This is a genomic window from Enterobacter sp. BNK-14 (genome assembly GCF_047456095.1).
GTDB classification, from domain to species: Bacteria; Pseudomonadota; Gammaproteobacteria; order Enterobacterales; family Enterobacteriaceae; genus Enterobacter; species Enterobacter kobei.
This window is the reverse complement of record NZ_CP179897.1, coordinates 2,804,850-2,917,454: the sequence shown is the minus strand read 5'-3', so window position 1 is coordinate 2,917,454 and position 112,605 is coordinate 2,804,850. Positions and strand designations below refer to the sequence as shown.

Annotated in this window: 112 protein-coding genes, 1 tRNA gene, 2 pseudogenes and 1 other annotated feature; of the genes and pseudogenes, 51 read left to right on the top strand and 64 right to left on the bottom strand. The window is 55.5% G+C overall.

Annotated features, from left to right (window positions below; translation table 11 throughout):
• The gene (gene coaD, locus ACMGGM_RS13935; RefSeq protein WP_014881986.1) at positions 1-480 is read left to right on the top strand and encodes a pantetheine-phosphate adenylyltransferase; all 480 of its coding nucleotides are present in this window, start codon (positions 1-3) and stop codon (positions 478-480) included.
• 2 nt (positions 481-482) lie between these two features.
• Here coaD and mutM read toward each other — a convergent pair whose 3' ends face one another.
• The 4 genes from mutM to radC form a co-directional block, all read right to left on the bottom strand.
• Positions 483-1,292, bottom strand: a complete 810-nt coding sequence (mutM, locus tag ACMGGM_RS13930) for a bifunctional DNA-formamidopyrimidine glycosylase/DNA-(apurinic or apyrimidinic site) lyase (protein WP_014881985.1) — start codon at positions 1,290-1,292, stop codon at positions 483-485.
• A gap of 72 nt (positions 1,293-1,364) precedes the next feature.
• On the bottom strand, positions 1,365-1,532 hold the full coding sequence (gene rpmG / locus ACMGGM_RS13925) for a 50S ribosomal protein L33 (protein ID WP_003024094.1): 168 nt from the start codon (positions 1,530-1,532) through the stop codon (positions 1,365-1,367).
• A gap of 22 nt (positions 1,533-1,554) precedes the next feature.
• Positions 1,555-1,791, bottom strand: coding sequence for a 50S ribosomal protein L28 (gene rpmB, locus ACMGGM_RS13920; RefSeq protein WP_002436699.1), 237 nt, complete (start codon positions 1,789-1,791; stop codon positions 1,555-1,557).
• A gap of 218 nt (positions 1,792-2,009) precedes the next feature.
• Entirely contained in the window at positions 2,010-2,678 is a 669-nt protein-coding gene (radC, locus tag ACMGGM_RS13915; protein WP_045134466.1) for a RadC family protein, read from the bottom strand.
• Positions 2,679-2,849: 171 nt separating this feature from the next.
• On the opposite strand from radC, the gene coaBC reads away from it, so the two are divergent.
• The 3 genes from coaBC to slmA all read left to right on the top strand — a co-directional run bounded on the left by coaBC (position 2,850) and on the right by slmA (position 5,214).
• Positions 2,850-4,061 carry a bifunctional phosphopantothenoylcysteine decarboxylase/phosphopantothenate--cysteine ligase CoaBC gene (gene coaBC, locus ACMGGM_RS13910; RefSeq protein ID WP_127341527.1) on the top strand — a complete coding sequence of 404 codons (1,212 nt, stop codon included), beginning with the start codon at positions 2,850-2,852 and terminating at the stop codon, positions 4,059-4,061.
• Positions 4,039-4,497, top strand: a complete 459-nt coding sequence (gene dut, locus ACMGGM_RS13905; RefSeq protein WP_015570042.1) for a dUTP diphosphatase — start codon at positions 4,039-4,041, stop codon at positions 4,495-4,497. Before coaBC ends, dut begins: the two co-directional genes overlap by 23 nt.
• Before the next feature lie 120 nt (positions 4,498-4,617).
• Positions 4,618-5,214 (top strand): nucleoid occlusion factor SlmA, encoded by a 597-nt coding sequence (slmA, locus tag ACMGGM_RS13900; protein ID WP_014881982.1) that lies wholly within the window; start codon positions 4,618-4,620, stop codon positions 5,212-5,214.
• Positions 5,215-5,298: 84 nt separating this feature from the next.
• On the opposite strand, the gene pyrE is transcribed toward slmA, so the two are convergent.
• Positions 5,299-5,940 (bottom strand): orotate phosphoribosyltransferase, encoded by a 642-nt coding sequence (pyrE, locus tag ACMGGM_RS13895; protein WP_032635308.1) that lies wholly within the window; start codon positions 5,938-5,940, stop codon positions 5,299-5,301.
• A 65-nt stretch (positions 5,941-6,005) separates the two neighbouring features.
• Positions 6,006-6,722 carry a ribonuclease PH gene (gene rph, locus ACMGGM_RS13890; protein ID WP_023331718.1) on the bottom strand — a complete coding sequence of 239 codons (717 nt, stop codon included), beginning with the start codon at positions 6,720-6,722 and terminating at the stop codon, positions 6,006-6,008.
• A 125-nt stretch (positions 6,723-6,847) separates the two neighbouring features.
• Here rph and ACMGGM_RS13885 point away from each other — a divergent pair, with 125 nt between their 5' ends.
• Both ACMGGM_RS13885 and ACMGGM_RS13880 read left to right on the top strand, forming a co-directional pair.
• A complete protein-coding gene (locus ACMGGM_RS13885) occupies positions 6,848-7,711 on the top strand; it encodes a YicC/YloC family endoribonuclease (RefSeq protein ID WP_008502687.1) in 864 nt (287 codons plus the stop codon).
• 206 nt (positions 7,712-7,917) lie between these two features.
• Positions 7,918-8,535, top strand: coding sequence for a trimeric intracellular cation channel family protein (locus ACMGGM_RS13880; protein ID WP_023331717.1), 618 nt, complete (start codon positions 7,918-7,920; stop codon positions 8,533-8,535).
• 2 nt (positions 8,536-8,537) lie between these two features.
• Here ACMGGM_RS13880 and ligB read toward each other — a convergent pair whose 3' ends face one another.
• Entirely contained in the window at positions 8,538-10,208 is a 1,671-nt protein-coding gene (ligB, locus tag ACMGGM_RS13875) for an NAD-dependent DNA ligase LigB (protein ID WP_063667070.1), read from the bottom strand.
• Between the two features lie 251 nt (positions 10,209-10,459).
• Here ligB and gmk point away from each other — a divergent pair, with 251 nt between their 5' ends.
• Genes gmk through recG form a run of 5 tightly spaced genes read left to right on the top strand, consistent with a single transcriptional unit; the run spans position 10,460 to position 16,326 of the window.
• Positions 10,460-11,083 (top strand): guanylate kinase, encoded by a 624-nt coding sequence (gene gmk / locus ACMGGM_RS13870; protein WP_014881977.1) that lies wholly within the window; start codon positions 10,460-10,462, stop codon positions 11,081-11,083.
• Between the two features lie 54 nt (positions 11,084-11,137).
• Positions 11,138-11,413, top strand: a complete 276-nt coding sequence (rpoZ, locus tag ACMGGM_RS13865) for a DNA-directed RNA polymerase subunit omega (protein ID WP_000135058.1) — start codon at positions 11,138-11,140, stop codon at positions 11,411-11,413.
• Between the two features lie 19 nt (positions 11,414-11,432).
• Positions 11,433-13,547, top strand: a complete 2,115-nt coding sequence (gene spoT, locus ACMGGM_RS13860) for a bifunctional GTP diphosphokinase/guanosine-3',5'-bis pyrophosphate 3'-pyrophosphohydrolase (RefSeq protein ID WP_014881976.1) — start codon at positions 11,433-11,435, stop codon at positions 13,545-13,547.
• A gap of 4 nt (positions 13,548-13,551) precedes the next feature.
• Positions 13,552-14,241, top strand: a complete 690-nt coding sequence (gene trmH / locus ACMGGM_RS13855; protein WP_014881975.1) for a tRNA (guanosine(18)-2'-O)-methyltransferase TrmH — start codon at positions 13,552-13,554, stop codon at positions 14,239-14,241.
• A gap of 3 nt (positions 14,242-14,244) precedes the next feature.
• Positions 14,245-16,326, top strand: a complete 2,082-nt coding sequence (gene recG, locus ACMGGM_RS13850; RefSeq protein WP_063944017.1) for an ATP-dependent DNA helicase RecG — start codon at positions 14,245-14,247, stop codon at positions 16,324-16,326.
• Between the two features lie 2 nt (positions 16,327-16,328).
• Here recG and gltS read toward each other — a convergent pair whose 3' ends face one another.
• Complete coding sequence (gene gltS, locus ACMGGM_RS13845) at positions 16,329-17,531, bottom strand: sodium/glutamate symporter (protein WP_063944015.1); 1,203 nt, start codon at positions 17,529-17,531, stop codon at positions 16,329-16,331.
• Positions 17,532-17,755: 224 nt separating this feature from the next.
• On the opposite strand from gltS, the gene xanP reads away from it, so the two are divergent.
• Entirely contained in the window at positions 17,756-19,147 is a 1,392-nt protein-coding gene (gene xanP / locus ACMGGM_RS13840) for a xanthine/proton symporter XanP (protein ID WP_014881972.1), read from the top strand.
• A gap of 118 nt (positions 19,148-19,265) precedes the next feature.
• Positions 19,266-20,954 (top strand): AsmA family protein, encoded by a 1,689-nt coding sequence (locus ACMGGM_RS13835; protein WP_063944013.1) that lies wholly within the window; start codon positions 19,266-19,268, stop codon positions 20,952-20,954.
• Between the two features lie 117 nt (positions 20,955-21,071).
• On the opposite strand, the pseudogene yicI reads toward ACMGGM_RS13835, so the two are convergent.
• A pseudogene (yicI, locus tag ACMGGM_RS13830) lies at positions 21,072-23,389 on the bottom strand (alpha-xylosidase).
• Positions 23,390-23,401: 12 nt separating this feature from the next.
• A complete protein-coding gene (locus ACMGGM_RS13825) occupies positions 23,402-24,793 on the bottom strand; it encodes a glycoside-pentoside-hexuronide family transporter (protein ID WP_063614460.1) in 1,392 nt (463 codons plus the stop codon).
• A 291-nt stretch (positions 24,794-25,084) separates the two neighbouring features.
• On the opposite strand from ACMGGM_RS13825, the gene ACMGGM_RS13820 reads away from it, so the two are divergent.
• Positions 25,085-25,179 (top strand) — tRNA-Sec (locus ACMGGM_RS13820).
• Between the two features lie 6 nt (positions 25,180-25,185).
• Here the strand turns inward: ACMGGM_RS13820 and ACMGGM_RS13815 are convergent.
• Entirely contained in the window at positions 25,186-26,397 is a 1,212-nt protein-coding gene (locus tag ACMGGM_RS13815; protein ID WP_063614461.1) for a DUF3644 domain-containing protein, read from the bottom strand.
• Positions 26,398-26,462: 65 nt separating this feature from the next.
• Complete coding sequence (locus ACMGGM_RS13810; protein WP_063614481.1) at positions 26,463-26,654, bottom strand: toxin-antitoxin system HicB family antitoxin; 192 nt, start codon at positions 26,652-26,654, stop codon at positions 26,463-26,465.
• Positions 26,655-26,781: 127 nt separating this feature from the next.
• On the opposite strand from ACMGGM_RS13810, the gene ACMGGM_RS13805 reads away from it, so the two are divergent.
• The 4 genes and pseudogenes from ACMGGM_RS13805 to ACMGGM_RS13790 all read left to right on the top strand — a co-directional run bounded on the left by ACMGGM_RS13805 (position 26,782) and on the right by ACMGGM_RS13790 (position 28,314).
• A complete protein-coding gene (locus ACMGGM_RS13805) occupies positions 26,782-27,123 on the top strand; it encodes a SymE family type I addiction module toxin (RefSeq protein WP_063614462.1) in 342 nt (113 codons plus the stop codon).
• Positions 27,124-27,224: 101 nt separating this feature from the next.
• A pseudogene (locus ACMGGM_RS13800) lies at positions 27,225-27,420 on the top strand (hydroxyacid dehydrogenase); the annotation flags it as partial.
• Positions 27,421-27,667: 247 nt separating this feature from the next.
• Entirely contained in the window at positions 27,668-28,018 is a 351-nt protein-coding gene (locus ACMGGM_RS13795; protein WP_063434484.1) for a type II toxin-antitoxin system RelE/ParE family toxin, read from the top strand.
• Positions 28,015-28,314, top strand: a complete 300-nt coding sequence (locus tag ACMGGM_RS13790; RefSeq protein WP_063614463.1) for a helix-turn-helix domain-containing protein — start codon at positions 28,015-28,017, stop codon at positions 28,312-28,314. Before ACMGGM_RS13795 ends, ACMGGM_RS13790 begins: the two co-directional genes overlap by 4 nt.
• 29 nt (positions 28,315-28,343) lie before the next feature.
• On the opposite strand, the gene ACMGGM_RS13785 is transcribed toward ACMGGM_RS13790, so the two are convergent.
• The 3 genes from ACMGGM_RS13785 to ACMGGM_RS13775 form a co-directional block, all read right to left on the bottom strand.
• Complete coding sequence (locus tag ACMGGM_RS13785; RefSeq protein ID WP_063614464.1) at positions 28,344-28,781, bottom strand: acetyltransferase; 438 nt, start codon at positions 28,779-28,781, stop codon at positions 28,344-28,346.
• Between the two features lie 102 nt (positions 28,782-28,883).
• Positions 28,884-29,882, bottom strand: coding sequence for a class I SAM-dependent methyltransferase (locus tag ACMGGM_RS13780; RefSeq protein WP_063614465.1), 999 nt, complete (start codon positions 29,880-29,882; stop codon positions 28,884-28,886).
• A gap of 78 nt (positions 29,883-29,960) precedes the next feature.
• Complete coding sequence (locus ACMGGM_RS13775) at positions 29,961-30,485, bottom strand: lipocalin family protein (RefSeq protein WP_014881956.1); 525 nt, start codon at positions 30,483-30,485, stop codon at positions 29,961-29,963.
• Positions 30,486-30,602: 117 nt separating this feature from the next.
• On the opposite strand from ACMGGM_RS13775, the gene ACMGGM_RS13770 reads away from it, so the two are divergent.
• From ACMGGM_RS13770 to ACMGGM_RS13755, 4 genes are all read left to right on the top strand, one after another.
• Entirely contained in the window at positions 30,603-31,328 is a 726-nt protein-coding gene (locus ACMGGM_RS13770; RefSeq protein WP_063614466.1) for a MerR family transcriptional regulator, read from the top strand.
• Positions 31,329-31,427: 99 nt separating this feature from the next.
• Positions 31,428-31,838, top strand: coding sequence for a hydroxyisourate hydrolase (gene uraH / locus ACMGGM_RS13765; protein ID WP_014881954.1), 411 nt, complete (start codon positions 31,428-31,430; stop codon positions 31,836-31,838).
• Between the two features lie 102 nt (positions 31,839-31,940).
• Positions 31,941-32,900 (top strand): YbgA family protein, encoded by a 960-nt coding sequence (locus ACMGGM_RS13760; RefSeq protein ID WP_063614467.1) that lies wholly within the window; start codon positions 31,941-31,943, stop codon positions 32,898-32,900.
• Positions 32,901-33,046: 146 nt separating this feature from the next.
• Positions 33,047-34,135, top strand: coding sequence for an AAA family ATPase (locus tag ACMGGM_RS13755; protein WP_032635276.1), 1,089 nt, complete (start codon positions 33,047-33,049; stop codon positions 34,133-34,135).
• A gap of 43 nt (positions 34,136-34,178) precedes the next feature.
• Here ACMGGM_RS13755 and ACMGGM_RS13750 read toward each other — a convergent pair whose 3' ends face one another.
• The 4 genes from ACMGGM_RS13750 to ACMGGM_RS13735 form a co-directional block, all read right to left on the bottom strand.
• Positions 34,179-35,132: a GlxA family transcriptional regulator gene (locus ACMGGM_RS13750; protein ID WP_048996455.1), complete on the bottom strand. Its 954-nt coding sequence runs from the start codon at positions 35,130-35,132 to the stop codon at positions 34,179-34,181.
• A gap of 26 nt (positions 35,133-35,158) precedes the next feature.
• On the bottom strand, positions 35,159-35,938 hold the full coding sequence (locus ACMGGM_RS13745) for an MBL fold metallo-hydrolase (RefSeq protein WP_047028129.1): 780 nt from the start codon (positions 35,936-35,938) through the stop codon (positions 35,159-35,161).
• Positions 35,939-36,058: 120 nt separating this feature from the next.
• Positions 36,059-36,859 carry a lipoprotein NlpA gene (gene nlpA / locus ACMGGM_RS13740; RefSeq protein ID WP_045134481.1) on the bottom strand — a complete coding sequence of 267 codons (801 nt, stop codon included), beginning with the start codon at positions 36,857-36,859 and terminating at the stop codon, positions 36,059-36,061.
• Positions 36,860-37,006: 147 nt separating this feature from the next.
• On the bottom strand, positions 37,007-37,426 hold the full coding sequence (locus ACMGGM_RS13735; protein WP_014881948.1) for a GNAT family N-acetyltransferase: 420 nt from the start codon (positions 37,424-37,426) through the stop codon (positions 37,007-37,009).
• A 140-nt stretch (positions 37,427-37,566) separates the two neighbouring features.
• Here ACMGGM_RS13735 and ACMGGM_RS13730 point away from each other — a divergent pair, with 140 nt between their 5' ends.
• The gene (locus ACMGGM_RS13730; RefSeq protein ID WP_014881947.1) at positions 37,567-37,863 is read left to right on the top strand and encodes a YicS family protein; all 297 of its coding nucleotides are present in this window, start codon (positions 37,567-37,569) and stop codon (positions 37,861-37,863) included.
• A 61-nt stretch (positions 37,864-37,924) separates the two neighbouring features.
• On the opposite strand, the gene ACMGGM_RS13725 is transcribed toward ACMGGM_RS13730, so the two are convergent.
• On the bottom strand, positions 37,925-38,875 hold the full coding sequence (locus ACMGGM_RS13725; RefSeq protein ID WP_014881946.1) for a LacI family DNA-binding transcriptional regulator: 951 nt from the start codon (positions 38,873-38,875) through the stop codon (positions 37,925-37,927).
• 293 nt (positions 38,876-39,168) lie between these two features.
• Here ACMGGM_RS13725 and ACMGGM_RS13720 point away from each other — a divergent pair, with 293 nt between their 5' ends.
• The 6 genes from ACMGGM_RS13720 to ACMGGM_RS13695 all read left to right on the top strand — a co-directional run bounded on the left by ACMGGM_RS13720 (position 39,169) and on the right by ACMGGM_RS13695 (position 45,097).
• Positions 39,169-39,483, top strand: a complete 315-nt coding sequence (locus ACMGGM_RS13720; protein WP_014830072.1) for a PTS sugar transporter subunit IIB — start codon at positions 39,169-39,171, stop codon at positions 39,481-39,483.
• 11 nt (positions 39,484-39,494) lie between these two features.
• Positions 39,495-40,820, top strand: coding sequence for a PTS sugar transporter subunit IIC (locus ACMGGM_RS13715; RefSeq protein WP_023331699.1), 1,326 nt, complete (start codon positions 39,495-39,497; stop codon positions 40,818-40,820).
• 17 nt (positions 40,821-40,837) lie between these two features.
• Positions 40,838-42,214 (top strand): glycoside hydrolase family 1 protein, encoded by a 1,377-nt coding sequence (locus tag ACMGGM_RS13710; RefSeq protein WP_023336505.1) that lies wholly within the window; start codon positions 40,838-40,840, stop codon positions 42,212-42,214.
• Between the two features lie 5 nt (positions 42,215-42,219).
• On the top strand, positions 42,220-42,522 hold the full coding sequence (locus tag ACMGGM_RS13705; protein ID WP_029741865.1) for a PTS lactose/cellobiose transporter subunit IIA: 303 nt from the start codon (positions 42,220-42,222) through the stop codon (positions 42,520-42,522).
• 136 nt (positions 42,523-42,658) lie between these two features.
• The gene (locus ACMGGM_RS13700) at positions 42,659-44,038 is read left to right on the top strand and encodes a carbohydrate porin (protein WP_014881942.1); all 1,380 of its coding nucleotides are present in this window, start codon (positions 42,659-42,661) and stop codon (positions 44,036-44,038) included.
• A gap of 153 nt (positions 44,039-44,191) precedes the next feature.
• Positions 44,192-45,097: an EamA family transporter gene (locus ACMGGM_RS13695; protein WP_014881941.1), complete on the top strand. Its 906-nt coding sequence runs from the start codon at positions 44,192-44,194 to the stop codon at positions 45,095-45,097.
• A gap of 42 nt (positions 45,098-45,139) precedes the next feature.
• On the opposite strand, the gene nepI is transcribed toward ACMGGM_RS13695, so the two are convergent.
• Positions 45,140-46,330, bottom strand: coding sequence for a purine ribonucleoside efflux pump NepI (gene nepI, locus ACMGGM_RS13690; protein WP_047625371.1), 1,191 nt, complete (start codon positions 46,328-46,330; stop codon positions 45,140-45,142).
• A 207-nt stretch (positions 46,331-46,537) separates the two neighbouring features.
• On the opposite strand from nepI, the gene ACMGGM_RS13685 reads away from it, so the two are divergent.
• Positions 46,538-47,536: an aldo/keto reductase gene (locus ACMGGM_RS13685; RefSeq protein WP_045281342.1), complete on the top strand. Its 999-nt coding sequence runs from the start codon at positions 46,538-46,540 to the stop codon at positions 47,534-47,536.
• Positions 47,537-47,635: 99 nt separating this feature from the next.
• On the opposite strand, the gene ACMGGM_RS13680 is transcribed toward ACMGGM_RS13685, so the two are convergent.
• Complete coding sequence (locus ACMGGM_RS13680) at positions 47,636-48,856, bottom strand: MFS transporter (RefSeq protein WP_023331695.1); 1,221 nt, start codon at positions 48,854-48,856, stop codon at positions 47,636-47,638.
• Positions 48,857-49,199: 343 nt separating this feature from the next.
• Here ACMGGM_RS13680 and ACMGGM_RS13675 point away from each other — a divergent pair, with 343 nt between their 5' ends.
• Positions 49,200-50,120 carry a LysR family transcriptional regulator gene (locus ACMGGM_RS13675; protein WP_063944008.1) on the top strand — a complete coding sequence of 307 codons (921 nt, stop codon included), beginning with the start codon at positions 49,200-49,202 and terminating at the stop codon, positions 50,118-50,120.
• Here the strand turns inward: ACMGGM_RS13675 and ACMGGM_RS13670 are convergent.
• The 11 genes from ACMGGM_RS13670 to ACMGGM_RS13620 form a co-directional block, all read right to left on the bottom strand.
• Complete coding sequence (locus ACMGGM_RS13670) at positions 50,117-50,569, bottom strand: DUF1198 domain-containing protein (RefSeq protein WP_045281345.1); 453 nt, start codon at positions 50,567-50,569, stop codon at positions 50,117-50,119. The genes ACMGGM_RS13675 and ACMGGM_RS13670 overlap by 4 nt on opposite strands.
• A gap of 94 nt (positions 50,570-50,663) precedes the next feature.
• A complete protein-coding gene (locus ACMGGM_RS13665; protein ID WP_063667062.1) occupies positions 50,664-51,683 on the bottom strand; it encodes an alpha/beta fold hydrolase in 1,020 nt (339 codons plus the stop codon).
• Between the two features lie 151 nt (positions 51,684-51,834).
• A complete protein-coding gene (gene uhpT, locus ACMGGM_RS13660) occupies positions 51,835-53,226 on the bottom strand; it encodes a hexose-6-phosphate:phosphate antiporter (RefSeq protein ID WP_045269323.1) in 1,392 nt (463 codons plus the stop codon).
• Between the two features lie 140 nt (positions 53,227-53,366).
• Complete coding sequence (locus tag ACMGGM_RS13655; protein ID WP_032635256.1) at positions 53,367-54,677, bottom strand: MFS transporter; 1,311 nt, start codon at positions 54,675-54,677, stop codon at positions 53,367-53,369.
• The gene (gene uhpB, locus ACMGGM_RS13650; protein WP_045134486.1) at positions 54,670-56,175 is read right to left on the bottom strand and encodes a signal transduction histidine-protein kinase/phosphatase UhpB; all 1,506 of its coding nucleotides are present in this window, start codon (positions 56,173-56,175) and stop codon (positions 54,670-54,672) included. The genes ACMGGM_RS13655 and uhpB overlap by 8 nt, the downstream gene beginning before the upstream one ends.
• Complete coding sequence (uhpA, locus tag ACMGGM_RS13645) at positions 56,172-56,765, bottom strand: transcriptional regulator UhpA (RefSeq protein WP_014881931.1); 594 nt, start codon at positions 56,763-56,765, stop codon at positions 56,172-56,174. Before uhpA ends, uhpB begins: the two co-directional genes overlap by 4 nt.
• An 82-nt stretch (positions 56,766-56,847) precedes the next feature.
• Positions 56,848-57,135: an acetolactate synthase small subunit gene (ilvN, locus tag ACMGGM_RS13640; RefSeq protein WP_010426528.1), complete on the bottom strand. Its 288-nt coding sequence runs from the start codon at positions 57,133-57,135 to the stop codon at positions 56,848-56,850.
• Positions 57,136-57,138: 3 nt separating this feature from the next.
• Positions 57,139-58,827, bottom strand: a complete 1,689-nt coding sequence (ilvB, locus tag ACMGGM_RS13635) for an acetolactate synthase large subunit (protein WP_023331689.1) — start codon at positions 58,825-58,827, stop codon at positions 57,139-57,141.
• Between the two features lie 106 nt (positions 58,828-58,933).
• The gene (gene ivbL / locus ACMGGM_RS13630) at positions 58,934-59,032 is read right to left on the bottom strand and encodes an ilvB operon leader peptide IvbL (RefSeq protein ID WP_023331688.1); all 99 of its coding nucleotides are present in this window, start codon (positions 59,030-59,032) and stop codon (positions 58,934-58,936) included.
• A 149-nt stretch (positions 59,033-59,181) separates the two neighbouring features.
• Positions 59,182-59,601, bottom strand: coding sequence for a helix-turn-helix domain-containing protein (locus ACMGGM_RS13625; RefSeq protein WP_023331687.1), 420 nt, complete (start codon positions 59,599-59,601; stop codon positions 59,182-59,184).
• Complete coding sequence (locus tag ACMGGM_RS13620; protein WP_045134487.1) at positions 59,598-59,912, bottom strand: type II toxin-antitoxin system HigB family toxin; 315 nt, start codon at positions 59,910-59,912, stop codon at positions 59,598-59,600. The genes ACMGGM_RS13625 and ACMGGM_RS13620 overlap by 4 nt, the downstream gene beginning before the upstream one ends.
• Positions 59,913-60,399: 487 nt before the next feature.
• On the opposite strand from ACMGGM_RS13620, the gene tisB reads away from it, so the two are divergent.
• The 4 genes from tisB to emrD all read left to right on the top strand — a co-directional run bounded on the left by tisB (position 60,400) and on the right by emrD (position 63,256).
• Positions 60,400-60,489 (top strand): type I toxin-antitoxin system toxin TisB, encoded by a 90-nt coding sequence (gene tisB / locus ACMGGM_RS13615; protein WP_045281349.1) that lies wholly within the window; start codon positions 60,400-60,402, stop codon positions 60,487-60,489.
• A gap of 64 nt (positions 60,490-60,553) precedes the next feature.
• Complete coding sequence (locus ACMGGM_RS13610) at positions 60,554-61,000, top strand: GNAT family N-acetyltransferase (RefSeq protein WP_014881927.1); 447 nt, start codon at positions 60,554-60,556, stop codon at positions 60,998-61,000.
• Positions 61,001-61,062: 62 nt separating this feature from the next.
• Positions 61,063-61,896, top strand: a complete 834-nt coding sequence (locus ACMGGM_RS13605) for an EamA family transporter (RefSeq protein ID WP_045134488.1) — start codon at positions 61,063-61,065, stop codon at positions 61,894-61,896.
• Positions 61,897-62,071: 175 nt separating this feature from the next.
• A complete protein-coding gene (gene emrD / locus ACMGGM_RS13600) occupies positions 62,072-63,256 on the top strand; it encodes a multidrug efflux MFS transporter EmrD (protein ID WP_032637792.1) in 1,185 nt (394 codons plus the stop codon).
• Here the strand turns inward: emrD and ACMGGM_RS13595 are convergent.
• The gene (locus tag ACMGGM_RS13595; protein ID WP_032635252.1) at positions 63,159-64,247 is read right to left on the bottom strand and encodes a cellulase family glycosylhydrolase; all 1,089 of its coding nucleotides are present in this window, start codon (positions 64,245-64,247) and stop codon (positions 63,159-63,161) included. The genes emrD and ACMGGM_RS13595 overlap by 98 nt on opposite strands.
• 84 nt (positions 64,248-64,331) lie before the next feature.
• Positions 64,332-65,258, bottom strand: coding sequence for a DNA-binding transcriptional regulator DsdC (gene dsdC, locus ACMGGM_RS13590; protein WP_045134489.1), 927 nt, complete (start codon positions 65,256-65,258; stop codon positions 64,332-64,334).
• Between the two features lie 204 nt (positions 65,259-65,462).
• On the opposite strand from dsdC, the gene dsdX reads away from it, so the two are divergent.
• Positions 65,463-66,800, top strand: a complete 1,338-nt coding sequence (gene dsdX / locus ACMGGM_RS13585) for a D-serine transporter DsdX (protein WP_045134490.1) — start codon at positions 65,463-65,465, stop codon at positions 66,798-66,800.
• A 17-nt stretch (positions 66,801-66,817) separates the two neighbouring features.
• Positions 66,818-68,104: a D-serine ammonia-lyase gene (gene dsdA / locus ACMGGM_RS13580; protein ID WP_045134491.1), complete on the top strand. Its 1,287-nt coding sequence runs from the start codon at positions 66,818-66,820 to the stop codon at positions 68,102-68,104.
• A gap of 34 nt (positions 68,105-68,138) precedes the next feature.
• Here dsdA and ACMGGM_RS13575 read toward each other — a convergent pair whose 3' ends face one another.
• From ACMGGM_RS13575 to ACMGGM_RS13560, 4 genes are all read right to left on the bottom strand, one after another.
• Positions 68,139-68,486: a DUF202 domain-containing protein gene (locus ACMGGM_RS13575; RefSeq protein WP_023331677.1), complete on the bottom strand. Its 348-nt coding sequence runs from the start codon at positions 68,484-68,486 to the stop codon at positions 68,139-68,141.
• Entirely contained in the window at positions 68,476-68,823 is a 348-nt protein-coding gene (locus ACMGGM_RS13570) for a YidH family protein (protein WP_014068263.1), read from the bottom strand. The genes ACMGGM_RS13575 and ACMGGM_RS13570 overlap by 11 nt, the downstream gene beginning before the upstream one ends.
• 91 nt (positions 68,824-68,914) lie before the next feature.
• Positions 68,915-70,237, bottom strand: a complete 1,323-nt coding sequence (locus tag ACMGGM_RS13565) for a 6-phospho-alpha-glucosidase (RefSeq protein ID WP_032635243.1) — start codon at positions 70,235-70,237, stop codon at positions 68,915-68,917.
• The gene (locus ACMGGM_RS13560; RefSeq protein ID WP_014881918.1) at positions 70,234-71,856 is read right to left on the bottom strand and encodes an alpha-glucoside-specific PTS transporter subunit IIBC; all 1,623 of its coding nucleotides are present in this window, start codon (positions 71,854-71,856) and stop codon (positions 70,234-70,236) included. The genes ACMGGM_RS13565 and ACMGGM_RS13560 overlap by 4 nt, the downstream gene beginning before the upstream one ends.
• 222 nt (positions 71,857-72,078) lie before the next feature.
• Here ACMGGM_RS13560 and ACMGGM_RS13555 point away from each other — a divergent pair, with 222 nt between their 5' ends.
• The gene (locus ACMGGM_RS13555) at positions 72,079-72,825 is read left to right on the top strand and encodes a GntR family transcriptional regulator (RefSeq protein ID WP_045134492.1); all 747 of its coding nucleotides are present in this window, start codon (positions 72,079-72,081) and stop codon (positions 72,823-72,825) included.
• Here ACMGGM_RS13555 and ACMGGM_RS13550 read toward each other — a convergent pair.
• The 3 genes from ACMGGM_RS13550 to ibpA form a co-directional block, all read right to left on the bottom strand.
• Positions 72,793-74,454, bottom strand: a complete 1,662-nt coding sequence (locus tag ACMGGM_RS13550; RefSeq protein WP_045134493.1) for a putative transporter — start codon at positions 74,452-74,454, stop codon at positions 72,793-72,795. The two genes, ACMGGM_RS13555 and ACMGGM_RS13550, sit on opposite strands and share 33 nt — an antisense overlap.
• Positions 74,455-74,626: 172 nt before the next feature.
• A complete protein-coding gene (gene ibpB, locus ACMGGM_RS13545) occupies positions 74,627-75,055 on the bottom strand; it encodes a small heat shock chaperone IbpB (protein WP_014881915.1) in 429 nt (142 codons plus the stop codon).
• A gap of 136 nt (positions 75,056-75,191) precedes the next feature.
• Positions 75,192-75,602, bottom strand: a complete 411-nt coding sequence (gene ibpA / locus ACMGGM_RS13540) for a small heat shock chaperone IbpA (RefSeq protein ID WP_008500162.1) — start codon at positions 75,600-75,602, stop codon at positions 75,192-75,194.
• Positions 75,596-75,668: a sequence feature (ROSE (Repression Of Heat Shock gene Expression) occurs in the 5'-region of heat shock genes and acts as an RNA thermometer to modulate expression.), on the bottom strand. Its footprint overlaps the gene before it by 7 nt.
• Before the next feature lie 248 nt (positions 75,669-75,916).
• Between ibpA and ACMGGM_RS13535 the strand changes: the two genes are divergently transcribed.
• Positions 75,917-76,249, top strand: coding sequence for a YceK/YidQ family lipoprotein (locus ACMGGM_RS13535; protein ID WP_014881914.1), 333 nt, complete (start codon positions 75,917-75,919; stop codon positions 76,247-76,249).
• Here the strand turns inward: ACMGGM_RS13535 and ACMGGM_RS13530 are convergent.
• The 8 genes from ACMGGM_RS13530 to ACMGGM_RS13495 form a co-directional block, all read right to left on the bottom strand.
• The gene (locus ACMGGM_RS13530; protein ID WP_074171565.1) at positions 76,246-77,475 is read right to left on the bottom strand and encodes a DUF3748 domain-containing protein; all 1,230 of its coding nucleotides are present in this window, start codon (positions 77,473-77,475) and stop codon (positions 76,246-76,248) included. The genes ACMGGM_RS13535 and ACMGGM_RS13530 overlap by 4 nt on opposite strands.
• Before the next feature lie 51 nt (positions 77,476-77,526).
• Positions 77,527-78,864, bottom strand: a complete 1,338-nt coding sequence (locus ACMGGM_RS13525; protein WP_045269315.1) for an MFS transporter — start codon at positions 78,862-78,864, stop codon at positions 77,527-77,529.
• A 178-nt stretch (positions 78,865-79,042) separates the two neighbouring features.
• A complete protein-coding gene (gene dgoD / locus ACMGGM_RS13520) occupies positions 79,043-80,191 on the bottom strand; it encodes a galactonate dehydratase (protein WP_045134495.1) in 1,149 nt (382 codons plus the stop codon).
• Positions 80,188-80,805 carry a 2-dehydro-3-deoxy-6-phosphogalactonate aldolase gene (locus ACMGGM_RS13515; RefSeq protein WP_032635239.1) on the bottom strand — a complete coding sequence of 206 codons (618 nt, stop codon included), beginning with the start codon at positions 80,803-80,805 and terminating at the stop codon, positions 80,188-80,190. The genes dgoD and ACMGGM_RS13515 overlap by 4 nt, the downstream gene beginning before the upstream one ends.
• The gene (locus tag ACMGGM_RS13510; protein ID WP_045134496.1) at positions 80,789-81,667 is read right to left on the bottom strand and encodes a 2-dehydro-3-deoxygalactonokinase; all 879 of its coding nucleotides are present in this window, start codon (positions 81,665-81,667) and stop codon (positions 80,789-80,791) included. Before ACMGGM_RS13510 ends, ACMGGM_RS13515 begins: the two co-directional genes overlap by 17 nt.
• Positions 81,664-82,353 (bottom strand): D-galactonate utilization transcriptional regulator DgoR, encoded by a 690-nt coding sequence (gene dgoR / locus ACMGGM_RS13505; protein WP_003861109.1) that lies wholly within the window; start codon positions 82,351-82,353, stop codon positions 81,664-81,666. The genes ACMGGM_RS13510 and dgoR overlap by 4 nt, the downstream gene beginning before the upstream one ends.
• Positions 82,354-82,579: 226 nt before the next feature.
• Positions 82,580-83,392, bottom strand: coding sequence for a sugar-phosphatase (gene yidA, locus ACMGGM_RS13500; protein WP_063944006.1), 813 nt, complete (start codon positions 83,390-83,392; stop codon positions 82,580-82,582).
• Positions 83,393-83,507: 115 nt separating this feature from the next.
• Entirely contained in the window at positions 83,508-84,533 is a 1,026-nt protein-coding gene (locus tag ACMGGM_RS13495; RefSeq protein ID WP_045134497.1) for a zinc-dependent alcohol dehydrogenase family protein, read from the bottom strand.
• Between the two features lie 109 nt (positions 84,534-84,642).
• Between ACMGGM_RS13495 and ACMGGM_RS13490 the strand changes: the two genes are divergently transcribed.
• The gene (locus ACMGGM_RS13490; protein WP_014881905.1) at positions 84,643-85,578 is read left to right on the top strand and encodes a LysR family transcriptional regulator; all 936 of its coding nucleotides are present in this window, start codon (positions 84,643-84,645) and stop codon (positions 85,576-85,578) included.
• 33 nt (positions 85,579-85,611) lie between these two features.
• On the opposite strand, the gene gyrB is transcribed toward ACMGGM_RS13490, so the two are convergent.
• Genes gyrB through dnaA form a run of 4 tightly spaced genes read right to left on the bottom strand, consistent with a single transcriptional unit; the run spans position 85,612 to position 91,624 of the window.
• Complete coding sequence (gyrB, locus tag ACMGGM_RS13485) at positions 85,612-88,023, bottom strand: DNA topoisomerase (ATP-hydrolyzing) subunit B (protein WP_014881904.1); 2,412 nt, start codon at positions 88,021-88,023, stop codon at positions 85,612-85,614.
• 28 nt (positions 88,024-88,051) lie between these two features.
• Positions 88,052-89,125, bottom strand: coding sequence for a DNA replication/repair protein RecF (gene recF, locus ACMGGM_RS13480; protein ID WP_063944004.1), 1,074 nt, complete (start codon positions 89,123-89,125; stop codon positions 88,052-88,054).
• Positions 89,125-90,225, bottom strand: a complete 1,101-nt coding sequence (gene dnaN / locus ACMGGM_RS13475) for a DNA polymerase III subunit beta (protein ID WP_010426557.1) — start codon at positions 90,223-90,225, stop codon at positions 89,125-89,127. The genes recF and dnaN overlap by 1 nt, the downstream gene beginning before the upstream one ends.
• Before the next feature lie 4 nt (positions 90,226-90,229).
• Complete coding sequence (dnaA, locus tag ACMGGM_RS13470; protein WP_014881902.1) at positions 90,230-91,624, bottom strand: chromosomal replication initiator protein DnaA; 1,395 nt, start codon at positions 91,622-91,624, stop codon at positions 90,230-90,232.
• A gap of 600 nt (positions 91,625-92,224) precedes the next feature.
• Between dnaA and rpmH the strand changes: the two genes are divergently transcribed.
• The 10 genes from rpmH to ACMGGM_RS13420 all read left to right on the top strand — a co-directional run bounded on the left by rpmH (position 92,225) and on the right by ACMGGM_RS13420 (position 100,441).
• Positions 92,225-92,365 (top strand): 50S ribosomal protein L34, encoded by a 141-nt coding sequence (gene rpmH, locus ACMGGM_RS13465; protein WP_000831330.1) that lies wholly within the window; start codon positions 92,225-92,227, stop codon positions 92,363-92,365.
• 16 nt (positions 92,366-92,381) lie between these two features.
• The gene (gene rnpA, locus ACMGGM_RS13460; protein ID WP_014072458.1) at positions 92,382-92,741 is read left to right on the top strand and encodes a ribonuclease P protein component; all 360 of its coding nucleotides are present in this window, start codon (positions 92,382-92,384) and stop codon (positions 92,739-92,741) included.
• Positions 92,705-92,962 (top strand): membrane protein insertion efficiency factor YidD, encoded by a 258-nt coding sequence (yidD, locus tag ACMGGM_RS13455; RefSeq protein WP_001307474.1) that lies wholly within the window; start codon positions 92,705-92,707, stop codon positions 92,960-92,962. Before rnpA ends, yidD begins: the two co-directional genes overlap by 37 nt.
• A gap of 2 nt (positions 92,963-92,964) precedes the next feature.
• Positions 92,965-94,608, top strand: coding sequence for a membrane protein insertase YidC (yidC, locus tag ACMGGM_RS13450; RefSeq protein ID WP_014881901.1), 1,644 nt, complete (start codon positions 92,965-92,967; stop codon positions 94,606-94,608).
• A 72-nt stretch (positions 94,609-94,680) separates the two neighbouring features.
• Positions 94,681-96,045, top strand: a complete 1,365-nt coding sequence (gene mnmE / locus ACMGGM_RS13445) for a tRNA uridine-5-carboxymethylaminomethyl(34) synthesis GTPase MnmE (RefSeq protein WP_045134498.1) — start codon at positions 94,681-94,683, stop codon at positions 96,043-96,045.
• Between the two features lie 167 nt (positions 96,046-96,212).
• Positions 96,213-96,620 (top strand): GNAT family N-acetyltransferase, encoded by a 408-nt coding sequence (locus tag ACMGGM_RS13440; RefSeq protein WP_045134499.1) that lies wholly within the window; start codon positions 96,213-96,215, stop codon positions 96,618-96,620.
• A gap of 233 nt (positions 96,621-96,853) precedes the next feature.
• Positions 96,854-98,029, top strand: a complete 1,176-nt coding sequence (locus tag ACMGGM_RS13435; RefSeq protein ID WP_032635228.1) for an MFS transporter — start codon at positions 96,854-96,856, stop codon at positions 98,027-98,029.
• On the top strand, positions 97,998-98,969 hold the full coding sequence (yidZ, locus tag ACMGGM_RS13430) for an HTH-type transcriptional regulator YidZ (protein WP_032635227.1): 972 nt from the start codon (positions 97,998-98,000) through the stop codon (positions 98,967-98,969). Before ACMGGM_RS13435 ends, yidZ begins: the two co-directional genes overlap by 32 nt.
• A 122-nt stretch (positions 98,970-99,091) precedes the next feature.
• Positions 99,092-99,838: a 4'-phosphopantetheinyl transferase family protein gene (locus ACMGGM_RS13425; RefSeq protein WP_045134500.1), complete on the top strand. Its 747-nt coding sequence runs from the start codon at positions 99,092-99,094 to the stop codon at positions 99,836-99,838.
• Between the two features lie 36 nt (positions 99,839-99,874).
• The gene (locus ACMGGM_RS13420; protein ID WP_014881896.1) at positions 99,875-100,441 is read left to right on the top strand and encodes an NADPH-dependent FMN reductase; all 567 of its coding nucleotides are present in this window, start codon (positions 99,875-99,877) and stop codon (positions 100,439-100,441) included.
• Between the two features lie 91 nt (positions 100,442-100,532).
• Here the strand turns inward: ACMGGM_RS13420 and adeP are convergent, their stop codons facing one another.
• Complete coding sequence (adeP, locus tag ACMGGM_RS13415; protein WP_137675653.1) at positions 100,533-101,870, bottom strand: adenine permease AdeP; 1,338 nt, start codon at positions 101,868-101,870, stop codon at positions 100,533-100,535.
• 165 nt (positions 101,871-102,035) lie between these two features.
• Between adeP and yieH the strand changes: the two genes are divergently transcribed.
• Positions 102,036-102,701: a 6-phosphogluconate phosphatase gene (gene yieH / locus ACMGGM_RS13410; RefSeq protein ID WP_023331663.1), complete on the top strand. Its 666-nt coding sequence runs from the start codon at positions 102,036-102,038 to the stop codon at positions 102,699-102,701.
• A gap of 82 nt (positions 102,702-102,783) precedes the next feature.
• On the opposite strand, the gene phoU is transcribed toward yieH, so the two are convergent.
• The 9 genes from phoU to ACMGGM_RS13365 form a co-directional block, all read right to left on the bottom strand.
• Positions 102,784-103,509 (bottom strand): phosphate signaling complex protein PhoU, encoded by a 726-nt coding sequence (gene phoU / locus ACMGGM_RS13405; protein ID WP_008500182.1) that lies wholly within the window; start codon positions 103,507-103,509, stop codon positions 102,784-102,786.
• A gap of 13 nt (positions 103,510-103,522) precedes the next feature.
• On the bottom strand, positions 103,523-104,296 hold the full coding sequence (gene pstB / locus ACMGGM_RS13400; RefSeq protein WP_010426574.1) for a phosphate ABC transporter ATP-binding protein PstB: 774 nt from the start codon (positions 104,294-104,296) through the stop codon (positions 103,523-103,525).
• Positions 104,297-104,343: 47 nt separating this feature from the next.
• Positions 104,344-105,234 carry a phosphate ABC transporter permease PstA gene (gene pstA, locus ACMGGM_RS13395; protein ID WP_014881893.1) on the bottom strand — a complete coding sequence of 297 codons (891 nt, stop codon included), beginning with the start codon at positions 105,232-105,234 and terminating at the stop codon, positions 104,344-104,346.
• A complete protein-coding gene (gene pstC / locus ACMGGM_RS13390) occupies positions 105,234-106,193 on the bottom strand; it encodes a phosphate ABC transporter permease PstC (RefSeq protein ID WP_014881892.1) in 960 nt (319 codons plus the stop codon). The genes pstA and pstC overlap by 1 nt, the downstream gene beginning before the upstream one ends.
• Positions 106,194-106,274: 81 nt before the next feature.
• On the bottom strand, positions 106,275-107,315 hold the full coding sequence (gene pstS / locus ACMGGM_RS13385; protein ID WP_014881891.1) for a phosphate ABC transporter substrate-binding protein PstS: 1,041 nt from the start codon (positions 107,313-107,315) through the stop codon (positions 106,275-106,277).
• A gap of 246 nt (positions 107,316-107,561) precedes the next feature.
• Positions 107,562-108,617 (bottom strand): fimbrial protein, encoded by a 1,056-nt coding sequence (locus ACMGGM_RS13380; protein WP_414149025.1) that lies wholly within the window; start codon positions 108,615-108,617, stop codon positions 107,562-107,564.
• A gap of 9 nt (positions 108,618-108,626) precedes the next feature.
• Positions 108,627-111,104: a fimbria/pilus outer membrane usher protein gene (locus tag ACMGGM_RS13375; RefSeq protein ID WP_409012305.1), complete on the bottom strand. Its 2,478-nt coding sequence runs from the start codon at positions 111,102-111,104 to the stop codon at positions 108,627-108,629.
• A gap of 41 nt (positions 111,105-111,145) precedes the next feature.
• Complete coding sequence (locus ACMGGM_RS13370; RefSeq protein ID WP_045134504.1) at positions 111,146-111,826, bottom strand: fimbria/pilus periplasmic chaperone; 681 nt, start codon at positions 111,824-111,826, stop codon at positions 111,146-111,148.
• 101 nt (positions 111,827-111,927) lie between these two features.
• Complete coding sequence (locus tag ACMGGM_RS13365) at positions 111,928-112,449, bottom strand: fimbrial protein (protein WP_063943998.1); 522 nt, start codon at positions 112,447-112,449, stop codon at positions 111,928-111,930.
• Between the last annotated feature and the right edge of the window lie 156 nt (positions 112,450-112,605).

Here is a 112,605-nt window from a genome sequence, read left to right as displayed (position 1 = left end):
ATGAGCACAAAAGCGATTTATCCGGGTACCTTCGATCCGATCACCAACGGTCATCTTGATATCATCACCCGTGCGGCGTGCATGTTCGACACGGTGATTCTGGCGATTGCCGCCAGTCCCAGCAAGAAACCCATGTTTGACCTCGACGAGCGTGTTGCGCTTGCCCGCGATGCGATTGCACACCTGCCGAATGTAGAGGTAGTGGGCTTCAGCGACCTGATGGCAAACTTCGCCCGTGCCCAGCAGGCAAACATCCTGATTCGCGGGTTACGCGCGGTGGCAGACTTCGAGTATGAGATGCAGCTGGCGCACATGAACCGCCACCTGATGCCGGAACTGGAAAGCGTATTCCTGATGCCGTCCAAAGAGTGGTCCTTTATCTCGTCCACGCTGGTAAAAGAGGTGGCTCGCCATCATGGGGACGTTACCCACTTCCTGCCGGTAAACGTCCACCAGGCGTTGCTAGAAAAGCTAAAGTAGCGCTATTTCTGACACTGACGGCAGTAGAACGTGGCGCGCTGTGCGTGCTTCGTGGCAATAACTGGCGTTCCGCAGACTCTGCATGGCTCGCCTTTACGGCCATACACCTGCAGCTCCTGAGCAAAATAGCCCGGCTTGCCGTCGCTTTGCAGGAAATCCTTCAGCGTGGTTCCGCCCTGCTCAATCGAGCGCAGCAATACCGCTTTAATCACTCTGACCAGCAGCTCGCACTCCTGAGCCGACAGTGAAGAGGCCAGCCGATCGGGATGGATCCCGGCGGCAAACAGCGATTCGCTGGCATAGATATTCCCCACGCCGACCACCAGCTTGTTATCCATCAGCCAGGGCTTAATCGGGCTCTTCTTCTTCGCGCACTTCGCTTTCAGGTATTCCGCATTAAACGCGTCTGAGAGCGGCTCCGGGCCCAGATGCGCCAGCACATTGTGCCCGTCCAGCTCTTTAGTCCACAGCCACGCGCCAAAGCGCCGTGGGTCGGTGTAACGCAGCACTTTGCCGTTGCTCATCACCAGATCGACGTGGTCGTGCTTTTCCGCGGGCAGTTCTTCAGTAAGGATGCGCAGGCTCCCGGACATCCCCAGATGGATGATAATCCAGCCGTCAGGCAGCTCCAGCAGCAGGTATTTCGCGCGGCGCTGCACGCTAAGCACGGGTTTATCGCTTAACGCGTGGATCTCATCGGACACCGGCCAGCGCAGACGTCCATTGCGAACGACAGCATGAAGAATCGTCGCGCCGACCAGATGGGGCTCAATGCCGCGGCGGCTGGTCTCTACCTCAGGTAATTCAGGCATGGTTCCTCCGTTGAGATGCAGAATGCAAAAAACCCCGCAGTTGCGGGGTTTTTCAATACAAGGAGGCTAAAATTATTTGATTTTAGCTTCTTTGTACAGTACGTGCTGGCGTACAACTGGATCGAATTTTTTCAGTTCCAGTTTTTCCGGCTTAGTACGTTTGTTCTTCGTGGTGGTGTAGAAGTGACCTGTACCAGCAGAAGAAACCAGCTTGATTTTCTCGCGAATACCTTTAGCCATGATTTATTTCCTCTTTAAGTACTTAGTACTTTTCGCCACGGGCACGCAGTTCAGACAGAACTGTATCGATGCCTTTCTTATCAATTACACGCATACCTTTAGCAGATACACGCAGGGTGACAAAACGCTTCTCGCTCTCAACCCAGAAACGGTGAGAGTGCAGGTTCGGCAGGAAACGGCGTTTAGTCGCGTTCAGTGCGTGGGAACGGTTGTTACCGGTCACCGGACGCTTGCCAGTAACTTGGCAGACTCGGGACATGTCTATTCTCCAAAAATCAAATTAGCTCGAGCTTCGTATGGGGTATCGGCGCCTCGTCAGGCTTTACAGCCCGGTCATCGCATAGTTCTAAGTGAACTCTCGATTGCCAGGCCCAAATGCCAAACCCGAGATTCTCAAAGGTGGCGTAGTATACGCTGACTCGGCGGTGTGCTCAAGTCCCGAACAGACAAAGATCCCGATGGATCGCCAGAAATAGCCTAAATCCAGCCATGTTCGGCAAAAGAAAGGTACTCTCCGCGGCCAATTATCAGATGATCCAGCACACGAATGTCCATGAATTGACAGCATTTGATAATGCGCTCGGTCATTTCTTTGTCAGCTCTGCTCGGTTCTGCACAGCCAGAGGGGTGATTATGCGCGAGGATCACGCCCGCTGCATTCACTTTTATCGCTTCGCGCACAATTTCACGCGGATGTACCTCAACATGGTTCAGGGTACCCGAAAAAAGATGGCTGTGTTTCAGCACCCGGTTCCTGTTGTCGAGAAAGATCACCATAAAGATCTCGCGTTCAACATCGGTTAACTGACTTTGCAGGAATTCACGCGTCATCGCTGGCGTCAGGATCGGTGCCTCCTTCTCCAGGCGGACATTGTTAAAACGGCGGGCCAGCTCGGCAATCGCCCTCAGCTGAGCATATTTCGCCACGCCGATCCCGCCAATATGCTTAAACTGCGCCAGGTCGGCGGTCAGCAAGCCATACAGTGAACCGAAATGAGCGAGCAGCTCTTTTGCCAGCGTAAAGACCGTTTTCCCCGGGGTCCCGGTACGCAAAAAGAGCGCCAGCAGCTCATCGTCTGTTAATGGGGTGACGCCGTTGCGCAGCAACTTTTCGCGCGGCAGCAGCAGTTCATCCTCTTCTTCCATGCTCTTTCTCCCTTTTTACCCACATGCTGCCACAGGCCAGTCAGGCACTCGACGGCCTCGTATCGTTCTTGCGTAGCGCCTCGCAAAGTGAGCTAAGGACAAAATCACCGCGCTCAGGGGATTGTGATAAAATGCCCGCTCTCTGGTGAAACCCAACAGGAAAGAATCATGATGAGCCTGGCCGGTAAAAAAATCGTTCTTGGCGTAAGCGGCGGTATTGCTGCCTATAAAGCGCCGGAGCTGGTGCGTCGTCTGCGCGAGCGCGGGGCGGATGTGCGGGTCGCGATAACCGAAGGCGGCAAAGCCTTTATCACTCCCCTGAGCCTGCAGGCCGTATCAGGGTACCCGGTATCTGACAGCCTGCTCGACCCGGCCGCCGAAGCCGCAATGGGCCATATTGAGCTTGGGAAGTGGGCAGATCTTGTGATTCTTGCCCCTGCCACGGCTGATTTGATCGCCCGAGTGGCGGCCGGTATGGCGAACGATTTGGTTTCAACCATATGCCTCGCTACACCTGCCCCGGTCGCCGTTGTGCCTGCGATGAACCAGCAGATGTACCGTAACGCGGCCACCCAGCATAATCTGGAGATGCTGGCGTCACGTGGCCTGTTTATCTGGGGTCCGGACAGCGGCAGCCAGGCCTGCGGCGATGTGGGCCCGGGCCGCATGCTTGACCCACTGACGATTGTCGACATGGCCGCCGCCCATTTCTCGCCTGTCAACGATCTGCAACATCTCAACATCATGATTACCGCGGGCCCTACGCGCGAGCCGCTGGACCCGGTGCGTTACATCACTAACCACAGTTCCGGCAAAATGGGTTTTGCCATTGCCGCCGCCGCCGCAAAACGCGGCGCCAACGTCACGCTGGTAAGCGGTCCGGTCTCGTTGCCTACGCCGCCTTTTGTGCAGCGCATTAACGTCACCACCGCCCTGGAGATGGAAGCCGCCGTGCAGGCTCATGCGCAACGCCAGCAGATTTTCATCGGTTGTGCGGCCGTGGCAGACTACCGCGCTGAGACCATCTCTGATGCGAAAATCAAAAAGCAAGGCGATGAATTAACGCTAAAAATGGTGAAAAACCCGGACATTGTTGCCGGCGTCGCCGCACTAAAAAACCATCGTCCTTACGTTGTTGGGTTTGCCGCAGAAACGAATAATGTGGAAGAATATGCCCGGCAAAAACGTACGCGCAAAAACCTCGATTTAATCTGCGCGAACGATGTATCGCTGACCACGCAAGGATTTAACAGCGACAGCAACGCACTGCACCTTTTCTGGCAGGATGGAGATAAAATCTTACCGCTTGAGCGCAAGGAACTCCTGGGCCAACAATTACTGGACGAGATCGTTACCCGTTATGATGAAAAAAATCGACGTTAAGATTCTGGACCCGCGTGTTGGCGAGCAATTCCCGCTGCCAACCTATGCCACCTCCGGCTCTGCCGGACTTGACCTGCGCGCCTGTCTCGATGACGCCGTAGAACTGGCTCCGGGTGCCACCACCCTGATCCCGACGGGCCTGGCCATTCACATTGCTGACCCGTCTCTGGCGGCAGTCATCCTGCCACGCTCTGGCCTTGGCCATAAGCATGGCGTTGTGCTGGGCAACCTGGTTGGCCTGATCGACTCCGACTATCAGGGTCAACTGATGGTTTCCGTCTGGAACCGTGGTCAGGACAGCTTCACCATTGAACCGGGCGAGCGTATCGCGCAGATGGTCTTTGTGCCAGTGGTTCAGGCAGAATTTAACCTGGTGGCAGATTTTGACGCCACCGACCGTGGCGAAGGCGGCTTCGGCCATTCCGGGCGCAAATAAACGCCCAACAAACACGTATCTCACAGCGCCATAATGCAATAACAAACCGCAAACGTCCGTTTGCGGTCGCTGTGTGGATGCCAGCCTGGCAAGTGCTTATTTTCAGGGGTATTTTGTAACATGGCAGAAAAACAAACCGCGAAAAGGAATCGTCGCGAAGAAATACTTCAATCTCTGGCTCTGATGCTTGAATCCAGCGATGGCAGTCAACGCATCACCACCGCTAAACTGGCCGCCTCTGTAGGCGTGTCTGAGGCGGCGCTATACCGTCATTTCCCCAGCAAAACCAGGATGTTCGACAGTCTGATTGAGTTTATTGAAGACAGCCTGATCACACGCATCAACCTGATTCTGAAAGACGAAAAAGACACCACCGCGCGTCTGCGTCTGATTGTGCTGTTAATTCTGGGCTTTGGTGAACGTAATCCGGGCTTGACCCGTATCCTCACCGGCCACGCGCTGATGTTTGAGCAGGACAGGCTACAGGGCCGCATTAATCAGCTTTTCGAACGTATTGAAGCGCAGCTGCGCCAGGTACTTCGCGAGAAGAAAATGCGTGAAGGCGAAGGATACACGATGGATGAGACATTGCTGGCAAGCCAGATCTTAGCGTTTTGTGAAGGTATGCTCTCACGCTTTGTCCGTAGCGAATTTAAATACCGTCCAACGGACGATTTTGACGCCCGCTGGCCGCTCGTCGCCGCTCAGTTGCAATAACTCCGGTGCCGGATGACGGCTTCGCCTTATCCGGCCTACGGGTGATGTAGGCCCGGTAAGCGGTAGCGCCACCGGGCAATTCATCTACACGCCAAACTCTTCGCGATATGCACGCACCGCAGCCAGATGGTCCGCCATCTCAGGCTTCTCTTCCAGATACGCAATCAGCTCTTTCAGGGTAATGATAGAGATCACTTTGCAGCCGTAATCACGCTCAACTTCCTGGATAGCAGAGATATCGCCGCGCCCACGCTCCTGACGATCCAGAGAAATCAGTACGCCAGCCAGCGTCGCGCCGTGAGCCTGGATAATCTCCATCGATTCACGAATCGCAGTGCCTGCGGTGATCACATCGTCCACCAGCATCACGCGGCCCTGCAGTGCACTGCCGACCAGGTTACCGCCTTCACCGTGGGTTTTAGCCTCTTTACGGTTAAAGCAGTACGGCACGTCGCGATCGTGATGTTCCGCCAGCGCTACTGCGGTGGTGGTCGCAATCGGAATGCCTTTGTAGGCCGGGCCAAAAAGCAGGTCAAAATCAATTCCGGAATCCATCAGCGCTTCGGCATAGAAACGACCCAACAGCGCCAGATCGCGCCCGGTATTAAACAGCCCGGCGTTAAAGAAATAAGGGCTCTTACGACCGGATTTCAGCGTAAACTCGCCAAACTTAAGGACCTGTTTATTAATCGCAAACTCAATAAACTGGCGCTGATACGATTTCATGGATTCGCTCCTTTGGTTTCTGTCTTGCAGGCAAAAAAAAGGCGACTCATTGGTCGCCTTTAAAATCAATTTTCTAACGCCGCTTTCTGCGACGTGACAATAGATTCGATTCCCCCTCGGGCCAGAGCCAGCAGGGTAAGAAGTTCTTCATGGGTGAACGGCTCGCCTTCCGCCGTGCCCTGTACCTCAATGATGCGACCGTCTTCGGTCATCACTACGTTCATGTCGGTCTCGGCGGCGGAATCTTCGACGTATTCCAGATCGCACAGCGCTTCACCGTTAACGATACCCACGGAAACCGCCGCAACCATGCCTTTCATTGGGTTGGTTTTCAGCTTACCGGCTGCAACCAGTTTGTTCAGGGCATCGGCCAGCGCCACACAGGCACCGGTAATGGACGCGGTACGCGTGCCGCCATCAGCCTGAATCACGTCGCAGTCGAGCGTAATCGTGAATTCACCGAGAGTTTTCAGGTCCACAGCGGCGCGTAGCGCCCGCGCGATCAGACGCTGAATTTCCATGGTACGGCCACCCTGCTTACCCTTCGCCGCTTCACGGGCGTTACGGGTGTGAGTCGCGCGCGGCAGCATGCCGTATTCTGCGGTGATCCAGCCCTGGCCCTGGCCTTTCAGGAAACGCGGAACACCTTCTTCGATGGACGCGGTGCACAGTACTTTGGTGTCACCAAACTCAACCAGCACGGAACCTTCAGCGTGTTTTGTATAGTTACGGGTCAGGGTGACGGGACGCACCTGATTGGCGCTACGACCTGATGGACGCATGATGGATTCTCCGGCTTGAAACGAATGTGGCTGCGCATTATACGGATAAAGGACGCTTATTCCTATCCTGAGAAGCCCCCGAAAGCTATAATCCCCCCATCTCTCCTTTAAAAACGGGAATGTCTATGATCCGCAGTATGACCGCCTACGCCCGGCGTGAAATCAAGGGTAGCTGGGGTAGCGCTACCTGGGAAATGCGCTCGGTAAACCAGCGCTATCTGGAAACATATTTCCGTATGCCGGAGCAGTTCCGCAGCCTCGAGCCCGTTGTACGCGAGCGCATCCGTACTCGTCTGACGCGCGGTAAAGTGGAATGTAACCTGCGTTTTGAGCCTGATGCCAGTGCGCAAGGCGAACTGATCCTGAATGAAAAACTGGCTAAACAGCTCGTGAATGCGGCGAACTGGGTCAAAATGCAAAGTGATGAAGGCGAAATCAACCCGGTTGATATTCTGCGCTGGCCTGGCGTCATGGCTGCCGGTGAGCAGGATCTGGATGCCATCGCCGCCGAAATCCTTGCCGCCCTCGACGGTACCCTGGATGACTTTATCGTGGCCCGCGAAACCGAAGGCCAGGCGCTGAAAGCGATGATTGAGCAGCGTCTTGAAGGCGTAAGCGCCGAAGTGGCAAAAGTCCGCACCCATATGCCGGAAGTGCTGCAATGGCAGCGCGAGCGTCTGGTAGCCAAACTGGAAGAAGCGGAAGTTCAGCTGGAAAACACCCGTCTGGAACAAGAGCTGGTGCTGATGGCGCAGCGTATTGACGTTGCCGAAGAGCTGGATCGTCTGGAAGCACACGTGAAAGAGACCTACAACATCCTGAAGAAGAAGGAAGCGGTAGGCCGCCGCCTCGACTTTATGATGCAGGAGTTCAACCGCGAGTCGAACACCCTGGCATCTAAGTCGATCAATGCTGAAGTAACCAACTCAGCGATCGAGCTGAAGGTGCTGATTGAGCAGATGCGCGAGCAAATCCAGAACATCGAGTAATCGCTTTCAGGTGGTGTCCGCTGGACACCACCCATTAGTATTTTTAATCCGAATTTCCACCCACTCTCCTTCCTTACCTCCATTTATCAGGCCCCTTTAAGGGAAATGAATAAATTTTTATAGCGCAAAGGGATTCACCTTAGAAAATCTCAATCGTGATCTTGCGCACAAATCGCTAACCTGCCCGCGTTCTGACCGGAGGGTATATGCTGCTTCACACTCTTTATCTTATTGGTATCACCGCAGAAGCCATGACCGGCGCACTTGCAGCCGGACGACGCCGCATGGACACCTTCGGCGTGATCATTATTGCCACCGCGACCGCGCTGGGCGGCGGATCCGTGCGCGATATCCTGCTTGGCCATTACCCTCTCGGCTGGGTTAAACACCCTGAGTATGTGATTATCGTGGCAACAGCCGCCGTATTAACCACCATTGTGGCACCCGTTATGCCCCATCTGCGCCGCCTGTTTCTGGTGCTGGATGCGCTGGGGCTGATTGTCTTTTCTATCATCGGTGCACAGATCGCGCTCGATATGGGTGAAGGGCCGGTTATCGCCACGATTGCTGCTGTGGTCACAGGGGTGTTTGGCGGCGTACTGCGCGATATGTTCTGCAAACGCATTCCCCTGGTCTTTCAAAAAGAGCTGTATGCCGGCATTTCCTTCGCCGCAGCGGTGCTCTACATCGCCCTGCAGCACTATGTTTCTAACCATGATGTGGTGGTTATCTCTACGCTGCTGTTTGGCTTTACGGCCCGCATGCTGGCGCTGCGTCTGAAGCTGGGACTGCCCGTGTTTCACTATAAGCACGGCGTACACTGATCTCAGAAACCGTTGATGTGCTGCCGGGCAAGCCACCGGACCAGCACATCAATCTCTGGTGCATTTATCCAGCTCACGATCTGCCGCGCCCTCTCTTCCCCCGTACCCGGCAAGGCCTGCCACGCCTTTGCGCTGCGTTCATGCATCTGTTGCCATGACATATCCCCCAACGCCTTCAGCGAGGCTTGTGGCAATGGCGCACCCAACGCCATCATCCAGTGGATAAAAGGTTGTTCACGTACCAGGTTGAAGCGATGCCAGAGCGCCAGCCCCCGCGCTGGAGAAAACCCCGGCGTAGACTGGAGCTGCGCCTGCGTTAAGAGCAGCCATGAGAAGAGATGTTCAAAATGATGCGCCTGCCAGAGTGTTCGCCAGCCTGACTCGCCTAATCCTTCAATGTTGAATACCTGCTTAGAACTGAGCCACGTCAACCGGGCGAAGAACTGTTCCATACACTCTGGCGAAGCATAAAAACAGCTCAGGGAGTGAAAACGCGAGGCCGGTGGTTCTGGTTTTTGTCTGTCCGTCCCTCGCCAGATAACCTTATCAAACCGTGGGATACCCTGCCCGGCAAGGCTCACCTGGATCTGATCGCCAGGGGCAATATCCAGCCTCTGCCAGCGTCCAACCGACCCCAGGCTCACCCGCTGTACCTGTTTATCATCCAGTTGCACCGGCTCCAGCGCCGCCACGACGGAAATTTTACCCGTACGCCCAACTGAAAAATGAATATCCCTGACCTCAGCAACCTGCGCAACTGGCGGATATTTCCACGCCATGACCCAGTTGCCTTCGCCAGGCAGCCAGCGCTCCCCTGAAGGCGACTCCGCGGACCGAACCACAATGCCATCCGTGGCAAAGGGTAATGCTGTGTTTTGCCAGGCCAAACGCTGCTTTTCAACTTCATCAACCGTTCGGGTGGGCAAGGTATAGGACGCCGTCATGGAAAACCCTGCTCCGGACAGCGCAGAAAGCATACTTTCCATCTCTTTCGGACCATCCGGCCAGGCCCAGATAAATATTCCTGTCTGGTTCAGAAGCGCACCGTCGTTCTGCCGCATCATCGCCCCCGCCACTTTTGCGCGTGCATTCATTCCGCCCATCTGCCGCTGAATATGATTCTCGCGCATCCAGAAAAGCTCCCCCTGCAGGACGCTGTTTGCCAGCGCGCCGGATACCTCTTTAGGCACTGACGGAATCAAACGCACGCGAGCGGTCCAGTCCTCACCTTTTAACCCATTACCGCGACTGATAGCCTGGGCGAGCTTTCCGTTGCGATACACCAGCGTCACCGCCACGCCGTCGACTTTTGGCTGCATCCAGAGATTTTTCTGGCCTCGCATCCACTGACCTAGCGCTTCTTTGCTGGCGGCCTTATGCACCCCCGTATGGGCAACTGGATGTTTTACGCTTCCCGTCAGCGCAGGTAAGGTGTTCTCTGAGAGATCATGGCCAAAACAGCGCTGCCACTGGGCTAAGCGTCCGTTGAGCTGGTCGTATACCTCGTCGTTGACCTCGCTGACGCCCTGCTTCCAGTAGGCTTCATCCCAGCGTTTGATCTGTGCGCTTAAGGATGCAATCTCTTTTCCGGCTTTAGCCTGTGACCACACCGGACACACCGCCGCCCCATAACCACACCACAACAGCATTAACCCACTTATCCATCGCCACATCGCTACCCCTCCTTTGCAATGCCGGAGGTATAACCTGACGTGAGAAACATGGCTAATAGCAACTTCTCATCATGCGAGACGCTATCCAGTATTCATTTTTATTGCAGCAAACCGCGGGTAAAACCTGAAAACGGTACGCAAAATTCAATTATCCAGGGGAAAAAGTGTGACAAAGGCTACGTCACACTGCGCCGACGTGTATAATAAGCCCGTATGTAGGACTTCTTCGCTAACACATACAAAAGACTCTCATGGCTCAAGGCACGCTTTATATTGTTTCTGCCCCTAGTGGCGCGGGTAAATCCAGCCTTATTCAGGCACTGTTAAAAACCCAACCGTTGTACGACACACAGGTATCTGTTTCTCACACCACGCGTCAGCCGCGTCCGGGTGAAGTGCACGGTGAACACTATTTCTTTGTGGATCACGACGAGTTCAGAGCGATGATCGCCAGGGATGCGTTTCTTGAACACGCTGAAGTGTTTGGTAACTACTACGGTACCTCGCGTGAAACCATTGAGCAGGTTCTGGCCACGGGCGTGAATGTCTTCCTGGATATCGACTGGCAGGGCGCACAGCAAATTCGCAAGAAAATGCCGGAGTCACGCAGTATTTTTATTTTACCGCCATCGAAAGATGAGCTGGATCGCCGTCTGCGTGGCCGCGGTCAGGACAGCGAAGACGTGATTGCAAAGCGTATGGCCCAGGCAGTTGCAGAAATGAGCCATTACGCGGAATATGATTACCTTATTGTGAATGATGATTTTGATGCCGCGCTGAGCGATCTCAAAACCATCCTTCGCGCAGAACGTCTGCGTATGAGCCGCCAGAAGCAGCGACATGACGCATTAATCACCAAACTGTTGGCAGACTGAACCCACTTTCAGTATCATGCCCAGTCATTTCTTCACCTGTGGAGCATTTTAAGTATGGCACGCGTAACTGTTCAGGACGCTGTAGAGAAAATTGGTAACCGTTTTGACCTGGTACTGGTCGCCGCGCGTCGCGCTCGTCAGATGCAGGTAGGCGGTAAAGATCCGCTGGTACCGGAAGAAAACGATAAAACCACCGTTATTGCACTTCGCGAAATCGAAGAAGGTCTGATCAACAACCAGATCCTCGACGTGCGTGAGCGCCAGGAGCAGCAAGAGCAGGAAGCCGCAGAACTGCAGGCCGTAACCGCCATTGCTGAAGGTCGTCGTTAATTAAACCTGCGGGTCGCCCTTGTATCTGTTTGAAAGCCTGAATCAACTGATTCAAACCTACCTGCCTGAAGACCAGATTAAGCGTCTTCAGCAGGCGTATCTCGTTGCACGTGACGCTCACGAGGGCCAGACACGTTCAAGCGGTGAACCCTACATCACGCACCCTGTTGCGGTAGCCTGCATTCTGGCCGAGATGAAACTCGACTACGAAACGCTGATGGCTGCTCTGCTGCATGACGTGATCGAAGATACCCCTGCCACCTACCAGGATATGGAACAGCTGTTTGGCAAAAGCGTTGCCGAACTGGTGGAAGGGGTCTCTAAGCTTGATAAGCTGAAATTCCGCGACAAGAAAGAGGCGCAAGCCGAAAACTTCCGCAAGATGATTATGGCGATGGTGCAGGATATCCGCGTCATTCTCATCAAACTCGCTGACCGTACCCACAACATGCGCACGCTGGGCTCACTTCGCCCGGACAAGCGTCGCCGCATTGCTCGTGAAACCCTGGAAATTTACAGTCCGCTGGCGCACCGTTTAGGTATTCACCACATTAAAACCGAGCTGGAAGAGCTGGGTTTTGAAGCGTTATACCCGAACCGCTATCGCGTCATTAAAGAGGTGGTGAAAGCCGCACGCGGTAACCGTAAAGAGATGATTCAAAAGATCCTCTCGGAAATTGAAGGGCGTTTACAGGAAGCGGGTATTCCGTGCCGCGTCAGCGGTCGCGAGAAACATCTGTACTCGATTTACTGCAAAATGGTGCTCAAAGAGCAGCGTTTTCACTCGATCATGGATATTTACGCGTTCCGCGTGATCGTCCACGATGCCGACACCTGCTATCGCGTGCTGGGGCAGATGCACAGCCTCTACAAACCGCGTCCGGGGCGCATGAAAGATTACATCGCCATTCCAAAAGCGAACGGCTATCAATCTTTGCATACCTCGATGATCGGTCCACACGGCGTGCCTGTCGAAGTGCAGATCCGCACCGAAGACATGGACCAGATGGCAGAGATGGGTGTCGCCGCGCACTGGGCGTATAAAGAGCACGGTGGCGAAAGCAGCACGACTGCACAGATCCGCGCCCAGCGCTGGATGCAGAGCCTGCTGGAACTGCAGCAGAGTGCGGGTAGCTCCTTTGAATTTATCGAGAGCGTGAAATCCGATCTCTTCCCGGATGAGATTTACGTTTTCACCCCAGAAGGTCGGATTGTCGAACTGCCTGCGGGCGCAACGCCGGTCGACTTTGCTTACGCAGTACATACCGATATCGGGCATGCCTGCGTGGGCGCACGCGTCGACAGACAGCCTTATCCTCTGTCTCAGCCGCTCTCCAGCGGCCAGACGGTAGAAATTATTACCGCACCGGGCGCACGCCCGAACGCGGCCTGGCTGAACTTTGTGGTGAGCTCCAAAGCGCGCGCCAAAATTCGCCAGTTGCTGAAAAACCTCAAGCGCGACGACTCCGTCAGCCTGGGACGCCGTCTGCTCAACCACGCGTTGGGCGGTAGCCGTAAGCTGGCTGAAATTCCACCAGAGCATATCCAGCGCGAACTCGACCGTATGAAGCTCACGTCTCTGGACGATCTGCTGGCGGAAATTGGTCTCGGTAACGCCATGAGCGTCGTGGTGGCGAAAAACCTGCAGCAGGGCGAAGCGATACCTTCTGCTCCTGGCGCATCCGGCCACGCTCATCTGCCAATCAAAGGCGCGGACGGGGTGCTGATCACCTTCGCAAAATGTTGCCGTCCAATCCCCGGTGACCCGATTATTGCGCACGTCAGCCCCGGCAAAGGGCTGGTTATCCACCATGAATCCTGTCGTAACATTCGCGGCTACCAGAAAGAAGCCGAGAAGTTTATGGCGGTCGAGTGGGACAAAGAGACGGCGCAGGAATTTATCACCGAAATTAAGGTGGATATGTTCAATCACCAGGGTGCCCTGGCAAACCTGACGGCAGCGATCAACACGGCCTCGTCCAACATTCAGAGCCTGAATACGGAAGAAAAAGACGGCCGCGTTTATAGCGCCTTTATTCGTCTGACCGCCCGCGACCGCGTGCATCTGGCGAATATTATGCGCAAGATCCGCGTCATGCCGGACGTGATTAAAGTTACCCGAAACCGAAACTAGGTTTATGAATTCACAACGTTATACACGTATCTGCGAAATGCTCGCCAGGCGTCAGCCTGACCTGACGGTCTGCATGGAGCAGGTTCATAAGCCTCATAACGTCTCTGCTATCGTTCGTACCGCAGACGCCGTCGGCGTGCATGAAGTGCACGCCGTCTGGCCGGGCACCCGCATGCGAAACATGGTGTCTGCTGCCGCAGGCAGCAACAGCTGGGTATCCGTCAAAACGCATCAGACGATTGGTGAAGCCGTATCGCACCTGAAAGGCCGCGGTATGCAGGTTCTTGCGACTCACCTTTCTGCTAAAGCTGTGGATTTCCGCGAGATCGACTACACCCGCCCAACCTGCATTTTGATGGGGCAGGAGAAAACCGGGATCACCCAGGAAGCGCTGGATCTGGCGGATCAGGACATCATCATCCCGATGATCGGTATGGTTCAGTCCCTGAACGTGTCGGTTGCCTCTGCGCTGATTCTGTATGAAGCGCAGCGCCAGCGCCAGAACGCCGGAATGTACGAGCGCAGCAACAGTATGCTGCCGGAAGAGGAACAGCAGCGCCTGCTGTTTGAAGGCGGTTATCCGGTGCTGGCTCGCGTCGCGAAGCAGAAAAAATTGCCTTACCCCCACGTCAACGCGCAGGGCGAAATTGAAGCCGATGCCGAGTGGTGGTCCACCATGCAGTACGCCGGGTAACTGATGAAAGGCCGCCTGCTGGATGCCATTCCGCTCAATAGCCTGACGGGCGTGGGCGCGGCGCAAAGCAGTAAGCTGGCAAAAATTGGCCTGCATACCGTGCAGGATCTCCTCCTGCACCTCCCTCTGCGTTACGAAGACCGCACTCAGCTCTACAAAATTGGCGATCTGCTGCCTGCCATTTACGCCACCGTTGAAGGCGAAGTCCTGAACTGCAACATCACGTTTGGTGGACGCCGGATGATGACCTGTCAGATCAGCGACGGTACCGGCATTCTCACCATGCGTTTTTTCAACTTCAGCGCAGCGATGAAAAACAGCCTGGCGACAGGCCGCCGAGTGCTGGCCTATGGCGAAGCCAAACGCGGTAAATACGGCGCAGAGATGATCCACCCGGAGTACCGCGTGCAGGGCGACCTCAGCACACCGGAACTGCAGGAGACGCTTACGCCGGTTTACCCGACGACTGAAGGCATTAAGCAGGCAACGCTGCGTAAACTCACCGATCAGGCGCTGGAGCTGCTGGATACCTGCGCGATTACCGAACTTCTGCCCCCCGAGCTGGCACAGGGCATGATGAGCCTGCCCGAGGCATTGCGCACACTGCATCGTCCACCACCCACATTACAGCTCAGCGATTTAGAAAGCGGCAAACATCCCGCACAACGGCGTCTTATCCTTGAGGAATTACTGGCACATAACCTGAGCATGCTGGCGCTTCGCGCAGGCGCGCAGCGTTTCCACGCTCAGCCGTTAAGCCAGAATGATGCGCTCAAAGATAAGCTGCTGGCCACTCTGCCGTTTAAGCCGACCGGCGCTCAAGCGCGCGTAACGGCCGAGATTGAACGCGATATGGCCCTCGACGTGCCGATGATGCGCCTGGTGCAGGGCGACGTCGGGTCCGGTAAAACGCTGGTTGCCGCCCTGGCAGCACTGCGCGCGATTGCCCACGGTAAACAGGTGGCGCTGATGGCGCCGACTGAGCTGCTGGCTGAACAGCACGCCAATAATTTCCGCGCCTGGTTCGCGCCGCTCGGGATTGAGGTAGGCTGGCTTGCCGGGAAGCAAAAAGGCAAAGCGCGTCTTGCGCAGCAGGAAGCCATCGTCAGCGGCCAGGTGCAGATGATTGTCGGCACACACGCTATCTTCCAGGAGCAGGTACAGTTTAACGGCCTTGCGCTGGTGATTATCGACGAACAGCACCGCTTCGGCGTGCATCAACGTCTGGCGCTGTGGGAAAAAGGGCTACAGCAGGGCTTCCATCCGCATCAGCTGATCATGACCGCCACGCCAATCCCGCGCACCCTGGCGATGACCGCCTATGCCGATCTGGATACCTCCACCATCGATGAACTGCCGCCGGGGCGTACTCCGGTCACGACGGTCGCCATACCGGATACTCGCCGCAGCGATATCATCGACCGCGTGCGCAACGCCTGTACCCACGAAGGGCGTCAGGCCTATTGGGTCTGCACCCTGATTGAAGAGTCAGAACTGCTTGAAGCGCAGGCTGCTGAAGCAACGTGGGAAGAGCTAAAGCTGGCGCTGCCGGAGCTAAACGTGGGTCTGGTTCACGGGCGCATGAAGCCTGCCGAAAAACAGGCGGTGATGCAGGCGTTCAAACAGGGTGAGCTGCATTTACTGGTCGCGACGACGGTTATTGAAGTGGGCGTCGACGTCCCCAACTCCAGCCTGATGATCATCGAAAACCCGGAGCGTCTTGGCCTTGCTCAGCTCCACCAGCTGCGTGGGCGCGTTGGGCGTGGCGCAGTGGCCTCCCACTGCGTGCTGCTCTATAAAGCGCCGCTCTCAAAAACTGCCCAGATGCGTTTGCAGGTGCTGCGCGACAGCAACGACGGTTTTGTGATTGCACAAAAAGACCTTGAGATACGCGGCCCGGGCGAATTGCTGGGCACGCGTCAGACGGGAAATGCCGAATTTAAAGTGGCGGATTTGCTGCGCGATCAGGCCATGATCCCGGAAGTTCAACGCCTCGCACGCCATATTCATGAACGCTACCCCGAACAGGCGGCAGCGTTAATTGAGCGCTGGATGCCGGAAACCGAGCGCTATTCCAACGCCTGATTTCAGGCAAACATCGGCAGCATCAGGTACAGCTTAATCACCAGCGCGTTGACGATATCAATAAAGAACGCCCCGACCATTGGCACCACCAGAAACGCCATGTGCGATGGCCCAAACCGTTCGGTGATCGCCTGCATGTTGGCAATAGCCGTTGGGGTTGCCCCCAGACCAAACCCGCAGTGGCCTGCTGCCAGCACCGCTGCATCGTAGTTTTTCCCCATCAGGCGCCAGGTCACGAACATGGCGTACAGCGCCATAAACAGTGCCTGCACCGCCAGAATCACCACCATCGGCAGCGCCAGCGAGGCCAGCTCCCACAGTTTGAGGCTCATCAGCGCCATCGCCAGGAACAGCGACAGACAGACGTTACCGAGCACCGATACCGCACGTTCAAACACGCGGTAGAAGCCCATCAGCGCAAGACCGTTGCTCAGAATGACCCCGATAAACAACACGCAGACAAAGGTCGGAAGTTCAAACGCTGTACCCGCCAGCCATTGCGCAACCACTTTGCCCACGGTCAGGCAGATGGCAATCATCGCGATGGTTTCAATCAGTACCAGCGAGGTGATGCTGCGCCCGACATCCGGCTTTTCGAACGCGGTGGGCACCATTTCATCGTCCGGTCTACCATTCGGCGTGGTGGAATGTTTAACGAGATAACGGGCCACCGGGCCGCCAATCAGGCCACCCAGCACCAGACCAAAGGTTGCGCAGGCCATCGCCACTTCCGTTGCGTTTTCAAAGCCGTAACGCTCGATAAACAGCTTACTCCACGCGGCTCCAGTACCATGGCCGCCTGACAGGGTAATCGAACCTGCCAGCAGACCCATCAGCGGATCCAGCCCCAGCAGCGTCGCCATGCCGATGCCAATGGCGTTTTGCATCAGCAGCAGTCCCACCACCACAATCAGAAATACGCCGAGCACCTTACCGCCAGAGCGCAGGCTCGCCAGGTTGGCGTTCAGGCCGATGGTGGCAAAGAAGGCCAGCATCAGCGGATCTTTCAGGGACATATCAAAATCAATTTCCCAGCCCATGCTTTTTTTCAGTACCAGCAGGGCCAGCGCCACCAGCAAACCACCGGCGACAGGTTCAGGAATGGTGTACTTTTTCAGAAAGGAAACACTGTGTACCAGCTTGCGACCAAGCAGCAGAACCAGCGTTGCGGCAACAAGGGTCGACAACGTATCGAGATGAATCATAAAAGGCTCCTGTTATGCGCGTGTTCCATACACACGCGGCGTTATCCTGGCCGGTTTGCGCTCTTCATGAGCCACCGGCGCAAAAAGTGTAATTTTTTTTCCCGACGGGTTGTAGAAAACCTGCTCACAACGGCAGATTTTCTTCCCTTTTTTTGCTGGCAATCGTTTGCTTTTACCAGGTGGTCAGATAAAATGCCCGCTTTTCCACCGTGGGATTGCCGCCGATGTCCGTTAACACCATAGAGTCGCCTGATGCGCAACCGATTGCGCAGAAGCAAAATAGCGAACTGATTTACCGCCTTGAAGATCGCCCGCCGCTGCCTCAGACGCTTTTCGCGGCCTGCCAGCATCTTCTGGCGATGTTTGTCGCGGTGATCACCCCGGCGCTGCTGATCTGCCAGGCGCTCGGTTTACCGGCGCAGGATACGCAGCACATCATCAGTATGTCCCTCTTCGCTTCTGGCGTGGCCTCAATTATTCAAATTAAAGCGTGGGGGCCGGTGGGGTCGGGATTATTGTCGATCCAGGGTACCAGCTTTAACTTCGTGGCACCGCTGATCATGGGCGGCACAGCCCTGAAAACCGGCGGTGCGGATGTCCCGACCATGATGGCGGCGCTGTTTGGCACCCTGATGCTGGCAAGCTGCACGGAGATGGTCATCTCTCGCGTGCTGCATCTGGCGCGCCGCGTCATTACCCCGCTGGTCTCCGGCGTAGTGGTGATGATTATCGGCCTGTCGCTGATTCAGGTCGGCCTCACCTCCATCGGCGGCGGCTATGCCGCCATGAGCGACCATACCTTCGGCGCGCCGAAAAACCTGCTGCTGGCGGGCGTCGTGCTGGCGATCATTATTCTGCTTAACCGCCAGCGTAACCCTTACCTGCGCGTGGCTTCTCTGGTGATCGCCATGGCAGCCGGTTATCTGCTGGCGTGGGCGCTGGGCATGTTGCCGGAGAACACCGCACCGACCAACAGCGCACTGATCACCGTCCCCACGCCGCTGTACTACGGTCTGGGCATTGACTGGGGTCTGCTCCTGCCGCTGATGCTGGTCTTTATGATCACCTCTCTGGAGACCATCGGCGATATCACCGCTACCTCCGACGTCTCCGAGCAGCCGGTGTCCGGCCCGCTGTACATGAAGCGCCTGAAAGGCGGCGTGCTGGCGAACGGCCTGAACTCGTTTGTTTCTGCGGTATTCAATACCTTCCCGAACTCCTGCTTCGGCCAGAACAACGGCGTGATCCAGCTGACCGGCGTCGCCAGCCGCTACGTGGGTTTTGTGGTGGCGCTGATGCTGATCGTCCTCGGCCTGTTCCCGGCGGTGAGCGGCTTTGTGCAGCACATTCCTGAGCCGGTGCTGGGTGGCGCAACGCTGGTGATGTTCGGGACTATTGCAGCGTCCGGGGTGCGTATCGTCTCCCGCGAACCACTGAACCGCCGGGCAATCATGATTATCGCGCTGTCGCTGGCCGTGGGTCTGGGCGTTTCTCAGCAACCGCTGATCCTGCAGTTTGCCCCTGACTGGGTGAAAAACCTGCTCTCTTCCGGCATCGCCGCGGGCGGTATCACCGCTATTGTGCTGAACCTCGTTTTCCCGCCTGAAAAGAACTGATCCCCTTCACGGCAGGCAGTCAATGCCTGCCGTGACATCTATTTACACCATTCCCGCCTTGAGGATTGCGCATAAATCGTGCATAACTCCCTTATGTACGTTTGCGGGATGGAAGACCATGAAATTTATTGGAAAGCTGCTCGTCTATCTTCTGGTAGCCCTGCTCATTGTGATACTGGCGCTCTATATTCTGCTCCAGACCCGCTGGGGCGCGGCTCAGGTCAGCAGCTGGGTGACGGTGAATACCGATTACGAACTCAGTTTCGACAAGATGAATCACCGCTTTTCGTCGCCTTCCCATCTTATTCTGGAAAACGTCACCTTCGGGCGGGACGGTAAACCTGCCACGCTGGTAGCCAAAAAAGTTGATATCGGCCTGAGCAGCCGTCAGGTGACCGATCCGCTGCATATGGACACCATTACCCTTTTCGATGGCACGCTGAACCTCTCGCCGCAGACGGCACCGCTGCCCTTGCAGGCCGATCGTCTTCAACTGAGCAACATGGCCTTTAACAGCCCGAATACCGAATGGGATCTGAGCGCGCAGAAGGTGACGGGCGGCGTCAGCCCATGGCAGCCGGAAGCAGGCAACGTGCTGGGGAAAAACGCGCAGATTCAGATGAGCGCAGGCTCGCTGACACTCAACGGCGTCCCGGCCACCAACGTGTTAATTGAGGGCCAGCTTAACGGTAAGGAGGTGGTGCTGAACACCATCGGGGCCGATATGGCGCGCGGTTCGCTCACCGGCTCCGCCCTGCGTAACGCCGACGGAAGCTGGGTTATCGACACCCTGCGTCTGAATGAGATCCGCCTGCAGAGCGACAACACGCTGAAAGCCTTCTTTGCCCCGCTGGCCACCCTCCCTTCTCTGCAAATAGGCCGTCTGGAGGTCACCGACGCCCGGCTGCAGGGCCCGGACTGGGCGGTGACCGATCTCGATTTAAGCCTGCGCAACCTGACGATAAGCAAAGGCGACTGGCAAAGTCAGGACGGGCGTTTGTCCATGAACGCCAGCGAGTTTATCTACGGCTCGCTGCATCTGTTTGACCCGATCCTGAACGCAGAGTTTTCCCCGCAGGGTATGGCGCTGCGCCAGTTTACCTCCCGCTGGGAAGGCGGTATGGTGCGCACCTCCGGCAACTGGCTGCGCGACGGCAAAGCGCTGGTGCTGGACGATGTCGCCATCGCCGGTCTGGAGTACACCCTGCCGCAGAACTGGAAAGCGCTGTGGATGGAGCCGCTACCGGAATGGCTGAACAGCGTCACGCTGCAAAAATTCGGCCTGAGCCGCAACCTGGTGATCGACATCGATCCCGCCTTCCCGTGGCAGATCACCTCCCTGGATGGCTACGGTGCCAACCTGCAGCTGGTGAAAGACCGCCAGTGGGGCGTGTGGAGCGGCAGCGCAACCCTGAACGGCGCGGCGGCGACCTTTAACCGCGTGGACGTGCGCCGTCCGTCGCTGGCGTTGAATGCCAACGCCGCCACGGTGAACATTACCGACCTGAGCGCATTTACCGAGAAAGGCATTCTGGAAGCGACGGCGACGGTTTCGCAGTTGCCGCAACGGCAAACCACCGTGAGCCTGAACGGGCGCGGCGTGCCGCTCAACGTGCTGCAGCAGTGGGGCTGGCCAGCGCTACCGGTGACGGGCGATGGCAATATTCAACTCACCGCCAGCGGCAGCGTGCAGGCCAATGCGCCGCTGAAGCCGACGGTGAACGGCAAGCTGAGCGCGGTGAATATGGATAAACAGCAGGTAGAGCAGACGATGACGGGTGGCATTGTTTCAACACCCGTGCAATAAACAAGCCGGGTGGCGGTTTTATTCCCTCTCCCTGTGGGAGAGGGTCAGGGTGAGGGCATCAGACCGCATAATTACCGTAGGCCCGGTAAGCGAAGCGCCACCGGGCATTTTTATCGCTCAGAGGTGAACCACCACCTCATTCCCCTCCGCTTTTACCACCACGCCCCACTCGCTTCCCGCATGTGAACCGCCTTTCACGCCGCCCACCTTCTGCACGTTGCGCAAGCACACCGACCAGTTTCGCGCCTCACCCACGCCGGTCAGGGTCACGGTATCGCCCTCTCGCGACGCTTTCAGCGTAAACGCCACCGCGCCGTCCGCCGCAGGCACTTCACTCACCGCCGTTGCGCCATCCTCCAGGTTAAACAGCTGGAAGGCCGTGCCTTCGTTCCACGCATAGTCTGGTTTCTGGCTGTTACTGCCCAGCGCCAGCAGGGTGTTATCGCGCACATAGACTGGCAGGCTGCGGAAGTTGTGCTGTTGCTTATGCCAGCGGCTACCCTGAATTTCGTCGTTATGCCACAGGTGCGTCCAGCGTCCTTCCGGCAGATAAAACTGTACGTCACCCGCTTCGGAGAACACCGGCGCGACCATCACCGCATCCCCCAGCATGTACTGGCGGTCAAGATAATCGCACGCCGGATCGTCCGGGAACTCCAGCATCATCGCCCGCAGCATCGGCGTACCGCACTCGCGTGCCAGCGCCGCCTGACGGTACAGATACGGCATCATCCGGCACTTCAGCTGCGTAAAGTGGCGCACCACGTCGCAGGACTCGTCATCATACGCCCACGGCACGCGGTAAGATTTACTGCCGTGCAGGCGGCTGTGGCTGGATAAAAGCCCGAACGCGCACCAGCGCTTGTAGACGTGCGCCGGGGCGGTGTTTTCGAATCCGCCGATATCGTGGCTCCAGAACCCAAAGCCGGACAGGCCAATCGACAGCCCGCCGCGCAGGCTTTCCGCCATCGACTCATAGTTGGCGTAGCAGTCGCCGCCCCAGTGAACCGGGAACTGTTGCGCGCCCACGGATGCGGAGCGGGCAAACAGCACCGCCTCTTGCTCACCCACGGTCTCTTTCAGCACGTTCCACACCAGCGCGTTGTAGATGTAGGCGTAATGGTTATGCATCTTCTGTGGATCGGATCCGTCAAACCACTGCACGTCCGTCGGGATGCGCTCGCCAAAGTCGGTCTTAAAGCAGTCGACGCCGATGTCCACCAGGCCTTTCAGCTTGTCGGCATACCACCGGCACGCTTCCGGGTTAGTGAAGTCATAAATTGCCAGCCCCGGCTGCCACTTGTCCCACTGCCACAGGGAGCCGTCCGGGCGCTTGAGCAGGTAGCCCTTCTCTTTCAGTTCGCGAAATACCGGCGACTTCTGGCCGATGTACGGGTTAATCCACACGCAGACCTTCAGCCCTTTCTCCTTCAGGCGGCGGATCATCCCTTCCGGATCCGGGAAGGTCACCGGGTCCCACTCAAAATCACACCACTGGAAGGCCTTCATCCAGAAGCAGTCGAAGTGGAAGACGTGCAGCGGCAGATCGCGCTCGGCCATGCCGTCGATAAAGCTGTTAACCGTCGCTTCGTCGTAGTTAGTGGTGAACGACGTGGTCAGCCACAGGCCGAACGACCACGCGGGCGGCAGCGCCGGACGCCCGGTGAACCGCGTATAGCGGTTGAGCACCTCTTTTGGCGTCGGGCCGTCGATCACGAAGTACTCCAGATACTCCCCTTCGACGCTGAACTGCACTTTGGAGACTTTCTCCGAACCCACTTCGAACGAGACATTTTCCGGGTGATTCACCAGCACGCCGTAGCCGCGGTTGGTCAGATAAAACGGGATGTTTTTGTAGGACTGCTCGGTGCTGGTGCCGCCGTCGCGGTTCCACGTTTCGACCGTCTGGCCGTTGCGCACCAGGGCGGTGAAGCGCTCGCCCAGACCGTAGACCGTTTCGCCCACGCCGAGGTCGAGACGTTCAAACAGGTAGTTGCGATCGGTGTTGGTGTCCTGCACGTAACCGTTGTTTTTCAGCTGGCTGCCGGTAATGCGCTGGCCGTTGCGCAGGAAGTCCAGCGCCCAGAATCCCCTTTGGTGACGCGCACGCTGACGCTTCCGCTTTTCAGCTCGGCAAATTCCGCGTTGTTTTCAATCTCGACCTTCACGTCTTTCAGCACGTTCAGCGGATAGTGCGGGCCGTTGTCCAGCGCGCCCTGGAAGTGCTCGATGCGCACCCCGACAATCCCCTCCTGCGGGGCAAACAGGCGCACCGTGAACATGAGCGTGTCGAGCTGCCAGGTGCGCTCACGCACGTCGCGCGGCGCAACGTACACCACCAGGTCATTGCCCTGCTGCTCCACGTCGAACACCTGAACCGGATACGTCACGTTCAGACCCGGTTGAATAAGCCAGTTTCCATCACTGATTTTCATGCTTTCGTCCTCTTAGTTCTGCAATTCTTTGCTGACCGGCAGGTTTTCAAACTCCTGCTGATTGCGGCGCGCACCCTGCGCCAGCTCGCCCAGGATTTTGGTCAGGAAGGGGGTTTTCAGCGTGTAGTAGCGTTTGGCGATAATGGCGCTCAACACGTAGCAGACCGCCGGGGCAAGGGTAAACAGGCCGATAATGATGCTGATGGTCGCGCTGTTCTGGGTTTTGGCTGCCGCGTCGTAGCCGCCGCCTGCCAGCATCCAGCCGATCATCGCCCCGCCCAGCGCCAGGCCAAGCTTCAGCACGAACAGCGTGCCCGCAAAGCTGATCCCGGTCAGACGTTTGCCGTTGGTCCATTCGCCATAGTCGACGGTATCGGACATCATTACCCACTGGATCGGCGTCACCAGCTGGTGCAGCACGCCGATGACGAAGATAAAGGCGAACATCACCACGATGGCATGCATCGGCACGAAGAACATCGCTACGCTCACCACCGCCAGCGCGGCGTTGGTCCACCAGAAGATGCTGACCTTACACTTCCAGTCGGTGAGCGGTTTCGCCAGCGCGGAGCCGATCAGGTTGCCGACGCAGTAGGTGGTGAGGAACGCGACGAACACTTCCGGCGAGCCCATGATCCAGGTGCAGTAGTACATCATCGCCCCGCCGCGCACGCAGACGGCGAGGATGTTGAGGATGGTCAGCACGCCAACGATGCGCCACTGATCGTTGCGCCAGATGTCGCGCAGATCTTCCCGCATGGCGGTGGTGCTCGGCGGCACCTGAATACGCTCTTTGGTGGTGAAGAAGCAGAACGCCAGCATCAGGAACGCGACCACCGACAGGACGGCGATCCCACCCTGGAAGCCGAACGCTTTATCGTCGACGCCAATAAGGTTCACCAGCGGCATCATCAGCACCGTGGAGAGCATGCCGCCCGCCGTCGCCAGCACGAAGCGCCAGGATTGCAGGGAGATACGCTGCGTCGGGTCGTTGGTGATCACCCCGCCCAGCGCGCAGTAAGGAATATTCACCACGGTATAGAGCAAGGTCAGCAGCGTATAGGTAACGGCGGCGTAAATCATTTTGCCGTTCAGGCTGAGGTCCGGCGTGGTGTAGGCCAGCACGCAGACGATGCCAAACGGGATCGCTCCGAACAATATCCACGGACGGAACTTGCCCCAGCGGCTGCGGGTGCGGTCGGCAATCAGCCCCATGCACGGGTCGGAGATTGCATCCAGCGCACGGGCGAGCAGGAACATGGTGCCGACAAACCCGGCGGGAATGCCGAAAATATCGGTGTAGAAAAACATCATATACAACATGACGTTATCAAAAATGATGTGGCTGGCGGCGTCTCCCATGCCGTAGCCAATCTTCTCTTTTACTGACAATACTTCGCTCATCTTTTATTCATCCTTCACGCTGTAGGGGGCGCTGAGACCGGTTGCATTGGTTTTAAACCATTGTTTCATGAGCGGGTATTGCGTTTTCTGGTTAGCAGATTACGTTTCTTGTTTTTTGTGATCGCGGTAAATGTCGGAGAGCACAAAACGCTAACCTGAGGATTTTCTTAAGAATTAACTGAAACAGGGGGGTACAGGTCAAAAGAGAGGTGAAAAAAGTGTGTCGGGGTATGTGGTAAATGCCTGAAAGTAGCTATAATGCGCCCCGCCTCCATGTAGCAATGCAGGCGCGGAAGATCGTCATCTCCGGTGAGGTGGCTGGACTTCAAATCCAGTTGGGGACGCCAGCGTTCCCGGGCAGGTTCGACTCCTGTGATCTTCCGCCAAAAATTTCATTTTTTCTTCATCAGTTTTTTATAAAATTCTATAGATTCGTCTAACCATTTTGGTTGCTCCAAACTTTTTATTACCCATTGTATAAATTTTTCAGAGTAGCGATGACGATCATCAATTGTAAAATGCATTTCAGAACGTTTTGACTTTTGAATATTATGCTTTTTAATTATGGCATTAAAAGAGTATTTTGTTATAACTTTACTCTTTTGCAATTCATTTATACGCTCTATTGCTGAACCTTGATAATAAGGATGAGTGATATCTGGATCCCTCGTCTCCCTAATAATAATAGCATTACTACCATTACTTCCAATCCCTAATGAGAGATCGCTATCTTTTTCTGACTTTGTCAAAGTAAGCTTATAATCAATCGATATACTAAATTCATTAGAGTTTTGCTCCTCAATCGTATTATGAAAACGAGTCAAAAACTCCTTTGCTACATTTGCTGTCATCTCTCCATAATTTTCTTTAATTGTCATTAAATCGCTTTTAGGTCCATCAATAACTAAACTAAGCATTCCTACGCTTTGTCCTGCCAATGGAGACATCCCAGTTTCATTAAGATATCTTTGTTGAAAATTCAACACATTTGCTTGAAAAAGACGAGATAACTCTGGTTGTAACTCTGGGAGCAGAAGATGTATCGCACCGTCCCTCAGTTCAATCAGTACATCTAAGTTCTTCTTTACTGGATCATTTTGTTGCAAGCGTTTATTAATTGCATCTGAAATACAAATTGAATATCCATTTTTATTAAAAACTGCATGCATCCCAACAGACTTTATTAATTCGGCTTTTAATAAAAGTTCCCATGCATTTACTGACAATATACAAAATGCTTCAACTCGATTTTCAAGACTGGGCCGGTTATAAATCTCTAAAGAAAGTATAAATGCATCCAGACTTCTCTTTAAAAGAGATCTATAAATCTTCATATCTGGTGTTAACGATTTGGCCTTTAAGGATTGGGACATTAAAGAGATAAAATCATCATTAGAAAGTTTTAAGATCCCTTTACTTTTCCATGATTTACCATCTGCACTGTGTAAGTACTGGCCATTCAACTTTTCATTTATATATTTTCTTATGCTATTTTCAGAGTAACCCGTTTCGTTGGCTAGATCTGAGGGTGTAAAAGAATTATTATTTCTCTCATTTCTTCGAAGTGCTTCTAATAATTTTATTTGATTACTTGTGCGAGCCATAAAAATTCCTTTTTATTTCTATAACAAATATAAAGTATAGATTGAATGTAACTAATTGATTTTCTTTATCCCTTAGGTTCAAATCCTTTTTTTCTTAAGGCTTCCCTCGCCAGTTCCTTCAACCAGCTGGCGAGACTCACCCCTTCCTCAGCCGCTACAGCATCCAGCTGTTCCTTCAATGCCGGATCAATACGCATCTTAAACTGCGGCGATTGCCCACCGCCTTTTGGTTTTTTCTCGCGCGAAATGATTGACATGAGGCCACCTATCCATTTAATCTCACACACATATAGGAGGCCACCTAAACCTCCTGTACTAGCAACGCCCCGATGTGCGGGAACACAACCGGAGCGTCTAACCTCACCAACTATCAAGGAGTTGATTATGGCTGATTCGCATTCTACCCCAGACACCGACCAATCCGGAACCGAGCGTTCGTTAATTGTGGGATACCGCCCGAATGTTTTCGACAAATCCACGCCGAAAATCATCCTTTCCGGCAAGTGGCTGAGCGCGGCAGGCTTTGATACCGGGCAGCAGGTCACGGTAAAGGTGATGAAAGGGTGCATCGTTCTGGTGGCGTATAGCGAGCAAGAGCAGCGGTTGCAGGAAGATTATAAGCGGACGAAGGCGAAGCTCAGTGAGATAGATAAAGCCCTTGCCGCGATTCAAATTCAGCATCCTGGAAAGCGCCTCGCAAAATCAAATACAAACCACCTGGCTTAGCGGCGATTTCTGGCTTCAAGGCAGGCAAGGTTAATCGTTAAAAAGACGGAGCCGACATGATTGATAAAAACGTAATCTAATTTCCGGCTGATGAATTTGTTATGTTGCCAGTGAGGACGGTAAGGTTCGCATCACATGTCGATTTGAACATGAAACGCTCTGGCTGTCGCAAGCAGCCATTGTGGCTCTATAGCAAGTCTCTCCTCAAGCCATTACTGAGCATATTAAAGCCGTTTACGAAGAAGGTAAGCCTGAATAAAAACAACATGTAAGGCTTACTTACAAGTTCAGCAAGAAAGTGGCTGGTAAATGGAAAAAGAATCTAAAGAGTAGCCATAGTCATGCTGCCCCCTACCTTCCTTGCCAGCATGACTCGAAAAAACACTGGAAGACGCCTCGCAATTCCTCACAAATACAATCATTTAGATGCCCCGTATTTGTCATACTTCTGCCACTCGCTACCTGGTTGCCAATGACAGCCATTGCATTTATTAACTACAGCTTATATCTTGTATATAAGCTACAGCTTATCATGGAAGAGAGCATGTGGACGGTACTGTTCGGAAAGGTGTTTGAGCTATGGTTGCTTGAACAGGAAGAAGGGTTACAGGAAAAGGTACTGGCAGACATGCTAAATCTACAAAACTATGGACCTCGTCTTCCTCGTCCTTATGCCGATACTGTAAAAGGCTCGCAATATAACAATATGAAAGAGTTACGTATTCAATACGCTGGCCGTCCGATTCGTGCTTTATTCGCATTTGACCCCGAACGTCAGGCGATTGTGCTTTGCGCAGGCAACAAGAGTAACGACAAGGCATTTTATGAAAAACTCATTCGCATTGCAGATGATGAATTTACCCGGCATCTGACAAGCCTGGAGACAGCCAAGTGAAAACCCTAAATGAATTAATTACATCACGCTCACCGGAAAGCCAACAACGAATTAAAGAAATGGCAGAGGAAATGATCCTTGAAACGGGTCTGCAACTTTTACGTGAAGAGCTCAGACTTTCGCAAAAAAATGTTGCCGAGCTAATGGGGGTGAGCCAGCCCGCAGTAACACAAATAGAGCAACGTGGAAATGAACTAAAAATTGCCACTCTTAAGCGCTACATTGAGGCAATGGGTGGGAAACTTTGTATTGACGTTGAACTTCCAACAGGAAAACGCGTTGCGTTTCATATCTAACAAGTGTGATTCCTGCGTTAAGTAAATATTTACTTAGCCAACCGCATATGCAGCAACGGAAACGCATCCCCCTGCCCGTCAAGTTCCGAGCGCCCGACCTGCTCGAATCCCATATGCCGATAAAACGCGACTCCCTGCGGATTCTGCTCATTCACGTCCACTTCGTTCGCGCCGAACTCTGCGATGGCGTGTTTAAGCAGCAGTTTCCCGACACCCTTCCCGCGGCTCGCATCATCCACAAACAACATTTCAATGCGGTTTTCATCCACGCCTAAAAAGCCGTGAATAACGCCTGCGTCATCGCGGGCTATCACGACCTTGAGGTTGGGGAGATACGCGTTGAGCAATAGCGGACGCAGCGCCGCAATATCGCTTTCCTGTAAAAAGTGATGAGTGGCGCGGACGGAGGATTCCCAGATCGCGACCAGGCGTTCGAAGTGGGAGGGGTGTGCGGTTTCGATTTTCATGGGGGGATCATGTCTGCAAAACCTAATTCATTCAAGTCACTCTGTGCGCCTTGTTCCCCCCTCACCCTAACCCTCTCCCTCAGGGAGAGGGAACCGACCGTGCTAAGCTTTAATCTCCATCACCGCATACACCCCGTCCTTCGGCACGACCACGGTGACGTTTTCCACCGGTACGCCCGCCGCCAGGTGAATATCCTGCAGCTGCTGTAGCGTCCTCGGGTGGATATCCTCCCAGCCGATACCGCGCAGCACAAAGTCAATCTGCGGGCTGCTGGTCAGCATGTTTGAGACAATCACCGCCCCGCCGGGCTTGACCAGCCGCAGCGCGCGCTGAAGAAAAATCACCGCGTCGGCGTCGTTGAAGTATTCGAAAATCCCCAGCGCGTCGACCAGTTCGGCCTGATGCTCGCCCAGCTCCAGCAGCAGGTCCTCGTTACGCACCAGCGTGTGCACCAGGTTGCGCCTGAGCAGGGTCAGCTGTTCGCCCACCACAATGCCTTCCTGCGCCGCCATGGTTTCGGCCCAGCTAAGCGCCACGGGGTCTTTATCCACCAGCGTGAGATAGACCTGCTGACCATCGAACTTTGCTTCGCGCAGCGCCTCCAGCACCGGAATGGCGGCGCCGCTTGCCAGGCTGACCCAGTTGTTCTCGCTCTCATTGTGAATGTACTTCTCCACCAGCGCGGCAAGCACCCGGGCGCGGGAGCGCACGCCGATGGCGTCGTTCGCGTGGATAAACCACTGACGACTATCGCTGTCCATCTTTGTGCCGTCCGGCAGGCGATCCTCAAGCGGGTTTTGCACCACAAACAGCGCCAGCGCGGAGGGCACCAGCCGGGTGCGCCATGAGGTAAGCGCCGGACGGTTGCGAAAGGCCTGTTCGGAATAGCGGTTCTGCGGGACAAGCACGGCCTGCCCCCCTTCCTGATATTCGACCTGCGGAGGGCGAAGCGCTGGCTCGGCTTTCAGCGCCCGATCAAGCGCAGCGATTTCACGGGCAGCATCGTCTTTCATCGGCCACTGGTCGCTGACGTCGGGAAAGGACGCACTGAAAATCATCATGTTTTTCGGTGCGTCACCACGAAAAGGCTGCCAGATCATAACGTCTTCCCTCCGTTGGGCTTTTAACGGAAGTCTATCCAGGCGAGTCCGTAATACCCTACGAAGAAAGCACGATCTTTACTGCTTCACCCACACCAGTTGGTCAACCCGGAAGCCCAGACTGCGCGCGGTGTTCAGGTAATCCTGCTTCACCGCATCCGGGATGGTCGGCGTGCGTGACAAAATCCACAGATAATCGCGGTTCGGGCCGCTGACCAGCGCGTACTGGTACTTGTCGTCCAGTTTGATTACGTTATACCCGCCGTAGAACGGACCGAAGAACGACACCTTCAGCGCGGCGGTGGTCGGCTCGCCGGTGAAGTACGCTTTCCCCTCGCTTTCATTCCACTTGTTTTTCACCGGATCGTAACCCCGGTTCAGCACGCTGATACCGCCGTCGCTGCGCTTGCCGTAGGTGGCGGTCACCTGCTCCAGACCGCGTTCAAAGCGGTTTTCAAGGCGCGCGACTTCGTACCATTTGCCGAGATAGCGGCTGGCTTCAAAATGAGTAATAGGCTGCACGCCTTTCGGCGGCGTAGGGGATTTACAGGCAACCAGGGTCAGCGCAATGGCAACACCGGTCACAACAGGCCATAGCTTCATGAGAATTCCTTTCATTTGCACGGTTGGATGTTAAGTGTAGTGCACCGTTTCGGCGCTTCATCCCGTTCGGGAAAATTCGTAGTATATTGAGAGTATTCCTCCACTCTGGACACGGACATGGCTTACTCCATCGGCGAATTCGCCAGACTCAGCGGCATTACCGCCACCACCCTCCGGGCGTGGCAGCGTCGCTACGGTTTACTCAAGCCACAGCGCACGGAAGGCGGTCACCGCCAGTACAGCGATGAGGACGTCCAGCAGGCGCTGAAAATCCTCGACTGGGTCAAAAAAGGCGTCCCAATCGGCCAGGTCAAACCGCTGCTGGATCGCCCGACGCTGGGGCGGACCAACAACTGGCAAACCCTGCAGCAGAACATGCTGCAGCGCCTGCAGGACGGCAAAGTCGAATCCCTGCGCCAGATGATTTACGACGCCGGACGCGAGTACCCAAGACCAGAGCTGGTCGCGAACGTGCTGCGTCCGCTGCGCAGCCAGGTCTCGGCTAACGTTGCCGCCGCCATGACCCTGCGCGCGATCCTCGACGGCATCATCATCGCCTACACCTCGTTTTGTCTCGAAGGTGATAAGAAAGCGCCGGGCGACAATATTCTGCTCAGCGGCTGGCATCTCAACGACCCGTGCGAGATCTGGCTCGAGGCCTTAACGCGCACCGGTCAGGGTCACCGGATCGACATCCTGCCGGTTCCCCCTGCCACGCTGGCTCCGGAGATTTTCCCGGAGCGAAAATGGCTTCTGGTCACCAGCGGCAAACTTACCGCCGGACGGAAAAAGCAGCTGGAGCAGTGGCAGCAGCAGGTATCGCTTGAAGTGATTATCCTCTGATCATTTTCTGCTGTGGGAATCTTCACGAAAAGTTGAATATTTTCCCGCGCCGCAGATGCTAACGTTTTCCTGTGACGAATAACTCCACAGGAAAACACCATGAAAAAAACAACCCCTCTGCTGTTCCTGGCCGCCATGGCCTTTGCCCCTGCCGCCTTTAGCGCCCCTGCCGGCACGCTGAGCGTCCACATTCTCGACCAGCAAACCGGGATGCCGCCATCAGACGTGACCGTTACGCTTGAGAAGCAGCAGCAGGACAAATGGACCCCGGTTGCCAGCGGCAAAACCGACCACGACGGACGTATTAAATCGCTCTATCCGCAGGACCAGGACATGCAGCCTGGCGTGTATAAAGTGACCTTTAAAACCGCAGAGTACTTCCACGGCAAAAAGCTGGACACCTTCTTCCCGGAGATCCCGGTGCTGTTTACCGTGACCCGCACCAACGAAAAGCTGCACATCCCGCTTCTGCTGAGTCAGTACGGTTACTCGACCTACAAGGGCAGTTAAGACGCATTGATTCTAAAGGAATAAAAAAAATAGTTCCGCGAATACTTGGACAAATTAGTCATGTTGTGTAAGTTTTAATTATATGAACGGGAGGACCACACCATGACAACGAAACCTGTGCTCGGTATTAGCGGATGTTTGACCGGCTCCGCCGTACGCTTTGACGGCGGACACAAGCGTATGGGCTTCGTTATGGATGAGCTGGCCCAGTGGGTAAATTTCCGCCCCGTCTGCCCGGAAATGGCGATCGGGCTGCCGACGCCTCGCCCGGCCATACGCCTGACGCTGACGGACAGCGGCGAGACGCAGCTCCGTTTCAGCAAGCCGCCTCATGATGACCTCACGCAGAAAATGGCCGACTTTACGGCGGACTATCTGCCAAAAATCGGCGATCTTTCGGGATTTATCGTCTGTGCAAAATCCCCAAGCTGTGGCCTGGAACGCGTGCGGCTGTACGATGAAAACGGCAACCGGGGCCGCAAGGAGGGCGTCGGGCTGTTCACCGCCGCCCTTCTTGAAACCTACCCGTGGCTGCCCGTCGAGGAAGATGGTCGGCTGCACGACCCTGTGCTGCGGGAAAACTTTATTGAGCGGGTATTTGCCCTGCACGAGCTAAACACGCTGCGCGCTAAAAGTCTGACGCGACGTGGGCTGCTGGATTTCCACAGCCGCTATAAATTGCAGCTGCTGGCGCACCATCAGGCGGGCTACCGCGAAATCGGCCCGTTCGTTGCCTCGCTGCACGAATGGGAAGACCTGGACGCCTTCTTCGTGGCGTACCGGGAAAAGCTGATGACCATCCTGAAAAAACCGGCTTCGCGGAAGAACCACACCAACGTGCTGATGCATATTCAGGGGTATTTCCGTAACCAGCTAAACACCCGCCAGCGCGGTGAGCTGCGCGACGTGATCCTGCACTATCGCAACGGGCAGTTGCCTATTCTCGCCCCGATCACGCTGCTGAAGCACTACCTGGCCGAATATCCTGACCGGTATCTGATGACGCAAAACTACTTTGATCCCTATCCTGATGATTTGGGTCTGCGTCTGGCAGTCAAGTGATCACAAAAATGCGAAGGCCCCATTGACCCGTAGAGGCCCAAAGCAGTACCCCGTTTAGACGACATCCTCACTGTCGTCTCTTTTTTGCATTTAACCTCAAAGACTGTGATTATATACAGGCTTATTCTGCAAAAAGGGGCCTGCCCGTGATCAACACCCTGCACATTCAAAACTACCGCTCCATACGCGAGATGTCGCTTGAGCTGGAACAGCTCAACATCGTCTTCGGCCCGAACGGCACCGGGAAATCCAATATTTACAAGGCGATACACCTGATGCACAGCGCCGCCCAGGGGCAGTTCTCCCAGGCGCTGGCGAACGAGGGCGGCATTCTGAAGGTGTTCTGGGCAGGCAAAACCCGCAGCGACCAGCTGCGGCGGATGAACCTGGCGGTGGAAACCGAGACCTACGAATACGAGCTGCAGGTCGGGTTTGTGGAGAGACTGCCCTATCCCTCGCAGTTTCAGCTCGACCCGGTGATCAAAGAGGAGTCCATCTGGCTGAGCGGCCAGCATCGACGCCCGTCGTCACAGCTGATGAAGCGTAAGAATCAGGCGGTGTTTCTGAATAACGTGCATCACGAGAAAGTGACCCACAGCGGCACGCTGTACGAGAACGAATCGGTGTTCGGGCAGCTCGGCGAACCGCATCTTTACCCGGAAGTGTCGCAGATGCGCGAGTCCCTGCGTAACTGGCGCTTTTATCATGAGTTTTCCGTCTCATCCGGCTCGGCGATGCGTGCCCCGCAGGTCGGGTTCCGTTCCCCGGTGCTGGCCAGCGACGGTGCCAACCTGGCGGCGGCGTTTCAGACCATCGTGGAGATTGGCGACGAACTGCTCCTGATGCGCATCCTCGACCAGGCCTTCCCCGGCTGCGTGTTTTACAGCGACAACACCGGCGGACGTTTTCGCATGATGATGCAGCGCGAGGGGCTGAGCCGCCCGCTGGAACCGGCGGAGTTCTCCGACGGCACCCTGCGCTTTCTGTGCCTGGCGGTGGCGCTGTTAAGCCCGCGCCCACCGGCGTTTATCGCGTTGAACGAACCGGAAAACAGCCTGCATCCGCAGATGCTGCCCGCGCTGGCGAGCTTAATCGCCGAGGCCAGCCGCTACTCGCAGATTTGGCTCACCAGCCACTCGCCGGAACTGGCGAAGTTGATTGAGAAACAGCGATCGTTTTCGCTGTACCAGCTGTCGATGGCGGAGGGGGAGACGCGGGTGGAGAGGCTGGGGTAGCTCAATCTCTTCATACCCAACTTACTGGGGTGGAACTTTCACGCTAGCTATGCAGACGAAACGTCTTTCGCCACTCCGCAGGACTTACCCCAAAACGCGCCTTAAACTGCTGTCGCCAGGTGACGGCAGAATTAAATCCCACCAGCTCGGCCACGCGTTCAATCGGCATATTTCCGGCTTCAAGCAGGATCTGGCTACGCCGCAGGCGTTCGGCGGTAAGCCAGTCGGCGACGCTCATTCCCGTGGCTTTAATAAAGTGACGGGTCAGCGTGCGGCGGCTCATCGAAACCACCTCCGCCAGCGAGTCCAGGCTATGCGGTTCGGTGATGTGCTGCTGTAGATAGTCGATCAGGCAATTGATACGTGCATCGCGGGTGTCATTCGGAACAGGCTGAGCAATAAACTGCGCCTGACCGCCCTCGCGGTGCGGCGGCACAATCATCCGCCGGGCAATCTGGTTGGCGACCACGCTGCCAAAGCGCTGACGAATGATATACAGGCAGCAGTCCAGCGCAGCCGCGGTTCCGGCAGAGGTGATGATATTGCCGTCATCCACGTAGAGGGCATTGATATCCAACTGGACGTGCGGAAAGAGCGACTGGAACTGATTTTCGAACTCCCAGTGGGTGGCAGCGCGCTTGCCGTCGAGAATGCCCGCATAGCCCAGCACAAACGACCCCAGACACAGCCCGACGATTTCCGCGCCGTTGTCTCTCGCCTGCACCAGGCTGTCGAGTAGCGTCTGAGGCGGGCGTTCGAGGACGTGCTGCCAGTAGGGAACAACGACTATATCGGCCAGACCAATGGCGGTGTAGTCCTGCGTGGCGTTGAGGGCGAACCCGTCTTTTGAGGTGAGGAACCCCGGCGTTTCGGCGCAGATCGTCACGTTAAAGCGCTTTTCGCCGGAGACGGAATCGCCAAACAGAATGCAGGGAACGGAGTAGTGGAACGGGCTGAACCCGTCTACCGCGACAATCGCGACGTTGATTAGCGACATCTGTCTCTCCTTTCCCTTTAACGCACTCAGAATATAACGGTTTCGCCATCCTGGGGAATGGTCACTGCGTCACCCACCTGATTGGCTTCAACGTACTCACGCAGCGCGCTGCGGGTCAGCAGGCAGTGGTTAATCGCCTCCATATGGCTCGCCACTATTTTGGCCTGTGGGAGCAGGAAATGAACGTTGAGCACATCCTCCTGGCCCATAATGATGGGGCCAAAACCAATGACGTGTGCATAGCCTGCGTTCAGTACCACCACGTCCGGCTGGTGCTTTTGCAGATCGGCCGCCACCGCGTCACGCCAGACGGTATCCCCGGCAAGATAGAGCGTCTTCTCATCGGGATGACGCAGCACCACGCCACAGGCCTCGCCCAGCCGCTCCGCCAGCTCCGGCACGGCGTAGGCCCGGTCGGTACCGTGCTGCCCGCCGTGGGTTTTCGTAATCTGAATATCGCCGAAGAAGGTCGCGTCGGTCATGACCGTCAGGTTGCTAAACCCCTGGCTGCGCAGCAGCGCGGCGTCACGGTCGTTTTGCACGTAGATCGGCTTGTCTTTGGCGATCAGCTCCGCCGCGGTGCGATCCCAGTGATCGTCATGGGTATGGGTGACGATCACCGCGTCGGCGTTCAGCAGCGTGTTGACGTCAACAGGGAGTTCGACCGTCGGGTTACGGCGTTCGGCATGCGCCGTGCCGGGAAAGCCCGGATAAGCATCTTTCGGGGCCAGCATCGGGTCGATTAAAAGACGTTTCCCAGCGTAGGTAATCAGCAGGGTGGCGTTGCGAATTTGGGTAATGTTCATGGGCTATCCTCCGATTGGTGTGATAAGGAGGATAGCCCGACGTCGCAGGTCACGCTGTGGGTTAAAGGGCGATTACCGATGGAATCGGGCCAATTTAAACTCCGCGTTTTCAGGCAGAATTTACCAGCCCGGTACCGCTCCGCCGTTAAAGATCGTCTCAGCCGCTTTCGCCACTTCCGGTGACTGATACGACTGGATAAATTGCTTCACGTTCTCCGCGTCTTTGTTGTCTTCGCGCGCCACCACGATGTTCACGTACGGCGAATTTTTATCTTCTATAAAGACGCTGTCATGCACTGGCGACAGCCCGGTTTGCTGAAGATAGGTGGTGCTGATGATGGCGACATCCACTTTGGGATCGTCCAGCACGCGCGGCAGCTGCGCCCCTTCCAGCTCCATGATGTTCAGATGTTTAGGGTTAGCGGTAATATCCAGCGCCGTCGGCAGCAGGCCGGTGTCTGGCTTCAGGGTAATGAGCTTCTCTTTTTGCAGCAGCAACAGCGCACGGCCAAGGTTGGTTGGGTCGTTTGGAATGGCAATGGTCGCACCGTTCTTCAGGTCCGAAACGGATTTGATTTTGCGTGAATAACCGGCCATCGGGAACACGAAGGTATTCGCCACGGCAACCAGCTTGTAGCCATGCGCCTTGTTATCTTCTGCAAGGAACGGACGGTGCTGAAAGACATTGGCATCCAGCTCCCCCTGGTTGGTAGCATCGTTAGGCAATAGCGAGCCGCTGAAGCCGACCAGCTCCACGTCCAGACCATATTTCTCTTTCGCCACCTTTTTGGCGACTTCCGCCACGTCCTGCTCGGCGCCGTTGATGACGCCTACTTTAATGTGTCTGGCATCGCTGCCATTTTGATCGCACCCTGCCAGCAGCAGGCCAGCGAGGACCAGCGCACCCAATCGACGTTTCACGAGACAGTTCCTTTTGCTGAATGTTTCAATGACTATATCGACAACGAGGCGGGGAAATAAAAAACGAAAAAGAATCAATAAGAAGGATAAGTTATATGCGGGTATCGCCGGGTGGCTCTGCGCTTCCCCGGCCCGCAGAATCAGAATTTAAAGCGCTTTCGTCAGGTAATGACGCTGCATACCCGGGTATGGGTAATCCTGCAAAGACATCTGCAGCTGGTAGCCCTGTTTTTCATAGAACGGGCGCGCCTGGAAGCTAACGGTATCCACCAGCGCGTGCTTGCAGCCTTTACGCCTGGCTTCATTTTCCGCCGTGTTGATAAGCTGGCTGCCCACACCGCTGCCCCGTACGGTATCGCTCACCCAGAGATAGTCGATATTCAGCCAGTCGCCTTTACGTACGCCAATTAAGCCGCCCAGCATGACGCCCTTTTCGTCTCGAACGTAAACGCCTATGTCACCGCTAAAGTTCGTCAAATCGAGGAACCGTCCGTTATAGGCTCTCAGACCCACAAGTAGCTCTTCTTTTTCCTGCGGCGTGACGGCGTCAGTAATGCTCAAGTGCATATTTTCTCTCCTTGTTTTCTGTGCCGTCTCACTATCGCACACCGGTGGCGTGGAGAAAATTCATACTTTCGACTGGCGTCGCTACACTGAATGTAACGATATATTTCATGGGAAGCATGTGACTTCTAAAGGGGGTTTTGATGAAAGCTGCGCACCTGGTCTGCCTGCTGGTTTGTCTGCTCTTCGCCGCGTTTGTCCATGCTCAGGAAAAGGATGACCCCGCGAAAGAGGCGCAAATAAAGCAGCAGGTCCTTAAAGATATCAAGAAAACCTGTACGCCACAGAGAAAGCAGAGCGATAAAGCCTGGCAGGAGATGATTTTGTCGTCAGAGGCCAATCAGTTGCTGATCAAAAATGCCGTTACCGCCGTCAAGCGCGACAATCTGGATGCTTACTGGGCGGCGATTGGTCAGGTGGATTGTATGGAAGATTATTGAGGGCTGGAAACGTGCTTCTCGCCGGGTGGCGGCTGCGCCTTACCCGGCCTACACAACATTTTTAACGCTTACGCACATCCGGAATAATTAAATCCCCGCGCAGCACATACGAACCCAGCATCTGCGTTTTCTCCGTCAGCCAGCTCACGATACGCGCCGCCATGGCATCCATGGAATATTCAATGGCCGGGATCACCGGAATACCCGGCAGGTGCAGGGATCCAGCAAGGCTGAAGACCATAATGTCTTCCGGCACGGATTTATTAAACGCCTGCAGCTGTGGGATCACTCGCTGGGCTTCTTGCTCGTCCGCCACCAGTAATGCGTTGAAATTCAGCGTGCTGGCGTTGTTAAGCAGCTCCTGTAGCGCAACGGACGAGGAGGTCGCGTCCATAAAGACGAGGTTGCGATTAAAGGGCAGGAAATTTTTCTCCAGCGCATGTTTGTAGCCGAGCAGCACCTGATCGGCAAAACCGCTGCCGTGCGGGTGGATCAGGGCAATCTGGCGACGACCCTGGCTGGTCAGGTAGTTACAGGCGGTTTCAGCGGCAAAGGCGTGATCGAACTGGATGCTGTTGGAATTATCGGACTCCATACAGTCCACGAGGATGACGTTGTCCATATCCACGTCCAGCGGGAAACGCGCGCCGATGACGAGGATGTCATCACACAAACCGCAGGAGAGCTCTTCGAGCGCATTCATTACTTCGGCTTTGCTATGCGCGAAGCGCAGCAGCAGGTGTTTTTGATGCTGGCTGAGATGTTTTTCCAGCGCGTACAAATAACCGGTGGTCTGGTTAATATTTTCCTGTGCGCAAATGACGCCGATACATCCCGTCGACTGGCTCAGCAGCGACTGGGCAATCACATTAGGCCGGTAGTTAAGCTCATCCACTGCCTTCAGAACGGCCTGACGGCTGGCTTCCTTTACGCCACGCGACCCACTCAACACTCGCGATACCGTGGCTTTAGATACCCCGGCAAGACGTGATACATCATTGATTGTCGACATCTCTTTCCCCTGACAGGCTTACCTCGCGCCTGCAAATTCCATGACCGCTTCGGCTCATATTATAGCCAGAACGGAGTATATCCGTTTCCGTTTTCCATGGAAACCGATTTTCCGTTTCCACTCAAAATGATGTCAAAACAGCCAAATTATGTGACTTACATCCGGTTAATTAGCCTCATAAGTAAGGGATCTTGATGGTTGTCACACTTCTGTCTTTTATGGATGGAAACCGGTTTCCGTATAATGTCCAATCATTCCCGCAATAACTTTTTACATTTAGAGGATGGTTGTCGATGTTCAAGATTATGCTGTGCTGCTCTGCCGGGATGTCCACCAGCCTGTTGGTCAGCAAAATGGTCGATGTCGCGAAAGAACGTGGTTTGCCGGTGAAAATAGATGCGTACGGTGTTTCCGAATTTGATACGCAGTTTCCGCAATACCAGGTGGTGCTTCTCGGACCACAAGTGAAATACATGTTACAGACACTCTCAGACAAGGCGGCTACGAAAGGCATTCCGGTCCAGCCCATCGACATGATGGACTACGGCATGCAGCGTGGCGATAAAGTACTGGACTATGCTCTGTCGCTCATCGAAGCGGCACACTAAAAGGTGTTCACATGAGTTCGTTATATCAATCCATGGTCGCGGTGATTGAGCAGTCAATTACCCCGCTGGCCGCCAAACTTGGTCAGCAAAAGTATGTGATTGCTATCCGCGACGGCTTTACCGCCGCGCTGCCGTTCATGATCATCGGCTCGTTTATGCTGGTGTTCATCTTCCCGCCGTTTTCGGCGGATACCACCAATAGCTTTGCGCGCGGCTGGCTGGATTTCTCCCAGACTTACCGCGAACAGCTGATGCTGCCGTTTAACCTCAGCATGGGCGTGATGACCTTCTTCATCTCGGTGGGGATTGGGGCGAGCCTGGGGCGCCAGTTTAACCTCGACCCGGTGATGTCTGGCCTGCTGGCTTTTATGGCCTTCCTGCTGGTCGCCGCGCCGTATGCCGACGGTAAAATCTCGACCCAGTATCTCTCCGGCCAGGGCATTTTTACCGCGCTGATCACCGCCATCTACGCCACCCGCGTTTATGCGTGGCTGAAGCAGAACAACGTCACCATCCGCCTGCCGAAAGAAGTACCGACCGGCGTGGCGCGTTCGTTTGAGATCCTGATCCCGGTGATGGTGGTGATCGGTACCCTGCACCCGTTGAACCTGTTCATCGAAGCGCAAACCGGCATGATTATCCCGCAGGCGATCATGCACCTGCTGGAGCCGCTGGTCTCTGCCTCCGACTCCCTGCCCGCTATTCTGCTCTCCGTGCTGCTGTGCCAGATCTTCTGGTTCGCCGGTATCCACGGCTCGCTGATTGTCACCGGCATCATGAACCCGTTCTGGATGGCGAACCTCTCGGCAAACCAGGCGGCACTGGCGGCCGGCGCGGCGCTGCCGCACGTATACCTGCAGGGCTTCTGGGATCACTACCTGCTGATTGGCGGCGTAGGCTCCACGTTACCCCTGGCGTTCCTGCTGCTGCGCAGCCGCGTTACCCATCTGCGTACCATCGGCAAAATGGGCGTGGTGCCCAGCTTCTTTAACATCAACGAACCGATTCTGTTCGGCGCGCCGATCATCATGAACCCGATGCTGTTCATTCCGTTCGTGTGCGTTCCGCTGATCAACGCCTGTCTGGCGTATGCGGCAACCAAACTCGGCTGGCTGGCGCAGGTCGTCTCGTTAACCCCGTGGACCACCCCGGCACCGATTGGCGCCTCGTGGGCGGCGAACTGGGCGCTGAGCCCGGTGGTGATGTGCCTTGTGTGTATGGTGATGTCCGCGCTGATGTATCTGCCTTTCCTGCGTGCCTATGAGCGTACGCTGATGAAAAACGAAGAGCAGAAAGCGCAGGCGACCGTCGGTGCTGCCGAAACCGCAAGCAATTAAGTCAAAGAGGAAAGGTCATGAAATACGCATTTCCCGATAACTTCTGGTGGGGCAGCGCAAGCTCCGCTCTCCAGACGGAAGGGGCAAGAGAGGGCGAAACCACGTGGGATTACTGGTTTGCCCGCGAGCCAAACCGTTTTCACAACGGCGTGGGGCCGCAGCAGACCTCCACGTTTTATCAGCACTGGAAAACGGATATTCAGCTGTTAAAGCAGCTGAACCACAACAGCTTTCGTACCTCGATTAGCTGGGCGCGCCTGATCCCTGACGGTATCGGAGAAGTGAACCCGGAAGCGGTCGATTTTTATCATCAGGTCATTGATGAGTTGAATGAACAGGGCATCACGCCGTTTATTACCCTGTTCCATTTCGACATGCCGATGGCGATGCAGGCGATCGGTGGCTGGGAAAACCGAGAAGTCGTGGACGCATACGCCCGCTATGCGCAGATTTGCTTCGAGCTGTTTGGCGATCGCGTGCTGCACTGGTTTACCTTCAACGAGCCGATCGTCCCGGTGGAAGGCGGCTATCTGTACGACTTCCACTACCCGAACGTGGTGGATTTTCGTCGGGCAGCCACCGTGGCGTATCACACCGTGCTGGCCCACGCAAAGGCGGTTCAGGCCTACCGCGCCGGTCACTACGCGGGGGAAATCGGCATCGTATTAAACCTGACGCCGTCCTATCCGCGCTCGCAAAACCCGGCGGACGTGAAGGCGGCACACATTGCGGATCTGATGTTTAACCGCAGCTTCCTCGACCCGGTCCTGCGCGGCGAATACCCGGCGGACCTGGTTGCGCTGCTGAAGGCATACGATCAGCTGCCTGCCTGTAAGCCGGAAGATAGCGCCCTGATCGCGGAAGGGAAAATCGACCTGCTCGGCGTGAACTACTATCAGCCGCGCCGCGTTAAGTGTCGTGACAGCGCGGTGAACCCGCAGGCGCCGTTTATGCCGGAGTGGTTCTTTGATAACTACGAAATGCCGGGCCGCAAGATGAACCCGTACCGCGGCTGGGAAATCTACGCGCCGGGTATTTACGATATTCTGGTTAACCTGCGTGATAATTACGGCAACCCGCGCTGCTTTATTTCGGAAAACGGCATGGGTGTCGAAAATGAACAGCGCTTTATTGAAAATGGCCAGATTAACGATAAATACCGTATCGAGTTTATTTCTGAGCATTTAACGTGGCTGCATAAAGGGATTAGCGAGGGCTGCAATTGTCTTGGCTACCATATGTGGACGTTTATTGATAACTGGTCATGGTGTAATGCGTATAAAAATCGCTACGGGTTTATTCAGCTCGATGTAGAGACGCAGCAGCGCACCATTAAGAAAAGTGGAGAGTGGTTTGCCGCCACCGCCTTAAATAATAGTTTTGAACAAGAGTAATGATGATGATCGCACTAGAAGAAGCCGTAATGGAAATTATCGTCAATGCCGGACAGTCCCGCAGCCTGTGCTTTGAAGCCCTGCACGCGGCGCGTCAGGGCAACATTGACGAGGCCAAAAGTCTGCTGCGCGAAGCCGATGGCTACGCGCGCCAGGCGCACAAGATGCAAACCAAACTGATTGAGCAGGATGCTGGCGAAGGCCGCCAGCCGATGACCTTAATTATGGTTCATGCCCAGGATCATTTAATGAACTCCTTATTAGCGCGTGAATTATCCGAAGAAATTATTCATTTATATCAGAGATAGTCTATGGCGAAATAATTAATGTAATACCTCTGTACCCTAAATAGAGATCCACTTGTTCTGATGATAGCGACATACTCTGTCAGATCGGAGCGGGATGGTTATTGTCTGAATAAAATTAAACTATATTGAGATAACCATGAATACGATTAAAAAACTTCCATTAACCATGGCGGTTATCGCCGCGCTTTGCCCAATTTCTGTACTCGCACAAGAATTTACGCAGGAGCAAATCGACGCCATTGTGGCTAAAGCGGTGGACAAAGCGCTGGCCGAGCGGCAGGCCAAAATGGATGCGGCGGTCGCGAAAAAGGCAGACGTGGTGACCGAGCCGCAAAGCGCGGCGCAATCCCCGGATATGGCGATCCCATTCGGGGTGAAATTTACCGGTTACGCCCGCTACGGCGCGCACTTCCAGGCCGCCGATCAGAAATACGTGGCGGTGGACGGTTCCTACAACGGCGCCTCCGCGATTGGTCGTCTGGGTAACGAGGGCAACGGTGGGGAATTCCAGCTCTCTAAAGCCTTCAAGGGTGATAACGGCGCCATCTGGGACATCAACGTGATGATCGACCACTGGGGCGACGAAGTTAACCTTAAAAAAGCCTACGCGGGCGTGACCAACATTATGGCCTCCAACCCGAACGCCTATTTCTGGGCGGGTCGTGACTTCCATCAGCGTCCACAGCAGGGCATTAACGATTACTTCTGGATGAACCACGACGGCCAGGGTGCCGGTGTGAAAAACTTCGACATCGGCGGCGTGCAGTTTGACGTCGCTGCCGTGGCGGCGGTGGAATCCTGTAGCCCGGAAGTGATGGAGGATGAAGCCAACCCATCGCGCATCACCTGTACCGGCGGTTCCGGCACGGGCGACAAAGGCAACTACGCCGCGACGTCAAAAATTCACGGCATGAAGCTCGGCCCGATCGACATGGAGCTGTACGCTAACTACGGCTTTGACTCCAAAGCGGTTGAAAGCGACGAGCGCCTGAACGCCTGGCAGGGCGGCGTGGTGCTGAGCCACACCAACGACAGCGGCGTGAACAAGGTGATCGCGCGTTACTCCGATAATGCGGACAACAGCGTGTTCAACAAAACCGAGGATCTGACCACGGTTTACGCCAGCTTCGAAGGATTATACAAATTCACCCAGGCCACGCAGGTAGAGTACATCCTCGCCTTCCACGACTACGACAACAGTCGTGATAAGACCGACAACCGTAAGAACTACAACGCCATCGTGCGCCCAATGCACTGGTGGAACGACGTTCACTCCACCTGGCTCGAAGCGGGCTGGCAGCACGTTGATTATGACAACGGCGGCGATAACAAGGGCTGGAAGCTGACCCTGTCGCAGAACATGTCTATCGCCATGGGGCCGGAGTTCCGTCCAATGCTGCGCTTCTACGTGACCGGCGGCAAAGTGGATAACGAACGCACCGCCCGCGTGAATAATACCAAAGACGAAACGCTGGACGACTTCAACGTCGGCGCGATGTGGGAGGCGTGGTTCTAGCAAGGTAAACGCAAAACGGCAACGCAACGTTGCCGTTTTTAGTGTTTTCTCCCTCTCCCTGTGGGAGAGGGCTGGGGTGAGGGCATCAGGCCGCACACAACCCGGCTATATCCCATGTTATGCTACAAAAAAATCAACATAGCAGGGGAGAACATGGGTTCCACACGCAAAGGGATGTTAAACGTCCTGATCGCCGCCGTTTTATGGGGAAGTTCAGGGGTTTGCGCGCAGTACATCATGGAGAAAAGCCACATTTCTTCGCCTTATCTGACCATGGTTCGCCTGCTGTTTACCGGCGTGATCCTGCTGACGCTTTCTTTCGTTCACGGCGACAAGATTTTCTCGGTCATCAAGCATCGCAAAGATGCCCTCAGCCTGCTGTTCTTCTCTCTGGTTGGCGCGCTTACCGTGCAGCTCACCTTCCTGCTGACGATTGAAAAATCCAACGCGGCTACCGCCACCGTGCTGCAGTTTCTGTCACCGACCATTATCGTGGCCTGGTTTGCGCTGGCGCGAAAAAAGCGTCCCGGCGTGTTTGTCCTGTCAGCGATTTTTACGTCGTTGATAGGTACTTTCCTGCTGGTGACTCACGGCGACCCGACCTCGCTCTCCATCTCTCCTGCCGCGCTGTTCTTCGGTATCGCCTCGGCCTTTGCCGCCGCGTTTTACACCACGTATCCCTCAACACTTATTGCCCGCTACGGCACGCTGCCGATTGTCGGCTGGAGTATGTTGATTGCCGGGCTCATGCTGACGCCGTTCTACGCCGGACGCGGGACCACCTTTGTGATTGACGGCGGCCTGCTGCTGGCCTTCTTCTACCTGGTGGTAATCGGTACGGCGCTAACATTTAGCCTGTATCTGAAAGGCGCACAGATGATTGGCGGGCCGAAGGCAAGCATTCTGAGCTGCGCTGAGCCGCTGAGCAGCGCATTACTGTCGGTGGTTTTGCTGGGTGTGGCGTTCACCCTGCCGGACTGGCTGGGGACGCTGTTGATTGTGTCGTCGGTGGTGCTGATTTCGATGGATTCGCGTAGAAGGGTTAAGGCATCGGCGTAGCCTGATGTCCCCTCTCCCCATAGGGGAGAGGGGACATTTGGTTTACTTCGCCTTAACCTTCCCGGCCACCAGCAGCGCTGTCAGCAACATCAGCGTACCGGAAATCACCAGCGGCGACGTCAGTCCCAGATGGTCCAGTGCAACGCCGCCCACCGCCGCGCCGCAGGTGTTTGCCAGTTGGATCACGGCCACCTGAATCGACCCGGCTTTCTCCGCCTGATCGGCCAACGAGCGAGTAATCCACGTCGACCAGCCAACCGGCACCAGCGCAAAAGCAAAGCCCCAGATAACCGCAATCGCCGAGGCGACCCACTTATCGCTACCCCACAGCACCAGCACCGTGGCACTCACTGCCAGTACCAGCGGCGCGCCAGCCAGCGCCACTTTCAGGGAACGTTTCAGGAACTGGGACGACAGCGACGTACCGACAAAGCTGGCGATACCAAAGCTCAGCAACACCAGCGTCAGACCATCCACGTCAAAGCCCGCCATGGTCATATACACCGGACGGATGTAGGTGAAGAAGGCAAACTGCCCGGCAAAGGCCATAAAGATGGCGGTCATCCCCGCCAGCACACCCGGACGCTTGAGGAGGCTGAACATATTCTGTTTGTGATGCGCCGCTTCGCCCGGCAGGGACGGCAATGCCTTCCATACCCAGAGAATACAGAGCACGCCCATCACCGCCGCCGCGTTGAAGACGTTACGCCAGCCGATGATCCCGCCGAGGAAGCTGCCCAACGGTGCGGCAATCACCAGCGCGATGGAGACCGCACCGAAGATGACGGACAGCGCTTTCGGCACCGTACGCGCGGGTACCAGGCGCATAGTGAGCGAGGCGGACATCGCCCAGAAACCGCCAAGACCCAGTCCCAGACAGGCGCGCCCCAGCAGCAACAGGGTGAAGTTTTCCGCGAAGGAGACCAGCAGGCAGGAGAGCGTCAGAAGGACGCTGAAAAGAATAACCACTTTGCGGCGGTCAATGGCGCCAATCACCTGCGTGATAAACAGGCTGGCGAACATCGCCACAAAGGCGGTCACGGTAACGGACTGCCCCGCCACGCCCTCGGAAATGCCGAGATCCTGCGCCATCGGCGTCAACAGGCTGACCGGCAGAAACTCGACGGTGATCAGGCAGGCAACGCAGAACGCCACGGAGAAAACCGCCGACCAGTTGGGGCGAGAAACCTCTTTGGTCTGCGGTCTGGTCGAGGGCTGGATATGTTCTGTCATGGCGTCACCTGAAGATAAAAACGTGCGGAAAAGTCGCGCAGTTTATCATCAAAAGTGTGACGAATTTAACGTTTAGACAACTTTTGTGGTTTTTAATGATTCGGAAGGCAGATCGGCGGTGACTGATACCTTTTCAGCATAACGAAAATGAAAATTCAGTAACCACAATTGAGGTGAAACAATCATAGCGTCTGAAAAGGAGAAACTATGAAAACACGTACTTTATCTCAAAATCTTACCGTCAGTGCCGTCGGCTACGGTGCCATGGGTCTGAGTGAATTTTATGGCCAGACTGATGACAAAGGCTCACTGCAGGTATTGCATAACCTCATCGATCTGAACGTGACGTTTATTGATACCGCAAATTTATATGGCCGTGGCCATAATGAAAGGCTAATCGGTCACTTTCTTGCCGGGCTGGATAAAAGCACTCGCGAGCAGTTTAAAATTGCCACGAAATGCGGTATCGATCGCTCTCCTGACGAGTCCTATGCCCGCACTATCAATAACACACCCGACTATATTATCCGCTGCTGTAACGAATCCCTTAAGCGGCTTGGCGTTGAACGGATTGATCTCTTTTATCTTCACAGGGTCAGCAACGAAACGCCGGTCGAAGAAAGCATGGAGTGCCTGAGCACACTCGTTAAGGAAGGTAAAATTAATCACATTGGTCTTTGTGAAGTGTCGGCTTCAACGTTACAGCGAGCCCATACGGTACATCCGGTCACCGCGCTGCAAACCGAATATTCGCTGTGGACGCGTGATATTGAGGATACCGTTCTACCGGTTGTGAAAGCGTTGGGTATCGGCCTGGTCCCTTACTCTCCTCTTGGCAGAGGCTTCCTGACAGGCAAATACCTCAGCAACGACGATTTTGCAGACGGTGATTTCCGCAAGAATAATGCGCGTTTTATTCAGTCCAGTCTGGATCATAATCGCCAGTTGCTCGATGCAATTACCCCGCTTGCACAGAAATACGATTGCACTACAGGGCAAATTGCTCTGGCCTGGCTGCTGGCACAATACGATAAGCTGGTTCCAATTCCTGGCACTAAGCATACCCGTTATCTGGCTGAAAACGCTCATGCGGCGGAAGTTATTCTGGAAAAAAGCGATGTTGAATCGCTGAACAACATTCATCGGAAGATAGAAATTAAAGGGGAACGATATTCGGAAGAAGGCATGAAAGGTGTGAACGCCTGATATATTCCGCTCAACAACGTAAAAAAACCGGGGAGACCCGGTTTTTTATGGCTAACAAAGTCACGTTTTTTTATTTCTCAGCAGTGCCTTGCACAGTCGTTAATTTGACTCGTACGATTTCTCCACGCGAGAATGTTTTGTCGTAAGGCTCGCAGGAATAACCGCGACAAGCAGGATGGAAAGGCCAATGGCTGTGCCCGCTACGATATACAGGAGGGGGACCGGGAACGATGACACCATCCAGGCCCCCACTGAAGCACCGATACCAATGGCGATATTGAAAAACGAAACATAGAGTGCTGAGGCTGGAAACGTTTTATCTTCCGCCATACGTAACACCCATGTCTGAAATCCGACAAATACTCCTGATACCGCAACGCCCCAGATAACCATGGCAGTGAAAATGAGCGCGACAGAGAGTGAGGAACCTGACCGTCCGAGGAAGATCAGCACCGCACAGATAAGCAGCACGGATAAAGCTACCGTCATCTTTAGATATTTATCAATCAACACGCCGGTCAGGAAATTACCGGCCAGACCCGCGATGCCGTAAACTAAAAGCACAGCCGGAACAAAAGCAGCGGAGAGTAAACTCTGCATGTGTAACCAAGGCTCAATGTAGGTAAATGCGGCAAAGTGGGCGGTAACGGCAAGCAGCGTGGCAAAGTAAATTTTCCACAGCGTGGACGATTTCAGCACTCTTTTGAGAGCATCAATACCCATCGCGCTTTTATTGTTTATTTGCGGGACAAGAACAGTAATGCCCACAAAGGCCACGACGCTGAGTGCTGCCATCAGCCAGAATGCCTGTCTCCAGCCCAAATGAATGCCAATATAATTTGAAACCGGTACACCAAACACGCTTGCCGCAGAAACACCGCCAAATACGATTGATGTTGCCGTACCGATATAACGGGCAGGAACAATGGCTACTGCAGTCGCTCCAATCATTGCCCAGAATGCACCATGAGCAAGTGCACCCAATACGCGCGCACTCAGTAGAGCACCGTAAGTGCTTACCGTGGCGGCCAAAATATTGGATATCATAAGAACGACGGTGAGTACCAACAAAAGACGCTTTTTCGCCACATTTCCCAGGAACACGGAGGCAAACAATGCGCTTAATGCCCCTACCCACGCATAAAGAGACACGGTCATGCCAACCGCGGATTCCGAAGAATGGAGCCCCTCTGCAATAGGAGTTAATAACCCTACAGGCGCAAGTTCAGTGGTAACGATGGTGAATGTTGAAATTGCCAGAATAACTAAAGCGAGCCATGACTTTAGCGTCATATTTTGTGGTAATTTCTCTGAAATCATATTACTTACCTCAATAATCGTTTATATAATTAGCCATTTTTTCTGCTGTGCATCTCGTAAGCAAGATATAATCATCTACACAGAACCCTCTTGCCAAACACGCTAGTTCTGATAATTACGTGGGCGACCTTTAACAGAATTTAAATGCCATATTTCGCGTTAGAGAAAATGAGTCAAAATTGCATGAGAAATTTATCAATCCAGTACTCAAATGGAATTATTAAATTTGTAATATAGTTTTTGTATTACTATTTTTTTAGGTTTTTATTTTAAACGTTCCCGTGTAAGATCTGAGAAGATAAAATAAAACGAAAATACCTTTTCGCTTTTCAGGATCATCGTTATGGCTACAGCAGAACATTTAATCAGCAATAACCTTCCCAGTATCAAACAATTGCAATGCTTTCTCGCTGTCGCGCATGAGTTGAACTTCCGCAAGGCAGCTGAACGTCTGAGGATGACGCAGCCCCCTCTGACCCGGCAGATTAAATGTCTTGAGGCCGTTTTGAAGCGTCAGCTCTTCAGTCGAAATACGCACGACGTAAGCCTCACTGAAGCAGGGCGCGCACTGGTGGTAAAAGCTGAGAAAATTCTTCGCGAAATCAGTGAACTGAAAACGGATTCCCTCTCCTCTGAAACCACCTTACGGATCGGACTCACCCGGACGCTTAATTTTGAATATATTGAACCGGTGAATAGGCAGCTTCAAAAACTGAACGCCGGGGATGATGTTGAAACACCGGACCTGACATCAGCGCAGCTGCTGCAAAGCTTGTCCAAAAATATGCTGGATCTGGTGCTAACAGGGGAAAAAGGGACAGGTCATGAAGATATTGTCCAGTACCGTTGGGTTTGCCAGGAGCCGCTCCTTATCGCAATGCCTTCTTTACACCCTGCAAGCCTGAAAGAAAAAGTCGCTCTCGACGATATCAGTGATTTACCGATTTTCTGGTTTTCCAGAAGTGCTAATCCGTCGTTTTACGACAAATGTGACAGCTACTTTGACACGCTGAAAACGCCGCTGAAGCGCATAAAAGAACCAGACGATTCACTGGTGATGCTGAGTCGTATCGCAAGAGGGAAAGGGTTTGCGCTGCTACCTCAGTCAAAATGCACCTTCAATCAGGAGGGGCTCTGTTACCGCGAGCTAACGGATGATGAGGCAAAGCGACTCAATATTGATATCTATGCGGCAACCCGCCTCAATGAAAACCGGGAGGAGATCCTGAACGCTCAGAATATCTTGTGCGGGAAGGAGAACTAATGCAGGTAAAACACGCCCTCTTCCGGCAGGAAAAGATGGTTATAGCGCAGCTGAAAGGCATTAAGCTCCTGCGGGTCGGGCTCCATCTCGCGCATAAAGCCGAGCGCCAGACGAATTTGCGCATCGGTGATCGGCGCACCCAGGCGGGCTTTACGCAGCAGACGGTGCCACGTATGCAGGTTCTCTTCACTGCCGTCGACAATGCAGACCTGCCAGATCAGCAATACCTGCGCCGCGTTTTGCAGATGCGCCTCGTCCGGGCGTTCAAGATAACGGATAAACTCATTCCCGGCTGTTTTACCGAACTGATCGATCATCGACTCAACCGGCATTGGGGTGATTCCCAGCCGTTCGCTTAAACGTTTGATGGCGCGGCGGGAATCTGAGGTCAGGACACGAAATCCCACCACAAACACCACGGCAAGCGTTGCCAGCATTATCCAGACCATGCGTTCTCCTCAGACTAGCCGCTTATCATAGCGGGAAACGCAAGGCCTCGACAGCGGGCAAAATGCTATTAGTGCAGTGAAAAGAGGTGGAAAATCATTCTGAAAGCGGATCGCCGCGCTGAAGCCCCTTTTGCAGTGCCTCGTGGAAGCGCGCAGGATCCTGCATCTGCGGCGCATGACCCATATCGTTAAATTCCACCAGCGTCGCGTGCGGAATGCGTTTTGCCGTCTCTTTGCCCAGCACCGCATAGTTGCCGAGCGTCTTGCGGATCTCCGGCGGGGCGAGATCTTTCCCGATGGCGGTGTTGTCCTTCGTGCCGATCATCAATAATACCGGCATCTTCAGCTCACTAAATTCGTAGATCACCGGCTGGGTGTAGATCATGTCGTAGAGCAGCGCCGAGTTCCAGGCCACGCGCGCTTTGCCAGGTCCGTTGTTCAGCCCGGCGAGCATGGTCACCCAACGCTCGTATTCCGGCTTCCACTCCCCGGCGTAGTAGGTGTTTTTCTCGTACTGACGAATACCGTCGGCACTGACTTTCAGTTCGCGCTGGTACCACTGGTCGACGGTAATATGCGGAACACCGCGCGCTTTCCAGTCTTCCAGCCCAATCGGATTGACCATCACCAACTGTTCCACCTGCTGCGGCCACATTAGCGCGTAGCGCGTCGCCAGCATGCCGCCGGTCGAATGCCCGATAACCGTCACGCGATCGACACCCAGGGATGCGAGCAGCGCATGGGTATTGTCCGCCAGCTGCTGGAAGGTGTACTGATACCGCTCCGGCTTGGTGGATTTACAGAAACCGATCTGGTCGGGTGCCACCACGCGATAACCCCTGGCCGAGAGCGCGCGGATCGTGCCGTCCCAGGTTCCAGCGCAGAAGTTTTTGCCGTGCATCAATACCACGGTGCGACCGTTGGGTTTTTCCGGCTTAACGTCCAGATAAGCCATATCCAGAGACTGGTTTTGCGAGGTAAAGGTAAAGTGTTTTACCGGCCAGCCATAATCGAAACCTTCCAGCTTCTCGCCGTAGGAAGGGGTATCCGCGGCCATTGCGGGTGACGCCAGCGCCATCAGCAGCGCAAGGCAGGATAATCGTCGGGTTAACATCCAGGCTCTCCGTTCTAAGGCTGCACAAAAGGCGGCAGCAAAAATACTGTAGAGCATACAGGGGAGAGAGAGTGTAAAGCGGAGTAAAGGCAGGACGTACAAAACAAAAAAGCCCGGCAAAACGCACCGGGCAAAGAAGTCACCTGCACACTCAGGCTGTTTTCAATTTCTGCACTCGCCTTTCGCGACGAATTTTACGTTCTTCCAGCACCGCAACCATCGCCATCAGGACGATACAGCCAATGGCTGCCGCATCCAGCGCCGCAAAGGTGCCTGCCCAGCCGGTGAGGCCGAAAATTGGCGTACCGTCGGCAATCATCCCCAGCCCCAGCTTGGCGAAGCTGTCGCCGATCAGGTAAGCGAAGGTGCCTTTAATCCCATCGGCTGCGCCGATCGCTTTTTTCGGTACAAACCCGACCGCTGCCACGCCAATCAGCAGCTGTGGACCAAATACCAGGAAGCCGAGCGCAAACAGGGAAGCCAGGTAAACATACTGGTTACTGGCGTGCTGGTAGACGCCGAGCGTGGCGATAATCAGCGCCAGCGCGACGCAGGCCACCAGCGCGCGGCGGCCATTGGCGAGATCCGAGAGCCAGCCCCACAGCAGCGTGCCGACCAGCGCGCCCACTTCAAACAGGGTGAAGCCCTGAATCGCGACTTCTTTAGAAAGCTTCAGCTCCTGGAAGGCATACACCGTCGACCACTGGTCGATGCCGATACGCACCACGTACAGGAAGATGTTTGAGAAGCACAGCAGCCAGATCACTTTGTTTTTCAGCACGTACTCAACAAAGATCTGCCATTTGGTCATCTCGTTTTCTTCGGTCTCTTTGTCCTCTTCGCTGATCTCCTCGCCGAACAGCTCTTCGGCTTTGCCGAGGCCGTAAGATTCCGGGGAATCGCTGCCGAAGCGCAGGCCGATAAAGCCGACAATCAGGGCGATAATCGACGGGAAGATAAACATGCCGATCACGTGGCCATCGAACAGATAGTTCGCGCCGAACAGCGCCACGCCTGCCGCGCCCGCACCGCCGAGGTTATGCGAGATGTTCCACATGCCGAGGTACGAACCACGCTTGCGGCGCGGGGTCCATTTGGTGATGGTGGAGTAGCTGCACGATCCGCCGGTACTCTGGAAGAAACCACTCAGGGCATAGAAAGCGATCATCAGGAACAGGCTCACGGAGCCTGCGCCCATGCTGGCGCTGAAGCCGAGCATACAGATGGCGGAGAGAATCAGCATAAACGGCAGGAACTGCTTGGTATTTTTACCGTCCGCATAGTAGGAAACCACCGTTTTTCCCACCCCGTAGGTGATGGAGAATCCCAGGCCAATCATCCCCAGCTGCGTCATGCTCAGCCCGTAGGTCGAGATCATGTCGTTCTGCGCGATGTTAAAGTTTTTGCGGATCAGGTACATGGTCAGGTAGCCGATGAAGACCACCAGATACGACTGCATGAACGGTTTGAACCACATTTTGCGCCGCACGTCGAGCGGCAGATCCAGGGTCGGCTTGCGCACCTGATTGAGGAAGGCCAGCATGGTTTGCTCCTGAGCTGATTTTTACCTGCGAATGGCAGGAATTGTAAAAATCAGCCGGGAGAGATGCCTGAGACAGCGTCCAGGTAAAACCGGGAAAATTTCTTAGTTTTGTGCCACTCGGCAGTAAAAGGTGAAGTGTGTCACGCTTCGCGCGGGGCCTGCGCGTGCAGGAAGGGCAGCAGCAGCAGGGCAGAGATCCCCGCCGCGATGGCGATGACCGCGAAGAAACCGCTCCAGTGCCAGGTGTCGATCACCCGCGCCAGGGGCCAGCCGGAAAGCGATGCGCCAAGATAGGCAAACAGCCCGACAAACCCCGTCGCCGCACCCGCCGCCTCTTTGTGCGAGCACTCCGCCGCGGCCATGCCGATCAGCATCTGCGGGCCAAACACGAAGAAGCCGATGGTGAAGAAGCATGCCGCCTGCATCACGTAACTGGCGAACGGCATCAGCCACAGCGAGCCGACGGAGAGCAATATCCCGGCGGCGAAGATCAGGTTCATCGGGCCTCGGTTGCCGTTAAACAGCTTGTCCGAGCCCCAGCCTGCCACCAGCGCGCCGATAAATCCGCCCAGCTCGAACATCGTGACCGCCGAGTTGGCGGTGACCAGATCCACCCCGAGCGTCTCCGACATGTACAGATTGCCCCAGTCGTTGATCGCCGCACGTACCACGTAAACCAGCACGTAACAGAGCGAGAGTAGCCAGATGTAGGGATTTTTCAGCACGTATTTAGTCAGGATCTCTTTGCGGGTCAGCCCCGCCCCTTCCTGCTGTTGGGCAATCTCCATCTCGTCGTGCCGCCAGTCGCCCACCGCAGGCAGTCCAACGGTTTGCGGCCTGTCGCGCAGGCGCCAGCAGAGGAACAGCCCGGCAACAATCGCCAGGCCCCCGGCAATCATCATCCCTGCGCGCCAGCCGTAGTGCAGCGCCGCCGCACCGACCACCATCGGGATCAGCGCCCCGCCGACGTTATGCGCGGTGTTCCAGATTGCCCACCAGCCGCCGCGCTCGTTGCGCGAGTACCAGGCGGTGAGCAGGCGGGCACAAACCGGCGCTCCCCAGCCCTGGAAAAAAGCGTTCAGTGCCCACAGCAGGGCAAAGGCCCACAGCGAGGTGGAGAAGCCGAACAGGATATTTACCACGCCGGTGGCAATCAGCCCGACGCCCATAAAGTAGCGCGCGTTGGAGCGGTCGCTGACGATGCCGGAGAAGAACTTCGACAGGCCGTAGGTGATGTAAAACAGCGTCGCCAGCAGGCCGATATCGGTACGCGTCATCACGCCGCTGGCGAGGATTTCCGGCGCGGCGGCGTTAAAGCTTTTGCGGGTAAAGTAAAACAGCGCATAGCCAAGCCAGATGGTCATCAGGATATGGCGACGCCAGTAGCGGTAGCGCGCGTCAATTTCCGCTTTGTCGCCTAGCGGTGAGGCGTTGGCAGGCATTTTAAACATGGTGGTTCCTTAGCGGCAGGCTGACGCTAACGCGCGTCCCGTGGGTACAGGAGATAGCCAGCGTGCCACCCAGCGCCTTCACGCGCTCGCGCATGCCCGCCAGGCCAAAACCCTGCTGGCCGGAGCCCGGCGGCAGGCCGCAGCCGTCGTCTTCAATCACCAGCGTCAGGCGATCGTTCTGCTGGCCGCCCTGAATGGTGACCGCGCTGGCATTGGCGTGTTTGACGATATTATTCAGCCCTTCCTGACAGACGCGGAACAGCGTCACGCGCTGGCCTTCACTCAGCGCAGATTCATTAATTCGCCAGTCGAGATGGCTGACAATGCCGCGGCTTTCCAGCTCCATCTCGCGCATCAGGGAGCGTATCGCCTGCTCAAGTGACAGGTCGTCAAGCTGGCGAGGACGCAGCCGTCCCAGCAAGCGGCGAACGGCGTCATAAACCCCCAGCGAAAGCTGTTCGATATGCGCCCCGCCCTGCTTCACACCGGCATTTTCCGCCGCCAGACGCTGGACAATGCCCGCCTGGGTGCGGATGGCGGTGATGGTCTGGCCGATGTCATCATGCAGCTCACGGGCGACCTCCTGCCGCACGCTCTCTTCCGTCTCCAGCAGACGCTCCGCCAGACGGCGATTACGCGCCAGCTCGTTTTGCAGAGACTGGTTCAGCTCGCGCAGACGCTGGATCCCCGCCCCCAGCAGCAGCCCGGTCAGGCTTTGAGCCAGCAGGGAAAGCAGCAGGTCCACCGGATGGTCGTGCCAGGTCTGGCTGGCAATGAGCGCGATGGCGTTCATCAGCGTGGCAATTAAGGCGCCCTGCCAGCCGTAGTGCCAGGCGAGGGCGATGATCGGCAGCGCCAGACAAAACGGTGTGAAGCGTGAAAGCTCTGCGGGCAGGCCGAGCTGTAGCCACAGGCTCACCACAAACAGCAGCAGATACCAGATGAGATGCCGGGCGCGCCAGTTGACGGGCTGGGAGACCAGCGCAGGCCCCAGCGGCTGCCAGACGGTGCTGGTGAGGTAGTGCCAGAAAACCAGACAGGTCGGCGCAAGGGTCAGCCCGCCGGTGAGGGTCAGCAGCAGGGCGTTGAGCATCTCCTTGTCGCCAGCCCACGGCAGCGATTGCAGCAGCGCGGCGGCAATCAGCGCCGCCCCCTGACGCAGCAGCGTGCGCCAGTCACGCTGGTGACGATAACGGGAAATGAGCGCAACCGGGATAAGCGTGAGCAGGCTTCCGGTCATCAATAATGGCAGCTGCGTGAGCGCAACTTCCTGCGCCAGCCAGACCAGCATCAGCCACTCTGCGCCCAGCAAAACGGGCCAGTAGCCGCGCGGACATTGCAGCATCAACCCCAGACGCAGGCCGAAGGGGAACAGCAATACCGCCAGCTCGGGTCGCTCCACCAGATGCAGGCTGATGCTCCACAGGCAGAACCATGCGGCAGAAAAGATAAAAAAGCTGGCGACGACGGCGATCAGCCGCGAAAACAGCGGGTTCATTGCCAGCTATCAAACATGCGGCGCGCCAGCTCGACATCGTTGCTGACGTTGAGTTTTTCCATCAGATTGGCGCGGTGAACGTGGACGGTTTTTGGCGACAGGTCCAGCTCGGCCGCAATCTCTTTCACCGACATCCCCTGTGCGAGTTTCTCTGCAACCTGACGTTCGCGTTTAGTGAGCGGATCCTGACGTCCGGCCGCCAGCTTAATGGCGATATCCGGTGTTAAATAGCAGCCGCCGGTGGAGACGGTACGCACGGCGGCGATCAGCTCGTCCGGGCTACAGCGTTTTGAGAGGAACCCGCGTGCGCCCGCGTTGAGCGCCTGCTCGACCAGCGCCGGGCTGTCGTGGACCGAGAGCATGATCGTCGCCATCCCTTTCGGCAGCTGGCTTAACAGCTCCAGACCGGAGAGATCCGGCATTGAGATATCGCAGATACAGACCTGCACTCCGCGCCCCGGCAGGCCCGCCAGCGCCTCACGACCGGAGCCAAACTCGGCCACGACCTGAAAATCGGGTTCGAGGTTGAGAAGCTGGGCAAAGCCGGAGCGGACGATAAGGTGGTCGTCGATAAGCGCGATGGTGGTCATGTTTGATCCTGCGGTCTGAAAACGCCGGATGGCGCTGCGCTTATCCGGCCTACAAGAGCGAAAGACGCTTACCTTAAGCGATCTACTCGAAAAACACCGCAATTTTGTTAAACATGGTGGGATCGGACTGGTTGCGCGCCACTTTGGTGACATCTTCCAGCTTGTCGATCTGCGCCATCATCTGCTCCAGACGCTGGTCATCGTTGACCAGTAGCCAGATGCGGCTGTGCTCGCTGCCCTGAATCGGCAGACAGAGAATGCCTTCCACGTTAAACGCCCGGCGGGCAAACAGCCCGCAGACGTGGGTCATGACGCCAGGATGGTTGCGGACGGTGAGTTCCAGAATGACGTTATCATGTTGTTTCTGCATGGCTTATTCCCCCACCATCTCAGTATTTGCCGCACCCGGCGGCACCATCGGATACACTTTTTGTTCAGGGTCGATACGCACGTGGATCAGCGCCGGGCCGGGACGCGAAATCGCCGCCTGCAGCGCCGCGTGGGCATCCTCTTCGGCGTTCAGATCGCAGGTGTGAAGGCCAAAACCGGCAGCAATCTGCATAAAGTTAATCATTCCCGGATAGGTCGCAGCAAATACGCCCTGCTTGTAGAACAGGCTCTGCTGCTGGTGTACCAGCCCCAGCGCCTCGTTGTTCATCAGAATGATTTTGACGTCTAACTGGTTTTCGGCCGCGGTCGCCATTTCCTGAATGTTCATCATCAGGCTGCCGTCACCGGAGAAGCAGATGACTTTGCGGTCCGGATTCGCCAGCGCCGCGCCCACGGCAGCAGGCAGGCCAAAGCCCATGGTGCCGAGGCCACCGGAGGTCAGCCACTGGCGCGGACGGTTCAGCGGGTAGGCCTGGGCGGTCCACATCTGATGCTGGCCCACGTCGGTGGTAATAATCGCGCTGTCGTCCACGCAGGCGGCCACAGCGTTGATAAGACCATAGTGGCTCAGCGGATCGCCCTCGGTCGGGATGGCGCCCGGGAACTCTTTTTGCAAATCGGCGACCAGCTGACGCCAGTCGGCACGGTCGGCTGCGTCCGTCTGCGGGATCAGCTGCGCCAGCACTTCAGCCACGTCGCCCTGAATGGCCACGTGCGGCTGCTTAATTTTACCCAGTTCGGCACGGTCGATGTCCACATGGATGATTTTGGCGTTCGGGCAGAACTGCTCGGTTTTGCCAATCGCCCGGTCATCAAAACGCGCGCCCATTACAATCAGCAAATCCGCTTCTTGCAGGATGTAGTTGGTGCTGCGCGCGCCGTGCATGCCCAGCATGCCAAGAGAGAGCGGGTGCGCTTTAGGCAGCATGCCGAGCGCCATCAGGGTCATGGTGGTGGGCAGGCTGGCTTTTTCAGCGAACTGGCGGATTTCATTCGCGGCGTTAACCGCCCCACCGCCCAGATAGAGCACCGGGCGTTTGGCGGCATTAATCATCGCCGCGGCGTCACGCACGCTCTCAGCACTGAATTCCGGCGCGGGGGCACGGTCGCCCGGCTCTGGCAGCACGTCAATCTCGATCTCTGCGGTCTGGACATCCTTAGGAATGTCTATCCACACCGGGCCCGGGCGGCCAGACTGCGCAATGCGAAACGCATCGCTGATAACCTGAGGAAGCTCGCTGATATCGCGAACTAAATAGTTATGTTTGGTGATGGGGATAGAGATGCCGTAGGTATCCACTTCCTGGAACGCATCGGTACCGATCATCGAAGACGGCACCTGGCCGGTAATGCAGATCAGCGGAATGGAGTCGAGGCGCGCGTCGGCGATGGCCGTTACCAGGTTGGTAGCCCCCGGCCCGCTACACGCCATACAAACCGCCGGTTTCCCCTGGGTACGCGCCATGCCCTGCGCGATAAAGCCCGCGCCCTGCTCGTGGCGAGCCAGCACGTGGCGGATTTTTGTGCTTTGGCTTAACGCATCGTACAGCGGCAGCACCGTGCCGCCCGGGATGCCCGCAACCGTGGTGATGCCCTGTCGTTCCAGCAAATGAACGATCAGCTGCGCGCCCGTAAAACGCGTCTTAGTAGATGTTGTGCCCGAACTTGCCATGCTCCAGTCCTTTTCTTCTGAGCCAGCCTTCCGGGGAGGGTCCTAAACGAAAAACCCCGCCCGGTTTGCGCCGGCGGGGTTTTGGATTCGTGTGTTGATCCAGTCCCTACGGCGCATTGCCGACGACCACCACCACACGCACGACGACCACTGCGGCTGGTTGCGCAGTTTTTAGTAGGGTCGAGGTGAACAGAGATGGAGTCATTAGGAACCTGTGTTTGGAATCATTGATTGAATTTATACAAACACAGGTTTTCGGGCGTGACAATGGAAATATTTTCATCTGGACAAAAATGCGTCAGGGATCACGTTTCGTTTGTTGGGTGATGAAAACAGTAGTCGGACGTGAGTATTTCATTCAATGAACAGCGCAGGCGATACCCCAAAGCGAGCAGCCAGTTTTTTTATATGGTTCAACGTCAGCTGACGTTGACCGTTCAACACCCTTGAAACCATTGATTTACTGCCAATTTCATCCTGAAAATCCGAAATAGTCAGTTTGTATTGATCCATAAGGGTTCTTAAAACGGCAATGCCCACTGGGACAGATTCCATCTCCTGGCGTAAGGCGACAATTTCGGGCCGATTGGCTTCGTAACGACGAATTCTTGCACATACGATATCCAGCAAAGGGCTGCCAGGTTCGTTCATCAGTAAATACTCAACCAGCTCAAGTGCGTCCTGGTAATCTTTCTCGTTTGGATGTTCACCCAATAAAGGAACCGCCGCGACAAGGGCATGCGTTGCTTTCATTGCATCAGCTACGATCATCATTTCTTCCCCTTAGTGCGATGTTTCTCCGTAAAACGGTCATATTCCTTATGAGTAAAAACATGGCGCACATAAAACTTTTGGCTTTCAAAGAATATGAGAGCCACTACTCTGAGTTTGTTGTTAGCAATATCAATAACATAATGCTTATCGAGATACTTCAAATTATCTAGCGTTGGAAAGATTTTTCTTAGCGCAACAGGCGTCGTGCAATGGCTCTTTTCGATGGTTCGCCCCAGAAAGAGAAGCTCCTCTCTGTGTTGCGGAAACTGGATCACCGCATCCAAAATTGCCTTCATTGAGATTAAATGCATACTGCATACCTGCCGCGTCCGTTGCCATTATGGCAACAATATCACGGATTGCCAATTAGTCAACGGAAGGCCTGCTTAGGACGGACCCAGAAAACAAAAAACCCCGCCGGAGCGAGGTTTTTATCAGGGTTTTGCGGTTGGTCGCCGCAGAACACACTGTGTTACGTCAACGCAAAAAGTATACGCGATCGAGGACGAACGCGCAATTCCGGCACGGATTTTGACGTTTTTGAGTATGGGTCGCCTTTCGATTTTTGTCCAAAAAATACTGTTCATGCATACAGTATTTATCTATACTGAGGGTGTTCGCAGTGAGCGAGGGGGCCGCAGTTCTACCGGCGCAATGAAGTCCTGGCTGAAACGGGTGGTGCCGTCAGTGCCTTAACCCCTGAAGTGAGCACACTGTGTTACGTCAATCCAGGTGCTGGCAACAGGCGGCGGAAAGGTACGCCAGCATCGTGCTCCTTTTTACCAAAAGGAGACGCGTATGGGCATCGTGGATATGGTGATACTTATCCTCAAACTCATTGTTGCATTATTGCAACTGCTTGATGCTGTCCTGAAATACGTTCGGTAAGTCAGGTTCAAGTCGCACCTGAGAGGGGCGGGCAACCGCCCCTCTTTAATAACGAGGGAATGCTATGTCGCGTCTGTTAATTGAGCCTGTTACGCCTGATGAACCGGGCTATATCGCCCTGAAGGCGGAAAGTATCGCATTGAATTTCAACATGCTGCGCAGGCTGGAAGAGAACTGGCAGCGGGGTGAAAACCGCTTTAACGCGCCGGGCGAAAAGCTGCTGGGGGCGTTTCTTAACGGCAAGCTGGTAGGCGTATGCGGTCTCAACCGCGATCCCTTCAGCCAGCAACCGCGCGCCGGGCGCATTCGCCATCTCTATGTTAGCGAGAAGTGTCGCGGGTTGGGCATCGGCAAACAGCTTTTAACCGTGGTGATGGCCGATGCCAGCATCTGGTTTGATTTCCTGAATACCCACGCGCCGGATACCGCGTATGGGTTCTACCGCCGGGCAGGTTTCACGCTGGTCTCGGATGAGCCGCGGGTGACGCACCGCCTGTTTTGTGCGGTGTAACCGGCTGGCAGCATCAGGACGTGAATGTTACAGTTGAGTGACAATTCACCACCCGATACGCCATGACCATCACCGTATTCTGCATTTTGCTGTTTGCCGCGCTGCTGCATGCCAGCTGGAACGCTATCGTTAAGGCCGGAACGGACAAGCTCTATTCTGCGATAAGCGTCAGCGGCTCCGCTACGCTTATTGCGCTGGTGTTGCTCCCCTTCTCTCCACAGCCTTCTGCTGCAAGCTGGCCGTTTTTAATCGTCTCCTGCGCCTTACAGGTGGTGTACACCGTGCTGGTGGCGAAGACCTATCAGGTCTCCGATATGAGTCAAACCTACCCGCTGATGCGCGGCACCGCCCCGCTGCTGGTGGCGCTGATCAGCGTCCTGGCACTTGGCGATCGTCTCTCCTGGCTAGCCTGGTCCGGCATCGGGGTGATCTGCCTGTCGATTCTGGCGATGGCGATGAACGGGCGCATGCAGTCCCGAAAAGGGATCTGGCTGGCGCTACTGAACGCCTGTTTTATCGCCGGATATACGCTGGTGGACGGCACCGGGGTGCGGCTCTCGGGCACTGCGCTGGGCTACACGCTGTGGACCTTCTTTATGAACGGTTTTTGCCTGCTGAGCTGGGCGATGGTGGCGCGTCGGCGTGAAGCCTTTGGCTACCTGCGTCTGCACTGGAAAAAGGGGCTGCTCGGCGGCGTCGGCACCATGGGCTCGTATGGCCTGGCACTGTGGGCGATGACGCAGGCACCGCTGGCCGTAGTCGCGGCGCTGCGTGAAACCTCGATTCTTTTCGGGGCGCTGATTGCCTTTGTGCTTTTAAAAGAGAAGGTTGCGGGCCTGCGCATCGCTGCGGCGCTGGGTATTGCTGGCGGCGCTATTCTCCTGCGCCTCGCATAAATCACTGGCAACATTAGTTGCCGTTTTTGTTTACAAATCCTGCCTTCTGACGTTCATCCATTCACCATCACAATGATTAAATTGTCATCTCACTGTGGTAGATTCCTCGCGCATTTACGGGAATGCGCAGTCACTTATTCTTCATTTTTCTCTTTTGGCAAAAGTATTCAGCGACATGAAAAAACAAAGGAACGTTAACTTATTGTTGATGCTGGTGTTACTGGTGGCCGTCGGTCAGATGGCGCAAACCATCTACATTCCGGCGATCGCCGACATGGCAAAGGAATTAAACGTCCGCGAGGGCGCGGTACAAAGCGTAATGGCCGCCTACCTGCTAACCTACGGCGTTTCACAACTCGTCTATGGCCCGCTGTCCGACCGCGTCGGGCGTCGCCCGGTGATCCTGGTCGGCATGAGCATATTCATGGTGGCGACGGTGATTGCCATCACCACCCATAGCCTGACCATATTGATTGCCGCCAGCGCCCTGCAAGGTGTCGGAACCGGCGTCGGCGGGGTGATGGCGCGAACCTTACCGCGCGATATGTACCAGGGCACCCAGCTCCGCCATGCCAACAGCCTGTTGAATATGGGGATTCTGGTCAGCCCGCTACTTGCACCGCTGATTGGCGGCCTGCTGGACACAATGTGGTCCTGGCGCGCCTGTTACGCCTTCCTGCTGGTGCTCTGCGTGATAGTGACCTTCAGTATGGCACGGTGGATGCCGGAAACGCGCCCGCAGGACGCGCCGCGCACGAAGCTTATCGCCAGCTACAAAACGCTGTTCGGCAACGGTGCGTTTACCTGTTACCTGCTGATGCTGATCGGCGGCCTGGCAGGCATAGCGGTGTTCGAAGCCTGCTCCGGCGTGCTGCTGGGCGCTGGGCTTGGCCTGAGCAGCATGGTGGTGAGTATTCTGTTTATTCTGCCTATCCCGGCGGCGTTCTTCGGCGCCTGGTTTGCCGGACGTCAGAACAAGCGTTTCTCCACCCTGATGTGGCAAGCAGTGATTAGCTGTCTGCTGGCGGGACTGATGATGTGGATCCCGGGACTGTTTGGCGTGATGACCGTCTGGACGCTGCTGATCCCGGCGGCGCTGTTCTTCTTCGGCGCAGGGATGCTGTTCCCGCTCGCCACCAGCGGCGCGATGGAGCCGTTCCCGTTCCTCGCGGGCACGGCGGGCGCGCTGGTGGGCGGTTTGCAAAACATCGGCTCCGGCGCGCTGGCCTGGCTCTCGGCCATGATGCCGCAGACCGGGCAGGCTAGTTTGGGTTTGCTGATGACGCTGATGGGGCTGCTGATTTTACTGTGCTGGCTGCCGCTGGCGTCGCGTGTCCCGCATCACGAGCAGCCGGTTTAACCGCATGATGGCCCGGCTTGTCGCCGGGTTTTTCACAGACGGGAGCAATCATCGCCTGTAATAACGGCTCTGGCGCAGGTCGCCAGGCGCCCTCTTCCCCGTCGTAAAACTGGAAATCCGCGTTAAGCGCATACGGAATTTTCGCCTTTTGCAGCTCGCAGGCCATAAAGGTGGCGAAGGCCATTTGCGAAGCGGTTGGCGTGAGGTGGTTTGACTCCCCCACGCCCCAGCCTCCGACCCAGCTGACGTGCCCGGTTTTTTGCTGCCAGCGCAGCGCGGTATTGATGCGATTATGGATAGCCGCTTTCTCTGCCGCCGTGCCGGACGTCCACGGGTATTTACCGTTATTTTTCAGCGGCCCCCACGGGAAAATATGCCACTCCGCCAGCAGGAAGTTCTGGCTGTGCGCAGGCAGCTTCAGGCTGGTTAAATCCTCCGGCGCGGCGCGCAGGCGCGGTGCGATGAAAATCATGCGCTGCGGGTCAATGTCATGGATCGCTTTTATGGTTTTTTCATACACGCGATTTAACGACGCGAGGTTGTGGTTGAGCTTGTCGGCGGGCTCGTAAATCAGGTCAAAACCCAACTGCGGGTAGCTCTGGCCGAAATAGTGGGCGACGGCAATCCACCAGTTGATTGTCTCTTTCTCATTATCGGCTTTCGGGTCGTTTTTATATTCATCTGCCTGATAAGCAATAATCGGGATGACACCATACTGCTCGCAGGCTTCCACCAGCTTGCGCAGATGGATGAGCCGCGCTTCCGTCGGCTCATCGGCGACGCGGATGCGCACATGGCTAATGCCTTTTGCACGAAAATCGCGTACCACCAGCGGGTCAAATTCACGTATACCGCGCTCGGTACGCGCCCAGTCTACATCCATCCCCACACCCAGCTGCTGAGCATAGCGGGCAGCCGTCATCGCCGGCTCAGCGGCAATCGCCCAGCCGGAAGAGATCAGTAACGCAGAGGCAATAAAAGGCTTTAACACGGTTTACCCTGGATAAATCGAAAGCATTACCTGTATTTAGCACGCTTTTTCACATTTGGTGTAGCGTCAAAGCGTAATAATTCTTCACCTTGCCCGTTCTCTCAGCCAGCTAATAAAGGCGTCAATTTTCGGCCACTGGCGGCCCGGAAGCGTTGAGATATAGTAATGCTGATGGCATTTGAGGGTCTTTTCACCAAACGGTGCAATCAACTCTCCCTTCTCGAGCCGTTTCTGCACCAGCCGCTTTCTGCCCATCGCTACCCCCACATCATTGATGGCCGCAATAATCGCTAAATCAGAACGATCAAAACCAATCCCCGACGATGGCGGCATATTTATCGCAAAATCCTGCGCCCAGCTTAGCCATTCATCCGTACCGGAATCATTGCTCCAGGCCTGACGGTCATGAAGCAACGTACAGTGGCTGAGGTTATGGGGGTTTTTAACCAGTTGATGTTCGCGGGCGTACGCGGGTGAACAAACGGGCAAAATCTCCTCATCCATCAGGAAGTGATGGGAAAGGTGGTTTGCCGGCGTATCGTCGAAATAGAGCGCCAGATCGATGCCCGTTCGCTGCATATTGACGTAATCATTTCCGGTCAGGACGGTGAGTGAAATCGACGGATAGCGGCGGGTAAAATCTCCCAGCATGGGAACCAGCCAGCACTGCGCTATCGATGGCCGGGAGTACACCGTTAGCGTACCGGAGAGCGCCTGGTTTTTGATGTCCAGGATCTCCTGATTCAGGGTATCGAGGGAGGATTTAAGGGTCCAGTAAACGCGCTTCCCCTCCTGCGTCAGCTCAACCTTACGGTGCGAGCGGACGAACAGCTGAATACCCAGCTCCTCTTCCAGCAGATTAATGCGGTGGCTCACCGCGCTGGGGCTGAGCGAGAGCTCCTCCGCGGCCAGCGCGAAGGACTCATGCCGGGCGGCCACTTCAAAGGTGTACATTTTCGAGAGCTGCCAGCCGTTTAACAGCCGGTTTCTGGCTTCATTCGCATCGGTCATCACAATTCTCACGCGTGGTTTCTGCGCTCAGCATACCGTTTAAGGGTGAATTTATGTGAACCTAATGCAAGTTAAGTGCGTTTTTTAGAGCGTAGTCACTCAGTTGATCCAATCTGGCTCACCTGAATGCCAATTTATATCGTTTGTCAGCCCCCGCCGTTTTTTCGTCCAATACCCACAGATGACATAAGGGTGAGGTGAGATATGGGATCTCAGGTCTGGGTTGTGGCAACGCTGCTGGTCAGCATTGTGTTAATTGTTTTAACCATCGTTAAGCTGAAGTTTCACCCGTTCCTCGCGCTGCTGCTGGCGAGCTTTTTCGTCGGTGCGATGATGGGGATGAGCCCACTGGATATGGTGAACGCCATTGAGAGCGGGATTGGCGGTACGCTGGGCTTCCTGGCGGCGGTGATTGGTCTGGGCACCATTCTCGGCAAAATGATGGAAGTCTCCGGCGCGGCAGAGCGCATCGGGATCACGCTGCAGCGCTGCCGCTGGCTGTCAGCAGACGTGATTATGGTGCTGGTGGGCCTGATCTGCGGCATTACGTTGTTCGTGGAAGTGGGCGTGGTACTGCTGATCCCGCTGGCGTTTTCCATCGCCAAAAAGACCAACACGTCGCTGCTCAAGCTGGCCATTCCGCTCTGTACCGCGCTGATGGCGGTGCACTGCGTGGTGCCTCCGCATCCAGCCGCGCTGTTTGTGACCAATAAGTTAGGCGCGGATGTCGGAACGGTAATTGTTTATGGTTTGATGGTAGGACTGGTGGCGTCTCTGGTCGGTGGCCCGCTGTTCCTGAAACTGCTCGGCAATCGTCTGCCGTTTAAACCGGTTCCGGCAGAATTTTCAGACCTCAAGGTGCGGGAAGAACACACCCTCCCGTCGCTGGGCGCCACGCTGTTTACGGTTCTGCTGCCAATTGGCCTCATGCTGGTGAAGACCATTGCCGAGCTAAATATGGCAAAAGAAGGTTCGCTGTATACGCTCCTCGAATTTATCGGCAACCCGATCACCGCGATGTTTATCGCCGTGTTTGTCGCCTACTACCTGCTGGGGATCCGCCAGCATATGAGCATGGGGGCGATGCTGACGCACACCGAGCACGGTTTTGGCTCTATCGCCAATATTTTGCTGATTATCGGCGCGGGCGGCGCGTTCAACGCCATCCTCAAAACCAGCGGACTGGCGGACTCACTGGCGCATATTCTCTCGAACCTGCACCTGCATCCTATCCTGCTCGCCTGGATGGTGGCGCTGGTGCTGCATGCCGCCGTAGGCTCCGCCACGGTCGCGATGATGGGCGCCACGGCGATAGTCGCCCCGATGCTGCCGCTCTATCCGAACGTGAGTCCGGAGATCATCACCATTGCTATCGGTTCCGGCGCCATTGGCTGCACGATCGTCACCGATTCTCTCTTCTGGCTGGTGAAGCAATACTGCGGCGCAACCCTGAATGAGACCTTCAAATACTATACGACGGCGACGTTTATCGCCTCGGTGCTTGCACTTGGCGGCACATTCCTGCTTTCTTTCATTATCTGAGCGCGAAGAGACGTACTATGGAAAACGCAACTATCACTACTTTAACCGCACAGTTTCCTCTGGTTGAGGATCTGATTGCCCTGAAAGAAACCACCTGGCTTAACCCACGTACCACGACGCTGGCGGAAGGATTGCCTTACGTCGGGCTGTCCAAAGCCGACGTGGACGACGCGCACGCGCGCCTTAACCGCTTCGCGCCGTATCTGGCGAAAGCCTTTCCGGAAACGGCCGTCACGAAGGGGATTATTGAATCCGAACTGGTCGCCATTCCGGCCATGCAGGCGCAACTGGGGAAAGAATATGACAAGACCATTCCCGGCACCCTGCTGCTGAAAAAAGACAGTCATCTGCCGATTTCCGGCTCGATTAAAGCACGCGGCGGCATCTACGAGGTGTTGACCCACGCGGAGAAACTGGCGCTGGACGCCGGCTTGCTGAGCATCGAAGACGACTACAGCGTTCTGCTGGAGCCGCGCTTTAAGGATTTCTTCAGCCAGTACAGCATTGCGGTGGGCTCAACCGGCAACCTGGGGATGTCCATCGGCATTATGAGCGCACGCATCGGCTTTAAGGTGACGGTGCACATGTCCGCCGATGCCCGCGAGTGGAAGAAAGCGAAGCTCCGCAGCCATGGCGTCATCGTCGTGGAGTATGAGCAGGATTACGGCGTGGCGGTGGAACAGGGGCGCAAAGCGGCAGAAAGCGATCCGAACTGCTTCTTCATTGATGATGAAAACTCACGCACCTTGTTCCTGGGCTATGCGGTGGCAGGCGAGCGGCTGAAGGCGCAGTTTGCCGAACAGGGCCGCGTGGTGGATGCGGCGCATCCCCTGTACGTCTACCTGCCCTGCGGTGTCGGTGGCGGCCCTGGCGGCGTGGCGTTTGGCCTGAAGCTGGTCTTCGGTGATAACGTCCACTGCTTCTTTGCGGAACCCACGCACTCGCCGTGCATGCTGCTCGGCGTTTACACCGGCCTGCACGACGAGATTGCGGTGCAGGACCTGGGTATCGACAACGTGACGGCGGCAGACGGCCTGGCGGTCGGGCGCGCGTCCGGCTTCGTGGGCCGCGCGATGGAGCGCCTGCTGGACGGGTTCTACACGCTTTCCGATCAAAGCATGTATGACATGCTCGGCTGGCTGGCGCAGGAGGAAGACATTCGTCTGGAACCGTCCGCGCTGGCGGGCATGGCCGGGCCGCTGCGTGTGCATTCAGATGCCAACGTCACCCACCTGGTATGGGCAACCGGGGGCGGCATGGTGCCGGAAGACGAGATGGCGAAGTATTTAGCAAAAAGCCGTTAATCGTAGGCCCGGTAAGGCGTAGCCGCCACCGGGCTTATAAGCTCACCATTTGCTGAATATGAGTAACGGCAAAGAGTAAAGACAGAGACAGCACAGCGAGCGCGATCAGGAACTTATCCCGCACCGCTTTCGGCTGCACAAAATCATCTTGCGCCACGTCCATCAGGTTACGGCTGCGGGTATAGCGCCACAAAATGAAGGCTACCAGCGCCAGCACAACAATCGAGATCCAGAATGGCACCCCGGTCCGGTGCCAGTTGTGCTTGATCGCCAGAGCAATCAGCGCGCCATACCCCAGCAACGTGCGCAGCCATGCGAGCGACGTCCGCTCCGGCTGCAGGCCAGGGTCCGCTTCGCGTCGCGCTTTGCGGCTATCCGCCATAGAACACCAGCACCATCACCACGCCTGCCACCGTCAGCAGGATCGCGCTGATGATGAGTAGCCCGCGCGTATAGGGTAAATCCTGCTTCAGACGCATCGCCTTCTCATTGCGCAACCAGCGCAGATAGCCGTAAATCGCCAGCACGCCTGCGAACAGGCACAGAAGCAGCGCCAGTACTTCGCGGATCAGCGGCGTGGCGAAATCAGGTGCGAGCTGATCGAGGCCGACACCTGCAGCCAGAAAGCCCAGCGCCGTGCGGATCCACGCTAAGAACGTGCGTTCATTAGCCAGAGAGAAGCGATAATCCGGCGCTTCACCGAGGCGGGAAATTTTCATGGAGGTTCCTTGTCGAGCTACGGGCAGGCTTCAGCATAGCGTAAATCGACCAGGACAAGGAGACCGGCATCGGGGATGCCGGTCAGGAAGGTTAGTGCAGTTCCGGCCAGTACTCTTTGTTGGCTTCGATCAGGTCATCCAGAATCGCTTTCGCGACTGACGCGCTCGGCACGGTTTTCGACAGGGTAATCGCCTGCCAGAGTTTCTGATACGAACGCTGCTCCCAGGCATCTACCACCAGTTTTTCCACCGCCACCTGCTGGCTCATCAGCCCTTTCTGGAAGTGTGGAATATCGCCAACCGTGAGCGGCTCCGGTCCGTTATGGCCCACCAGACACGGAATTTCCACCATCGCATCGGCATCAAAGTTATGAATGGCACCGTTGTTTGGCACAATCAGCAACATGCGTTCCTGGGTGTTAAAGGCAATCGCGGTCGCCAGATCAACGATGTACGACGCATGTTCGTCGATTTCCAGCTCCCCGGCGGCGGAATTACCCGCTTCGATGATCGCCCGACAGGAGCTGAACACATGTTTCTCGCGGTGATCCATGACTTCATTGGCGCGGGTCCGTTCCGGGTTAGAGTGCGCAACAACGTAGTCCGGGAACAGATAGTATTTCAGATAGGTGTTCGGCATGGTGTCCGGATCCAGCGCCTGCACATCTTTTGCTTTGGCAAAGGTATCGTTCCAGCTTGCTTCGGTATGCGCATCTTCAGAAGGCGGAACATAGCCGTTTTTCGCCACGTATTCGCGCAGTTTCGGCATTAAATCGTTACCGTTGAGATCTTCAATCGAGGTCCACCAGCCGAAGTGGTTCAGACCGTAGTAGCGCACGCGCATCTCTTTGCGGTCTTTCAGGCCAACGATCTGCGCCATGCGTCCTTCGATGCCAATCGGCATATCGCAGATGTTGAGGATTTTGGCATTCGGACGCAGGCGGCGCGTGGCTTCCGCGACAATCGCCGCCGGGTTGGAGTAGTTCAGCATCCACGCATTCGGGGAGTACTGCTCCATGTAATCTACCAGCTCCAGCACGCCGCCGATCGAGCGCATGCCGTAGGAAATCCCACCAGGCCCGCAGGTTTCCTGGCCCAGCACGCCGTGGCGCAGCGGGATTTTCTCATCTTTTTCACGCATCGGGTATTTGCCGACGCGGATATGCGCCATCACGAAATCCACATCGGTAAACGCCGCTTTAGGATCGGTGGTGTAGCTAAACTCAATCTCCGGTGCCTGCTCTCTAAGGATGATTTTGCACGCTTCGGCGATGGTCTCCTGACGTGCGCCGTCGTTATCATAAAACTTCAGGGCGCGCAGCGGGAAACGGTCACGGTTGGCTAACAGCATCAGGACGATACCAGGCGTAAAGGTGCTGCCGCCGCCTGCAATGACAACTGAGAATTTTTTCATGATATAGCCTCTGTCAGGGTGGTTTGTTCATTCGTTAAAGGGGTTTTCATCAGCGATTCCAGTTGGTCACGCACCTGAGGAACGTGCAGACCGACAATCACCTGAATGCCGTTGCCGCGTCGCACCACACCGTGTGCGCCCAGGGCTTTGAAGACGTCGTCGCTTTGGGTTTTCGCCATATCCACCAGCGCGATACGCAAGCGGGTGGCACAGTTGTTGATGCTTTCGATATTGGCCGCACCGCCGAGCGCCTGCAGGAATCCGGCGGCCTGTCCGACCTGCTGGCTGGCCGCCGCCGGGGCAGTGGTTTGCCCGCGTGCCGCCTTATAGTCGGCCTTGCTGTACAGTTTGATTTCGCTCTCTTCCCGGCCCGGCGTTTTGAGGTTCAGACGCACAATCAGCGTTTTGAAGACCATGAAGTAGAGGCCGGTAAAGCAGACGCCGATGCCGATTTGCGTGAAGACCGTTGAGGCGTGGTTATGGAACATCGGGATCCAGTTTTGCGGCAGGAACTGGTCCAGCAGGCCGCCGCCCATGTTGCCGACCACCCCAAAGGTGTACATCACCGTTGCCATGGTGGCCGCCAGCACAGCGTGAACGGCAAACAGCAGCGGCGAGATAAACAGGAAGGTGAATTCGAGTGGTTCAGTAATGCCCACCAGCACGGCAGTGAGCGTGGCCGGGACCAGCAGCCCCGCCACCTTGACGCGGTTTTCCGCTGAGGCGGTGTACCAGATCGCCAGCGCAATCCCGACCGAGCCAAACACTTTTGAATTGCCGTGGAGCGCGAACCCGCCTTCGGGGAAGAGGGTTTTCAGCGGCAGGGTACTCTGGCTGAATTCCTGCAGATGCTGCGCCCAGTAGACCTGAATACCGCCTTCCACCGCCGCCGGGCCGAAGATGAACGGGCCATAGACGAAGTGGTGCAATCCGGTTGGGATCAGAATGCGTTCCAGGAAGGTGTACACCCACACGCCCAGCGCACCGGCTGAGCGCAGGAACGCCTGTAGGGACTCAATGCCCATCTGCACTTTCGGCCAGCCCAGCAATGTCAGCCAGGCGCAGGGGATCATGACGAAAAACGCGAGGATAACGACAAACGAACTGCCCTGGAAAATCCCCAGGAAAACCGGCAGCGGCTTGTCGAAATAGCGGTTGTGGATAGCGGTCACGATGCCAGAAATCACAATGGCACCGATGATGCTGGTATCGAGCGTTTTGATCCCGGCAATCATCGCCAGCCCGCTTCCCGCCGTGGGTTCGGCGGAGAAATCGACGCCGAAGAAGTGACCCCAGGTCATCCCCATCGCGTTGATGAAGTAGTTCCAGGTCAGGAAGCTAATCAGCACCGCCAGACAGGCGCGGCCCTGCGCCTGCTTTGCCAGGCCAATCGGTAAACCGACGGCGAAAATCAGCGGCATATTGCGAAATACCGCCCAGCCGCCCTCTTCAATAATGTGAACGATCTGCGCGAAAAGATTATCAGGGGCCGTTAAGGCTTCGCCGACAAACAGCGGGTTGCGAAGCATAATGGCGATTCCCACCACGATCCCGGCAAACGGAAACAGCAATACCGGGGTAAACATGGCACCGCCAAAACGTTGTATTTGACTGAGCATTTTTAAATCCTCACGTAACAACCTGTAGGGGGTAGAGGCCGTTATGGTTTTTTGCTGGCCTGAGGTGAGCATAAGAACTTACTGATACGCGAACATGGCGTGCCGTTGCGATTCGTGATCGCATTCATGGTTTTATTTTGACCAGTGAGGTCTACTTTTCGTTGTAAATATGGACATGTGAAGACGTAACCGACGCCATGATGCGGGCAGAGAGGTCTACTGGTGATCTACAAATCTATTGCCGACAGATTGCGGCTGCGGCTGAATTCGTCGGACTACAACATCGGCAGCCCGCTACCGGGTGAGAATGCGCTGGCGCAGGAGTTCGGCGTGGCGCGCATGACCATCCGCAAGGCGCTGGATCTGCTGGTGAGCTGGGGGCTGGTTGAGCGACGGCACGGCAGCGGCACGTTTGTCTCGCGTAAGGACGTTCACCACGAAACCACGAATCTGACCGGGCTGGTGGAGGTGCTGCGTCAGCAGGGAAAAGAGGTGCAGAGTAAAGTGTTGCAGTTTGAAGTGATGCCTGCGCCGCCCGCCATCGCCAGCCAGCTGCGGATTCAGGTCGATGAGCGGATCTACTTTTCCCGGCGGGTACGCTACGTGGACGGGAAGCCGCTGATGCTGGAGGACAGCTTTATGCCGGTGAAGCTGTTTCGCAACCTCTCGCTGGCGCATCTGGAAGGGTCAAAGTTTGATTACATCGAGAAAGAGTGCGGGATCACCATCAGCGGCAACTATGAGAGCCTGACGCCGGTGCTGGCAGATAAACAGCTGGCCGGTTACCTGAACCTGCCGGAACAGACGCCGCTGCTGCGAATCACGTCACTTTCCTACAGCGACAGCGGCGAGTTCCTCAATTATTCCGTGATGTTCCGTAATACCAGTGATTACCAGGTGGACTACCATCTGCGGCGCATCCACCCGGAAGTGCTGCTAGCCCATCCCCCAGAACAGCACCGCGAGTAGCTGCGGCGTGATGATGCGCAGGAACATTACCAGCGGGTAGACGGTGGCATAGGAGAGTGCCGCTGCACCACTGGTGGCATGCAGGTTATTGGCAAACGCGAGCGCAGGGGGATCGGTCATGGAGCCCGCCAGCATGCCGCACAGCGTCAGGTAGTTCATTTTGGCGAACATCCGCGCCAGAATGCCTACCGTCAGCAGCGGGATTGCCGTGATAAATATGCCGTAACCGACCCAGCTCATCCCTTCGCCCTTGATCAGGGTATCGACAAAATCCCCGCCGGATTTCAGCCCGACCACAGCCAGAAACAGCACGATGCCCAGCTCGCGCAGCGCCAGGTTGGCACTCGGCGGCATAAACCAGTAGAGCTTACCAATACAGCCGATGCGCCCGAGGATCAGCGCCATAATCAGCGGCCCGCCTGCCAGGCCCAGCTTAAGCGCCACCGGGAAGCCCGGCACGTACAGTGGAATGGAGCCCAGCAGCACGCCCAGGCCGATGCCGATAAACACCGGCAGCATCTGTACCTGCTGCAGTTTTTGCTGGGCGTTACCCACCATATCCGCCACCGCGTCAATTGACGACGGGCGACCAACCAGGTTGAGGATATCCCCGAACTGCAGGCTGGCTTCCGGGCTGGCGACCAGTTCAACACCCGCGCGATTCAGACGGGAGATAACCACGTCATAGCGTTCTTTTACCTGCAGATCGCGTATTTTTTTGCCGAGAACATGCTCATTAGTCACCACAACGCGTTCCACCCGCATATCGGTGCCGCGCGTGGAGAGCGAGGTGTCCACTTCCTGACCAATGACCAGTCGCGCATTGTTTAAATCCCCGGGCTGGCCGACCAGATGTAGCAGATCGCCTTGCTGAATAACGGTGCCTGGCGCGGGCACCATCAGCATATCGTCACGCTTAAGGCGGGAGCAGATGATGTTGGCGCTGTTCAGGATCGGCACGTCCTGAATCGCCATATTATTCAGGTTGGGATTATCGACGCGAATGTTGATGGTTTTGATGGGCATATGGCCGTTGGTCAGCGTGGTTTCGTGATCTTTGGCCTCTGATTCGACGTTAACGCGAAACAGTACGCGTACCAGCCACATGGAGAGCAGAATGCCACAGATGCCAAACGGATAGGCCATGGCGTAGCTCATCCCCATCTGGTCGACAATGCCGGGTTGAATCCCCAGATCGCGCAGGATTTGCTGGCCCGCACCGAGCGCCGGGGTGTTGGTGACCGCGCCGGAGAAAATGCCCAGAACCACAGGAAGGGGAATATCAAAGATTTTGTGCAGAATCGCGGTGACCAGCCCGCCCATGACCACAATGCCGAACGCAAAAAGATTGAGCCGTAGTCCGGAGACACGCAGGGAGGCAAAAAAGCCAGGGCCTACCTGAATCCCGATGGTATAAACGAACAGGATCAGGCCGAACTCCTGAACAAAGTGGAGCATTTCAGCGCTCAGAGCCAGCCCGAGCCGATCGGCAAAATGCCCGACAAAAATGCCGCCAAACAGCACGCCACCAATGCCAAACCCGACGCCGCGGATTTTGATATTGCCTATCCATAGTCCCACAACAGCGACCAGGGCCAACACGCTAACGGTTAACGCGATATCACTCATGATCCACTCCCTGCCCATAACCTTAGTTATATCAGGGATTCTCTCAGAGCCGTGGGGCGTTGTATGGGCGATGGCGCACAAAAAAGCCCTGCCGTGGCAGGGCCTTATGCGGTCTGTGAGCGGTGTCGGGTGGCGGCTACGCCTTACCCGACCTACAGGTTCGGCGGGCTTGTTAACTGTTCAACGCCGGCCGCTCGCTAATGGCGATACGCTGCGGCGCGATGGCTTCCGGCACGTTACGGGTCAGATCGATATGCAGTAGCCCGTTGGTAAAGGTCGCACCGGACACGTCCATATGGTCTGCCAGGGTAAAGCTCAGGCTAAACGGCTGATTAACCAGCCCCTGATGCAGCCATTGAGTCTCGGTCTCCTGTTTTTCCGGCGTCCCTTTCACGGTCAGACGGGTACCTTCAAGCTGGATGTCCAGATCCTCCTGGCGGAAACCGGCCAGCGCAAGGGTGATGCGATAGTGGTTATCGTCACTTTTTTCAATGTTATACGGCGGAAACGTCTGGTGCTCAGTCGTGCTTTGCAGGGCGTTAGCCAGTTTGTCAAAACCAATCCACTGACGCAGCAGAGGGGATAAATCATAGTTACGCATACTAAATCTCCTTCTAAGAAGCGAGTTCGGCACAGTTTAATTTTGTGCGCAGTTGGTCCTGCAAATCCTGATGGATTCGCATATGCTCCCGTTACGGCAAGCAAGTCTGTGTGGGCCGCGCTTGCGACCCCCGTGATTAGTTAATTTCGATACGGCGCGGTTTTTTCTCTTCCGGAATCACGCGTTCCAGTTCGATAAACAGCAGGCCGTTAACCAGGTTCGCGCCCTTGACGTGAATGTTCTCGGCTAACTGGAACTTGCGTTCAAAGTTACGCTCGGCGATGCCCTGGTAGAGGTAGGTACGTTCTTTCTGCTCGGCCGTATGGGAACCTTTCACCACCAGCAGGTTGTCCTGCGCGGTGATCTCCAGTTCGTTTTCTGCAAAACCGGCAACGGCAATCGCGATGCGGTAGTGGTTTTCGTCAACCAGCTCGACATTGTATGGAGGGTAGCCATTGCTCTGGCTTTGGTTATTTTCTAAATGGTTAAACAGGCGGTCAAAACCAATTGCAGAACGGTATAGCGGAGAAAGATCGAAGTTACGCATAAATAAAACTCCTGAAATCAGCGAGAAATTATAGCCTTCCACCATGGACAGGCCTTTGTGCCCCGAACGCCCATCAGGCGCGTTCGTTATCGGGTCACATTCTTAAAATGGGTCTGGAACCGGGCTTTTCAAGACTATTTATGTGAGATTTTTTTGCACTTTGCTGGTTGTCGCATAGACTCTGGGACAACAGCACAAAGGGTTAAATTGCGATGACTGCCACAGTGCGGGATTATCGAGCTATCCATTTCGGATAAGGCTCGCTATAACCCTGAGTTGCAGGTCTATGCAGTAACATTAACGATGACTGAGTGATGATGAAAAATGTTCTGATAAAGCTGACGACGTTCAGCGGGGTAGTTTTACTTTGCGGGTGTTCGAGCGTGATGTCTCACACCGGCGGTAAAGAAGGAACATATCCGGGGACGCGCGCCAGCGCGGCGATGATCTCCGATGACGATACCAACTGGGGCACCAAATCCCTGGTTATCCTGGATATGCCGTTTACGGCAGTAGCGGATACGCTTCTGCTGCCGTGGGATGTATTCCGTAAGGATGACTCCGTACGTTCACGGGTAGAGAAAAGCGAGCAGGAAAACCTGGCGACCAACGCCGTCATTCCGCCCGCCGAGATGCCTCCGCGCTAGTTCTGTGCGGTTTCCGTTATCCAAAGCTGACGGAAACCGCCCGTCTCTTCCATCCATGCAATAACGCGCCCGTTCGGGGAAAACACGACGGCATCCGCAGAAGGTGGATTGCCGTGATCGGACGTCAAAAACGTCACCTCTCCGGTCTGTGCGTCGCAGCACGCAATCCGATTTTCGAGCACAAATCCCAGCATCTTCCCGGACGGGTGCCAGTTGAACGCAGACTGGATATCGCGCTCAGCGTGGGTGAGCTGGCGCGGCTCGCCGCCCTCAGGCGAGATCAGCCACAGCTGCACAACGCCGTTATCATCACGCATCAGAAACGCGATTTGTGTCGCCTGCGGGTTACTGCGCACCCAGTGGCGCGGCACGTTCACCAGACCCGGATAGCGGTTGTGGTGCGTGAAGGTTAACCGACGCTGCATCACGCCCGCTGGCGGCGCAGGCAGCGTTTCTGGCGTTCCCTGCAGCGGCGCATCGCCCGCACGTTTCCAGCCCTGTTCATCTTCTGGCAGGTTAACAATGAACAGTTCAGGCACTTTTTCGCCCTGTGCTGAGAGGGTATCGCCGATAAACGCCAGCCTGTCGTTGCCCACCCAGCCCTCTTCGTAGGCGCGATTGATTTCGTCGCTGCCCGGTTGTGGGTTAGGCGTCGTGCGGCTGACCAGCACGCTCCAGAAGGTTCCCGGATATTCACGCGGATGGTTCCCCTGTGGATTCACCGGGCCGAAAGGCGCCGCCACGCCAACGTTGCGTAAATCGAGCTTCGGATCGCGCATATGCATGACATGGTCGTTATAGGTAAAGCTGACCAACTGCCCGTTCGGGCTGAAGACATGTACGTGGCTGCCACCGCGCAGCGCGCCTGGAGTATAGGGCGCGGTGATATCCATCGCATCCAGATTGCTTACCTGACCGTGATGCGCAATCACCCCCTGCCGATGATGAAAATCGTAGCGCCAGTCCGCGTCCGGGTGTTTCGGGCCGTGGATAAAGACGTATTTATCCTGTGCCGGATGAACGGTCACCACGCCAACGTGCGCGCCATCCGTCGCGCGATAAATCACCTCGACCTCGCCCGTGCCTACGTTAACTCGCTCGATGGTTTCACCGGTGAACGACGCGCCTGACGGACGCACGTCATAGACCAGCCACTGGCTGTCCGGCGTCCAGGTATTGATATTAGTAAGCTGGTGGTTGCGGGAAGCGAAGGTGATTTGTTTCATGAGGATACCCTGATGCGCAGTTATCGCATCAGGGTAAAACATCCGTGTGGATTAGCCTACTCGTTTCACATCACCTACCAGCAGTATGTAAGAAAGCGCGCCAATCAACGCCACGGCGGAGATGTAAACCAGCGCCGGGCCAAAACCGTAATCCTGGGCCAGATAACCGATGACCAGCGGCACGGTAATTCCACCCAGCCCGCCAACGAAGTTGAACACACCGCCGGTCAGACCGATCAGCCGCATCGGTGCCAGGGACGACACCAGCGACCAGGTAATCGATGCGAAACCATTACCAAAGAACGCCACTGCCATCAGGGTCATTATCCACACCGGATCGTTGGTATAGTTGGCACCCATGATGCAGGTGGAGATCAGCAATCCGCAGATAATCGGTGTTTTACGCGCTACCCCCAATGAGAACCCTTTTTTTACCAGCTTATCCGCCAGCCAGCCCGAGAGCAGGACACCGAAGAACGCGGCAAGGAACGGTACGGTGGTCATAAAGCCCGCCTTCAGCGCGGTGATCCCCTTCTCCTGCGTCAGGTAGTTTGGGAACCACGTCAGGAAGAACCACAGCGTGGACGTCACCGCAAATTGCCCCAGGTAAACCCCCACCAGCTTACGGTGGAAGACCAGCTTCCAGTCGGCTTTGGTCAGCGGCTGGCGCGCCTCTTTTTTCACGGGCGCATCACCATCCACCAGGCCGCCGCCGTCGCGGATATAGTCCAGCTCTGCTTTGCTGATGCTTTTGGTCAGGCGCGGCGGCTGATAGACCTTAATCCAGATAAACGACCAGATGATGCCGATCCCACCGGTAACAATAAACACCCAGTGCCAACTCAGCAGTTCCTGGATCCAGATTAACAATGGCGTCAGGAATGCCAGACCAACAAACTGCCCGGAGGTGTAAAAGCCCACCGCGGAGGCACGTTCGTGTTCCGGGAACCAGCTGGTCACCATGCGGTTATTGGTCGGGAACGCGGGTGCTTCAAATATCCCGGTGATGGCACGCAGACCGATCAGCGACATTAGTCCGGTCGCGAAGCCCTGGAACAAGGTCGCCACGGACCAGCCAAAAATAGCGATAAAATAAGTCAGACGTGAACCCACGCGGTCAAGGAACCAGCCGCCCGGGATCTGGCAAAGCGTATAGAGCCAGGCAAACGCCGAGAAGACATAACCCATTTCCGCTTTAGTGATACCAAACTCTTCCTGAATATGGGCCGATGCCACGGCAAGGTTGGCGCGGTCAACATAACAAATGACCACGGTAATAAAGATCATCAACAGCGTCAGGTAACGGCGACGCCCGGTTTTTGCAGCAGTAACTGGAATATCCATCGCAATCTGTCTCCAGATTTTGGGCATAGCGAAGCCGCTCACCATGCCCTGTAGTTTCAGAGGGTGTAATTATTTTTTTATTTAAAAACGTAGCCAGAATGCGCTAAATAATTCGTGCTGGGGGAAGGCGGCAAGTTTTCGCATCCCCGGGAGCATACAAAAGTATGTGACCGGGGTAAGAAAGCGCAGCCAACGCCTCACCAGCGCGAAGTATGACGCGCATTTACCACTCGGCGACGGAACCGTCTTCATGCCGCCATAACGGGTTACGCCAGTTCGGCGCATGTTTACTCAGCTCAATAACTTTGGCTTCGTCAATTTCAACGCCCAGACCCGGTTTCGTTAACGGTTTAAAGAATCCGCCTTCCATGCTGAAGTCTTCTTTGTTTTTCACAAAATCGAGCAGCTCCGCGCCTTTGTTATAGTGAATCCCCATGCTTTGTTCCTGGAACACGGCATTGCGGGAGACAAAATCGACATGCAGGCAGGCCGCCAGCGCGATTGGTCCGAGCGGACAGTGCGGAGCCAGCGCCACGTCGTAGGCTTCTGCCATGCCGGCAATTTTGTAGCATTCGGTGATACCGCCCGCGTGGGAGAGATCCGGCTGCAGGATCGCAATGCCGCCCGCTTCGAGCACCCGTTTAAATTCAAAGCGTGAGAACATCCGTTCGCCCGCCGCGATAGGAATGTGCGTCTGTTCAGCCAGCTTCGGATAGTATTCGGCCTGCTCGGCCAGCACCGGCTCTTCGATAAACAGCGGGCGATATGGTTCCAGTTCTTTAATGAGCACCTTCGCCATCGGCGCGCTGACACGCCCATGAAAATCCAGACCGAACTCAATCTCGTTGCCGAAGGCTTCACGGATTTGCGCCACGGTATTTACCGCCCGGTCTACCGCGCGCGAGTTGTCGATGACGCCCATCTCTTCGCAGCCGTTGAGCTTGAAGGTGTCAAAACCGATGTTGCGCAGCTGTGTAATGCCGTCGATCACTTCCGCAGGGCGGTCGCCTCCGACCCAGCTATAGGCTTTGATTTTGTCGCGCACCAGGCCACCCATCAGTTGCCAGACCGGGGCGTTCAGCACTTTACCTTTGATATCCCATAGCGCCTGGTCGATACCGGCGATAGCGCTCATGAGAATCGGACCACCGCGGTAGAAACCCGCGCGATACATCACCTGCCAGAGGTCGTTAATGCGTGCCGGATCCTGCCCAATCAGATATTCTCCCAGCTCATGCACTGCAGCTTCAACGGTGCGGGCTCGCCCTTCAATCACCGGCTCGCCCCAGCCCACAACACCTTCGTCGGTTTCGATTTTCAGGAACATCCAGCGCGGGGGTAAACGGTACGTGGTGAGTTTGGTTATTTTCATTTCACTGCCTCTCGATACGCTTTCACAAATGCTGCCGCCTGCTGTGCGGTACGTTCAACGGGCTGTCCGGCGCGATAAAGATCGCTGCCCAGCCCCGCGCCCACACAGCCAGCGCTTATCCACTGGCCCAGGTTTTCTGGCGTAACGCCACCCACGGCAAAGACCGGCACGCTGGCGGGCAATACCGCCTTCAGCGCTTTGATGTAATCCGGACCAAAAGCCGAGGACGGGAAAATTTTCAGCGATTGCGCGCCCGCGTCGAGGGCTGTAAACGCTTCTGTGGCCGTCGCGCATCCCGGACAAACGGTCATGCCGTAACCCACTGCACGGCGGATCACCTCAGGATGGATGTTCGGGGTGACGATGAGCTTGCAGCCCATCTTTGCCAGCTGGTCCACCTGCTCCGGTTGTAAGACGGTCCCCGCGCCAATCAGCGCTTTATCACCAAACGCATCCACCACGGCCGGAATGCTCTTTTCCCATTGTGGGGAGTTGAGCGGAATCTCCACCGCGTCGAACCCGGCGTCTATAACTGCGCCGACGTGCGCTAACGCCTCATCGGGCGTGATACCGCGCAAAATCGCGATAAGGGGAAGGTCAGTTTGCCACTGCATGAGCGATGCTCCTTATTCCTGCCTGAAATGCCGTGTCGCCGGGTACCGTTGAAACGGTAAGCCCAACAGCGCGGAACGCCTGTTCGTAGCGTGACGTTAGCGATGCGCCTGCGACAATCGTGATGGCCTGCTCGTGCGCGATGAAGTCACGCATGCTGGCGACCTCAGCGCCAATCAGCAGGCCCGAGAGAAATTCACTGACCTGCTCGCGCGGGAGATCGCCCAGCACGTGCGAGGCGCGAACCTCAAAAAGTTGCGGCAAAACGACAGGACAGGCGTTCCCACGCGCCAAACCAGCAGCAAACGCCTCTGGCGAGGATTTTTGCTCCGGCAAACCAGCCCCCACCAGCGAATGGTTGAGCAGCAAATGATGCAGCTCGCCGGTCATCACGGTGCGAAAGTCGTGAATTTGCTCAGCATCCGCCTGGACCCACTTGCAGTGCGTTCCGGGCATAACGTAGACAGAAGAAGGAGATAGCGTGCGCGCGCCAAGGAGCTGCGTCTCTTCGCCGCGCATCACGTTGTGGTTATCGTCGCGAGAAACGCACAAACCGGGAATAATCCAGATATTGTCGCCTACGGACGTTAAACGATCGCCAATAGCAGAGAAATGGGCGGGAACAGGCAAATAAGGCGCGGTTTTCCAGCCTACGTGACTGCCTACCATACCCGCCATGACTACCGGCGTGGCGCTATCGCGCCAGTTTTGCGTCACTTCTGCTAACACCGCCTCAGGGGATTTACCGTTCAGGCGCGTTACGCCTGCTTCTGATTGCCTGCTCTCCAGGCACTGCTCGTCCTGGTACAGCCAGGCGCGCAGATTGGTCGAACCCCAGTCAATTGCGATGTAGCGAGATGTCATGTGATTTCCTTCAACCTTCGTGTCGAGCTGGCAATCATGGTAAGTGCCGCCTGCTCTGCCGCATCGCCATCCTGATGCCGTATCGCATCAAACAGCGCTTTATGTTCCTGGAGCGTTTTTGGCATGTTGGCCTCATCGCCCATCCAGGTACGTTCAAATACTGCTCGCTGTAGCGAGCTGATCGCCACGCTAAGCTGCTGTAATACCGGGTTATGTACCGACTGCAACACCGCTTCGTGATAGCGAATATCAGCCTCATTGAACGCTTCCCGGTTCTGGTTATTGGCAATCATGTCGTTTAAAGCCGACTCGATTTGTGCCAGGTCGCCGGACGTTGCCCGTTCCGCTGCCCAACGTGCGATTGCCGGTTCCACCAGATTTCGGACTTCACTCATCGCGCCGATAAGCCGCGGGTCGTAATCGTTTTCCAGTACCCACTGCAATACGTCGGTATCGAGGTAGTTCCACTGGTTGCGCGGGGCAACAAACGCGCCGCGATACCGTTTCATTTCAATCAGACGCTTCGCCATCAGCGAGCGGAACACTTCCCGGATGATGTTGCGCGAAGTTTCAAATTCCTCACACAGTTCAGCCTCTGCTGGCAGTGGCGAACCGGGAACATATTTGCCCCCGACAATCTGGGTGCCCAGCGTAATGACGATGCGATCGGTTTTATTGAGAGTCATGGAGAGTCCTTGTGCTCTTTGTGTACATGACTACTTTACCGCGACCGCCGAATTTCACCTCACTTTTGCAGTACAAACGTGAGGGAGTTCGTCTTTGCCATGGCTGTAATGTAGTACAATCATTCAATGTTGTACTACAATCAAGATCACAAAAAGAACAATTCAATAAATTCAGCGCAAAAAAAAGCCCCGGTTGATAACCGAGGCCGATGAATGCAAACAGGCGTTACTGCAGCACAAACTTCTCGATGGCGTACGCCACACCGTCTTCCAGATTGGATTTGGTGACGAAGTTAGCCACGTCTTTCACCGACGGGATCGCGTTATCCATCGCGACGCCCATCCCCGCAAATTCAATCATCGCGATGTCGTTTTCCTGGTCGCCCAGCGCCATGATTTCCTCAGGTTTAATACCCAGCGCGTCAGCCAGTGATTTTACGCCCGTGCCTTTATTGACGCGTTTATCGAGAATTTCGAGGAAGTACGGCGCGCTTTTCAACACGGTGTACTTCTCTTTGACCTCTGCCGGAATACGCGCGATGGCTTTATCCAGGATCTCCGGCTCATCGATCATCATCACTTTCAGGAACTGCGTCGCCGGGTCCATTTTCTCGGCTTCACAGAAGACCAGCGGAATGGTCGCAACGTAAGATTCATGTACCGTGTAGTAGCTGATATCGCGGTTGGCGGTGTAGAGCATATTGCGATCGAGCGCGTGGAAGTGAGAGCCCACTTCACGGGAAAGTTTTTCCAGGAACAGATAGTCGTCGTAGCTCAGTGCCGTTTGCGCAACCGTGCTGCCATCTGCGGCTTTTTGCACCAGCGCGCCGTTATAGGTGATGCAGTAATCACCCGGCTGGTTCATGTGCAGCTCTTTCAGGTAACTGTGCACGCCCGCATACGGACGCCCGGTGGTCAGTACCACATTCACGCCCTTCGCGCGTGCGGCAGCGATCGCGTTTTTAACGGCAGGAGAGATAGTGTGGTCTGGCAGCAGCAGCGTGCCGTCCATGTCGATTGCAATGAGTTTGATAGCCATGAGTTCCCCGGGATAAATGAGTGCTGTCTCATGCTAACGCGATTAAGCACACAAAAATAGAGCTACATTGCGCAACAGAAGTGCCCCTTTTACCCGCATCCCGGGGAATAATGCCTTACTCGCGGGTCAGGACAATTTTGCCAAACGCACCGCGATCCAGGTGTTTAAGCGCCTGTTCGAGTTCATCAAAGCGGTAGCGATGCTCGATCACAGGTTTCAGTCCCGTCACATCGACAGCGCGGACGAAATCTTCCAGCGCCCGGCGGTGTCCGACGCCAATCCCCTGAATGACCGGAGATTTCAGCAACAGTTCGCCAGCGGACAGCGAAATCTCACTTCCGGCCAGCACGCCAATAACAGAAATACGCCCGTGAACGGCAACGGCACGCAGGGAATGCTTCAGGTTCTCTCCCCCCACGGTTTCGATAATATGGTCGATGCCGCGATCCTGCGTGAGCGCCAGGGTATTTTCAGCCCAGTCGCCTTTCAGCCGGTTGATGCCCTGGCTGGCGCCCAGTTTTTTGGCCAGCGCCAGTTTTTCATCGCTCCCCGAGGTGACAAACACCTCTGCGCCGTGCGCTTTTGCGATCTGCAGGGCGAATATCGCCACGCCGCCCGTCCCCTGCACCAGTACCGATTGCCCGGCACGTAACTGACCGCGCTCCACCAGCGCGAACCAGGCGGTAAGCCCTGCGCAGGGCAGCGTGCTGGCTTCTGCATCGTCCAGAGTGTCCGGGGCGGCCACCAGCGCGTCTTCCTTCACAATCACATACTCGGCCAGCATTCCCTGGAAATAGCCGCCGGAGGTTTTATAGGGCAAATTGCGCGCGTCCGCCTGCGGCCTGCCGTCGATCCACTCCGGGAAGAAAGTGGAAATGACGCGAGCGCCGGGTTTGAAACGTGTTACGCCTTCGCCCGTGCTGTCTACCACGCCCGCCATGTCAGACGCAGGGGTAAACGGAAAGGCAAGCGGAATCGGCATCGTGCCTTCAATAACCATTTTATCGCGATAGTTAAGTGCAACGGCATTTACCCGTACGCGCACTTCACCCGGGCCAGGCGTTTGAACAGGTTCCTGAATGAGTCTGAGGTTCTCGCGCCCGAGGGCATTCATGGACCAGCGTTGCATTGTCTCTGTCATAATTTACTCCTGCCATCTATTAAGCTTCAGTTCTGACAGTCTACCGTTGACTTAATCTCTCCAGTGGCGATAAGTTTTCTCTTTATTGACGCCACAAAAGATACAATTCATGAGTGATACGCTGAAGGATATCCCTGTTTTTGTCGCCGCCGTGGAGGCGGGAAGTTTTGCTCAGGCCGCCATCCGTCTGCATTTGTCACGCTCGGCGGTAGGAAAAAGCATCGCTCGCCTTGAACAGCGTCTTGGCGTTCGTCTGTTTCAGCGCACCACCCGTAGCCTGAAGCTGACCGATAACGGCGCACTTTTTTATGAACGCTGCCTGCGCGCGCTGGAGGAGATTCGGGGCGCAGAATCGTTGCTTGAGTCCGGAAAACAGCAGATCCGTGGCCGCCTGCGCGTCGCCATGCCGGTTCTGTTTGGCCGTCAGTGCGTTGCCCCTTTGCTGATAGAACTGGCGCAGGAGCACCCCGGTCTTGAACTGGAAATGTCGTTCAGCGACCGCGTGGTGGATCTCGTGGAGGAAGGATTCGATATGGCGGTACGTAACGGCACGCTTCAGGACAGTAGCATGCTGGTCGCCAGAAGGCTGGGGGAGCACCGGATGGTGCTGTGCGCCGCGCCGGATTACCTGCTGGAGAGGGGCCAGCCACAAAGCGTTGCGGATTTAGCACACCATGCAGCCATTAACTATCTGCGCGCAGGCAGAGTTTTGCCCTGGGAGCTGATGGATAACGAAGGGACGTCGCACACCTTTACTCCCCGCTCCTCACTCAACATGGACGACTTGCAGGCTATCTGCGATGCGGCGCTGGCCGGACACGGCATTGCGTGGCTGCCCTGCTGGATGGCCAGCAGAGAAATTCATCAGGGAAAACTCATCCCGCTGTTAAAGCAGGCACCGGAAGTGCGCTTCGACGTTCATGCAGTCTGGCAAAAGACGCCACATCTGCCACTGAGAGTCAGAATTGCTGTCGATATGCTCGCCAGCCGTTTACCGTCAGTGCTGTCGCTGGATTTGTCTGCGCCCATAAAAAAGCCGCGCTAATTGCGCGGCCTCAGTAAAGCAATCTCACTACGATTAAATATCGATATTCGCCGCTTTCAGCGCGTTCTCTTCGATGAAGGCACGGCGTGGTTCAACCGCATCGCCCATCAACGTCGTGAACAGCTGGTCGGCTGCAATCGCATCTTTCACGGTGACGCGCAGCATACGACGGCTTTCTGGATCCATGGTGGTTTCCCACAGCTGATCCGGGTTCATTTCACCCAGACCTTTATAACGCTGAATAGAAAGACCGCGACGGGACTCTTTCACCAGCCAGTCCAGCGCCTGCTCGAAGCTGGCTACCGGCTGACGACGTTCGCCACGTTCGATAAACGCATCGTCTTCGATCAGACCGCGCAGCTTCTCGCCGAGGGTGCAGATACGACGGTATTCCGGACCGGTCACGAATTCGTGCTCCAGCGGGTAGTCGGTGTCGACGCCGTGGGTGCGCACGCGAACAATCGGCTCGAACTGCTGGGCCGCGTTCTGCTGAACGTCAAATTTCCACTGGCTACCGTGCTGCTCTTTCTCGTTCAGCTCGCTCACCAGGGTGTTCACCCAGCGGGTAACTGCCTGTTCGTCGCTCAGTTCGGCTTCGGTCAGGGTTGGCTGATAGATCAGCTCCTTCAGCAGCGCTTTCGGATAACGACGCTCCATACGACCAATCATTTTCTGAGTGGCGTTGAACTCAGAAACCAGACGCTCCAGCGGCTCGCCGGCCAGTGCAGGGGCATGAGAGTTCGCGTGCAGGGTTGCACCGTCAAGCGCGATCGCGATTTGGTACTGATCCATCGCATCGTCATCTTTAATGTACTGTTCCTGCTTGCCTTTCTTCACTTTGTACAGCGGTGGCTGTGCAATGTAGACGTGGCCACGTTCAACGATTTCCGGCATCTGACGATAGAAGAAGGTCAACAGCAGCGTACGGATGTGCGAGCCGTCGACGTCCGCATCGGTCATGATGATGATGCTGTGATAACGCAGTTTGTCCGGGTTGTACTCGTCACGCCCAATGCCGCAGCCCAGCGCGGTGATAAGCGTCGCTACTTCCTGAGAAGAGAGCATTTTGTCGAAGCGCGCCTTCTCAACGTTGAGGATTTTACCCTTCAACGGCAGGATTGCCTGGTTCTTACGGTTACGGCCCTGCTTCGCAGAACCGCCCGCGGAGTCCCCTTCCACAAGGTACAGTTCAGAGAGCGCCGGGTCACGTTCCTGGCAGTCAGCCAGCTTGCCTGGCAGACCCGCTAAGTCCAGAGCGCCTTTACGACGGGTCATTTCACGGGCTTTACGCGCCGCTTCACGAGCACGTGCCGCGTCAATAATTTTGCCGACAACGATTTTCGCGTCAGACGGGTTTTCCAGCAGGTATTCGCTCAGCAGTTCGTTCATCTGCTGTTCAACCGCCGATTTCACCTCAGAAGAGACCAGCTTATCTTTGGTCTGTGATGAGAACTTCGGATCCGGCACCTTCACGGAGACAACGGCAATCAAACCTTCACGGGCATCGTCGCCGGTGGCGCTGACTTTCGCTTTTTTGCTGTAGCCTTCTTTGTCCATGTAGGCGTTCAGGGTACGGGTCATCGCCGCGCGGAAGCCCGCCAGGTGCGTACCGCCGTCACGCTGTGGAATGTTGTTGGTGAAGCAGTAGATGTTTTCCTGGAAACCATCGTTCCACTGCAGCGCCACTTCAACGCCGATACCGTCTTTTTCTGTGGAGAAGTAGAAGATATTCGGGTGAATTGGCGTTTTATTCTTGTTCAAATACTCAACGAACGCCTTGATCCCGCCTTCGTAGTGGAAGTGGTCTTCTTTGTTGTCACGCTTGTCGCGCAGACGAATCGACACACCGGAGTTCAGGAACGACAGTTCACGCAGGCGTTTCGCCAGGATGTCATACTCGAATTCGGTGACGTTGGTGAAGGTTTCGAGGCTCGGCCAGAAACGCACCATGGTACCGGTTTTGTCGGTGTCGCCAGTGACGGCCAGCGGTGCCTGTGGCACGCCGTGCGTATAAAGCTGACGGTGAATTTTGCCTTCACGCTGGATAACCAGCTCCAGCTTCTGCGACAGGGCGTTAACCACGGAGACGCCTACGCCGTGCAGGCCGCCGGAAACTTTATAGGAGTTATCGTCAAACTTACCGCCTGCGTGCAGAACGGTCATGATCACTTCCGCAGCAGAGACGCCCTCTTCCGGGTGAATACCGGTTGGGATGCCACGGCCATCATCAGTGACGGAGACGGAGTTATCCGCATGGATGGTGACCACGATGTCTTTACAGTGACCCGCGAGCGCTTCGTCGATAGCGTTATCTACCACCTCGAATACCATGTGGTGCAGACCGGTGCCGTCATCCGTGTCGCCGATATACATACCCGGGCGCTTACGCACCGCATCCAGCCCTTTCAGGACTTTGATACTGGAGGAGTCATAAGAATTCGACATCAACGTTTCTCGCTCATTTCAACTTGGGTTAATCCGTTATTTTACCCTTTTCCACGGTAAACATCTTCGAATTTTCGTCCGACATGTCCATAACGTGTTCAGCGCTAATCGCGCTGACGAAAACCTGCGACTGCGTGGCTTTTAAGCGGCTGGCAAGCAGCCCGCGCCGCGCGTCGTCAAGTTCCGAGGCAAAATCATCTATCAGGTACAGGCAGCGTCGCCCGCTCTCGCGAGTGAGGAACTCTCCCTGCGCCAGGCGCAGTGCGCACATCAGGAGCTTGAGTTGCCCGCGCGACAATGTGTCTTCCACCGGCGCACCGTCGGCACGAATGCGGAAATCCGCCTTGTGCGGGCCGTGCGCGGTGTAGGTCAGCATGCGGTCGCGCTCGAAGTTTCTCTCTAACACCTCAGCATAATCCGTCTCTTTCTCCCAGCCGCGCTGGAAGGAGAAGGTGAGAGAGAACTCGGGTAAAAACTGTTTGCAGGTGTCGGCCATGTCTTCGGCGATACCTGCGCTGTATTCGGCACGCCAGCGGCTGATCTGTTCCGCGAGAGGGATAAGCTCCAAATCCCACGGGCGCAGCTGGGCGTAACGGGTGACCTGGCGCAACGCGGCGTTACGCTGCTTGAGCAGGCGCTTCAGGTTGCTCCAGGCGTTAAAGAAACCGGCTTCTTTGTGAAAGCATCCCCAGTCGAGGAATGCTCTTCTGTATTTGGGGCCGCCGTTGAGTAAAGTAAACCCCTCGGGCGTAATCAGCTGCATCGGCATGAGCAGCGCCAGCTCCGCCACCTTGTGGCCGTCGGTGCCGTCGATGCGTACCTTGCTGTCGCCCTGCTTGTCTTTGGTCAGGCCAATGGCGGTTTCTCGCTCCGCCCCCTGCAAACGCCCATGCAGAACAAAAGATTCCTGCTCGTGGCGAATGACGCGGCCAATCTGCAAACTGCGAAACGCCCGACCATGGCCGAGCGTATAGATGGCTTCCAGCACGCTGGTTTTGCCACTGCCGTTTGCGCCAACCAGGAAGTTAAAGCCAGGGGAGAGAGCGAGATCCGCGCTTTCGATGTTGCGAAAGTCGCGGATCAACAGACGGGTGAGCGACATTACAGTCTCATTGGCATGACAACATAAGCCGCGCTTTGGCTGGCAGCATCTTCAATCTGTACGCTCGATACGGAGTCGGTCAGCAGAATGCGCACGTTCTCGCATTTCAGCGCGTTCAACACGTCCAGCACATAGCTGACGTTGAAGCCGATTTCCATCTCGGTTCCGGCGTAGGTGACGTCCAGAATCTCTTCTGCCTCTTCCTGCTCTGGGTTATTGGCGGTGATTTTGATCTGGTTTTCACTCACGTACAGACGCACGCCGCGGAATTTCTCGTTAGAGAGAATGGCGGCACGGGCAAACGCCTGCTTGAGGCTATCGCAGCCCGCTTCCAGCGTCTTGTCCGGGTTCTTCGGCAATACGCGGCGATAATCCGGGAAACGGCCGTCAACCAGCTTCGAAGTGAAGACAAAATCGCCCACATGCGCGCGGATGTTGTTGCTGCCGATCTGCACGCGCAGCGGCGTGTCGCCACCGTCGAGCATACGCATCAGCTCAATCACCCCTTTACGCGGCACGATCACCGAATGGTTTGGCAGCGAGTCGCCAATCGGCATAGAACAGACCGCCAGACGGTGGCCGTCGGTCGCTACGGTACGCAGCTCTTCGCCTTCGGTTTCGAACAGCATGCCGTTTAAGTAGTAACGAACGTCCTGATGCGCCATGGAGAACTGCGTGGCTTCAATCAAACGCTTCATCGTCGCCTGCGGTAGGGTGAATTCAACTTCACTCTGCCAGTCGTCCAGGTTCGGGAAGTCTGCAGCAGGCAGCGTGGAGAGCGAAAAACGGCTGCGGCCAGAGCGCACCAGCATACGGTCGCCTTCCAGCTGCACGGCAATTTCAGCGCCTTCCGGCAGCCCACGGCAGATATCAAAGAATTTACGTGCCGGAACCGTGGTCGCGCCCGCGTCGTGCGGCTGCGTCAGCGTAACGCGCGCGATCATTTCCATTTCCAGATCTGTACCGGTCAGCGACAGCGTACCGTCCGCGACCTGAAGCAGCAGGTTTCCGAGAATAGGCAGCGTTGGGCGGCCACCTAATGGGCCACTCACCTGTTGCAGCGGTTTTAATAAATGTTCACGTTCAACGGTAAATTTCATAGCGTCACGATGATAGTGTTCTGATTAAATTGGAGAAATCTTCTTTTATGTCGTGGCTTTCTTCGCGTAACTGCTCAATCTTGCGGCACGCATGCAGCACGGTCGTATGGTCACGGCCACCAAACGCATCGCCGATTTCCGGCAGACTGTGGTTGGTTAACTCCTTTGCCAGCGCCATCGCCATCTGACGCGGACGCGCCACCGAGCGGGAACGACGTTTAGACAGTAAATCTGCCACTTTGATCTTGTAGTACTCGGCCACCGTCTTTTGAATATTGTCGATAGTGACCAGTTTTTCCTGCAATGCCAGCAGATCACGCAGCGCTTCTCGCACAAAATCGATGGTGATCGCACGACCGGTAAAGTTGGCATTGGCAATCACGCGGTTCAGTGCTCCTTCCAGCTCACGCACATTGGAACGAAGACGCTTGGCAATAAAGAACGCTACTTCACCCGGCAGGCGAATGTCGTTCTCATCGGCTTTTTTCATCAGGATCGCGACGCGGGTTTCCAGCTCCGGCGGCTCGATCGCCACGGTCAGGCCCCAGCCGAAGCGGGATTTCAGACGATCTTCAACGCCGTTGATCTCTTTAGGATAACGATCCGAGGTCAGAATGATCTGCTGATTACCTTCCAGCAGGGCGTTGAAGGTGTGGAAAAATTCTTCCTGCGATCGTTCTTTATTGGCAAAGAACTGGATGTCATCGATCAGCAGCGCATCAACGGAACGGTAGTAGCGTTTAAACTCTTCGATCGCATTGTTTTGCAGGGCTTTTACCATGTCCTGAACGAAGCGCTCGGAGTGCATATACACCACTTTCGCATTCGGCTTGCGGGCCATAATGCCGTTACCCACCGCGTGCAGCAGGTGCGTTTTACCCAGACCCGTGCCGCCATACAGGAACAGCGGGTTGTAGGCGCCTCCGGGGTTATCAGCAACCTGACGAGCCGCCGCACGCGCCAGCTGGTTCGACTTACCTTCAACGAAGTTATCGAACGTGTGCTTCACGTTAACGTTGGAGCGGTAGGTTGGCTCTGCCGGTGCAGGCACGTTATCCCAGCCCTGACGAGCAGGTGCAACGCGAGGGGCTGGCGCAGGAGCGGCCTGAGCGGGCGCTGCGACATTCACGGTTTCACGAACGGTTTGGGTGACGGGCCTGGTGCCCACTTCAAAACGCAGCTGCGGGACATCTGACCCGCAGAAATCGTTCAGCAGGCCATTGATGTTATTAAGGTACTTGTCTCTTACCCAATCGAGCACAAAACGGTTTGGCGCATACAAAGCCAGCGTGTTATCGCTCAGCTCCGCCTGCAACGGGCGGATCCACATACTGAATTCTGTGGCTGGTAACTCATCCTGCAATCGGGCAAGACACTGCTGCCAAAGCGAAAGTGACACGGCGGACTCCACTCGAACAATAAAAGAAAACTATTGAATATTCATGATTGTTGGCGCACATCGACATGACCCTGTGCAAAGGGTGACGTGCGAATTGCTATCTGCAATTTAATCCTGACCAGGATCCTGGGATCCCGATCGGGACCGCGGATCATAGCCTAAACTGAGCCAGAGATCTTCTGTTTCTCACAGATTCTTCCCGATTTATCCACAGGAAGATCCGAAACCGGGTAAGTGTAAACGATCCTGGCGCGAGTGCCTCGCGATTTAGCCCGCATATTGGAAAATTTAATGAGCAACGACAATTTATTGCTTAAATGATCTAACGAAGATCCGGGACGATCCTTGCGCTTTGTTGCCGAGCCCGTATAATCCTCGACCCGGCGCGTGATGCTCATCTTCCTGCGTCGTCCGTTGCTCATTTTCCACGCGAAATCGTGCGGAAATACGCGGGAAATAAGGAAAGAGAATTGACTCCGGAGTGTACAATTATTACAATCCGGCCTCTTTAATCACCCACGCTGAGGCGTTAGTCGTTCGAAACTCGTTCGGGTATACGCAAAAGTCAGTGAATTTATTCAAGTTTAGGTAGAAATCGCCATGAAACGCACTTTTCAACCGTCTGTACTGAAGCGCAACCGTTCTCACGGCTTCCGTGCTCGTATGGCTACTAAAAATGGTCGTCAGGTTCTGGCACGTCGTCGTGCTAAAGGCCGCGCTCGTCTGACCGTTTCCAAGTAATAAAGCTAACCCCTGAGTGGTTAAGCTCGCATTTCCCAGGGAGTTACGTTTGTTAACTCCCACTCATTTCACTTTCGTCTTCCAGCAGCCACAACGGGCTGGCACGCCGCAAATCACCATCCTCGGCCGCCAAAATTCGCTGGGGCATCCCCGCATCGGTCTCACAGTCGCCAAGAAAAACGTTAAGCGCGCGCATGAACGCAATCGGATTAAACGTCTGACGCGTGAAAGCTTCCGTTTACGTCAGCACGAACTGCCTTCTATGGATTTCGTGGTGGTGGCTAAAAAGGGGGTTGCCGACCTCGATAACCGTGCTCTCTCGGAAGCGTTGGAAAAATTATGGCGCCGCCACTGTCGCCTGGCTCACGGGTCCTGATAGCCCTCATTCGGGTCTATCAACGCCTGATTAGTCCGCTACTCGGGCCGCACTGCCGTTTCACACCAACATGCTCAAGCTACGGAATTGAGGCATTGCGCAGGTTTGGAGTGATAAAAGGCAGTTGGTTGACGGTGAAACGCGTATTAAAATGCCACCCTTTACACCCCGGTGGAGACGACCCCGTCCCCCCAGGACCTTTTGATACCAGAGAACACTAACGATGGATTCGCAACGCAATCTTCTTATCATCGCTTTGTTGTTCGTGTCTTTCATGATCTGGCAGGCATGGGAGCAGGATAAAAATCCTCAACCCCAGCAGCAGACCACGCAGACTACGACCACCGCAGCGGGTAGCGCCGCCGACCAGGGCGTACCGGCCAGTGGCCAGGGGAAACAGATTACGGTTAAGACCGATGTGCTTGAGCTGACTATCAACACCCGTGGTGGTGATGTTGAGCAGGCGCTGCTGTTGACCTACCCGAAAGAGCTGAAGTCTACCGAACCGTTCCAGTTACTGGAAACCACGCCAGAGTTTATCTACCAGGCGCAGAGCGGCCTGACCGGTCGTGATGGCCCGGATAACCCGGCTAACGGTGCGCGTCCACTGTATAACGTCGAGAGCGACACCTTTGCGCTGGCTGATGGCCAGAACGAACTCGTTATCCCGATGACCTATACCGACGCGGCAGGCAACACGTTCACCAAAACCTTCACCCTGAAACGCGGTGAATATGCGGTAAACGTGGGCTACAGCGTACAGAACACCGGTGCGAAACCGCTGGAACTGTCTACCTTCGGTCAGCTGAAGCAGTCCATCAATCTGCCGTCTCACCGTGACACCGGAAGCAGCAACTTCGCGCTGCACACCTTCCGTGGCGCGGCATACTCCACGCCTGACGCGAAGTATGAGAAATACAAGTTCGACACCATTGCCGATAACGAAAACCTGAACGTCAGTGCTAAAGGCGGTTGGGTGGCAATGCTGCAGCAGTATTTCGCGACTGCATGGGTGCCAAATAACGACGGTACCAATAACTTCTACACCGCGAACCTGGGCAACGGTATTGCAGCCATCGGCTACAAATCTCAGCCAGTTCTGGTTCAGCCGGGTCAAACCGGTAAGCTGGCAAGCACCCTGTGGGTCGGCCCGGAAATCCAGGACAAAATGGCTGCTGTTGCGCCGCACCTGGATCTGACCGTCGATTATGGTTGGTTGTGGTTCATCTCTCAGCCGCTGTTTAAGCTGCTGAAGTTCATCCACAGCTTCCTGGGTAACTGGGGCTTCTCCATCATCGTTATCACCTTTATCGTTCGTGGCATCATGTACCCGCTGACCAAAGCGCAGTACACCTCCATGGCGAAGATGCGTATGCTGCAGCCGAAGATTCAGGCAATGCGTGAGCGTCTGGGCGATGACAAACAGCGTCAGAGCCAGGAAATGATGGCCCTGTATAAAGCAGAGAAAGTGAACCCGCTGGGTGGTTGCTTCCCGCTGCTGATTCAGATGCCAATCTTCCTTGCGCTGTACTACATGCTGATGGGTTCCGTTGAGCTGCGCCATGCGCCGTTCGCCCTGTGGATCCATGACCTGTCTGCACAGGACCCGTACTACATCCTGCCGATCCTGATGGGCGTGACGATGTTCTTCATCCAGAAGATGTCGCCGACCACCGTGACCGACCCGATGCAGCAGAAGATCATGACCTTTATGCCGGTCATCTTCACCGTGTTCTTCCTGTGGTTCCCGTCAGGTCTGGTGCTGTACTATATCGTCAGCAACCTGGTGACCATCATCCAGCAGCAGCTGATTTACCGTGGTCTGGAAAAACGTGGCCTGCATAGCCGCGAAAAGAAAAAGTCCTGATCCGATAAGTTAACGCTAAAATAAGGGCGGTCGATTGACCGCCTTTTTTATTTGTATTGAACGAGAGCAACCATGAGCCATAACGACACTATCGTCGCCCAGGCAACCCCACCGGGACGCGGTGGTGTAGGTATTCTGCGCATCTCCGGCCTGAAGGCGCGCGAGGTGGCCGAAGCGGTGCTGGGTAAACTGCCAAAACCGCGCTACGCGGATTACCTGCCATTTAAAGACAGCGACGGCACGCCGCTGGACCAGGGCATTGCGCTGTGGTTCCCCGGCCCGAACTCCTTTACCGGCGAAGACGTGCTTGAGCTGCAGGGCCACGGCGGCCCGGTGATCCTCGACCTGCTGTTAAAACGTATTCTGACCCTGCCGGGCCTGCGAATTGCGAAGCCGGGCGAGTTCTCCGAGCGTGCTTTTCTGAACGATAAGCTTGACCTGGCCCAGGCCGAGGCGATTGCCGACCTGATCGACGCCAGTTCTGAACAGGCGGCCCGCTCCGCCCTGAACTCGCTGCAGGGGGCATTTTCTGCCCGCGTGAATCACCTGGTGGAAGCACTTACTCACCTTCGGATCTACGTGGAAGCAGCTATCGACTTCCCTGACGAGGAGATCGACTTCCTCTCTGACGGAAAAATCGAAGCCCAGCTCAACCAGGTGATGAGCGACCTCGACGCGGTGCGCGCCGAGGCGCGTCAGGGCAGCCTGCTGCGCGAAGGGATGAAGGTGGTCATTGCCGGGCGCCCGAACGCCGGGAAATCGAGCCTGTTGAACGCCCTGGCGGGCCGTGAAGCGGCCATTGTGACCGACATTGCCGGTACCACCCGCGACGTGCTGCGCGAGCATATCCACATCGACGGGATGCCGCTGCACATTATCGATACCGCCGGTCTGCGCGATGCCAGCGATGAAGTTGAGCGTATCGGTATTGAACGCGCCTGGCAGGAGATCGAGCAGGCTGACCGCGTGCTGTTTATGGTGGACGGCACCACCACCGACGCCGTTGACCCGGCTGAGATCTGGCCAGATTTTATCGCCCGCCTGCCGGCTAAGCTGCCGATCACCGTAGTGCGCAACAAAGCAGACGTGACCGGTGAAACGCTGGGTATCAGCGATGTGAATGGTCACTCGCTCATTCGCCTGTCGGCGCGCACCGGTGAGGGCGTGGACGACCTGCGTAACCATCTCAAGCAGAGCATGGGCTTTGACACCAGCATGGAGGGCGGCTTCCTTGCGCGCCGTCGTCATCTGCAGGCGCTGGAAGAGGCGGCGAACCACCTCGTCCAGGGTAAAGCGCAGCTGATCGGCGCGTGGGCGGGTGAATTGCTGGCGGAAGAGCTGCGTCTGGCGCAGCAGAATCTAAGTGAGATCACCGGGGAGTTTACCTCGGACGATCTGCTGGGAAGGATTTTCTCGAGCTTCTGTATTGGCAAATAAGTTTTAGTCCATCCTCGTCCGTAAACGTCCACTAACCCGCATTAACTGTTTGTTAATGCGGGTTTTTACTATTCAGTTATTAAGAAGGCGAGATTCATTGGCAAAAGCTATTGCCACTACAGAGTCAGCCTGCTAATTATGTTGATTGTTTGCTAATGGTGATGGTCATGACTACCGAATATACCGTTGTTGAATCTGTTCCCTCTGCCGAAGATTTTTGTCGCTTACGAAATATATCAGGGTTGTCAGCACGCCCGCTTGAGGCTGCCAGGGTGGGTTTGCCGAGAAGCTGTTATGGCGTACACATTCTCTGGCAAGGAGTGCCTGTCGGCATGGGGCGTATCGTTGGAGATGGTGCATTAAACTTCGAGATAGTCGATATCGCCGTCGACCCCGTCCATCAGGGGCGTGGACTTGGCCGAATCATTATGGAAAACATTATTCAATGGCTGGACAGCAACGCTTATAAAGGCGCTTATGTCTCTCTGGTTGCTGATGTACCGGAACTCTACGCGAAGTTCGGTTTTGAGTTAGTCCGGCCGGAAAGCGAAGGAATGGCGAGAGTCTGGGGGTAATGTTGTCATCTGGATCAGCAAACATCCCGCTTTTGTGTCCTTGAATGTGCCCATAGCCATATTTTCAAGGCAACGCATCGCTGATAGATTAACGAGTTAGCTCGATTTTCCAGCTTCTGTATCGACTGCTAATCCATGGTGATTTCCTCCCAGGAAATCACCATTGTCCAAATGGCAACTCGCCCAATCCCTCTTCTCCCCCTATTCTGCTTGCCTGCATCCATGGGGGGTTTATGGCTCGTTTTCTGTTTTGTAGTTTTGCGCTTGTTCTGCTTTATCCGTCTGGCATTGATATGTATCTGGTGGGATTACCGCACATCGCCCGCGATCTGGGTGCCAGCGAAGCGCAGCTGCATATTGCGTTTTCGGCCTACCTCGCGGGGATGGCGTCGTCGATGGTGTTTGCCGGAAAAATTGCGGATAAGGCAGGTCGTCAGCCTGTCGCGATTACCGGTGCGATTGTGTTCGCCCTGGCATCGATACTGTGTTCCGTCGCCCAGGAAAGCACCCTGTTCCTGACAGGACGTTTTATTCAGGGCATTGGGGCGGGTGGCTGCTATGTGGTGGCCTTTGCGATCCTGCGCGATACCTTAAGCGCCCAGCGTCGCGCGAAGGTGCTCTCCATGCTGAACGGCATAACCTGCATCATCCCGGTGCTGGCTCCCGTCGTAGGCTATCTGATCATGCTGAAACTCCCGTGGCAAAGCCTGTTCTGGACCATGGCAGCCATGGGTGCGCTGGTGTTTGTCCTGTCGATTGCCGTGCTGAAAGAGACCCACCCGGGTTCGCAGAATAGCGGTCATACCGCAAGCATTCACCCGGCCGAGAAACTCATCAACCGCTTTTTCCTCAGTCGCCTGGCCGTCACTACGCTCAGCGTGGCTGTGATCCTGACCTATGTAAACGTTTCACCTGTATTGCTGATGGAGACCATGGGCTTCGATCGCGGAGAATATTCAACGGTGATGGCCTTAACCGCCATGGTCAGTATGGCCGTCTCCTTCTCCACTCCTTTTGCACTCAATATTTTCAGCCAGCGCATGCTGATGCTGACCTCGCAGGTGCTGTTCCTCGCTGCAGGTCTGATCCTGGCGACGGCAAGCTCACACGCGGTGATGCTGGTGGGCATTACCCTCATTTGCGCCGGATTCTCGGTTGGTTTTGGCGTCGCGATGAGTCAGGCGCTCGGCCCATTCTCGCTGCGGGCAGGCGTGGCAAGCTCGGTGCTGGGGATCGCGCAGGTCTGCGGTTCATCGCTGTGGATTTGGCTGGCGGCGGTCATCGGACTTAACGCGCTCAATATGCTGATCGGGATTCTGATTGGCTGTAGCATGGTCTGCATCACTTTACTTTTGGTTATCCAGCCTGCGGCAAACTATGAAGAAGCCCATCAGCAATCTCGATCTTAACCTTTTGCTTTGTCTGCAGCTTTTGCTGCAGGAGCGCAGCGTCACCAAAGCCGCAAAGCGGATGAACGTCACGCCGTCAGCGGTAAGTAAATCACTGGGCAAGCTGCGCGACTGGTTCGACGACCCGCTGTTTGTCAAAACGCCGTTAGGGCTACTGCCCACGCCGCTAACGGTCAGCCTGGAGCAGGACCTGGCGGACTGGATGCAAATCGGCAACCAGATCCTCGACAAATTCCATCATGATTCGCCGGGCGGGCTAACGTTCATGCTGGCTGCAGAAACGCCGTTGATGCTGATCCGCTTTAATGACCTGCTGGAACAGGTGAACCAGCGCTATCCGCAGGCAACGGTGAAGATGCGTCACTGGGATTACGATTCGCTGGACGCCATTACGCGCGGGGAAGTGGATGTGGGCTTCACCGGCCGCGAAACGCACCCGCGCTCGCGGGAACTGCTGAAACTGATGCCGTGGTTTATCGACTACGAAATCCTGTTTAGCGACCGTCCGTGCGTCTATCTGCGCGAGGACCATCCGGCACTTCAGGAAGAGTGGGATCTGGAGACCTTCCTGCGCTACCCCCATATCAGCATCTTCTGGGAACGCAGCGACACCTGGGCGCTTGATGAAGTTCTCAAGGAGATGGGACGTGAGCGCACCATCGCCATGAGCCTGCCGGGCTTCGAACAGGCGATGTTTATGGCGGCTCAGCCCGGTCATAACTATATAGCCACCGCTCCGCACTACTGCCATCACTATAATCACCTCCACCAGCGGAAGCTGATCGCGCTTCCCATTCCCATTGACGAAGCGCAGGCTGAAAAGCTGACCGTTCCCTTCACGCTGATCTGGCATAAACGGAACAGCCATAATCCGAAAATCCTCTGGCTACGGGAGACCATCAAGGCCTTATACGGTGCCAACAGTCCGATTTTTGCCTAAGAAAATGTAAAGTTCGGTCCTAAGGCTTCTCTTACGCCCATTTACTGATTAAAACAGGAGGCAAGTTGAGCGATAATCATGTAACCGTTTAACCGAATACGACCATTATCAAGGAGCGAAAAATGGCAACGCACTTTGCAAGAGGGATACTCACAGAAGGACGTCTCGTATCGGCCAGAATCTCTTCCGCCTGTCACAGTGAGGCGCTCAAACTCCCCGAACACCGCAGAACGCGTTTTTTAGCGTCCAGAGCGCTGCTCGCAGAACTGATGTTCATGCTGTATGGCACCAGCGAACTGCCTGAGATCATCACCCAACCCGAAGGCCGCCCGGTCTTTGCCGACCCGGATCTCCCCCGTTTTTCTATTGCCTACACGGGGAATATCATTGGTGTAGCGCTAACCACCGAGGGGGATTGCGGGCTGGATATGGAGCTTCAGCGTGCAACGCGAGGATTCCACGGTGCAAGCCCGCACGATGACTACCCGCTCTCAAGTAATGAAAAACTCTGGGTGCGCAACCAAACCGATCCCGTCGAGGCCAGAGCTCAGCTCATCACCCTGCGCCAGAGCATCCGCAAGCTCTGCGGTTGTGCCTCAGATGATGCCCGTCAGTTGCAGCTGTTACCAGGCTCCGGACGCCTGCGTGCCGCTCAGGCAACGCTTGTAGAAGCGCTCAGCGATGCAGAAGATGTGTTGATATGGTCCGTTGCCGTCAGCCCCGCCATCGAACGGCTAAAGGTTTGGGCATTTGACAGTAAAGAGGGATGGCGTACTCTTCCGGATGTGCCCGAGCGAGCCAACGAACCCGCCGCACGTCTGATGCGATTAACCAGCTTACCGGCAGAAAAAGCATACATCCTTAACTGATCCATTCAGGGTCATCATGATGAAACAGGAGTAATCATGTCTGATACGTTGAAAGTTGTTACGTTACTGGGAAGCCTGCGCAAAGGTTCATTTAACGGGATGGTTGCCCGCACGCTGCCACAGCTGGCACCGGCAGGTATGGAGATTAGCGCCCTGCCGTCTATTGGTGACATCCCGCTGTATGATGCAGATGTCCAGCAGGAAGAAGGGTTCCCGCAGAGCGTTGAGGCGCTGGCAGATCAGATCCGCCAGGCCGACGGCGTGGTCATTGTCACCCCGGAGTATAACTACTCGGTTCCGGGTGGCCTGAAGAATGCCATCGACTGGCTGTCCCGTTTACCTGAGCAGCCGCTGGCGGGTAAACCGGTACTCATCCAGACCAGTTCTATGGGTGCCATTGGTGGCGCACGCTGCCAGTACCACCTGCGCCAGATCCTGGTATTCCTGGATGCGATGGTGATGAACAAGCCGGAGTTTATGGGTGGCGTGATTCAGAACAAGGTCGACCCACAGACGGGTGACGTGGTGGACCAGAGCACGCGTGACCATCTGTCTGGTCAGCTGACGGCGTTTGGGGATTATATTAAGCGGGTTAAAGCCTGATAAAAAAGCCCGGTAGCGCTAGCGCTTACCGGGCCTACACTCTTCAGTAGGTCAGGTAAGCGAAGCGCCACCTGACACCACAAACCGCACCTTAGTGCGCATCGATAAACACAATCTTCAGCACAAACAGCAGCGCAACAACAATCACGCACGGGCTGAGATCGCGGAAGCGGCCGGTACCGATCTTCATCACGCAGTACGAGATAAAGCCCAGCGCGATACCTTCGGTGATCGAGAAGCTGAATGGCATCATCACGGCGGTAATAAACGCCGGCACCGCTTCGGTTAAATCATCCCACTTCACGCGTGACAGGCTGGAGGTCATCAGCACCCCCACGTAAATCAGCGCGCCAGCTGCCGCATACGGAGGAACCATACCCGCCAGCGGAGAGAGGAAGATCACCAGCAGGAACAGAATACCCACCACCACTGCCGTCAGGCCGGTACGACCACCCACGGACACGCCGGAAGAGGATTCAATGTAAGCGGTAACAGACGAGGTGCCGATGAAAGAGCCCGCGACGGAAGAGATGCTATCCACAAACAGCGCCTGCTTCATGCGTGGGAATTTCCCTTTCTCATCCGCCAGACCTGCTTTGTCCGTCACGCCAATCAGCGTACCGGAGGAGTCAAACAGGTTGACCAGCATGAAGGAGAAAATCACACCCGCCAGGCCCAGGTTCAGGGAACCCGCCAGGTCAACGTGACCAATCACGGTTGAAACGCTCGGTGGCGCAGAGACGATACCGTTATAGTGAACGTCGCCCAGCATCCAGCCCAGTAAGGTCGTGACCACGATGGACACCAGCACCGCCGCATGAATATTGCGGGAGGCCAGGATCGCAATGATGAAGAAGCCCAGCACGCCCAGCAGCACGTTATGCGAGGTCAGATGACCAATGCTCACCAGCGTTTCCGGGTTCGCAACGATCACACCGGCGTTTTTCAGCCCCATCATACCGATGAACAGACCAATACCGCTGGTAATACCCACGCGCAGGCTCACCGGAATGTTCGCGATCATCCAGTAACGTACGCGGAAAATGGTCAGCAGCAGCAGACCAATAGCGCCCCAGAAAATTGCGCCCATGCCTACCTGCCACGGCAGCCCCATCGCCTGAACCACCACGAACGCGAAGAAGGCGTTCAGACCCATAGCGGGAGCCAGCGCAACCGGCAGGTTAGCGAACACGCCCATCAGGATGCTGCCAAGCGCCGCAATCAGACAGGTAGTCACAAAGACGGCGCTGGTATCCATGCCAGCAACGCCCAGAATTTGAGGGTTCACAAAAACGATGTAGACCATCGTCAGGAAGGTGGTGAAACCGGCGATCACTTCGGTGCGTGCCGTTGTGCCGTGCTCGCGCAGTTTAAACACGCGCTCAAGCAGACCCTGACCAGATGTCTGGGTAGTGTGTTGTTGACTCATCATCAATTTCCGAACAAGGAGGGAAAATTCGTCGCTATCCTATACCAAAATGCGACAATAGTGGCAGTTACGTGATACTTTTTTCATTGATTTTGCTTATACGGCAACGATTGCGTCCCGGCGAACTGCCGTACGAAAACGTTAAACTTGTTAAAAGGGAAAGGCATGTCCGGAATTGAAGCGGTATTTTTTGACTGCGACGGTACGCTGGTCGACAGTGAGGTCATTTGTTCCCGCGCGTATGTCACCATGTTCCAGGAATTTGGCATTACGCTGGAGCTCGAAGAGGTGTTTAAGCGCTTTAAGGGCGTGAAGCTCTACGAGATTATCGACATCATTAACGAAGAACACGGTGTCTTTCTGGCAAAAGCGGATCTGGAGCCGGTCTATCGCGCCGAGGTTGCACGCCTGTTCGACTCAGAGCTGGAAGTCATATCAGGCGCAAACGCGCTGCTGGATGCGATGACGGTGCCGATCTGCGTGGTCTCTAACGGTCCGGTCAGCAAAATGCAACACTCGCTCGGCAAGCTTGAAATGTTGCACCATTTCCCGGAAAAACTGTTCAGCGGCTACGATATCCAGCGCTGGAAGCCCGACCCGGCGCTGATGTTCCATGCGGCGAAAGCGATGAACGTCAACGTCGAGAACTGCATTCTGGTGGATGACTCGTCTGCGGGTGCGCAGTCCGGCATTGATGCAGGGATGGAGGTGTTTTACTTCTGTGCCGATCCGCACAACAAGCCGATCGTTCATCCAAACGTGACGACCTTTACCGATCTGGCGCAGTTGCCGGAGCTGTGGAAAGCGCGCGGGTGGGATATTACTCGGTAGTGTTTCCCCTCTCCCAAAGGGAGAGGGAGAAAACCAGTTAGTGCGTAGGGCGGGTAAGCGCTAGCGCCACCCGCCACAAAAATCACTCTTTCGGGTCTTTACCCGCCAGCAGCTTGTCCAGCTCGTCGCCGCCGACGTGACGGAAGTCCTGACCCTTCACGAAGTAGAAAATGTATTCGCAAATGTTCTGGCAGCGGTCGCCGATACGCTCGATGGAGCGCGCGCAGAACAGAGCGGTCAGCACGCTTGGGATGGTTCGGGAGTCTTCCATCATGTAGGTCATCAGCTGACGCACGATGCCTTCATACTCCTGGTCGACCTTCTTGTCTTCCCGGTAGATACGCACCGCTTCGTCCAGATCCATACGCGCAAAAGCATCCAGCACGTCGTGCAGCATCTGCACGGTGTGCCGACCCAGTGACTCCAGGCTCACCAGCAGCGGCTGGTGCTGCTGAGAGAATTTCTCCAGCGCGGTGCGGCAGATTTTGTCGGCCACGTCACCAATACGCTCCAGCTCGGCGATGGTTTTGATGATGGCCATCACCAGACGCAGATCGCTCGCCGTCGGCTGACGTTTCGCGATAATGCGCACGCACGCTTCGTCGATGGCGACTTCCATCATGTTGACGTTCTTGTCGCCTTCAATGACGCGCTTCGCCAGCTCGCTGTCCTGGTTGTGCATAGCCGTAATCGCATCGGAAAGCTGCTGTTCAACCATGCCACCCATGGTCATCACCTGCGTGCGAATACTCTCCAGCTCTGCGTTGAACTGGCCGGAAATGTGTTTGTTAAGATTGAGGTTGTCCATGATTCACTCCAAATCAACCGTAGCGGCCAGTAATGTAATCTTCGGTTTGTTTCTTCGCAGGTCTGGTGAACAGCGCGTCCGTATCGCTGAACTCGATCAGCTCGCCCAGGTACATAAACGCGGTGTGATCGGAGCAACGCGCAGCCTGCTGCATGTTGTGGGTCACGATAACCACGGTGTAATCCTGCTTCAGCTCGGTGATCAGCTCTTCAATACGGCCAGTTGAGATCGGGTCCAGCGCTGAACACGGCTCATCAAGCAGCAACACTTCCGGGCGAATAGCAATACCGCGCGCAATGCACAGACGCTGCTGCTGACCACCGGACAGAGAGTACCCGCTCTGGTGAAGTTTATCTTTGGTTTCGTTCCATAATGCGGCCTTGGTCAACGCCCACTGCACGCGCTCGTCCATATCGGCACGGGAAAGCTTTTCAAACAGACGAACGCCAAAGGCGATGTTGTCATAAATGGACATCGGGAACGGCGTCGGTTTCTGGAACACCATCCCCACTTTGGCGCGCAGCAGGGCGATATCCTGCGCCTGGGTCAGAATGTTTTCACCGTCCAGGATGATTTCACCTTCAGCACGCTGCTCCGGATAGAGCGAATACATTTTGTTAAAGGTACGCAGCAGCGTGGATTTACCACAGCCAGACGGACCGATAAATGCCGTGACCTGGTTCTTCGCGATATCCAGGTTGATGTTCTTCAGGGCATGGAATTTGCCGTAGTAGAAGTTCAAATCACGAACCTGAATCTTACCCGGGGCAGTATCAACCATACTCATTGACTCTTTTCCTCATTCGGCGCCGCGAGCTGCCGCGCCGTAAAAAATTAACCGTGTTTCTTCTTCGCGAAAATGACGCGCGCCAGAATGTTCAGCAACAGTACGCAAAGGGTGATGATCAGCACCCCGGCCCAGGCCAGCTGCTGCCATTCCGCGAATGGGCTCATCGCAAATTTAAAGATCGTCACCGGCAGGTTGGCGATCGGCTGCATCATGTCCGTGCTCCAGAACTGGTTGGAGAGGGCAGTAAACAGCAGCGGAGCCGTTTCACCGGCAATACGGGCGATAGCCAGCAGAATCCCGGTCATGATCCCGGAGACCGACGCTTTCAGCGTAATCGCAGAGATCATTTTCCACTTCGGCGTACCCAGCGCATAAGCCGCTTCACGCAGGCTGTCCGGCACCAGTTTCAGCATGTTCTCGGTGGTACGAATCACAATAGGCACCTGCAGCAGCGCCAGCGCAATCACACCCGCCCAGCCGGAGAAGTGTTCCATTTGCGCAACCACGATGGTGTAAACAAACAGACCCACGACAATCGACGGAGCAGAAAGCAGGATGTCGTTAATGAAGCGAATCACCTCAGCCAGCCAGGATTTACGCCCGTACTCTGCCAGGTAGATACCCGCCATAATGCCCAGCGGCGTACCGAACACGGTCGCCCACAGGATCAGTAATCCACTCCCCGCCAGGGCGTTCGCCAGACCACCACCCGCCGTGTTTGGCGGCGGCGTCATTTCGGTGAACAGCGCCAGCGACATGCCATCAATACCACGGGTGATGGTGGACATCAGGATCCAGATCAGCCAGAACAGGCCGAACGCCATCGTCGCCATGGAAAGCGTCAGCGCAATGCGGTTTTTAAAACGACGCTTTGCCTGCATTTTGCGGCGGGATTCCGCCAGCTGAGCGGTGCTTTGCATTTCGAGAGTCGCCATCAGCGTGCCCCCTCATTTTTCGCGAGACGCAGGATCATCAGCTTGGAAATCGCCAGAACAATGAAGGTGATAACGAACAGAATCAGACCCAGTTCCATCAGCGCCGCGACGTGCAGCCCGGATTCCGCTTCGGCAAACTCGTTCGCCAGTGCAGAGGTAATACTGTTACCCGGCATATACAGAGAGACGCTGTCGAGCTGGTAGGTGTTACCGATGATAAAGGTGACCGCCATGGTTTCACCCAACGCACGACCTAATCCCAGCATGACGCCGCCGATCACCCCATTTTTGGTGAACGGAAGGACAATGCGCCAGATGACTTCCCAGGTGGTGCAGCCGATGCCGTAGGCCGACTCTTTCATCATCACCGGGGTTTGTTCAAAGACATCGCGCATAACCGCCGCAATGTACGGAATAATCATGATGGCGAGGATCACCCCTGCCGCAAGAATACCAATACCGAATGCCGGGCCTGAGAAGAGGGCGCCCACAAACGGAATGGCAGAAAGAACATTTCCCACCGGCTCCTGGAAGTATGTGGCAAACAGCGGCGCAAAGATAAACAGGCCCCACATGCCGTACACAATACTTGGAATGGCCGCCAGCAGTTCAATGGCGATGCCCAGCGGACGACGCAGCCAGCCTGGCGCCAGCTCCGTCAGGAACAGGGCAATACCGAAGCTTACCGGAACCGCAATCAGCAGAGCGATGAACGAGGTCACCAGCGTGCCGTAAATGGGCACCAGTGCACCGTAAACGTCGTTCGGCGCATCCCACTCTTTGGTCCACAGGAAGGAGAAACCGAATTTCTGAATGCTCGGCCAGGAGGAGAAAATCAGAGACACGATAATGCCGCCCAGCAGCAATAGCACAATCAGCGCAGCCAGTTTGACCAGCGCGCTGAAAATCATGTCACCTTTTTTACCCGGAGGGTTAAATGCAGGCTTGGTTGCAGCCATAAATCACTCTTCTGTTAAACGCGTTTACGAAATCGGCGGGTAAGCGCAAGCGCCGCCCGCCATTTTCGTCAGAATGCTAAATTAATACAATGCTTTACCGCTGCTGTCTTTCACGTTGGTTTTCCATGCAGCACGAATCTGCTCAACCACGCTGTCTGGCAGGCTGGCGTAGTCCAGGTCGTTAGCCTGTTTAGCGCCGTTTTTGTATGCCCAGTCGAAGAACTTCAGCACTTCAGCGCCCTGCTCAGGTTTCTTCTGCTCTTTGTGAACCAGGATGAAGGTGGTGGAGGTGATTGGCCACGCACCTTCGCCTTTCTGGTTCGTCAGATCCTGCGCGAAGGATTTGCTCCAGTCAGCGCCTTTTGCAGCGTTAGCAAAGTTCTCTTCGGTCGGGCTTACTGGTTTGCCATCAGCAGACACCAGTTTGGTGTAGGACAGGTTGTTCTGCTTCGCGTACGCGTATTCTACGTAGCCAATTGAGCCAGGCAGACGCTGTACGAACGCAGCGATACCGTCGTTACCTTTACCGCCCAGACCGGTTGGCCAGTTAACGGTAGAGCCGGAACCGACTTTCGATTTCCACTCTTCGTTCACTTTTGCCAGGTAGCTGGTGAAGACGAAGGAGGTACCAGAACCATCCGCGCGGCGAACCACGGCGATGTTCTGAGCAGGCAGCTTCAGGCCTGGGTTGAGCTTAGCGATCGCTTCGTCATCCCATTTTTTGATTTTACCCAGGTAGATGTCGCCCAGGGTTTTGCCATCCAGCACCAGCTCACCAGACTTCACGCCCGGCAGGTTGATAGCCAGAACCACACCACCGATCACGGTCGGGAACTGGAACAGGCCTTCCTGATTCAGTTTATCGTCAGACAACGGCGCGTCTGATGCACCGAAATCAACGGTGTTAGCGGTAATTTGTTTTACGCCACCGGAGGAGCCGATACCCTGATAGTTAACCTTATTACCGGTTTCTTTCTGGTAGGTATCCGCCCATTTGGCATACACCGGCGCAGGGAAGGTTGCACCAGCGCCAGTCAGGCTTGCTTCTGCAAATACAGAGAACGCGCTCAGAGATAAGGTCGCGGCGACAACAGTTGCGACAGTGGTACGCATAACTTTCATAATGTCTCCTGCAAGGATTTCGTAAATCATTGTTTAAGTGGCTACGATGAGCAAAATAGGACAAACAGGTGACAGATAAATGTACGAAATATGACAGTTTTATGACAAACACAAAGAAAGGTGTAACCACATGAAAAATATAGCACTTAATTCATCAGGCATTCATTTTTTTGTCATTTTTATTTTAAAGATCGCCGTTTTGTCCGTGAAATATGACAACGGCTGTCATAAACAGCCGTTAAAGGATTAGTGTCCGATTTCAATCGTCAGGGTAGCCGTACCGTTGAACGGACCTGGCGCGGGTCTGGACCCGGTTGCGCTAGCCGGAGCGCTTGAAAACGTGAGTGTCCCCAGCGTCTCGCCTTCCAGAGTCACGGGCATTTTCGTCGTTTCCGCCTCAAGTTCACCGCCGTTCACATTAATTTCCCTGTTATGTATATCGTAAATCTTAATACCCACGTCAGGATTATCGGTGGCTACCATCGTACTGTCGGCTGTCGCGGCAGAGGCGTGGAAGGATGCCCCCAGCGTGTCGGTAAACATCATATTTGAACATTTGATATTGACCTGCCGGGTAATCTTGCGTGAAGACACCGCCTGGCCCCGGTTAGCTGAGAATTCCGATGCCAGAATAGACTTGAAATCAATCATTATCGCCTGGCCTTCATCTATTTCGCAGGTTTGCGGGACCGTGACCGATCCCTGCACAATCACATCCGAGATGATTTCGTTCGAGACGGTACGGGGATCGATAGTGGCATAGATATTTGCCATGACCATCGACGGTATGGTGATCGTGCCGGTAAATTGTTTTTTGACATACAGATAAATAAAGCCCGACCCGCCGCTGTAAAACGTGGTTTGCGAACTGACGCCATTATGACACCGGTACGTTCCCCCAATGTCATTTGGCAGGTGATCGAAGGGAACGGTGGTGTAGCCAACGCCAAGAATGTAGATTTGCAAACCGATATCAAGATACTTATTGAGATAATAATAGGAGATATTGTTTCTGCTAGTGGTGGGCTGCAGGGCTGGATTAACCACGCTGGTGATGTAAGCATGATCGTAACTTTCATTTTTCCCCGTCTGGCAGTAGCACGTTCCCTTAAATGAGGTCGTAGAGTTATTCATATCGATCATATGCTGCATGCCAACCAGGTTATCAAGCGTCGTTAATTGTTCCGCGACAGTGAAATAGTTATGGTATTTGCCATTGTCTGGTACGCAGTAGCCGGTAGGCGCCGCATGTAAAAAAAAAGCGGCAAAAAAGAGAGTAAAAAGCCAGAATTGGGGTTTCATTCTTATCCTTTATCGACAAATGACAGGCAGTTGCACCAGCCCGGAATCAGGTTTCTGATGGATGTGATAATCAGCCAGACAGGCCTTGCCGCTGCTGAGCGTCAGCGAAAATTGCCCCGATTCGGGCATCCCGGCGAGATAGAGTTCACCTTTGTCACCGACAATTCCCGTTGCGCTTCCCACATCAAGCGCAGCGGTACCCACCGCACCAAACGGTGCAGGCTTGCCGTTCGCCAGTGAAACGCTAAACAGCACCCGATAGCCGATGTGCGTAACAAACTCGGCTTTCACCACCGCGCCACGCGTAGGCACCAGGTTTTGCACGCTGCGTTCCAGCTCAACGTTGCCTGAAACAAAATCCTTATTCTGAAGCGCAATACGGTTCTCATCGTAGGGTGAAAGCTGCGTCTTCACGGTGTAGCCGCGCCAGTCGGTGGCAACGCCGCTGGCGTTATCTACCGATAACCCTGCCGCACCAGGCGCTTTGATCAGCGCCACCGTTTCGCCCATCTCCTGCGAGAAGGTGATGCCTTCGTCGTGGATCAACACGCCGCCGCTGACGCCGTAGTTCAGGCTCTGGCTTTCGTCGCTCCAGGCATAATTCGTCTTTAGCGAGCCGTAGGACGCATCCCAGACCAGTCCCGCATTTCCCGCCGAGGTGCCGCGGTTTTCATACACGGACTGCTGTATGTTCCAGCTCAGATTGTTATCGTCGAGCAGATTGCCGTTCAACCCAATCTGGTGGGAAGGTGTGCCATGGTTGCTGTGGGCGTAGTTGTAGTTGACGTAGCTGTTGGGTAACCAGGCCGAAAGCGGCAGAGACAGCGACAGCATAACGAGATGCTCGCTCTCATCTTCTTGTTGCCACTCTCCCATGCTGTCAGACACCGTATCGGTATAGTTCCACGACAGGTTCCACACGACCTGCTTCCAGCTGTTGCTGTAGCCTATCTGTATCAGGCGCTGCACATCGTCTGTACGCCAGAATTGCTCCCGGCTCAGTGTAAGATAGACATTACCGTACCCCTCGGAAAACGGTTGAGTCCAGGTGCCTTCTACCCGGCTGCGGCGGTTGCCCGTATGCCAGAAGTTCTCGCTATCGCCCGTGCGCGATGCCCATTCGCCCAGGGTGTAAAACCCTTCCGTTGAATAGCGATAACCTACAATACGCAGGCTGGTATTGCTGACGTCGAACGTTTTTGAGTACAGAAAACGCCAGGATTGCCCCTGCTCGTCATCGTCCGTAAAGTGCGATTGGGCATGGGTGATATCCATCGAAATAGCGCCGATATTGCCGAGATCTTTACCAATGCCGGCGGCAAACGCGCGGTAATCGTCTGCCAGCTGCGTGCCACCATACAGCGTCATTCCCCACGCCATTCCGTGCAATACCTGTGCCTGCATCACCTCTGGCATAAACCGATCGTTATCACGACGCTCGCCGATGCTGATGTCCACATCCGTTTGCCCCTCCCGACGCAAAATTGCCAGAGATGCGTAAGGCTGAACAAAATGCTGCTCGCTGCCGTCTTCCTCTTTGATGGAGACGTCCAGATCTCCGCCGCTTGAGGTGGTGTTGAGATCGGTCAACACAAACGGCCCCTGCGGCACGGCCGACTGATAAATCATGTAGCCGTTCTGGCGGATGGTGACCACGGCGTTGGTTTTCGCCACGCCGCGCACCACCGGCGCAAAACCGTTCTGGCTATCGGGGAGCATGTCGCTGTCGGTGTACAGACGCACGCCGCGCACCTGTGAACTGTCGAAGAGATCGCTCGCGGTCCACGTATCGCCCGCCATGGCCTGGCTGCGCAGGCTGGCAATATCATGCTGTAAGTACGTGCTCAGCGAACGAACGTTACCGCGGCTGTTGACCGCATTTAAGGCGCTATAGTTACGCAGACGCCATCCGCCAATGTTCAGCCCGCTGCGTAAATTCAGGTAGTAAAGATCGTCACTGTCATAGTCTGACTTCAGCGTCTGGGTCGTGGAGAAATCGTAGTTCAGCATCAAAGCGTCAATACCCTGATCCCAGCGCGAGGGCGAAATGGCGTCACGCGCCGTGGCGTCCAGATAGACCTGAGGGATCGACGCCTTCAGCGCAAGCTTTTCGCTGTCCAGCGTCCATTTCGCGCCAGGCAGCACCGGCACCGGTTCACAACCTTCAGCATTCACCGTATCCAGCGCTTTAATCGCGTTCACTTTCAGGCCAAACATCGCCAGCGTGTTTTTTACATCCACAAAACAAGGCGCCAACGCACTCTCCGGATCGTGGCGGAAAAAACGCACCGCCCTGCGCGCAATGAATCGATCGTTCACATAGATATCAACCTGATATTCTCCTTCAGGCAGGTTATCCGGGCGATTGAACTGGCTGATATCGACCTCAATGGGCCGATCAAGCTCCAGCAGACGCACGTTAAAGAGTGGTCGTGTGGCACTGACGAGAAGCGGATAGCTTCCTCCCAGCCACAGCAGGGATAAAATCAAAGAGTGAAAACGTTTCAATACAAGCAACCCCGCCGCGGTTAAAGAGGTTGCTGAATAGCGTCGCTAATCGCGCCGTAATCATTAATACTGTGCCAAGTGAGCATTTTGCTCACGCCAGCAGGCAGCGCCAGCCGACGTGTCTCAAACGGCATTATCATCGCCAGGTCGAGCGGCTTGCCATCAATAGCCACGTCGATCACATTGACGTGAATGGCCGTCGGGTTGGTGACCACCAGCATGCTGCCCTGCCGTTGCCATTTCACTTTCAGAGCGGCTGTTTCAGGCGTTTCCTTAACACCCGCCGGACGCCAGAAGAGTTTAATGCGCGTTTTGATGGCAATTTCCAGCTTGCTGCTTTCTTCGGTTGTCGACGGGGGAATATTTTTAATATTCAGCCAAAACACGGACTCCCTGTCAGACGGTAATTCGCCCTGAGTTTTAATGATACGCAGGACACGCTCCTGGCCGGGCTCCAGCCGGGAGACGGGAGGAATAACCGTAAAGGGCGGCTGGTGCTTATCCGCATTGTTAAAAGGCTCAACCCACGCCTGAAGAAGGTAAGGCAGTGCCGTATCTTTATTTAAGACAGAGAGGGTGGTATCTGCTTTATTTCCAGGGAAGATAACGCGGGTGCCACCAATAACAATCCCGGCACTTGACGTCCCGGTAGCGAATGAGAAAAGAAGAGCAACAAATAAAATTATAAAACGCCTGCGCATATTATATCCTGTAACAGGCCTGGATAATTTCCGATAAAAGGGCGCAACAAACCCAACCTCACCAGGCCTGATTATTTTTTTACAGAAAGAGATTGAAGGAATTAATTACTGTATGTAATCGTAAATTCCGAATCCGCATTGGCAGTGCCCGCCGTTACGGTTGCAGACATGGCGATATAGCGAGCCATAAATGGTAACGACGCCTTGCCGGAGGAAATAGTGGCAGGCGTAGACTGATTGTAAAGCTTAAGCAGACTGTTATCGGCGCGGTTATAAATTGCAATCGCAACGCCACTCGCCCCGCCAGAAGACAGCTTCAGGTACCCGTCACCGTCTTCGGTGCCGTCAAAACGGGCGCTGGCTTTTTTGTAGGTATCCGGGCAGTTCAGCAGATCGATCTGGAATGCCTGAACCGACGCCATTGACCCCACGCCGGTAAACGTTGATTTATTCACTTTGCCTAAATCAACGGTCTGGTCTTTAGTACCGGTAGACACCTCACAGGTACTATCGATAATTTCGCCCGTGAAATGGACAGTACCATTGCCATTGGCCGCATGTGTCTGCGCACCGAAAAATAAAGAGGAAAGCACAACAATGCTCTTTAACGTATTTCCTTTCATTACAACACCATCCTGAATTATACATTGCAAAATACTATTTCCCTGATAAATACTTCAGGGCATACAAGCGAAGAGCATTAAACTCTTTAAAATAAAAAATAACAAGAAGAAATATTATTCTATTATTCTCGCCTGCCGAATATGGAATAGTTCAGG

Bases quoted from the DNA above. Each gene is read 5' to 3' on its own strand.
- coaD (WP_014881986.1), top strand. From the start codon at position 1: ATGAGCACAAAAGCGATTTATCCGGGTACCTTCGATCCGATCACCAAC.
- mutM (WP_014881985.1), bottom strand. From the start codon at position 1,292: ATGCCTGAATTACCTGAGGTAGAGACCAGCCGCCGCGGCATTGAGCCC.
- rpmG (WP_003024094.1), bottom strand. From the start codon at position 1,532: ATGGCTAAAGGTATTCGCGAGAAAATCAAGCTGGTTTCTTCTGCTGGT.
- rpmB (WP_002436699.1), bottom strand. From the start codon at position 1,791: ATGTCCCGAGTCTGCCAAGTTACTGGCAAGCGTCCGGTGACCGGTAAC.
- radC (WP_045134466.1), bottom strand. From the start codon at position 2,678: ATGGAAGAAGAGGATGAACTGCTGCTGCCGCGCGAAAAGTTGCTGCGC.
- coaBC (WP_127341527.1), top strand. From the start codon at position 2,850: ATGAGCCTGGCCGGTAAAAAAATCGTTCTTGGCGTAAGCGGCGGTATT.
- dut (WP_015570042.1), top strand. From the start codon at position 4,039: ATGATGAAAAAAATCGACGTTAAGATTCTGGACCCGCGTGTTGGCGAG.
- slmA (WP_014881982.1), top strand. From the start codon at position 4,618: ATGGCAGAAAAACAAACCGCGAAAAGGAATCGTCGCGAAGAAATACTT.
- pyrE (WP_032635308.1), bottom strand. From the start codon at position 5,940: ATGAAATCGTATCAGCGCCAGTTTATTGAGTTTGCGATTAATAAACAG.
- rph (WP_023331718.1), bottom strand. From the start codon at position 6,722: ATGCGTCCATCAGGTCGTAGCGCCAATCAGGTGCGTCCCGTCACCCTG.
- ACMGGM_RS13885 (WP_008502687.1), top strand. From the start codon at position 6,848: ATGATCCGCAGTATGACCGCCTACGCCCGGCGTGAAATCAAGGGTAGC.
- ACMGGM_RS13880 (WP_023331717.1), top strand. From the start codon at position 7,918: ATGCTGCTTCACACTCTTTATCTTATTGGTATCACCGCAGAAGCCATG.
- ligB (WP_063667070.1), bottom strand. From the start codon at position 10,208: ATGTGGCGATGGATAAGTGGGTTAATGCTGTTGTGGTGTGGTTATGGG.
- gmk (WP_014881977.1), top strand. From the start codon at position 10,460: ATGGCTCAAGGCACGCTTTATATTGTTTCTGCCCCTAGTGGCGCGGGT.
- rpoZ (WP_000135058.1), top strand. From the start codon at position 11,138: ATGGCACGCGTAACTGTTCAGGACGCTGTAGAGAAAATTGGTAACCGT.
- trmH (WP_014881975.1), top strand. From the start codon at position 13,552: ATGAATTCACAACGTTATACACGTATCTGCGAAATGCTCGCCAGGCGT.
- recG (WP_063944017.1), top strand. From the start codon at position 14,245: ATGAAAGGCCGCCTGCTGGATGCCATTCCGCTCAATAGCCTGACGGGC.
- gltS (WP_063944015.1), bottom strand. From the start codon at position 17,531: ATGATTCATCTCGATACGTTGTCGACCCTTGTTGCCGCAACGCTGGTT.
- xanP (WP_014881972.1), top strand. From the start codon at position 17,756: ATGTCCGTTAACACCATAGAGTCGCCTGATGCGCAACCGATTGCGCAG.
- ACMGGM_RS13835 (WP_063944013.1), top strand. From the start codon at position 19,266: ATGAAATTTATTGGAAAGCTGCTCGTCTATCTTCTGGTAGCCCTGCTC.
- ACMGGM_RS13825 (WP_063614460.1), bottom strand. From the start codon at position 24,793: ATGAGCGAAGTATTGTCAGTAAAAGAGAAGATTGGCTACGGCATGGGA.
- ACMGGM_RS13815 (WP_063614461.1), bottom strand. From the start codon at position 26,397: ATGGCTCGCACAAGTAATCAAATAAAATTATTAGAAGCACTTCGAAGA.
- ACMGGM_RS13810 (WP_063614481.1), bottom strand. From the start codon at position 26,654: ATGTCAATCATTTCGCGCGAGAAAAAACCAAAAGGCGGTGGGCAATCG.
- ACMGGM_RS13805 (WP_063614462.1), top strand. From the start codon at position 26,782: ATGGCTGATTCGCATTCTACCCCAGACACCGACCAATCCGGAACCGAG.
- ACMGGM_RS13795 (WP_063434484.1), top strand. From the start codon at position 27,668: ATGTGGACGGTACTGTTCGGAAAGGTGTTTGAGCTATGGTTGCTTGAA.
- ACMGGM_RS13785 (WP_063614464.1), bottom strand. From the start codon at position 28,781: ATGAAAATCGAAACCGCACACCCCTCCCACTTCGAACGCCTGGTCGCG.
- ACMGGM_RS13780 (WP_063614465.1), bottom strand. From the start codon at position 29,882: ATGATCTGGCAGCCTTTTCGTGGTGACGCACCGAAAAACATGATGATT.
- ACMGGM_RS13775 (WP_014881956.1), bottom strand. From the start codon at position 30,485: ATGAAGCTATGGCCTGTTGTGACCGGTGTTGCCATTGCGCTGACCCTG.
- ACMGGM_RS13770 (WP_063614466.1), top strand. From the start codon at position 30,603: ATGGCTTACTCCATCGGCGAATTCGCCAGACTCAGCGGCATTACCGCC.
- uraH (WP_014881954.1), top strand. From the start codon at position 31,428: ATGAAAAAAACAACCCCTCTGCTGTTCCTGGCCGCCATGGCCTTTGCC.
- ACMGGM_RS13760 (WP_063614467.1), top strand. From the start codon at position 31,941: ATGACAACGAAACCTGTGCTCGGTATTAGCGGATGTTTGACCGGCTCC.
- ACMGGM_RS13750 (WP_048996455.1), bottom strand. From the start codon at position 35,132: ATGTCGCTAATCAACGTCGCGATTGTCGCGGTAGACGGGTTCAGCCCG.
- ACMGGM_RS13745 (WP_047028129.1), bottom strand. From the start codon at position 35,938: ATGAACATTACCCAAATTCGCAACGCCACCCTGCTGATTACCTACGCT.
- ACMGGM_RS13735 (WP_014881948.1), bottom strand. From the start codon at position 37,426: ATGCACTTGAGCATTACTGACGCCGTCACGCCGCAGGAAAAAGAAGAG.
- ACMGGM_RS13730 (WP_014881947.1), top strand. From the start codon at position 37,567: ATGAAAGCTGCGCACCTGGTCTGCCTGCTGGTTTGTCTGCTCTTCGCC.
- ACMGGM_RS13725 (WP_014881946.1), bottom strand. From the start codon at position 38,875: ATGTCGACAATCAATGATGTATCACGTCTTGCCGGGGTATCTAAAGCC.
- ACMGGM_RS13720 (WP_014830072.1), top strand. From the start codon at position 39,169: ATGTTCAAGATTATGCTGTGCTGCTCTGCCGGGATGTCCACCAGCCTG.
- ACMGGM_RS13715 (WP_023331699.1), top strand. From the start codon at position 39,495: ATGAGTTCGTTATATCAATCCATGGTCGCGGTGATTGAGCAGTCAATT.
- ACMGGM_RS13710 (WP_023336505.1), top strand. From the start codon at position 40,838: ATGAAATACGCATTTCCCGATAACTTCTGGTGGGGCAGCGCAAGCTCC.
- ACMGGM_RS13705 (WP_029741865.1), top strand. From the start codon at position 42,220: ATGATCGCACTAGAAGAAGCCGTAATGGAAATTATCGTCAATGCCGGA.
- ACMGGM_RS13700 (WP_014881942.1), top strand. From the start codon at position 42,659: ATGAATACGATTAAAAAACTTCCATTAACCATGGCGGTTATCGCCGCG.
- ACMGGM_RS13695 (WP_014881941.1), top strand. From the start codon at position 44,192: ATGGGTTCCACACGCAAAGGGATGTTAAACGTCCTGATCGCCGCCGTT.
- nepI (WP_047625371.1), bottom strand. From the start codon at position 46,330: ATGACAGAACATATCCAGCCCTCGACCAGACCGCAGACCAAAGAGGTT.
- ACMGGM_RS13685 (WP_045281342.1), top strand. From the start codon at position 46,538: ATGAAAACACGTACTTTATCTCAAAATCTTACCGTCAGTGCCGTCGGC.
- ACMGGM_RS13680 (WP_023331695.1), bottom strand. From the start codon at position 48,856: ATGATTTCAGAGAAATTACCACAAAATATGACGCTAAAGTCATGGCTC.
- ACMGGM_RS13675 (WP_063944008.1), top strand. From the start codon at position 49,200: ATGGCTACAGCAGAACATTTAATCAGCAATAACCTTCCCAGTATCAAA.
- ACMGGM_RS13670 (WP_045281345.1), bottom strand. From the start codon at position 50,569: ATGGTCTGGATAATGCTGGCAACGCTTGCCGTGGTGTTTGTGGTGGGA.
- ACMGGM_RS13665 (WP_063667062.1), bottom strand. From the start codon at position 51,683: ATGTTAACCCGACGATTATCCTGCCTTGCGCTGCTGATGGCGCTGGCG.
- uhpT (WP_045269323.1), bottom strand. From the start codon at position 53,226: ATGCTGGCCTTCCTCAATCAGGTGCGCAAGCCGACCCTGGATCTGCCG.
- ACMGGM_RS13655 (WP_032635256.1), bottom strand. From the start codon at position 54,677: ATGTTTAAAATGCCTGCCAACGCCTCACCGCTAGGCGACAAAGCGGAA.
- uhpB (WP_045134486.1), bottom strand. From the start codon at position 56,175: ATGAACCCGCTGTTTTCGCGGCTGATCGCCGTCGTCGCCAGCTTTTTT.
- uhpA (WP_014881931.1), bottom strand. From the start codon at position 56,765: ATGACCACCATCGCGCTTATCGACGACCACCTTATCGTCCGCTCCGGC.
- ilvN (WP_010426528.1), bottom strand. From the start codon at position 57,135: ATGCAGAAACAACATGATAACGTCATTCTGGAACTCACCGTCCGCAAC.
- ilvB (WP_023331689.1), bottom strand. From the start codon at position 58,827: ATGGCAAGTTCGGGCACAACATCTACTAAGACGCGTTTTACGGGCGCG.
- ivbL (WP_023331688.1), bottom strand. From the start codon at position 59,032: ATGACTCCATCTCTGTTCACCTCGACCCTACTAAAAACTGCGCAACCA.
- ACMGGM_RS13625 (WP_023331687.1), bottom strand. From the start codon at position 59,601: ATGATGATCGTAGCTGATGCAATGAAAGCAACGCATGCCCTTGTCGCG.
- ACMGGM_RS13620 (WP_045134487.1), bottom strand. From the start codon at position 59,912: ATGCATTTAATCTCAATGAAGGCAATTTTGGATGCGGTGATCCAGTTT.
- tisB (WP_045281349.1), top strand. From the start codon at position 60,400: ATGGGCATCGTGGATATGGTGATACTTATCCTCAAACTCATTGTTGCA.
- ACMGGM_RS13610 (WP_014881927.1), top strand. From the start codon at position 60,554: ATGTCGCGTCTGTTAATTGAGCCTGTTACGCCTGATGAACCGGGCTAT.
- ACMGGM_RS13605 (WP_045134488.1), top strand. From the start codon at position 61,063: ATGACCATCACCGTATTCTGCATTTTGCTGTTTGCCGCGCTGCTGCAT.
- emrD (WP_032637792.1), top strand. From the start codon at position 62,072: ATGAAAAAACAAAGGAACGTTAACTTATTGTTGATGCTGGTGTTACTG.
- dsdC (WP_045134489.1), bottom strand. From the start codon at position 65,258: ATGACCGATGCGAATGAAGCCAGAAACCGGCTGTTAAACGGCTGGCAG.
- dsdX (WP_045134490.1), top strand. From the start codon at position 65,463: ATGGGATCTCAGGTCTGGGTTGTGGCAACGCTGCTGGTCAGCATTGTG.
- dsdA (WP_045134491.1), top strand. From the start codon at position 66,818: ATGGAAAACGCAACTATCACTACTTTAACCGCACAGTTTCCTCTGGTT.
- ACMGGM_RS13575 (WP_023331677.1), bottom strand. From the start codon at position 68,486: ATGGCGGATAGCCGCAAAGCGCGACGCGAAGCGGACCCTGGCCTGCAG.
- ACMGGM_RS13570 (WP_014068263.1), bottom strand. From the start codon at position 68,823: ATGAAAATTTCCCGCCTCGGTGAAGCGCCGGATTATCGCTTCTCTCTG.
- ACMGGM_RS13565 (WP_032635243.1), bottom strand. From the start codon at position 70,237: ATGAAAAAATTCTCAGTTGTCATTGCAGGCGGCGGCAGCACCTTTACG.
- ACMGGM_RS13560 (WP_014881918.1), bottom strand. From the start codon at position 71,856: ATGCTCAGTCAAATACAACGTTTTGGCGGTGCCATGTTTACCCCGGTA.
- ACMGGM_RS13550 (WP_045134493.1), bottom strand. From the start codon at position 74,454: ATGAGTGATATCGCGTTAACCGTTAGCGTGTTGGCCCTGGTCGCTGTT.
- ibpB (WP_014881915.1), bottom strand. From the start codon at position 75,055: ATGCGTAACTATGATTTATCCCCTCTGCTGCGTCAGTGGATTGGTTTT.
- ibpA (WP_008500162.1), bottom strand. From the start codon at position 75,602: ATGCGTAACTTCGATCTTTCTCCGCTATACCGTTCTGCAATTGGTTTT.
- ACMGGM_RS13535 (WP_014881914.1), top strand. From the start codon at position 75,917: ATGATGAAAAATGTTCTGATAAAGCTGACGACGTTCAGCGGGGTAGTT.
- ACMGGM_RS13530 (WP_074171565.1), bottom strand. From the start codon at position 77,475: ATGAAACAAATCACCTTCGCTTCCCGCAACCACCAGCTTACTAATATC.
- ACMGGM_RS13525 (WP_045269315.1), bottom strand. From the start codon at position 78,864: ATGGTGAGCGGCTTCGCTATGCCCAAAATCTGGAGACAGATTGCGATG.
- dgoD (WP_045134495.1), bottom strand. From the start codon at position 80,191: ATGAAAATAACCAAACTCACCACGTACCGTTTACCCCCGCGCTGGATG.
- ACMGGM_RS13515 (WP_032635239.1), bottom strand. From the start codon at position 80,805: ATGCAGTGGCAAACTGACCTTCCCCTTATCGCGATTTTGCGCGGTATC.
- ACMGGM_RS13510 (WP_045134496.1), bottom strand. From the start codon at position 81,667: ATGACATCTCGCTACATCGCAATTGACTGGGGTTCGACCAATCTGCGC.
- dgoR (WP_003861109.1), bottom strand. From the start codon at position 82,353: ATGACTCTCAATAAAACCGATCGCATCGTCATTACGCTGGGCACCCAG.
- yidA (WP_063944006.1), bottom strand. From the start codon at position 83,392: ATGGCTATCAAACTCATTGCAATCGACATGGACGGCACGCTGCTGCTG.
- ACMGGM_RS13495 (WP_045134497.1), bottom strand. From the start codon at position 84,533: ATGACAGAGACAATGCAACGCTGGTCCATGAATGCCCTCGGGCGCGAG.
- ACMGGM_RS13490 (WP_014881905.1), top strand. From the start codon at position 84,643: ATGAGTGATACGCTGAAGGATATCCCTGTTTTTGTCGCCGCCGTGGAG.
- gyrB (WP_014881904.1), bottom strand. From the start codon at position 88,023: ATGTCGAATTCTTATGACTCCTCCAGTATCAAAGTCCTGAAAGGGCTG.
- recF (WP_063944004.1), bottom strand. From the start codon at position 89,125: ATGTCGCTCACCCGTCTGTTGATCCGCGACTTTCGCAACATCGAAAGC.
- dnaN (WP_010426557.1), bottom strand. From the start codon at position 90,225: ATGAAATTTACCGTTGAACGTGAACATTTATTAAAACCGCTGCAACAG.
- rpmH (WP_000831330.1), top strand. From the start codon at position 92,225: ATGAAACGCACTTTTCAACCGTCTGTACTGAAGCGCAACCGTTCTCAC.
- yidD (WP_001307474.1), top strand. From the start codon at position 92,705: ATGGCGCCGCCACTGTCGCCTGGCTCACGGGTCCTGATAGCCCTCATT.
- yidC (WP_014881901.1), top strand. From the start codon at position 92,965: ATGGATTCGCAACGCAATCTTCTTATCATCGCTTTGTTGTTCGTGTCT.
- mnmE (WP_045134498.1), top strand. From the start codon at position 94,681: ATGAGCCATAACGACACTATCGTCGCCCAGGCAACCCCACCGGGACGC.
- ACMGGM_RS13440 (WP_045134499.1), top strand. From the start codon at position 96,213: ATGACTACCGAATATACCGTTGTTGAATCTGTTCCCTCTGCCGAAGAT.
- ACMGGM_RS13435 (WP_032635228.1), top strand. From the start codon at position 96,854: ATGGCTCGTTTTCTGTTTTGTAGTTTTGCGCTTGTTCTGCTTTATCCG.
- yidZ (WP_032635227.1), top strand. From the start codon at position 97,998: ATGAAGAAGCCCATCAGCAATCTCGATCTTAACCTTTTGCTTTGTCTG.
- ACMGGM_RS13425 (WP_045134500.1), top strand. From the start codon at position 99,092: ATGGCAACGCACTTTGCAAGAGGGATACTCACAGAAGGACGTCTCGTA.
- ACMGGM_RS13420 (WP_014881896.1), top strand. From the start codon at position 99,875: ATGTCTGATACGTTGAAAGTTGTTACGTTACTGGGAAGCCTGCGCAAA.
- adeP (WP_137675653.1), bottom strand. From the start codon at position 101,870: ATGAGTCAACAACACACTACCCAGACATCTGGTCAGGGTCTGCTTGAG.
- yieH (WP_023331663.1), top strand. From the start codon at position 102,036: ATGTCCGGAATTGAAGCGGTATTTTTTGACTGCGACGGTACGCTGGTC.
- phoU (WP_008500182.1), bottom strand. From the start codon at position 103,509: ATGGACAACCTCAATCTTAACAAACACATTTCCGGCCAGTTCAACGCA.
- pstB (WP_010426574.1), bottom strand. From the start codon at position 104,296: ATGAGTATGGTTGATACTGCCCCGGGTAAGATTCAGGTTCGTGATTTG.
- pstA (WP_014881893.1), bottom strand. From the start codon at position 105,234: ATGGCGACTCTCGAAATGCAAAGCACCGCTCAGCTGGCGGAATCCCGC.
- pstC (WP_014881892.1), bottom strand. From the start codon at position 106,193: ATGGCTGCAACCAAGCCTGCATTTAACCCTCCGGGTAAAAAAGGTGAC.
- pstS (WP_014881891.1), bottom strand. From the start codon at position 107,315: ATGAAAGTTATGCGTACCACTGTCGCAACTGTTGTCGCCGCGACCTTA.
- ACMGGM_RS13380 (WP_414149025.1), bottom strand. From the start codon at position 108,617: ATGAAACCCCAATTCTGGCTTTTTACTCTCTTTTTTGCCGCTTTTTTT.
- ACMGGM_RS13370 (WP_045134504.1), bottom strand. From the start codon at position 111,826: ATGCGCAGGCGTTTTATAATTTTATTTGTTGCTCTTCTTTTCTCATTC.
- ACMGGM_RS13365 (WP_063943998.1), bottom strand. From the start codon at position 112,449: ATGAAAGGAAATACGTTAAAGAGCATTGTTGTGCTTTCCTCTTTATTT.